108 protein-coding genes, 1 pseudogene and 1 riboswitch (1 of these 110 only partly in view) are annotated in these 113613 nt (G+C 55.9%); of the genes and pseudogenes, 52 read left to right on the forward strand and 57 right to left on the reverse strand.

Going from position 1 to position 113613, the window contains the following annotated elements; all coding sequences use genetic code 11:
* Nucleotides 1-311 precede the first annotated feature (311 nt).
* Nucleotides 312-1379 carry an L-glyceraldehyde 3-phosphate reductase gene (mgrA, locus tag ACR0J2_RS18070; RefSeq protein ID WP_170808341.1) on the forward strand — a complete coding sequence of 356 codons (1068 nt, stop codon included), beginning with the start codon at nt 312-314 and terminating at the stop codon, nt 1377-1379.
* A gap of 330 nt (nt 1380-1709) precedes the next feature.
* On the opposite strand, the gene ACR0J2_RS18075 is transcribed toward mgrA, so the two are convergent.
* Complete coding sequence (locus tag ACR0J2_RS18075) at nt 1710-1967, reverse strand: hypothetical protein (protein WP_170682845.1); 258 nt, start codon at nt 1965-1967, stop codon at nt 1710-1712.
* A gap of 21 nt (nt 1968-1988) precedes the next feature.
* Here ACR0J2_RS18075 and ACR0J2_RS18080 point away from each other — a divergent pair, with 21 nt between their 5' ends.
* The 4 genes from ACR0J2_RS18080 (at nt 1989) to ACR0J2_RS18095 (ending at nt 5433) form a co-directional block, all read left to right on the forward strand.
* Nucleotides 1989-2684 carry a DUF374 domain-containing protein gene (locus tag ACR0J2_RS18080; RefSeq protein WP_170682846.1) on the forward strand — a complete coding sequence of 232 codons (696 nt, stop codon included), beginning with the start codon at nt 1989-1991 and terminating at the stop codon, nt 2682-2684.
* 88 nt (nt 2685-2772) lie between these two features.
* On the forward strand, nt 2773-4296 hold the full coding sequence (locus ACR0J2_RS18085; RefSeq protein ID WP_170682847.1) for an AMP-binding protein: 1524 nt from the start codon (nt 2773-2775) through the stop codon (nt 4294-4296).
* On the forward strand, nt 4296-4583 hold the full coding sequence (locus tag ACR0J2_RS18090) for an acyl carrier protein (RefSeq protein ID WP_170682848.1): 288 nt from the start codon (nt 4296-4298) through the stop codon (nt 4581-4583). Before ACR0J2_RS18085 ends, ACR0J2_RS18090 begins: the two co-directional genes overlap by 1 nt.
* Nucleotides 4576-5433, forward strand: coding sequence for a class I SAM-dependent methyltransferase (locus ACR0J2_RS18095; RefSeq protein WP_480527128.1), 858 nt, complete (start codon nt 4576-4578; stop codon nt 5431-5433). Before ACR0J2_RS18090 ends, ACR0J2_RS18095 begins: the two co-directional genes overlap by 8 nt.
* 129 nt (nt 5434-5562) lie before the next feature.
* Here ACR0J2_RS18095 and ACR0J2_RS18100 read toward each other — a convergent pair whose 3' ends face one another.
* From ACR0J2_RS18100 to ACR0J2_RS18140, 9 genes are all read right to left on the reverse strand, one after another.
* A complete protein-coding gene (locus tag ACR0J2_RS18100) occupies nt 5563-6090 on the reverse strand; it encodes a hypothetical protein (RefSeq protein WP_480813455.1) in 528 nt (175 codons plus the stop codon).
* A 979-nt stretch (nt 6091-7069) separates the two neighbouring features.
* Nucleotides 7070-7615, reverse strand: coding sequence for a hypothetical protein (locus ACR0J2_RS18105; protein ID WP_480492255.1), 546 nt, complete (start codon nt 7613-7615; stop codon nt 7070-7072).
* Nucleotides 7616-8278: 663 nt separating this feature from the next.
* A complete protein-coding gene (locus tag ACR0J2_RS18110) occupies nt 8279-8887 on the reverse strand; it encodes a transglutaminase-like cysteine peptidase (protein WP_480634869.1) in 609 nt (202 codons plus the stop codon).
* A 203-nt stretch (nt 8888-9090) separates the two neighbouring features.
* Entirely contained in the window at nt 9091-9594 is a 504-nt protein-coding gene (locus ACR0J2_RS18115; RefSeq protein WP_171676556.1) for a hypothetical protein, read from the reverse strand.
* A gap of 66 nt (nt 9595-9660) precedes the next feature.
* Complete coding sequence (locus ACR0J2_RS18120) at nt 9661-10359, reverse strand: CbtA family protein (RefSeq protein ID WP_171676554.1); 699 nt, start codon at nt 10357-10359, stop codon at nt 9661-9663.
* A gap of 4 nt (nt 10360-10363) precedes the next feature.
* Nucleotides 10364-10534, reverse strand: a complete 171-nt coding sequence (locus ACR0J2_RS18125) for a CbtB domain-containing protein (protein WP_170481539.1) — start codon at nt 10532-10534, stop codon at nt 10364-10366.
* A gap of 34 nt (nt 10535-10568) precedes the next feature.
* A riboswitch (cobalamin riboswitch) is annotated at nt 10569-10784 on the reverse strand.
* Nucleotides 10785-10965: 181 nt separating this feature from the next.
* Nucleotides 10966-11301, reverse strand: a complete 336-nt coding sequence (locus ACR0J2_RS18130; RefSeq protein WP_170481541.1) for a DUF1636 family protein — start codon at nt 11299-11301, stop codon at nt 10966-10968.
* Nucleotides 11302-12434: 1133 nt separating this feature from the next.
* Nucleotides 12435-13058 (reverse strand): transglutaminase-like cysteine peptidase, encoded by a 624-nt coding sequence (locus tag ACR0J2_RS18135; RefSeq protein WP_253762183.1) that lies wholly within the window; start codon nt 13056-13058, stop codon nt 12435-12437.
* Nucleotides 13059-13406: 348 nt separating this feature from the next.
* A complete protein-coding gene (locus ACR0J2_RS18140) occupies nt 13407-13826 on the reverse strand; it encodes a MerR family transcriptional regulator (protein WP_170481544.1) in 420 nt (139 codons plus the stop codon).
* Between the two features lie 37 nt (nt 13827-13863).
* Between ACR0J2_RS18140 and ACR0J2_RS18145 the strand changes: the two genes are divergently transcribed.
* Together ACR0J2_RS18145 and ACR0J2_RS18150 are read left to right on the forward strand one after the other, a co-directional pair.
* The gene (locus ACR0J2_RS18145; protein ID WP_480813456.1) at nt 13864-14295 is read left to right on the forward strand and encodes a hypothetical protein; all 432 of its coding nucleotides are present in this window, start codon (nt 13864-13866) and stop codon (nt 14293-14295) included.
* A gap of 4 nt (nt 14296-14299) precedes the next feature.
* Complete coding sequence (locus tag ACR0J2_RS18150) at nt 14300-14518, forward strand: GDCCVxC domain-containing (seleno)protein (RefSeq protein WP_247748072.1); 219 nt, start codon at nt 14300-14302, stop codon at nt 14516-14518.
* Between the two features lie 211 nt (nt 14519-14729).
* Here ACR0J2_RS18150 and ACR0J2_RS18155 read toward each other — a convergent pair whose 3' ends face one another.
* The 11 genes from ACR0J2_RS18155 to ACR0J2_RS18205 form a co-directional block, all read right to left on the reverse strand.
* Nucleotides 14730-15002, reverse strand: a complete 273-nt coding sequence (locus ACR0J2_RS18155) for a DUF411 domain-containing protein (protein WP_480813457.1) — start codon at nt 15000-15002, stop codon at nt 14730-14732.
* A gap of 551 nt (nt 15003-15553) precedes the next feature.
* A complete protein-coding gene (petA, locus tag ACR0J2_RS18160) occupies nt 15554-16102 on the reverse strand; it encodes a ubiquinol-cytochrome c reductase iron-sulfur subunit (RefSeq protein ID WP_170515728.1) in 549 nt (182 codons plus the stop codon).
* 59 nt (nt 16103-16161) lie between these two features.
* Nucleotides 16162-16626 carry a c-type cytochrome gene (locus tag ACR0J2_RS18165; RefSeq protein ID WP_480813458.1) on the reverse strand — a complete coding sequence of 155 codons (465 nt, stop codon included), beginning with the start codon at nt 16624-16626 and terminating at the stop codon, nt 16162-16164.
* Nucleotides 16627-16805: 179 nt separating this feature from the next.
* The gene (locus ACR0J2_RS18170; protein WP_170515721.1) at nt 16806-17084 is read right to left on the reverse strand and encodes a DUF2933 domain-containing protein; all 279 of its coding nucleotides are present in this window, start codon (nt 17082-17084) and stop codon (nt 16806-16808) included.
* A 17-nt stretch (nt 17085-17101) separates the two neighbouring features.
* Entirely contained in the window at nt 17102-18415 is a 1314-nt protein-coding gene (locus tag ACR0J2_RS18175) for an APC family permease (protein ID WP_171676546.1), read from the reverse strand.
* Complete coding sequence (locus tag ACR0J2_RS18180; RefSeq protein ID WP_171676571.1) at nt 18412-20697, reverse strand: copper-transporting P-type ATPase; 2286 nt, start codon at nt 20695-20697, stop codon at nt 18412-18414. Before ACR0J2_RS18180 ends, ACR0J2_RS18175 begins: the two co-directional genes overlap by 4 nt.
* 132 nt (nt 20698-20829) lie before the next feature.
* Entirely contained in the window at nt 20830-21879 is a 1050-nt protein-coding gene (locus tag ACR0J2_RS18185) for a YncE family protein (RefSeq protein WP_171676544.1), read from the reverse strand.
* A 132-nt stretch (nt 21880-22011) separates the two neighbouring features.
* Nucleotides 22012-22371, reverse strand: coding sequence for a hypothetical protein (locus ACR0J2_RS18190; RefSeq protein ID WP_171676542.1), 360 nt, complete (start codon nt 22369-22371; stop codon nt 22012-22014).
* Between the two features lie 84 nt (nt 22372-22455).
* Entirely contained in the window at nt 22456-22824 is a 369-nt protein-coding gene (locus ACR0J2_RS18195; protein ID WP_157054266.1) for a hypothetical protein, read from the reverse strand.
* Complete coding sequence (locus tag ACR0J2_RS18200) at nt 22821-23525, reverse strand: TVP38/TMEM64 family protein (protein WP_480813459.1); 705 nt, start codon at nt 23523-23525, stop codon at nt 22821-22823. Before ACR0J2_RS18200 ends, ACR0J2_RS18195 begins: the two co-directional genes overlap by 4 nt.
* 269 nt (nt 23526-23794) lie before the next feature.
* Nucleotides 23795-24337, reverse strand: a complete 543-nt coding sequence (locus ACR0J2_RS18205; RefSeq protein WP_253762181.1) for an EF-hand domain-containing protein — start codon at nt 24335-24337, stop codon at nt 23795-23797.
* Nucleotides 24338-24509: 172 nt separating this feature from the next.
* Between ACR0J2_RS18205 and ACR0J2_RS18210 the strand changes: the two genes are divergently transcribed.
* Nucleotides 24510-25235, forward strand: coding sequence for a response regulator (locus tag ACR0J2_RS18210; protein WP_171676540.1), 726 nt, complete (start codon nt 24510-24512; stop codon nt 25233-25235).
* Nucleotides 25232-26629 carry an ATP-binding protein gene (locus ACR0J2_RS18215; RefSeq protein ID WP_170481601.1) on the forward strand — a complete coding sequence of 466 codons (1398 nt, stop codon included), beginning with the start codon at nt 25232-25234 and terminating at the stop codon, nt 26627-26629. Before ACR0J2_RS18210 ends, ACR0J2_RS18215 begins: the two co-directional genes overlap by 4 nt.
* Before the next feature lie 73 nt (nt 26630-26702).
* Here ACR0J2_RS18215 and ACR0J2_RS18220 read toward each other — a convergent pair whose 3' ends face one another.
* The 6 genes from ACR0J2_RS18220 to ACR0J2_RS18245 form a co-directional block, all read right to left on the reverse strand.
* Nucleotides 26703-27323, reverse strand: a complete 621-nt coding sequence (locus tag ACR0J2_RS18220) for a class I SAM-dependent methyltransferase (RefSeq protein ID WP_171676538.1) — start codon at nt 27321-27323, stop codon at nt 26703-26705.
* A 566-nt stretch (nt 27324-27889) separates the two neighbouring features.
* Entirely contained in the window at nt 27890-28231 is a 342-nt protein-coding gene (locus tag ACR0J2_RS18225) for a copper-binding protein (RefSeq protein WP_171676536.1), read from the reverse strand.
* A gap of 29 nt (nt 28232-28260) precedes the next feature.
* Nucleotides 28261-31440, reverse strand: coding sequence for an efflux RND transporter permease subunit (locus ACR0J2_RS18230; RefSeq protein ID WP_171676535.1), 3180 nt, complete (start codon nt 31438-31440; stop codon nt 28261-28263).
* Complete coding sequence (locus tag ACR0J2_RS18235; protein WP_171676534.1) at nt 31437-33632, reverse strand: efflux RND transporter periplasmic adaptor subunit; 2196 nt, start codon at nt 33630-33632, stop codon at nt 31437-31439. The genes ACR0J2_RS18230 and ACR0J2_RS18235 overlap by 4 nt, the downstream gene beginning before the upstream one ends.
* Before the next feature lie 617 nt (nt 33633-34249).
* A complete protein-coding gene (gene cueR, locus ACR0J2_RS18240; protein WP_152460772.1) occupies nt 34250-34636 on the reverse strand; it encodes a Cu(I)-responsive transcriptional regulator in 387 nt (128 codons plus the stop codon).
* Nucleotides 34637-34651: 15 nt separating this feature from the next.
* On the reverse strand, nt 34652-37162 hold the full coding sequence (locus tag ACR0J2_RS18245) for a heavy metal translocating P-type ATPase (RefSeq protein WP_171676533.1): 2511 nt from the start codon (nt 37160-37162) through the stop codon (nt 34652-34654).
* A gap of 173 nt (nt 37163-37335) precedes the next feature.
* On the opposite strand from ACR0J2_RS18245, the gene ACR0J2_RS18250 reads away from it, so the two are divergent.
* The gene (locus ACR0J2_RS18250; protein ID WP_152460774.1) at nt 37336-37533 is read left to right on the forward strand and encodes a heavy-metal-associated domain-containing protein; all 198 of its coding nucleotides are present in this window, start codon (nt 37336-37338) and stop codon (nt 37531-37533) included.
* A 36-nt stretch (nt 37534-37569) separates the two neighbouring features.
* Here the strand turns inward: ACR0J2_RS18250 and ACR0J2_RS18255 are convergent, their stop codons facing one another.
* From ACR0J2_RS18255 to ACR0J2_RS18295, 9 genes are all read right to left on the reverse strand, one after another.
* On the reverse strand, nt 37570-38298 hold the full coding sequence (locus tag ACR0J2_RS18255; RefSeq protein WP_480634878.1) for a DsbA family protein: 729 nt from the start codon (nt 38296-38298) through the stop codon (nt 37570-37572).
* Between the two features lies 1 nt (nt 38299).
* The gene (locus ACR0J2_RS18260) at nt 38300-38773 is read right to left on the reverse strand and encodes a c-type cytochrome (protein ID WP_171676532.1); all 474 of its coding nucleotides are present in this window, start codon (nt 38771-38773) and stop codon (nt 38300-38302) included.
* A complete protein-coding gene (locus ACR0J2_RS18265) occupies nt 38773-40143 on the reverse strand; it encodes a multicopper oxidase family protein (protein ID WP_171676531.1) in 1371 nt (456 codons plus the stop codon). The genes ACR0J2_RS18260 and ACR0J2_RS18265 overlap by 1 nt, the downstream gene beginning before the upstream one ends.
* A 39-nt stretch (nt 40144-40182) precedes the next feature.
* Nucleotides 40183-41082, reverse strand: a complete 900-nt coding sequence (locus ACR0J2_RS18270; protein ID WP_171676530.1) for a c-type cytochrome — start codon at nt 41080-41082, stop codon at nt 40183-40185.
* 9 nt (nt 41083-41091) lie between these two features.
* Nucleotides 41092-41661 carry a c-type cytochrome gene (locus ACR0J2_RS18275; RefSeq protein ID WP_171676529.1) on the reverse strand — a complete coding sequence of 190 codons (570 nt, stop codon included), beginning with the start codon at nt 41659-41661 and terminating at the stop codon, nt 41092-41094.
* Between the two features lie 60 nt (nt 41662-41721).
* On the reverse strand, nt 41722-41904 hold the full coding sequence (locus tag ACR0J2_RS18280) for a hypothetical protein (protein WP_157054267.1): 183 nt from the start codon (nt 41902-41904) through the stop codon (nt 41722-41724).
* Between the two features lie 153 nt (nt 41905-42057).
* Nucleotides 42058-42507 carry a c-type cytochrome gene (locus ACR0J2_RS18285; protein WP_171676528.1) on the reverse strand — a complete coding sequence of 150 codons (450 nt, stop codon included), beginning with the start codon at nt 42505-42507 and terminating at the stop codon, nt 42058-42060.
* 68 nt (nt 42508-42575) lie between these two features.
* Entirely contained in the window at nt 42576-43166 is a 591-nt protein-coding gene (locus ACR0J2_RS18290; RefSeq protein WP_171676527.1) for a L,D-transpeptidase, read from the reverse strand.
* Nucleotides 43167-43797: 631 nt separating this feature from the next.
* Entirely contained in the window at nt 43798-44451 is a 654-nt protein-coding gene (locus tag ACR0J2_RS18295; protein WP_171676525.1) for a L,D-transpeptidase, read from the reverse strand.
* Nucleotides 44452-44816: 365 nt separating this feature from the next.
* Between ACR0J2_RS18295 and ACR0J2_RS18300 the strand changes: the two genes are divergently transcribed.
* Both ACR0J2_RS18300 and ACR0J2_RS18305 read left to right on the forward strand, forming a co-directional pair.
* Entirely contained in the window at nt 44817-45128 is a 312-nt protein-coding gene (locus ACR0J2_RS18300; protein WP_171676524.1) for a DUF2933 domain-containing protein, read from the forward strand.
* Nucleotides 45129-45458: 330 nt separating this feature from the next.
* Nucleotides 45459-47555: a cytochrome c biogenesis protein CcdA gene (locus ACR0J2_RS18305; protein ID WP_171676563.1), complete on the forward strand. Its 2097-nt coding sequence runs from the start codon at nt 45459-45461 to the stop codon at nt 47553-47555.
* Nucleotides 47556-47564: 9 nt separating this feature from the next.
* On the opposite strand, the gene ACR0J2_RS18310 is transcribed toward ACR0J2_RS18305, so the two are convergent.
* The 5 genes from ACR0J2_RS18310 to ACR0J2_RS18330 form a co-directional block, all read right to left on the reverse strand.
* Nucleotides 47565-48023 carry an ATPase gene (locus ACR0J2_RS18310; RefSeq protein WP_171676522.1) on the reverse strand — a complete coding sequence of 153 codons (459 nt, stop codon included), beginning with the start codon at nt 48021-48023 and terminating at the stop codon, nt 47565-47567.
* Between the two features lie 114 nt (nt 48024-48137).
* Nucleotides 48138-49286, reverse strand: coding sequence for a c-type cytochrome biogenesis protein CcmI (ccmI, locus tag ACR0J2_RS18315; RefSeq protein WP_171676521.1), 1149 nt, complete (start codon nt 49284-49286; stop codon nt 48138-48140).
* Nucleotides 49283-49771, reverse strand: a complete 489-nt coding sequence (locus ACR0J2_RS18320) for a cytochrome c-type biogenesis protein (protein ID WP_171676520.1) — start codon at nt 49769-49771, stop codon at nt 49283-49285. The genes ccmI and ACR0J2_RS18320 overlap by 4 nt, the downstream gene beginning before the upstream one ends.
* A complete protein-coding gene (locus ACR0J2_RS18325; RefSeq protein WP_171676519.1) occupies nt 49768-50337 on the reverse strand; it encodes a DsbE family thiol:disulfide interchange protein in 570 nt (189 codons plus the stop codon). Before ACR0J2_RS18325 ends, ACR0J2_RS18320 begins: the two co-directional genes overlap by 4 nt.
* A 4-nt stretch (nt 50338-50341) precedes the next feature.
* Nucleotides 50342-52336: a heme lyase CcmF/NrfE family subunit gene (locus ACR0J2_RS18330; RefSeq protein ID WP_171676517.1), complete on the reverse strand. Its 1995-nt coding sequence runs from the start codon at nt 52334-52336 to the stop codon at nt 50342-50344.
* A gap of 236 nt (nt 52337-52572) precedes the next feature.
* Here ACR0J2_RS18330 and ACR0J2_RS18335 point away from each other — a divergent pair, with 236 nt between their 5' ends.
* Entirely contained in the window at nt 52573-53403 is an 831-nt protein-coding gene (locus ACR0J2_RS18335; protein ID WP_171676515.1) for a transporter family protein, read from the forward strand.
* A gap of 18 nt (nt 53404-53421) precedes the next feature.
* On the forward strand, nt 53422-53640 hold the full coding sequence (locus tag ACR0J2_RS18340; RefSeq protein ID WP_480813460.1) for a hypothetical protein: 219 nt from the start codon (nt 53422-53424) through the stop codon (nt 53638-53640).
* A 47-nt stretch (nt 53641-53687) separates the two neighbouring features.
* Here the strand turns inward: ACR0J2_RS18340 and ACR0J2_RS18345 are convergent, their stop codons facing one another.
* Nucleotides 53688-54353 (reverse strand): hypothetical protein, encoded by a 666-nt coding sequence (locus tag ACR0J2_RS18345; RefSeq protein WP_171676511.1) that lies wholly within the window; start codon nt 54351-54353, stop codon nt 53688-53690.
* 230 nt (nt 54354-54583) lie between these two features.
* Between ACR0J2_RS18345 and ACR0J2_RS18350 the strand changes: the two genes are divergently transcribed.
* Entirely contained in the window at nt 54584-55639 is a 1056-nt protein-coding gene (locus ACR0J2_RS18350; protein ID WP_171676509.1) for a tyrosine-type recombinase/integrase, read from the forward strand.
* A 54-nt stretch (nt 55640-55693) separates the two neighbouring features.
* Here the strand turns inward: ACR0J2_RS18350 and ACR0J2_RS18355 are convergent, their stop codons facing one another.
* Together ACR0J2_RS18355 and ACR0J2_RS18360 are read right to left on the reverse strand one after the other, a co-directional pair.
* On the reverse strand, nt 55694-56038 hold the full coding sequence (locus ACR0J2_RS18355; RefSeq protein WP_170417859.1) for a type II toxin-antitoxin system RelE/ParE family toxin: 345 nt from the start codon (nt 56036-56038) through the stop codon (nt 55694-55696).
* Nucleotides 56035-56292, reverse strand: coding sequence for a type II toxin-antitoxin system ParD family antitoxin (locus tag ACR0J2_RS18360; protein ID WP_170417856.1), 258 nt, complete (start codon nt 56290-56292; stop codon nt 56035-56037). Before ACR0J2_RS18360 ends, ACR0J2_RS18355 begins: the two co-directional genes overlap by 4 nt.
* Nucleotides 56293-57128: 836 nt before the next feature.
* Here ACR0J2_RS18360 and repA point away from each other — a divergent pair.
* The 9 genes and pseudogenes from repA (at nt 57129) to ACR0J2_RS18405 (ending at nt 65126) form a co-directional block, all read left to right on the forward strand.
* Complete coding sequence (gene repA, locus ACR0J2_RS18365) at nt 57129-58313, forward strand: plasmid partitioning protein RepA (protein WP_170417853.1); 1185 nt, start codon at nt 57129-57131, stop codon at nt 58311-58313.
* A complete protein-coding gene (gene repB / locus ACR0J2_RS18370; RefSeq protein ID WP_171676507.1) occupies nt 58313-59281 on the forward strand; it encodes a plasmid partitioning protein RepB in 969 nt (322 codons plus the stop codon). Before repA ends, repB begins: the two co-directional genes overlap by 1 nt.
* Before the next feature lie 177 nt (nt 59282-59458).
* Nucleotides 59459-60514: a helix-turn-helix domain-containing protein gene (locus tag ACR0J2_RS18375; RefSeq protein ID WP_171676504.1), complete on the forward strand. Its 1056-nt coding sequence runs from the start codon at nt 59459-59461 to the stop codon at nt 60512-60514.
* 153 nt (nt 60515-60667) lie between these two features.
* On the forward strand, nt 60668-61777 hold the full coding sequence (locus ACR0J2_RS18380; RefSeq protein ID WP_171676503.1) for a Fic family protein: 1110 nt from the start codon (nt 60668-60670) through the stop codon (nt 61775-61777).
* Nucleotides 61778-62021: 244 nt separating this feature from the next.
* Nucleotides 62022-62135: pseudogene (locus tag ACR0J2_RS18385) on the forward strand (IS6 family transposase); the annotation flags it as partial.
* A gap of 81 nt (nt 62136-62216) precedes the next feature.
* Nucleotides 62217-63716 (forward strand): IS21 family transposase, encoded by a 1500-nt coding sequence (gene istA, locus ACR0J2_RS18390; RefSeq protein ID WP_171676561.1) that lies wholly within the window; start codon nt 62217-62219, stop codon nt 63714-63716.
* Nucleotides 63713-64444, forward strand: coding sequence for an IS21-like element helper ATPase IstB (gene istB / locus ACR0J2_RS18395; RefSeq protein ID WP_171676501.1), 732 nt, complete (start codon nt 63713-63715; stop codon nt 64442-64444). The genes istA and istB overlap by 4 nt, the downstream gene beginning before the upstream one ends.
* Before the next feature lie 127 nt (nt 64445-64571).
* On the forward strand, nt 64572-64778 hold the full coding sequence (locus tag ACR0J2_RS18400) for a hypothetical protein (protein ID WP_171676454.1): 207 nt from the start codon (nt 64572-64574) through the stop codon (nt 64776-64778).
* 12 nt (nt 64779-64790) lie between these two features.
* Nucleotides 64791-65126, forward strand: a complete 336-nt coding sequence (locus ACR0J2_RS18405; RefSeq protein ID WP_171676499.1) for an ion channel — start codon at nt 64791-64793, stop codon at nt 65124-65126.
* A gap of 65 nt (nt 65127-65191) precedes the next feature.
* On the opposite strand, the gene ACR0J2_RS18410 is transcribed toward ACR0J2_RS18405, so the two are convergent.
* Nucleotides 65192-66508 carry a tetratricopeptide repeat protein gene (locus tag ACR0J2_RS18410; RefSeq protein WP_171676497.1) on the reverse strand — a complete coding sequence of 439 codons (1317 nt, stop codon included), beginning with the start codon at nt 66506-66508 and terminating at the stop codon, nt 65192-65194.
* A 139-nt stretch (nt 66509-66647) separates the two neighbouring features.
* Here ACR0J2_RS18410 and ACR0J2_RS18415 point away from each other — a divergent pair, with 139 nt between their 5' ends.
* The 5 genes from ACR0J2_RS18415 to ACR0J2_RS18435 all read left to right on the forward strand — a co-directional run bounded on the left by ACR0J2_RS18415 (nt 66648) and on the right by ACR0J2_RS18435 (nt 71390).
* Nucleotides 66648-66911 (forward strand): hypothetical protein, encoded by a 264-nt coding sequence (locus ACR0J2_RS18415; protein WP_171676495.1) that lies wholly within the window; start codon nt 66648-66650, stop codon nt 66909-66911.
* Between the two features lie 16 nt (nt 66912-66927).
* Complete coding sequence (locus ACR0J2_RS18420) at nt 66928-68595, forward strand: sulfatase-like hydrolase/transferase (protein ID WP_171676493.1); 1668 nt, start codon at nt 66928-66930, stop codon at nt 68593-68595.
* A gap of 95 nt (nt 68596-68690) precedes the next feature.
* Nucleotides 68691-69422 (forward strand): hypothetical protein, encoded by a 732-nt coding sequence (locus ACR0J2_RS18425; protein WP_171676491.1) that lies wholly within the window; start codon nt 68691-68693, stop codon nt 69420-69422.
* A 119-nt stretch (nt 69423-69541) separates the two neighbouring features.
* A complete protein-coding gene (locus tag ACR0J2_RS18430; protein ID WP_171676489.1) occupies nt 69542-70651 on the forward strand; it encodes an HlyD family secretion protein in 1110 nt (369 codons plus the stop codon).
* An 82-nt stretch (nt 70652-70733) separates the two neighbouring features.
* Entirely contained in the window at nt 70734-71390 is a 657-nt protein-coding gene (locus ACR0J2_RS18435) for a lipid-binding SYLF domain-containing protein (protein ID WP_257601437.1), read from the forward strand.
* A 362-nt stretch (nt 71391-71752) separates the two neighbouring features.
* Here the strand turns inward: ACR0J2_RS18435 and ACR0J2_RS18440 are convergent, their stop codons facing one another.
* A complete protein-coding gene (locus tag ACR0J2_RS18440) occupies nt 71753-72664 on the reverse strand; it encodes a homocysteine S-methyltransferase family protein (RefSeq protein WP_171676485.1) in 912 nt (303 codons plus the stop codon).
* A 561-nt stretch (nt 72665-73225) separates the two neighbouring features.
* Between ACR0J2_RS18440 and ACR0J2_RS18445 the strand changes: the two genes are divergently transcribed.
* Nucleotides 73226-74710, forward strand: coding sequence for an AMP-binding protein (locus ACR0J2_RS18445; RefSeq protein ID WP_480813461.1), 1485 nt, complete (start codon nt 73226-73228; stop codon nt 74708-74710).
* Nucleotides 74711-74806: 96 nt separating this feature from the next.
* Entirely contained in the window at nt 74807-75652 is an 846-nt protein-coding gene (locus tag ACR0J2_RS18450) for an MBL fold metallo-hydrolase (RefSeq protein ID WP_171676481.1), read from the forward strand.
* A gap of 926 nt (nt 75653-76578) precedes the next feature.
* Here the strand turns inward: ACR0J2_RS18450 and ACR0J2_RS18455 are convergent.
* On the reverse strand, nt 76579-76938 hold the full coding sequence (locus ACR0J2_RS18455; protein ID WP_171676479.1) for an ArsR/SmtB family transcription factor: 360 nt from the start codon (nt 76936-76938) through the stop codon (nt 76579-76581).
* A gap of 93 nt (nt 76939-77031) precedes the next feature.
* On the opposite strand from ACR0J2_RS18455, the gene ACR0J2_RS18460 reads away from it, so the two are divergent.
* From ACR0J2_RS18460 to ACR0J2_RS18485, 6 genes are all read left to right on the forward strand, one after another.
* Nucleotides 77032-78033 (forward strand): succinylglutamate desuccinylase/aspartoacylase family protein, encoded by a 1002-nt coding sequence (locus ACR0J2_RS18460; RefSeq protein ID WP_171676477.1) that lies wholly within the window; start codon nt 77032-77034, stop codon nt 78031-78033.
* Nucleotide 78034: 1 nt separating this feature from the next.
* The gene (locus ACR0J2_RS18465) at nt 78035-79012 is read left to right on the forward strand and encodes a threonine ammonia-lyase (RefSeq protein ID WP_171676475.1); all 978 of its coding nucleotides are present in this window, start codon (nt 78035-78037) and stop codon (nt 79010-79012) included.
* The gene (locus ACR0J2_RS18470; RefSeq protein WP_171676473.1) at nt 79009-79674 is read left to right on the forward strand and encodes an aquaporin; all 666 of its coding nucleotides are present in this window, start codon (nt 79009-79011) and stop codon (nt 79672-79674) included. The genes ACR0J2_RS18465 and ACR0J2_RS18470 overlap by 4 nt, the downstream gene beginning before the upstream one ends.
* On the forward strand, nt 79667-80857 hold the full coding sequence (locus ACR0J2_RS18475; protein WP_171676471.1) for a MalY/PatB family protein: 1191 nt from the start codon (nt 79667-79669) through the stop codon (nt 80855-80857). The genes ACR0J2_RS18470 and ACR0J2_RS18475 overlap by 8 nt, the downstream gene beginning before the upstream one ends.
* On the forward strand, nt 80854-81564 hold the full coding sequence (gene arsH / locus ACR0J2_RS18480) for an arsenical resistance protein ArsH (protein WP_171676469.1): 711 nt from the start codon (nt 80854-80856) through the stop codon (nt 81562-81564). Before ACR0J2_RS18475 ends, arsH begins: the two co-directional genes overlap by 4 nt.
* A 265-nt stretch (nt 81565-81829) precedes the next feature.
* The gene (locus ACR0J2_RS18485) at nt 81830-83566 is read left to right on the forward strand and encodes an adenylate/guanylate cyclase domain-containing protein (protein ID WP_171676467.1); all 1737 of its coding nucleotides are present in this window, start codon (nt 81830-81832) and stop codon (nt 83564-83566) included.
* Nucleotides 83567-83785: 219 nt separating this feature from the next.
* Here the strand turns inward: ACR0J2_RS18485 and ACR0J2_RS18490 are convergent, their stop codons facing one another.
* The 4 genes from ACR0J2_RS18490 to ACR0J2_RS18505 all read right to left on the reverse strand — a co-directional run bounded on the left by ACR0J2_RS18490 (nt 83786) and on the right by ACR0J2_RS18505 (nt 89537).
* A complete protein-coding gene (locus tag ACR0J2_RS18490; RefSeq protein WP_253762175.1) occupies nt 83786-84202 on the reverse strand; it encodes an MBL fold metallo-hydrolase in 417 nt (138 codons plus the stop codon).
* Between the two features lie 79 nt (nt 84203-84281).
* The gene (locus tag ACR0J2_RS18495; protein WP_171676466.1) at nt 84282-84890 is read right to left on the reverse strand and encodes a hypothetical protein; all 609 of its coding nucleotides are present in this window, start codon (nt 84888-84890) and stop codon (nt 84282-84284) included.
* Nucleotides 84859-85788: a homocysteine S-methyltransferase family protein gene (locus ACR0J2_RS18500; protein WP_171676464.1), complete on the reverse strand. Its 930-nt coding sequence runs from the start codon at nt 85786-85788 to the stop codon at nt 84859-84861. The genes ACR0J2_RS18495 and ACR0J2_RS18500 overlap by 32 nt, the downstream gene beginning before the upstream one ends.
* A gap of 119 nt (nt 85789-85907) precedes the next feature.
* Nucleotides 85908-89537: an ATP-binding protein gene (locus tag ACR0J2_RS18505; RefSeq protein WP_171676462.1), complete on the reverse strand. Its 3630-nt coding sequence runs from the start codon at nt 89535-89537 to the stop codon at nt 85908-85910.
* Between the two features lie 176 nt (nt 89538-89713).
* Here ACR0J2_RS18505 and ACR0J2_RS18510 point away from each other — a divergent pair, with 176 nt between their 5' ends.
* On the forward strand, nt 89714-89902 hold the full coding sequence (locus ACR0J2_RS18510; protein ID WP_170424930.1) for a hypothetical protein: 189 nt from the start codon (nt 89714-89716) through the stop codon (nt 89900-89902).
* A 56-nt stretch (nt 89903-89958) separates the two neighbouring features.
* On the forward strand, nt 89959-91362 hold the full coding sequence (locus tag ACR0J2_RS18515) for an MATE family efflux transporter (RefSeq protein ID WP_171676460.1): 1404 nt from the start codon (nt 89959-89961) through the stop codon (nt 91360-91362).
* A gap of 123 nt (nt 91363-91485) precedes the next feature.
* On the opposite strand, the gene ACR0J2_RS18520 is transcribed toward ACR0J2_RS18515, so the two are convergent.
* A complete protein-coding gene (locus ACR0J2_RS18520) occupies nt 91486-92832 on the reverse strand; it encodes a DUF7986 domain-containing protein (RefSeq protein WP_171676458.1) in 1347 nt (448 codons plus the stop codon).
* A 115-nt stretch (nt 92833-92947) separates the two neighbouring features.
* Nucleotides 92948-93184, reverse strand: a complete 237-nt coding sequence (locus ACR0J2_RS18525; RefSeq protein WP_171676560.1) for a DUF6429 family protein — start codon at nt 93182-93184, stop codon at nt 92948-92950.
* A 211-nt stretch (nt 93185-93395) separates the two neighbouring features.
* Between ACR0J2_RS18525 and ACR0J2_RS18530 the strand changes: the two genes are divergently transcribed.
* Nucleotides 93396-93647, forward strand: a complete 252-nt coding sequence (locus tag ACR0J2_RS18530; protein WP_257601408.1) for a WGR domain-containing protein — start codon at nt 93396-93398, stop codon at nt 93645-93647.
* A gap of 137 nt (nt 93648-93784) precedes the next feature.
* Here ACR0J2_RS18530 and ACR0J2_RS18535 read toward each other — a convergent pair whose 3' ends face one another.
* Complete coding sequence (locus tag ACR0J2_RS18535; protein WP_171676816.1) at nt 93785-94093, reverse strand: hypothetical protein; 309 nt, start codon at nt 94091-94093, stop codon at nt 93785-93787.
* A gap of 595 nt (nt 94094-94688) precedes the next feature.
* On the opposite strand from ACR0J2_RS18535, the gene ACR0J2_RS18540 reads away from it, so the two are divergent.
* From ACR0J2_RS18540 to ACR0J2_RS18560, 5 genes are all read left to right on the forward strand, one after another.
* Nucleotides 94689-96035 (forward strand): DUF3560 domain-containing protein, encoded by a 1347-nt coding sequence (locus tag ACR0J2_RS18540; RefSeq protein WP_171676814.1) that lies wholly within the window; start codon nt 94689-94691, stop codon nt 96033-96035.
* Nucleotides 96032-96340: a hypothetical protein gene (locus tag ACR0J2_RS18545; RefSeq protein WP_171676812.1), complete on the forward strand. Its 309-nt coding sequence runs from the start codon at nt 96032-96034 to the stop codon at nt 96338-96340. The genes ACR0J2_RS18540 and ACR0J2_RS18545 overlap by 4 nt, the downstream gene beginning before the upstream one ends.
* Nucleotides 96337-96945: a methyltransferase type 11 gene (locus tag ACR0J2_RS18550; protein ID WP_171676810.1), complete on the forward strand. Its 609-nt coding sequence runs from the start codon at nt 96337-96339 to the stop codon at nt 96943-96945. Before ACR0J2_RS18545 ends, ACR0J2_RS18550 begins: the two co-directional genes overlap by 4 nt.
* A 49-nt stretch (nt 96946-96994) precedes the next feature.
* The gene (locus ACR0J2_RS18555; protein WP_480813462.1) at nt 96995-97150 is read left to right on the forward strand and encodes a hypothetical protein; all 156 of its coding nucleotides are present in this window, start codon (nt 96995-96997) and stop codon (nt 97148-97150) included.
* A 713-nt stretch (nt 97151-97863) separates the two neighbouring features.
* The gene (locus ACR0J2_RS18560; RefSeq protein ID WP_171676806.1) at nt 97864-98025 is read left to right on the forward strand and encodes a hypothetical protein; all 162 of its coding nucleotides are present in this window, start codon (nt 97864-97866) and stop codon (nt 98023-98025) included.
* A gap of 541 nt (nt 98026-98566) precedes the next feature.
* On the opposite strand, the gene ACR0J2_RS18565 is transcribed toward ACR0J2_RS18560, so the two are convergent.
* Nucleotides 98567-99592: a GlxA family transcriptional regulator gene (locus ACR0J2_RS18565; protein WP_171676804.1), complete on the reverse strand. Its 1026-nt coding sequence runs from the start codon at nt 99590-99592 to the stop codon at nt 98567-98569.
* 117 nt (nt 99593-99709) lie between these two features.
* Between ACR0J2_RS18565 and ACR0J2_RS18570 the strand changes: the two genes are divergently transcribed.
* From ACR0J2_RS18570 to ACR0J2_RS18590, 5 genes are all read left to right on the forward strand, one after another.
* Nucleotides 99710-100789, forward strand: a complete 1080-nt coding sequence (locus ACR0J2_RS18570) for a class I SAM-dependent methyltransferase (RefSeq protein ID WP_171676802.1) — start codon at nt 99710-99712, stop codon at nt 100787-100789.
* Between the two features lie 24 nt (nt 100790-100813).
* A complete protein-coding gene (locus ACR0J2_RS18575; protein WP_171676800.1) occupies nt 100814-102034 on the forward strand; it encodes a flavin-containing monooxygenase in 1221 nt (406 codons plus the stop codon).
* A 407-nt stretch (nt 102035-102441) separates the two neighbouring features.
* The gene (locus ACR0J2_RS18580) at nt 102442-104154 is read left to right on the forward strand and encodes an adenylate/guanylate cyclase domain-containing protein (RefSeq protein ID WP_171676798.1); all 1713 of its coding nucleotides are present in this window, start codon (nt 102442-102444) and stop codon (nt 104152-104154) included.
* A 369-nt stretch (nt 104155-104523) separates the two neighbouring features.
* On the forward strand, nt 104524-106266 hold the full coding sequence (locus tag ACR0J2_RS18585) for a sigma-54-dependent Fis family transcriptional regulator (RefSeq protein WP_171676829.1): 1743 nt from the start codon (nt 104524-104526) through the stop codon (nt 106264-106266).
* A gap of 148 nt (nt 106267-106414) precedes the next feature.
* Nucleotides 106415-108214, forward strand: a complete 1800-nt coding sequence (locus ACR0J2_RS18590) for an NAD(P)/FAD-dependent oxidoreductase (protein ID WP_171676796.1) — start codon at nt 106415-106417, stop codon at nt 108212-108214.
* 63 nt (nt 108215-108277) lie between these two features.
* Here ACR0J2_RS18590 and ACR0J2_RS18595 read toward each other — a convergent pair whose 3' ends face one another.
* A complete protein-coding gene (locus ACR0J2_RS18595) occupies nt 108278-109138 on the reverse strand; it encodes a DMT family transporter (RefSeq protein WP_171181573.1) in 861 nt (286 codons plus the stop codon).
* A 116-nt stretch (nt 109139-109254) separates the two neighbouring features.
* On the opposite strand from ACR0J2_RS18595, the gene ACR0J2_RS18600 reads away from it, so the two are divergent.
* Entirely contained in the window at nt 109255-110649 is a 1395-nt protein-coding gene (locus tag ACR0J2_RS18600) for an aminotransferase-like domain-containing protein (RefSeq protein WP_171676794.1), read from the forward strand.
* A gap of 60 nt (nt 110650-110709) precedes the next feature.
* Here the strand turns inward: ACR0J2_RS18600 and ACR0J2_RS18605 are convergent, their stop codons facing one another.
* Nucleotides 110710-112617 (reverse strand): DUF3604 domain-containing protein, encoded by a 1908-nt coding sequence (locus ACR0J2_RS18605; protein WP_171676792.1) that lies wholly within the window; start codon nt 112615-112617, stop codon nt 110710-110712.
* A 108-nt stretch (nt 112618-112725) separates the two neighbouring features.
* Between ACR0J2_RS18605 and ACR0J2_RS18610 the strand changes: the two genes are divergently transcribed.
* Nucleotides 112726-113613, forward strand: partial view of an AraC family transcriptional regulator gene (locus tag ACR0J2_RS18610; RefSeq protein ID WP_171676790.1) — the 5' portion only. It continues 90 nt past the right edge of the window; the window shows 888 of its 978 coding nt (coding positions 1-888); it begins with the start codon at nt 112726-112728; its stop codon lies off the right edge, out of view.

Consider the following 113613-nt stretch of genomic DNA (forward strand, 5'->3'; position numbering starts at 1 on the left):
TTTCGACCTCACTACGACCAATGAAACGCGCAGTACACTATGGCCATCATTTGGCTAGTGGCCACTATTTTTTTGAAGGAAGTAACTTGCGCGAAGATGCCATTAGAGTCTCAGAATTTGCGAAAGCGTAGACAAAGGCAGCGTTGTCCGCGCAGCTGTCGTTCACGCCGAGCACAGCGAAGTCAAAAAGGCCTACGGCCGAGTTTCGGCCGCAACTTCTGTTCGTTGGAAGTGATTGCAGCATGCTTTGCTGATGCCTGATTGCGATCTCGTTGAATTGACAAGGTGTGATGATCTAGGATTATGGAAAGATGAGCAAAGTGCAACGCCCTCCGAAACCCCGACCGCACCCTTATCTTCCTGATCCCGATCGCTATGAGCAAATGGTCTATCGCCGTTGCGGTCAGTCTGGCATAAAGCTACCCGCGATAAGCCTTGGGCTGTGGCACAATTTCGGTGGGGATACGCCGCAACTGACAAAGCGCGAGCTTTGCCGGACTGCCTTTGATTTGGGTATTACACACTTTGATCTGGCAAATAATTATGGCCCGCCGCCGGGATCGGCGGAAGAAGCATTCGGCGAAATTTTAAAAACTGATTTCGCAGGCTATCGGGACGAACTCATCATATCAACCAAGGCCGGCTATGACATGTGGCCAGGTCCTTATGGGGAGTGGGGATCACGGAAATATCTTGTGGCATCATGTGACCAGTCGCTCAAGCGGATGGGGCTCGACTACGCAGATATTTTTTATTCCCACCGGTTTGATCCGGATACCCCACTGGAAGAGACTATGGGCGCTCTGGACTATATCGTGCGCTCCGGGCGCGCACTCTATGTCGGGATTTCAAGCTACAACTCGCAAAGAACGCGCGAAGCGCTTGCCATCTTGAAAGACCTTGGAACACCATGCCTGATCCATCAGCCTTCCTACAACCTGCTTAACCGATGGGTTGAACACGACGGGCTATTGGACACGCTTGACGAAATGGGCGTCGGATCGATTGCGTTCACGCCTCTTGCACAGGGTATTTTGACATCGAAGTATTTGAACGAAATTCCTGCGAACAGTCGGGCGACCCAAGGCAAGTCGCTCTTGGACGGTATGATCAACGAACGTTCACTGGCGAGTGTCCGGGCTCTAAACGAGATAGCGGCATCGCGCGGTCAATCATTGGCGCAGATGGCGCTCGCTTGGGTCTTGAGGGGTGATCGGGTAACGACTGCACTTATTGGCGCTTCTCGACCCGAGCAGATCGTGGATTGCGCCGGTGCGGTCGAAAATATGGAATTTACCGACGCGGAACTCTTCAGGATTGATGAGGTCAGTGCGGAAGAGGACATTAATTTATGGGCGCTATCCTCGGAAACTGCGTAGGATTGCTGACGACTGTTATTTTGGTGCGAACAGGCTTTCTTGTACGATCGCTAGACACTTCCGGTTCGGGCTAGAAGCGGTCTTGCGACGAGTCAGAAGCTCGACTTGCAACCTAGTCCCGAAAGCAGTCATTATACTAATTGCGCTGATCTGGTGTTTTCAAAGGCTTTGCCGATTGCTCTGACAACCGGCTTGAGGCAGCTGTCGTTCGCAAATTTCGGGCTGACCGACCGCTCCTAACCTGAATTGCATCAATATTCAGCAGATACCGAAGGTCTAGCGCAGTGGACGATACGGAGCCGACGGCCACTCCGTTCACGAAGCAGTCGCTTACACCGAAAGCCGCAAATTACTAAATCGAGCCCAAACCGGAAGCGCCTCTGCTCTGGCAACAGCACGTGCAGTAACATGAATGACCGAAGTATTCAGTTCAGACGCAGAGAGATAAATTGCCAAATGGCCAAAAAACCTTCCTTGTGCTGAGTATCGACGCGCTGGCCCTGCCTGCTGAAGAGACTTGTTCATCGCAGCACAAGAATCTTCCAGCTCTTTATTGCTTTCATTAACCCGGTTGCCGAAGATAGCCACAACGGTTGCCGGTGAAAAGTGATGGGAAAAAAAAGAAAAATTGCAGACGTCCCGTGGCTCAACCGCAGCGTCGAAGCCATGGTAGCGGCATGGATTTGGCTGGCATTTTCGACATCAAGGTGGGAGAGGATCGGATTTGAAGACCTCGAAGACTCATTGCGGAGCGGCGAGCCAGCAATCATCGTGCTCTGGCACCAACGACTGATGATGTCGCCTTACTTGTTTGACCCTTCGCTTGGACCAATTTGTTCGCTTACATCCTCTTCAAGAGCTGGTCAGCTTGCTGGAAATGTTGTCAAACGATTTGGGTTGGGTACGATCAGCATGTCTTCGCACCAACGCCATGTCGCGCTGACGCGGGCGGTGTTGCGAGGCATTCGCGAGGGCGTATCTCTTGGAGTGGCAGCAGACGGCCCTAGAGGACCAGCCAGGATTGCTTCGCTTGCCCCAGTAACCTGGGCACGCGCTTCTGCGAAACGCGTTTTTTTAGTTAGTTACTCGGCGCGGCGGGTCCACGTCCTGCCGACTTGGGACAAGATGTGGTTTCCCGCGTTGTGGACTCGCGGCGTTTTGTTTTGCCAGGAATGGCATGAAGCCGTATCGAGCTTTCCAGACGACATCGAAAGCGAGAGGCTTCGACTTAGCTTGCAAAAAGCGCTGAATGCGGTGACAGATGAGTCCGACCGCGCTGTAGGTCGTATGCCCGAAGGGCGATAGAAGCAGTCCGGTAGGATTCGCCATTTTCGGTTGATAGCTGACTCCGACTCGATCATCTTTTAGAAAATGGCATAAAGAGATTTTCCATATGAAAACATATTGGCCCGAACATTTTGTGTTTGTTGGAAAAACGTCTCCAGATGGTGTGGCGGTTCCGAGGGCACGCATCGCCCGTCGCGCCGCGCTGATCGCGGAGCTTTTGAAGTCGAACGGTGTATCGCCGGGTGATCGCGTCGCCATGTGGTTGCACCGAGGCGAAGACCAGATCGCGGCAATGTTCGGATGCTGGTCCGCCGGCGCGGCTTTTTGTGTGCTGCCTTCCTTTGCGGGTCGGACTGCGACTGAACGGTCGCGGCACCGTGTGGATGATGTCTGGTCCGTTCTGCAGCCAAGACTGTTGCTCAAGGAGGCGGGCACAGACTTGCCCGAGGCCTTGGATGCTACAGTTGACACGCTGGAGTTGCCGCAAGACGACGCCCAATCGGATTTATCCTTAGATCCAAATAGTTTTCTGGCAAATCGAAGCCCGGACGACATTGCTTTCGTTCAATTCACCTCGGGCAGCACAGGCGGGGCCAAGGGGGCCGTAGTTCGCTTTGGGCAACTTAAGGCCAACCTGGACGCAATAGCGCAGAGATCAAAGCTGTCAGAGACAGATCGGATGGTGTCCTGGGCACCTCTTTATCACGATATGGGCCTCATGGCAGTTCTGCTTCCATTGAGCCGCAAAGCGAACCTAGTACTCATGGAAACTGAACATTTTGTACGTCGCCCGGCCGCGTGGCTGGAAACGATTTCAAACTATGGTGGTACTATTACAACGGCTCCGCCCACAGCGCTGAAACTATTGACGCGCCGGACAGTCAAAAATGTGGACCTGACTGCTCTTCGATATGCATGGATCGGCGGCGAGATGGTGTTTCCGGCAGTGGTTGACGCTTTCGAGGAGGCATACTCCGCTGCAGGATTAAGCAAAGGGGTAGTGCAGCCGACCTATGGGATGGCGGAAACTGTCGTAGGCATTTCCTGTGGTGCTTCTGGTGAAACGTGGTCTGTCAGTAACGGGTACATCTCCTGCGGGCCAGTGCTGCCGGACATGGAGTGCCGGATCGTAACCGAAGACGGAACCAAGATTGGCGCCGGTGATGAGGGGCATATCCAGGTCCGTGGACCATCAGTTTTGAAAGGCTACCTCGGGCTTGAAGCATTCGCATCGGACGCGTGGTTTGATACGGGCGACTTGGGTTTCATGGATGGCGGTCGATTGTATGTTACCGGTCGAACGAAGGACGTGTTGAAGCGGGGCGCGGAAGCATTCCCTGCAACTGTGGTTGAAGCGGTCGCGGAAAATGCGCTGAACCTCGGCGTCGGACGCGCCGTGGCCTTTGCGTGCATACGTTCCGGCGCAGACCGGGAAGAGATTGTTCTCCTAGTAGAGTGTCGCAACTGGGATGATGATCAAGCCCGTAGGGTGGGCGCTGCAGTGGCTGGCGAACTGGGTTTACAGGTCGATGTAATCAGAAATGCGATAGGAGGGCGTTTACCGCGCACCTCCAGTGGAAAACTCATGCGCCAGAAGGCGGCGCAACTATTTAGGGAAGGACGGGTTTGATGGACCAGAAAAACCGGAATGACTGGACAGTTGATCGGCTGATCTCAATTCTGCGCGATCTCGCCAGCGAGAAGGTCCTGCCGAACCATCTTGTAAACGGCCACATTTCGGGTTCGGATACCGTATCTACTCTGGGGATTGATTCCATTGGCGCCGTCGAACTCATCGACCATCTTGAGGCCGAATCTCAGGTCCTGTTACCTGATGATTTCCTCGACTTTGAAGACAGAATCGAAGACATTGCTGATCGCCTGAACTCGCTGAAGCCGGGGGCAGCCAATGACTGAATCAAACTCCGGGGCGTCGCAGGAAGCTATTGAGTTTCACTACGATATGCCCGCCGATTTTTTTTCGCTTTGGCTCGGCAGATCTATGACTTACACGGCAGCGCGCTTCACGCGACCGGGCATGACACTGGACGAAGCGCAGGACGAAAAAATCAACTATCACCTCAGTGCCGCGAATGTTGCGTCGGGGCACCGCATGCTGGACATCGGTTGTGGCTGGGGCACTCTGCTGAGCGCTGGGGTCAAACGACTGGGAGCCGCCTCGGCACACGGCCTTACACTGAGCCCCCTTCAGCATCGTTACATCGGGTCTTTAGGCCTGCCCAACGTAACCGCGGCTCTGCAAAGCTACGAACATCATGAACCTGAAGAGCCCTACGAGTCCATTGTCAGCGTCGGCGCTTTTGAGCACTTCGTGAAACCCAGTATGTCACGGGAAGAAAGGCTGCGAATTTACTCGGAACTGTTCCGGCGTTGTGCCGAGTGGATGACGCGAGATGGCCGGTTTTCCCTACAGACCATGACGTGGGGTGACGCTGGTCCGGCAGAGCGTGATATGAATAGGATACATGAGATTTTCCCCGAAAGTGACCTGCCAGAAATCGCGGACGTGATCGAAGCGTCCCATCCGCATCTGGAACTGGTTTCAATGGAAAACCGCCCGGAAGACTACCAATACACTCTGGCCGAATGGGCAAAGGGGCTGATAGCCAACAGTGACGCTGCGATCAGGATCGTTGGTGAAGAGCGGTTCAAGTTTTATCTGAACAGTTGCAAGGGTGGGTCCCTGCTATATCGACGCAGACGTTTCTATCTTTGCCGTTTCGTGTTCAGGCGCAGGGGCAGATAAATTATCCGGCCGCGAGCCGGGTTTCGATGCGTTTGACAGCATTGAACGTCGGCTTTCCTCAGTCTTTGAGACCGCTTTGCCAAAACAAAGCCGCCCACAACGTGAGCGGCCTTGAGAAATTGAGACAAATCAGTTGGTGAGAGAAGCATTGCATTCACGCGCCGCTTCAATCGCTTTCTTCGTACCGGCAAGGCTCACTTCGAAGGCAAAATTGCTCTCCGGCATTACGATCATGGCTTCGCGCTCCATCACATCTGCCACGAAGTCGGGGTTGTTGGCCAACAAATAGCCACCATTATACCCATCTGCCAGATTGGGTGGCGCAGCTGTTGTATCGCCGTAGTACAACTTGTTGTCCATGAGCAGTTCAACCTTGTCATCTTCGAACTCAATGTCCGCCTTGGTGAAGACCCCTATGTAGCCGAACTCCTTGTCTGGGGTCAGACCCATTTGCACAACGTTTGTATTCTCATCGACCCGTTCAATCAGGCAGGTATTCCGGCTCTTGTCTACAAAGATGTTCCAGCCGGATTCTTCGCCGTAGTTTACAAACTCTGCATTGTCTTTCGGCAGAATGTTCTTGTCCTTGGCGTGCCCTAACTTTGCCCCGAATGCGAGAACAGCCGAAACAAAAACAATCTTAGTTGTAGTTTTCATAGATACGCTCCCAAAAAAAATATCGCAAAATGAGGATGCGAAGATAGGCGGTAAACGCCGTTCTTGCAAACAAGCCTCAAAACCGAAGGGAAAGGGCTTCGTTTTTTCCTGAATTGCGGAACGATTTCGGTAGCCAAGCGTTTGATCATCTAACGCCGACCGGACCGGAATTCACCGACCCGATCGGCCACTAGCGACGGAAAACTCGTTACCCCCTCAATCCCCAAAAAACCCGCATTGTTCGGAGGGAAACCAATTGAACAACGCGGGAAGCAGTTTGGGGTAACCATTTTACGGTGCGGATCGCGGGTTGGATCAAAGTTCCCCGCGCCACCCTAACCTGAGATGATAGGCAACGCGGGGATTTAGTCTGCCCATGTGCCTTGCCAAACTATCTCGAATGTGCGTTGAGCCGCAGGTAGCAAAAAAGGTGCCTTGCCTACTAATTTTAGACTCTGCTGACTAACCTCGTGACCAACCAATCGCACGGCACGGCCACGTTTTCTAACGCGGGCCAGTAGGGTAGAGTATGGAAGCAAGCACCAAGAGAGTGAGAAACAAATTTAGCGCGCGCAAAAATACTTGATTTGGTGCATTTTGGATTCAAGTATTGGGGTGCGTAGCAAATCTTAATTACCTCTGTTGCTGCCGCATCCACCAGACGTGTCTGGTCGCCTCCCGGTGATGTAAGTGAGTGACGTCGCTGGGAGGCCATCTATTTCTTCTCAACGCACTGGTCCAATCATAACAATCTCCGAACTCGTATCAAATTGTGAAATAAGCCAAGGAAAGTCCGAATGAAAGGACATCGGCGTTTTTGACATCGTGTTCAAGTTAGCAAGGGGACTGGGTGCTACGAAATTACAAAAGCATAGCGGTCGCTGACGTGGCTTGGGATGCGGGAAGCGATGGAACGAGCTTTTTATCGGTGGTGAAAGAGGAAACAATAGTTCACCTAGTGAGGTTTCGCTGCGGACGCCTATTCTTCGACAATTCCCACGGCGAGACCTTCCGTGAAGCTCAGAGCTACTTTGTCTCCCGGGCTAAGCTGCTCGACAAACTCGCGACCAACGTCTGTTTCAACCTCGATCATTTGTTCTGTACCACTGCTGTCCGTCACAGTGGCGATTGAGCTCGCGTTGTCGAAGGACACAAAAGTCAGAATCAAGGTGACCATTGTTCCGGCAGCCATGCCCGGTGTTGATCCCTCTGCAGCCTGGCCTTCCAATTCAACCAAACTGTCAACCTCGCCAGGGAAAGCAATGCTTGCAGCCATCCCCAGTGTGTACATCGCTTTGACTGTGTCACCCTCTTCAATTTGATCGAAGTTTTTGACTTCCGGTCCTGCAAGAATGGTCTCTTCTTCACCTGTCTCTGAGTTTTGCAGCACGATGAGCCGAGTGTCCGGATCAACTGACTTAACTGTCGCGTCGGCTTCGATGGTAACGCTGCGCTCAGCTGTTTGAGCAAAACTGAGTGCGGGCAAAATAAAGAAAAATGCAGACGTTAGAATTTTCGTTAGCATGTCTTCTCCTTATGAGATTCATGGTGGAAGTCTGTACACTAGCATGCAGTTCTTCAGGATGGCGAAACGTTGCCACACCACTTCGAATTTAAAAAGATGTTTGTCAGCCAGCTACACCAAAGACCGATGTTCTCGAACTTCAGATTTCCGCCAGACAGAGCATAGGAGATCTAGAGCGATTACGCGGACAATGCTTCAATGTAAGCTTTGTCCGCTCTGCGTAAGCTCATGCGTGGTGCCGCGAATGACCAAAGTTACACATCTTATTCTCTTGTTCCACCTGACGCTCAAATACGCAGCTTCGGGCCAATTGGGCTTACATGTTTTCGATTTCCGGCGATGCAAGCCAAAGGAATAAGACGGGGAATCGGCGCGGTGAGCTCAATGGTGCCAATTCCGTAAATGACCCATTTCCGTGAGCGTTCAGTCGCGAGTCAGGAGATCTACCGTTAGGCGCCGGGTGAGGCTTTGGGAGAAAGAAAGTGCATATCGAACCGGGCATCGTGAACGGCGCCAAAATCGCGCTTTCCAGTGTTGCCGCCGCAGGCCGGTTACTTACACGGTGAAAGTCTGATCGAAAGAAAAAGCGGAGACCTCAACTGAACGCCGCAAAGAACCAGAAGTTAAAGGGCCAGTGCTTATTGTGGCGCGCCACATTTACTTTTAGCCGTTAGCAATCTGCACCCAACGGTCAGGGTGAATCGGGTCCTGTATTCGAAGGAATAGATACTTTGTTTCCTTCCACGTTTTGATCCTGTTGGTAACATTGTCCAGAACCAAATCGCCTTCACTCGAGCGATAGACTAGAACAGCATGGCCACTGCGATTGGTGTCCAAGACAGTTGCAATTAGTAGCTTCGTAGGATCCAAACCGTTCTGCACAAGTTCAAACTTCTTTTGCAAAGCGAAGTCTTCGCAATCTCCTGATCCATGTGTCGGCAGGGTCCAGTACTCCTTTGTACCATATTGGCTTTGATCCGAAACGGCGCGAATCCTCCGATTGACGCGCATGTTGATCGTTTTAACGATCTGCTTTTCCTGCGCCTCGGACAGTCCAGAACTACGAGTTTTCGCGCACGCCCAAGAGTAATCATTGCATAGTGATTTGGCCCCCGACGGCGCTTCAATCTTTCTATCAAGATCGATGAAGGGAAGCTCAGAGGCTTGCAATGTAGCGGTAGAGACAAAGTAACTGCATATGAAACCGGCTATCGATAGATAAACCGGTATCTTTTCCGAAAACCGTTCCTGAGCTAAAGTGGGTTTTGTCATATCTGCCTTCCCCATGCTCAGTTTTCCAGTGCATCCGCAACTGCCGGACCAAGAGTACTCTATCGCAAGCCTTCATGTTCTGCGGTGCTTTGCAACAGCTTGTCTGTTCTTGGATACAGAGCGGCAAAAACCCGCACGCACGCTGTACTTGCCGCTTTGACCTGCTGAACCCACGTAGTTGTCTTCTCAGCCAGGAATGTCACTCAGGAGTCATCGCCGTCAGGCTGGACGGTCACTTTGGCCTCTACGGGCACACCCTCAACCATCAGAGGGCTGTGGCTGTTGCCATTGAGAGAAACTTTTACCTCAACATTGCCATCGGGGAGCGACGGAAGGTGTAACCAATTGGCATAAAGGCGGCCCAGCTTTTCGCCGTTGATATAAACATGCGCGTGACCTTCGCCTGGAACGTCAGCCGAGGAAGCATTTTCCGGAGCAAAGCGAAAGTTCTGCGGTGTCACACGCAGATTCCAGCCCGCCATAGGATCCTTAATCATCTGGATCGCCACACTGGGGGCGTCGCTGTCGGCAGGTAGATTAGTGGCCGCGGAGTGGTCGTGCGCTGCCATCTCCATGTTGCCGCCATGTTGGGCCGGGTCAGTATGATCATGGCTCTCAAAGGTGCTACCGCTGCTGGCGGCAATCACAAAGCCAGCACCGCCGCCAAAGACAAGTCCGATGGCAAAGAGAGCGAGAGAACGGGACATCTTGTCATCCTCAATAAAGAAAGCCCCCGCCGGTGTAACCAGCGGGGTAGCAATGGAGGAGCGCGATCAGACTGCAGCGCCTGCGCGCTTGCCTTCTGTCTGCCAGAAGTAGCCGGTGAAACTGCCCAAGAGTGCCCAGGCGGCCATGCCGATGCCGAAGGCCCGGGCAGCAAAAAGCGCCCCGATCTCGGTCGGAACCGGCCCAGAGAAACTGTCGGGCTCAGGGGCCCCGATAATATGCGGTACCATTAGCAGCACGGCCGCAATCAGGTAGCTTACCAGGTTACCTCCAAAGGCAATCAGCCACATGGCCACGCCGGCTGCGGCAACGGTGACCGTCCACCAGATCTGACGCTCTCCGACATCTGCTGCCGCCACTCCGGGAACTTCTGGAGCCAGCGACAAGCCAGGAGCAAAGTGGAAGGCGACAAAGCCCGCAAGACCCCAAAGCAGGCCGGTGCGGCCGTTGATTTCATGCCCCTGACGTTCGGCTACCGACATCAAAGCCGCCAGGACTAGCGCATAACCAGTGTACGTAAGCGTGGTGAAGATAATGCTGAGACCATCGCGCATCGGCTCGGCGAACATGCCGGGCAGGTCGGGATGCGCAGTTACCGGATCAGCGCCAAAATGTACCAGGTCGCCGCCTTCATAGAGCTCGGCGTGAAGTAGCACGGGCTGCACGAAATACAACTGCAGAAGGGCGGCAATCAGCCCCGCTGCAGCACCAGCGAACAAGCCGCTGGTCAGAATACGACTGAACATTGTCTTAGTGGCAGGGGAAGCCAGTTGCGTGGCGCACATCATGAGCCGCGTCATGCAGGCCAGAAGCCTGAACATGGCCAGTCACGGTAATGATCCCCAGACCCAGAACCACGGCGAATACTGCAGGCAGAAAGGATGCGCCAGCGGCGGATGCCTTGATCGTTTTTGTCGTCATTTTAATCCTCCTCACCGTCACACCCGACGGCATAAGTTGTGTCCATTCTACGGCCGGTCTCCTGACTCGCAGGTCACAGCAGACTTCCCCCTTCCCGGCGCCATTACGCCAGTGGTATTGGAAGGCCGCTCGCCGCTCACAGTCGCGGGGGCGGTCAAGGCTTCAGTGCAGTAGTTTAATGCACCGTCCTCATTCCCGTTTCAGTCCCAGTGCGTAAGCACCTTTGGACACCGTAGAAGCCTTTATTCTTCCATAGTGCTGCGTTCCGTCAAGTACGAAAGCGACATCATAGCATTCTGCAGCGGTTAATCTTAAGTAATGGCAGGATTGGTTTAGATTTTAGCCGCTAAGTGCAGAAGGCTAAGTCGAAAAACACAAACTGTAAGCTGAAAACTCCACACCGGAGTTTTGGCCGGCAAGTTGCATGTGGGCTATCTTTTTTGTGCCGGTATACGTGCAATCGCCTTGAAACGTAGCTTACCTAGCTTCCTGGCGTCAGCGAAGTCGCCGTCAGTACTGTCCTCATACATCCGCATGAAAATCATTATGTCCGGAAGATCGACTGCAGTAATCTCTCCGAACAGATAGGCGGTCTTGCCGCTTTGTCGCACCGCCAACGTCTGTGGTCGGCGACAACCGGACATGCAATCTACTTGCTGCAACTCGGCTTGCACCCCCGATGCCTCCAGCGTTGCGGCTAGCTGATTATAAAGGGTGGAATCCGCGTCGCGGCAGGTTCTGCAAAGCGTGAGGGTAGGCAGGCACATGCGTCAGGCTGATCCTTGATCGAGAACTTCCATCTGAGATTTCATATTTGCTGGTCGGTTGTTAGCTCGGTTTCAATACCTGTTTTGACTCTAAATCTGGAAAAGAGTCTATACTCGAGCAACAAGCACACATTAGCCCTAGCCCTCTAAAACTATGCAAATACACCGAGTGCGAGACGGGGATTTGGCAGAGCGAAGAAGCAACCATCAGACGAAGAGATTTCCAAGTTTCTATGTGAGATTGAGCTGAAGCAGGTGGTAGGCGATGAAGTGGAACAGCTCACGCGAAACATCTTTGTTCTTCAATAATCTGAAACAGCATTGCCTCCGGGATCGGCTCGCCATTACACGCCTATTTTCAGGTCCGCGCGCACCGCGCCTCCCAAGGTGAATTCTGGGACGCGACAGGTTCTTGTAGCGCGTAACTAGGTTCGTTCTATCGTCATTTACAGTCCAGATCCGGGACATATAGCGGGGTTCGTGCTTGATCGTTACCACGACCGATCATGGGACTGAATGCGTCGCGCCAACTGACGACATTCAAAAGAAAGTTCGCTGATGCGAAACGCCTAGGCATCAAAAACTTTTCTGTCTGCGTCACCAGAACTGAGGATCGCCCAAGCTGCCATCGGTGCTCGCCGCAACCCGCTGTGACGGGTGTTGTGATAACGGCATATCTCCGGGTGCAGCCAGTCTTCGAACTCCTCCAATGTCATCGACGCAGTGCCGGAGCCGTCGCATTTCCCCTTATCCTTGGGGGATGATTGCGTTCTTCCCTAAAGTAGATGAACGGCCTCCATGGTCGTCCTAATCAGGCGTTCGATATCGTCGCCGTAATGCGCTCGACCCAGTGGCCTTTACTTGACGGAGATACCCCAATCTGAGCAGGTCAAATGGAAGGTTTCGCTGCGGAAACGCGCCCATTGTCTACGTGTATGGCTTGCGGAATCCCAGCGGTGGGCCAATACAACACCTCGGAGATATCTGGCGCGCGGATCGAATTCGTTCACACGCAATGGTGCAAACACAAGCAGATGGACGAGTCGGACGGAGCAACGAAACTCAAATATGCGCCCAGAACAATGCAGGTCGTGACATCAATTGCGAGAGGCAACCAATGTTTACCCAACGGTTTAGCCGCTAGAAACCTGCACCCAACGGTCAGGGTGTAGTGGGTCCTGTATTCTTAGGAAAAGATACCTCGTTTCCTTCCACGTTTTGATCCTGTTGGTAACATTGTCCAGAACCAAATCGCCTTCACTCGAGCGATAGACTAGAACAGCATGGCCATTGCGATTGGTGTCCAAGACAGTCGCAATTAGTAGCTTCGTAGGATCCAAACCATTCTGCACAAGTTCAAACTTCTTTTGCAAAGCGAAGTCTTCGCAATCTCCTGACCCTTGCGTCGGCAGTGTCCAGTATTCCTTTGTCCCATATTGGCTTTGATCCGAAACGGCACGGATTCTCCGATTGACGCGCGTGTTGATCGTTTTAACGATCTGATTTTCTTGTGCCACGGACAGACCAGAACTACGAGCGCTCGCGCACGCCCACGAGTAGTCTTTGCATAGTGATTTGGCACCCGACGGCGCTCGCATTTCTCTATCTAGTTTGATCAAGGGAAGCTCAGAGGCTTGCGATGTAGCGGCAGACACAAAAAAGCTGCATATAAAACAGATCATTGGGAGATAACCCAGCAGGTTTTTCGATAACATTCCCTGAACTAAAGTGGGATTTGTCATATCTGCCTTCTCCATGCTCGTTCCTCTGAGGTATCCAAACTTCCCGGGCCAATGTATTTCATTCCAAGCCTTCATGTGCTTTGAGGCATTGCAACAACTTCTTAGCCTCTAGGGGTAAAGCGGCAAAAATTTGCAGATTCTTTGGTATTTCTTCCTTAGTTGACAGCATCAGAGCATCCACGCCATCACCAGTCCGGCATAGCTAACAGAGCGACTTAGAGGGTAAGCTGATCGCAATTCTCTCATTCAACAAATATACAACAGAGATCGGCCGTCATCGTTTAAGGTTACGAAATACTGGGACAATGAAGCCGCTCCTCCACAAACTGGGATAGGCAGTTTCGGTTTTTCCGGGCGCTGCAATTAATGGCCGCTAATGACATCTTTGACGACAGGCTCGTTGAGCAACGCCGTTAGCAGGGGGCATGCTGCTTCTCCTTCAGCACAGGTCTGCACAAGTTCTACCAATGCTTGCTCCAGCCGTTGGAGAGCGGCGATTTTTGACCTAACGTTGTCGAGGTGTCTTGTTGCGACGCCTTCGGCGTCACGACAGGCTTGCTCCGGCGCTTTGGACAATTCGCGAAGTGCACATGCATCCTGAATAGTAAAGCCAAGATCGCGGCAGCGTTTGATGAATCTGAGCTCGGATATTTCCCGTTCCGTGTAAGCGCGGCGCCCCGAGGCGGTTCGACCGGCTTTCTCGACTATGCCTTCCCGTTCGTAGTAGCGGATCGTCTCGATCGACAGGCCGGTCAATCTCGCCACTTCGCCAATCGCAATCATGTGATGACCTTTCCCTTGAACCTGTAGCCACTACAGGATGCATATTGTCGGTCATGATGTCGAATTTCGCAAACCGCACGAAGCAAAAATCGAGGAAGCCGAACCGGCTTCCGCCCAAGATCGTCAAAGTCGGAGAAAGCTGACTATGAGCAAATTTGTAGGGGCGAGTTTTCTTAGATCGTTTACCGCATTTGGCGTTGCGACCTGCTGCATCTTGCCGATGGCCTTGATTTTACTTGGCTTGGGAGGGAGCTGGCTGGCCGTATTTGGCAAGATCGCCGCCGCGAGTTATTGCGTGCTCGGCGGTTCGACGGCCCTGCTGCTTCTCTCTGGCATCGTCGCGTACCGCCATGGTTCACTCGACCGCCTCAAATGGTGGCTGACAGGCAGTTTTGCGTTGACGACTATCGCTTGGGTTATCGTACTCAACGAAATCCGAATAAATGATTTCCTGATAACCTTAATGTGACGCCATGAGTGAAGAACGCCCGAACCTTGTCAGCACGATCATCTGCCCGGAATGTGGACATTCAAGACCTGAAACGATGCCAACAGATGCGTGCCAGTGGTTCTACGAATGCACATCTTGCGGAAAAGTCCTGAAGCCACTTCCCGGCGATTGCTGCGTCTACTGTTCCTACGGATCGGCCCCATGCCCGCCAATTCAGGCGGGCGACAAATGCTGCGGTTGATACGGCGACCGTGATGTCGGTTTTGTCCGCAAAGCCGGTCATCAGGCTTTGCGGACGCAGGTATTTTTTCACCGTAGGCTGGAACTTGCCCGATAGGACAAGGCAGGCGCGAAGTCGCGGATCAACTGGTTTGCCGTGAAGAATGTCACGTAAACCGGGCAGAAGAAGCGAGGGCCGTGTTTTTCAGGATCTCGCCAGCGCTACCGGCACTTCATGCCGCCGGGTAGCTGGCGAACACCTCTGTGGTTCCATCCTTGCGGATCAGGAAGACGTCAAAAGCTTCGCGTTCGCTTTCCGGTCCCATGCCAGGTGAGCCGAAAGGCATTCCCGGAACCGACAGTCCGACACCATCCGGGCGTTCGCCCAGCAGGCGCCGAATGTCAGCGGGTGGGACGTGTCCTTCGATCATGTAGCCTTCCACGCGGCCCGTGTGGCATGACATCATGCCCTCCGGAATCCCATTGGCGGTTTTGTAAGCGTTCAAGGCCTCCCAAGCACTGTTTTCCACGCCTACTTCAAAACCTTCCGCCCGCATGATTTTGATCCACGATCCGCAGCACCCACAATTCGGATCCTTCAGGACATGGATTGAGGGGCTTGTTTTCGCGAAGACGGGAAGCGCCGCGCTCCCCACAAGGGCCGCGGCTCCTTGCATCAAGCGGCGGCGGCTCAGGTTATTCATTGTCATGTTCCCTCCTGGGAAAGCTTGTCTTAAGCCGATGTAAAAAACGCACCGGTAGGATTTAATGCGGACCGCAGATACGGGACCGCCATATTCGTCACCCTCGGATACTCATCAGATATGGCTTTCTGGGCGACGCAGGGATTTCTCACAATGATCTGGCGCAAACTCAACTCGGAAACGGAAGCCTTGATCTCCTCTTTTTCTGCACCTGCCACTCTGGGTCCGGCCTGGCGATAATCCGGTTCTCAAGCAACCCCGCTACCTTCCGTTCAAGGCCCGAATTGCGCCCATTTCTCACTGCTGAGTTCGATAGCGCTTACGATCGAACAGTTCTGATTTTCACCACGCTGTCACCCTATTTTTAGCCGCGTGTCGGTCACGAACTCGTAAGGGGGCAGATCGAGGTTGCGGGGCGCGGGGCCTTTCCGAATTCTGCCTGACGTGTCGTAATGTGAACCGTGACACGGACAGAACCAACCGTCCCAGTCTCCGGTGGGTTCGCTGCCACCCTGCCCGAGCGGTATGCATCCCAGATGGGTGCATACGCCAACAACTACCAGCCATTCAGGTCGCTGTACGCGCTCGGAGTCAGGTTGCGGGTCGATCATTGGTGCATCGTCTTCTGCCTTAGCCAGCGCGATCCGCTCTTTAGTCCTGTGGTCGATAAAGATCGGTTTGCCTTTCCATTTAACAGTGATCCTCGTTCCTGGTCCGACTCCTTCAAGATCTATGTCGACAACGGCTTGGGCGGAGATGTCTGCACTGGGGTTCATGCTGTTAACAAGTGGCCAGACCGCCGCGCCCATGGCCACGATGGCGGCACCGCCGGTGACGAAGTATAAGAAATCTCGCCGAGTTTCAGGCTCTGAAGGTGCCTGTCTTTCAGAAAATTCAGACATACTGTTCCTCCTGTGCGTCAGGACGGGTTCATCGAATGGTAGGACACGAACGACATTGATCAGTCGCTCTGTTTCTCTTCTTCACCCTGATGCTCCATTTCCGATTCATCGGAGTGATCTTCGTCGACGTCATGGTGCATCATTCTGGCGATGCCTTCCGGAATCTGATCTCGTGTCAGTTTTGCCTGTTCCCGTGCGTCATGGACAAAGGCGATGATGTCGGCCAGTTCCTGTCCGTTAAGCTCGATCTGTTCGCCCAGTTCTTTCTTTTGTAGTTCGACCATCGCAGCCGAACCGCGCCACATACGGGCGGCAAAATCAAAGGGGTTCATCATGTCTTCCATAGTGTCGGTATCCAGCGCCTGGGCGTCCTCGCCGCCCACACCGTTAACCGAATGGCAGACGATACAGCCTTTGTTGACAAACAGCGCCCTGCCCCGTTCGGCATTCATTTCAGGCATGATGAGCCCCATGGGCAATTGGTCCGTCGCCCGCAAGTGCTCAACTTCACCGTGCGAAGCCATTACAGGCAGTGCACCGGCCGTCAGGGGCAGTGCAATTGCGGCTATCCGTATTGGAGCTGCTAACATGGCAATTTCCCTTCCTTCTTGGATTACGTATTTGCTCTGCTCAGTTGGCCATTCCTACTCCTTGTTGCGCAGTGTTCTTGCCGCAAAGCCGCCAGCCATACAGGGCGCCGTTCTCAGTGTTTGCCGTGGCCGCGATGCATTAAGAAATGCATGCCCACGCAGACCAGCAAGAACAGCAACGGAGAACTGAGCAAAGGATAGAGTGTCTCGCGGTATTCCCAGCCCAGAACAGCGGCGCCCAACGCGATCGCAATGACAACCGGGAGCCAATTACGCTTGGCACCGTTGGCCGTCTGATCTTCGGTTTTGGGCGCTTCGGGCGTTTCGTCAGAGCTGACCCTTTCGGTCGTCTCCTGTGTGGCGCGAGTTTCGTCGAAATTTGATTGGGTCATAGCTGATTTGCCTCCTTTTAGATGATCCATTGTTTGAGAAAGATGCGCTCGTAGGCGAAGACCAAGCCGATGCCAGCAACGGCATAAACCACGATCATCGGATCCGAGCGTAGCTTGAGTATTGTGAACGCAGTCAGCACCACCGCATCCAGCGTCAGAGCGGTCAGCAAGACCCATCCCCGGGCGTTGATCTGACCGCGCAAGCGTCGCCAGACACCCCAATGCACCGCCATGTCCATCACCAGGTAGAAGAACGCCCCCAACGAGGCGATGCGAGACAGGTCGAACAACACCGCAAGCAGACCCGCAATCACGACCGTGTAGATCAGCGTGTGAGACTGGATGCTGCCCGTCATGCCGAAATGGCTGTGCGGGATCATCTTCATGTCGGTCAGCATCGCCAGCATCCGGGACACGGCGAAAACGCTGGCGATCAGCCCCGAGGCCGTTGCCACCATCGCCAGCGCAACGGTCAGGTAGAACCCGCCCTGCCCCAGCACCGGCTTGGCAGCCTCGGCCAGAGCATAGTCCTGCGCCGCGCGGATCTGCTCGGGCGGCAGGCTGACGCCGACCGCAAGGGCGACCAGCAGGTAGACCACCGCGCAGATCGCGATCGAAATCATGATGGTGCGCCCGACATTGCGGTGCGGGTCGACGATCTCAGCCCCGCTGTTGGTGATGGTGGTGAAGCCCTTGAACGCGAGGATCGACAGGGCCACCGAGGCGACGAACCCCAACGGCGCCGCCGGTTCCGAGCCCTGAACCTGCCAGGTTCCGCCCGCCGCCCAAAGTGCGGCGATGCCGAATATTGTGATCCCGCCGATCTTGAGCGCCGACATGATGATCGACCACAACCCCACCGACCGGTTGCCCGACCGGTTCACCGCATAGGCAAAGACGATCAGCGCAACCGCGACCAAAGGTACCAGCGGTCCGCTCTCGATGTTGAACGGGCGGAGCGCATAGCTCGCGAATGTACGCGCGACGAGGCTTTCGTTGATCACCATCGACAGCGCCATCAGCAGCGAGGCCGCCGCCGCAACCGCCCCGGGCCCGTAGGCCTTGGTCAGGATCATGGCGATGCCGCCCGATGAGGGCCAGGCGTTGGACATGGCGATATAGGTATAAGCGCTGAAACCCGTCACCACGGCCCCGACCACGAAGGACAGCGGAAACCACGGCCCCGCCAGCCCGGCGATCTGTCCGGTCAGTGCAAATATCCCCGCGCCGATCATAACGCCGGTACCCATGGCGACGGCCCCGGTCAGCGAGATTGATCCGGGCTTCAGCGCGCCATCGGCACCGTGCGTATTATGCTCGTGCGTGCTCAAATCTTCGCCCCCCGCAGTCGCAGCGCATTCAACACCACTGAAATCGATGAAGCACTCATAGCGAAGGCGGCGAACATCGGGCTGATCAGGATGCCGAAAAGCGGGAACAGAAGACCCGCCGCCACCGGAACGCCCGAGGCGTTGTAGATCAGGGCAAAGAATAGATTCTGCCGGATATTGCGCATAGCAGCGCGAGCCAGCCTTCGGGCGCGCACGATGCCATCGAGGCTACCGTTGACCAGCGTGAAGCCTGCACTTTCGATTGCTACGTCAGCGCCAGTCCCCATTGCGATGCCTACATCGGCCTGCGCTAATGCGGGTGCGTCGTTCACCCCGTCACCGGCCATGGCGACCTTTGCGCCTTTCTCCTGCAGTTCGCGAATTATTCGGGCCTTGTCCTCGGGTAGAACGTCGGCACGAATCTCGTCGATACCCAGACGTTCGGCCACCGCCTTTGCAGTGCGTTCGTTGTCGCCAGTCGCCATGATAATTCGGAAACCCAGCTCGTGCAGCGCCTTGAGGGCGGCGGGTGTTGTTTCCTTGACCGGGTCGGCGACGCTAACCAACCCCGCCACTGAACCATCAAGCGTCACGAACATCACCGTTTCGCCGTCATCCCGACGCGCATTGGCCTTGGCCGTCAGTTCGGCCGCCTCGAGTCCGAGATCGGTGACCAGTTTCAGGTTGCCGAGCGCGACGGGGCGGCCATCCACCGTGCCTTTCACGCCTTTACCAGTCACCGCCTCGAAGTCACTGGCGTCGGACAGGGCCACGCCACGTTCCTCGGCTCCTGTGACGATTGCCTCAGCTAACGGGTGCTCCGAGCCCTTCTCCAGCGTTGCGGCCAGCCGCAGCACCTCGACTTCGTCATGGCCAGGTTCGGGTAATATAGCCACAAGCTTTGGCTTGCCCATTGTCAGGGTACCGGTCTTATCGACAATCAATGTGTCGACCTTCTCGAACCGTTCCAGAGCTTCGGCATTTTTGATCAAAACTCCGGCTTGTGCACCTCTCCCCGTGGCCGTCATGATCGACATCGGAGTGGCCAGGCCAAGCGCGCACGGGCAAGCTATGATCAGTACCGACACCGCTGCGATCAAGGCGTAGGAGAGTGCCGGAGCCGGTCCCCAAACCGCCCATGCAATGAAGGCCAATACAGCGATGCCAATGACCGCTGGCACGAACCATCCGGCAACTTTGTCGGCGTATTTCTGGATCGGTGCGCGCGAGCGTTGCGCGTTGGCCACCATTTCGACAATCTGGGACAGCATTGTGTCAGAGCCCACTCGGGTTGCTTCGATCACAAGGCTACCGGTGCCGTTGATTGTCGCCCCTGTGACCGGCTCACCCTGTACCTTTTCAACCGGAACCGGCTCGCCAGAGATCATGCTTTCGTCAACAGATGAGCGCCCTTCGAGTACAATGCCGTCTACTGGCACCTTGTCGCCAGGGCGTACGCGAAGGCGGTCGCCTACCTGTACTTCTTCAAGCGGGATTTCCTCTTCACTGCTGTCAGGGCGGATAATGCGGGCGGTCTTTGCGGCCATGTCCAGCAAAGCGCGGATCGCCTTACCGGTGCCTTCGCGGGCCCGCAGTTCCATCACCTGCCCGAGCAGAACAAGTGTAACGATAACTGCGGCCGCTTCGAAATAGACCCCAACATGGCCTTCTGAATCTCGAAAACCGTCCGGAAATATGTGGGGCATCAATACGGCGACAACGCTGAACAGCCACGCGGCCGAAACCCCCATGGCAATCAACGAGAACATGTTTAGATTCATGGTGCGAAACGAATTCCACCCTCGTTCCAGAAATGGCCAGCCGCACCAAAGAACGACCGGAGTGCCAAGTATCAGTTCAATCCATAGGGTTGTACGCTCACCAAAAATCTCTCGCACGCCAGACAGCCCAACGTAGGGGCCCATCGTGAAAACCAAAAGCGGCAGCGTCAGAACCGCACCTACCCATAGGCGCCGGGTGAAATCCACCAGTTCCGGGTTCGGCCCCTCGTCCACCATCGCCGCGCTTTCCAGCTCCAACCCCATGCCGCAGAGTGGGCAGGACCCGGGATGGGTTTGCCGCACCTGCGGATGCATCGGGCAGGTATATACGGGTCCGTCATAGCCTGTCGGAACGATGTCATATTCACCGTTGTCGTCCGTCGCTCCATGATGCGCGGAATGGTGGTGATGCGCATGCGCATCCACCTCGCCCTCGGGCACAAGGTGCATCCCGCATTTGGGACAGTCGCCGGGCCCAGATTGACGCACGTCAGAATGCATGGGGCAGACGTAAGCGACCTCGGTCGGGCCGTTCGCGTGGATTCTGATGTCGTGGTCTTCTGTCATGTTCTGCTCCCTGGTTTAAGCTTTGGTCGTAGAGCCGTTTAATTACACAATGCCGGGCACAGTCCTTCAGGGCAGAACAACCATCTGGTGGCCCTCACCCAGTATCGGCACTTCGGTAATAGCCGTCAGGCTGACTTGATCGACGATCCAGACCTTCGGTTCGGTTCGGCTTGATACCATCACCTTGCTTGAGTTCGGTATGGGCGTCAGGTGATAAGGTGCCGGTGACAGGTTGGTCGATCGCTGTTTGCCCGTAGCAAGATCAATCGACAACAACCGGTCGGTGCCTTTGGCGGCCACGAACAGTACGCCCTCGCGGTCGGACAGGCCGATCCCGTGCAACTCGCCTCCAATGTCATAGGTTTCGGTGACAGAACCGCTGGCAAGATCTACGCGGAAGGCCTTGCCACCATCACTGTCGGCTACGAAGGCGGCGCTGCCGGTGGCGTTAAGTACAAGATGCTCAGGGCCTTCGCCGACGGGGATGTTGCGTACGACGAAGCCTTTGACGACATCTACTTCGCTAAGTGTACCATTGCCGGTATTGGTGACATAGACCCTGTCGCCGTCAGGCGCGAATACCGCATAGTTGGGCATTGGCCCGGTTGCTACGAAACCAAGGAAGCTGAGCTTATCGAGATCGACGATCGAAATACCGTCACCGCCTGGATGGGTCGCCACCGCGAACCGCCCGTCGGGCGACACCGCGGTGTGATGCACCGCACCTGGAACCTCGATCTGGCGGACGACCTCGCGTGTTTCCGCATCAAGGATCGTCAGCAGGCTCCGCCCCTTGTCTTTGGGCAACGCGGTGACATCGCGCTTGGCGTGGTGCGCAGCGTGTTCATCCTCGGACATACCTTCGGGCTTTGGTGGCGTTGTGGCCTCGGTTTCTGCGTAGCTGCCTGCGACCAGGTACTTAACGTCGGGCGCGCCTGCCAGCCCATGGACCGCCACGAGCCTCGGCAGCCGCTCGACGGTCTTGCCGGTTTCGGAGTCGATCACCAGAACCGAGTCCGCGCTGCCTTCGGGAATGAACACGGTTGACGCCAGCGTGAGAGAGGGCGCGGTCAAAGCTACTACGGACAGGCCAGCGGCCAGATTGAACAGGGTCATTTAGGTTTCCTTTCGTCAACTGAAACGCGCGCATTGGCGGGCACGTGCAGAAAAATCCGGTAGATGACGGCCATCAGGAAGGGCGTCAAAAGCAGGGTCAGAGCGATGGCCTTCATGGCTTTGTCCTTTCAATCAGTTGAGTTTTGTGCGAGCCGCAAAGACATTGAACAGTCCGCCGAACAGCAACGCGGCGTACCAGCCGTAGAGAAACGCCCACAACAGTCCCAACAGGAATGAGGGCAGGCTGAGCCAGGTCACTCCGGGCATCAGGCCGATCCAAGTCCGGTACATGGCAAAACTTGGAAAGATCAGGTCAAAGGCCACGCACAGCAGGTAGGTTGCGGCCAGAAACAGGCTGAGCGCCCAGCCAAGGGTTATCACCGGAACACCCGGCTGATGTTCTTGTATCCCCATCACACAGGAGCCACAGGCCAGGCGCAACAGTGCGAATAGCACCGCGCCCGTGACGAAAAAGTACAGAATGGCAAGCATGGTAAGTGTCCTGAACCGAGTTGGGCCGCAATCAACGGCTTGGGCAAGACCCCGGAGCGAATCCGGGGCCATTGCCGGTCACGTTCAGGACAGGTTTGGCGGATGTGGTAGTGGGGCGACCGGCAGGCTTGCGCGTGGCCGGAACCGTTCTGGCGCCACGGGCGTAGCAATACGCATCGAGAGCAATTCAGGTGCCGCCATAACTGCCATCGCATAGCAGCCCGGGTGCACTGAGCAGTCTAATTCTTCTGATGGATGAGACGCGGGATACCCACCGCTGTCATCGATCACAAGCTCGGCCTGGGTGGCGGCCTTCGCGATGTCATGTCCGGCATGGGACGGCACAACAGAGATCAGCATCGAAACCACCAACGCACAGATCAACAGGACCTGCAGCCGGCCCATGGCTCGGGCCGTCCGTGTCGCAGTTGATATCCATTGTGCGCGGATCACTTAGGGTTTCCTCCATTCTCCAACAGTTTAGGGCCGCTTGGACCGGTCGCATTGATCTGGCTCAATTCGTGGTCTGAAGAGCCAACGGGCATCTTGCGATTCCAAGCCAACCAAATAAGTGGCGCCCCCGTCAACAGCCCAAGCCCGATAACCGCAAGGCTGGTGCCGCCTGTCGCGGTTTCGGTAATCTGGCTGCCCAGATGGGCCAGAACGAAACTGGCCGGCAGGAGTCCAGCCAAGGTGGCCAGGGCGAACCGCCAAAATTGAAGTTGGGTCAGACCGGCGGCATAGCTGACCATGTCGAAAGAAACGAAAGGCATCAGGCGGCTGGTGAACACGGTCAACATCAGGGCATTCTGCGATCCAAGCAACCCCATGTCCAGCTTGTCGCCGAACCACCGGCGCAGCGCGTCGCGCCCCAACCAACGGGCTATCAGGAACGCCAGCAGCGCCCCCAACTCCGCCCCGATAGCAACCAATGCGGTTCCCAGCCCATGCCCATATGCCACCCCGGCAGCGACAGCGATCGGAGCGCTGGGGATTGGGCTGGCAACCACTGCGGCTGTCATGAAGCCGATGATGACAACGGGTCCGAACGGGCCGGCCCAATCCACCCACGCAGTAATGACTTCGCGCGATAGTCCTGCGTCCAACGCGCCAGACAGCCACAACCAGATGGTGGCGATCAGAAACGCGATCAAAACCGCGATGAAAACCAAACGGCTATTGCTGTGTAGGCCTTCCAGCTTTCGTTCCTCCTATGACATAGCCCTCCACCCCTATACGGGAGTGACGGATTCCGAGGTCACTTAGCGATGTATTTGACCAGTGCCACGATCGCCAGAACGATCAACACTGCAATCAGCGACATCCAAATCATGCCAAACCCCATTCCAGCGCCATACCCCATCATCGCTTTGTTCCTCAGTGGTTTGTGCCGAGTGCGATGACCCGGCTACACGGTTGCGTTTCAGTTGTTGGTTTCAGAAGCCTTTGTCACAGGTTTCGAGGCCTTCATGCCGTGTTTCGGCGACATCGTCTTCGCGCCTTTCTCGATTTCCCCTGTGGTCACCGTGCCATCGCCATTGGCATCCAGATGCTGAAATCGGTCCACCATGGTTTCACGGATCATTCCGGAATGCAGCGCTTCGAACTCATCAATCGACAGGTTGCCATCTCCATTAACGTCATGCGCCTGCATCCGGGCCTTCAGACCTTCGGCGATCTCAGATTCGCTCGGGCGACCGTCCTCGTCCATGTCCAGAACCGCCAGCCAGTTGCCGCCCATCATACCCTTACCATGCATACCACCCATCATCTGGCCATGCGTTTTCATCATCATTTGCATCATGCCTGCGTGATCGCCCATCATCCCGCCGGGCGCACCCTGCATCATGCCGCCCTGATGGCCCTGCATCTGCGCGCTGCTGCCATGCTGACCGGCGGCAAGCGCGGGCAGCGCCATCAAAGTCGCGGCAAAGGCTCCGGCGGCCAGCGTGAAGGTAACTTTCATGACTTTCACCTCTCGGGTTTTTGTTTCTACACAAAGCATATGGCCGCCCTCGGCCGCGCCACCACCCCCCTACTCAACCCGGTTTGTATCGTTGTGTCGCAGCCGGCCCAACTGATACAAAGGGTTACAAAAAAGCCGGGATTTGTACCGCGCCGGGGCCTATGATCGCGCCATGACCGAAGCACCACATATCTTGATTGTCGACGACCACCGCGAAATCCGTGATGCTGTCAGCCGTTATCTGGAAAAGAATGGGTTGCGCGCCAGTACCGCGCGCGACGCAACCGAGATGGACGCGCGACTGGCGGCCGGTCGGATTGACCTTATCGTACTCGACATCATGATGCCGGGCGAAAACGGATTGTCGGTCTGCCGCCGCCTGTCCGCGGCCGGTGGCCCGCCGATCCTGATGCTGACAGCCCTCAGCGATGATACCGACCGTATCGTGGGTTTAGAGATCGGCGCCGATGACTACCTGCCCAAACCATTTAACCCACGTGAATTGCTGGCCCGGATCAAGGCGATCCTGCGGCGTTCCGAAACCACCGTCCCCCCGGCTGGCGATCTGAGCGGCAAACGGATCGCGTTTGGAAGCTGGGTACTGGATGCCGACAGTCGCACTTTGATATCCGCCGAAGGGGCCGAAGAAAGTCTGACCACCGCCGATGTCCGGCTCCTGGCCGTATTCCTGCAGCGGCCCCGCAAACTCCTGTCACGCGACGAACTGCTGGATTTGACCGCCGGCCGCAGCCCGCACTTGTTCGACCGTACGATCGACAACCAGGTCAGCCGCTTGCGTCGCAAGATCGAAGCCGACCCAACGCGCCCGAAGCTCATCACCACGGTAAGAGGTGGCGGTTATTGCCTGTCGACCGACGTGAGCGAGCTTACGGGATGAAAGCCTTTGCCCAAAGTCTGCGCGGTCAGCTTATCCTTTTGATCATCGCCGCGCTGGCTGCCGCGCAACTGGTCAGCCTGTGGCTGTTCGTCGACGAACGCTCAATGGCAGTGCACATGGCCCTTGGCCTGGAAACCGCCGGACGCGCCGCAAACATCGCGCGGCTGATTGAAGAAGCTCCACCCGAGATGCACGACGCGATCCTGCGGGCGGCAAGCTCTCCACTGGTGCGTTTCAGCCTTACAGATACGCCCGCGGTCGATCACACCGGGCATAGCGCTGGTGGGACGGTCGAAAACACAATCCGCAGAATTCTGCCAGGCTATGAAAACCGTCCCATCCGGGTAGAGTTGCATGAGTTCTCTCCTGATATGCTGCCGGTCGAAGGTGTTCCGTCCACAATGGCTGAAATGCACATGGCAATGATGCGTGATCACGTTTCCGCAATTGAAATGCAGCTGTCGATCGCTCTGACGACCGATCAATGGCTCAACGTGGATACCCGGTTCCATAACCCTCCTCTGCAATGGCCTTTGCAGTCCTTCGTCAGCTTCGGTTTCACTGCAACTTTAATTCTTGGAGCAGCCATTTGGTTTCTACTGACACGGCTGACCGGCCCGTTGCGCCGCCTGTCACTGGCTGCAGACCAGTTTGGTCGCGGTGAAGACGTCCAGGAACTGACGGTTTCTGGTCCGACCGAGGTGCGAGATTTGACGCAGGCGTTCAACCATATGCGTGACAGGTTGACTCGCTATGTTGCCGATCGGACCAGACTATTGGGGGCGCTGGGTCACGATTTGCGGTCGCCTCTGACGGGATTGCGGGTTCGCGCCGAACTGGTGGAGGAAGAGGAGACCCGTGACCATCTGATCGAGACCATCGAGGAAATGCAGGATATGGTGGACTCCACCCTGTCATTTGCCAAGGGCGTAGCCACGCGCGAACCTTCCAGTACCGTCCCAATTGGTGAATTCGTAACCAAAACGACCGAAGACATTGTGCAAGCCGGCAACGTGGTTGAGGTATCGGTAGCAGACAATCCGGCCGTCACGCTTCGACCGATGCTGATGAAGCGAGCTCTGCGCAATATCATTGAAAACGCCTGCCGGTATGGTGCCCGGGCCGACGTCTCGGTCAAGCAAGAGGGGAATGAGGCAAAAATATTGATCCAGGATCAGGGCCCCGGCATCCCCGAGCATATGCTTGATGCGGTATTCGACCCATTTGTGCGGCTTGAAACATCCCGCTCGCGAGAGACTGGCGGAACCGGCTTGGGGCTGTCGATCGCACGTACGATCATCCAGTCGCACGGTGGCACAATAGAATTGCTAAACAGAGAAACTGGCGGCTTGTGCGCTAAGGTGGTTCTGCCAGTTTTTGAGGGCCAAACGTAACTTGTGAACACAATAGGCATGTTCCGAAAGCTTATTGGAAGCCCACCACTTTGGGCCAGCTTCAGGTGTGGGCTCAACCGCAGCGTCGGAGTACACTGAACTGGAAAGACTGGCTTTCCCCCCAAGGGGTTTGGTGCAGGTGATGGCGATGCGCGACGAGTTCAAAGTGGTCCTCGAAAAGCATGGCGATATCGCTCGGACTATAGCGGGCGACCGGGAGACCACTGCAAGTCTCCGGCCCATCAAGTGCAAACGTAGCAATGATCGCATGGCCGCCAATTTTTACCCCTCTCTTCACTCTTTCCATATAGGCCGCGCGTTGCGATGTATCCACGAGAAAGTGAAAAACCGCCCTATCATGCCAGACGTCATATCTGCGATCGGGGACCCAAGAAGTTATATCTGCGGAAATCCAAGTGACTGTTTCAGCGGCGCGCCCCAACCTTTCCCGGGCCGTGTCCAACGCGACCTGCGATAGATCGAGAACTGTCACGTCATGGAGCCCCTTCGCAAGCAACGCTCCAGCAAGACGAGATGTACCCCCGCCAATGTCGATGACGGATGAAGGCTTAGACACTCTGATCAACTCGATGAGTTCAAGCGATATCTCCGGATCATCCTCGTGCCAACTCAATTGGGTGTCAAACTTCTCGCCATAGACATCGTCCCAGTGCTCTCTTGTGTTAGCTGTCATGTCGTATCGTTTTCCCAAGTCGTCGCCCTGAAGATATCCTCATTTTGACCGCTCCGCGCTGCGTTTTCGACTGAAGCAAAAACCAACAAGGCAACGCCCCAGACAATTCGACGCTGGTCCGTTGAATGGCCGCGTGAAGTCATCTCAGCGACAATGTAGTACACACATTCCAATTGTGAAATGTTTTAGGTGGGATTTGCTTGTCGGTCAGATTCCCACTGGGCTGCGCAAGCAACTCCAGAATTTAGCGCAAGTTTAACTGCAGTGGCGCGGGGCGGAGATACCGAAGCGTTGGCAGTTTCTGTACTGCTTGCCTGGATTGCTCTGTTCCTTCAGAGTAGCCGGAAGATTTTCTGAGCTTTGGAGCTTCAATCAGTCAACGAATTGCTTATTGCGCCTTTAACCGACAATGGACTGATAACTTATGAGCAGAGCCACAGATCGTTAAAATACGATTTGGTTCTTGAGTGGCTCCTACTCCATTTCTCTTAGTTCATAGAATTTCCTACGGTCCTTGAAACGGCGAACAATCACATCATTGGTGAATAGCTGCCGCATCAACAGACTCAGTTTTTCATGATCGCGCCGATCGCATACATACCACCATCGCTTTTGACCAACATCAGTGTGACTTCGTCACCGGCGCTAATCTCACCCATCATCTGGGCATTCTCAAGAAGCTGCAAATCCATCGTCATCGCGGGCCACCCGATCTCGGGGATCGGATCATGGCTGACGTTGGCGGTTTCGTCGCCAATTGAGTTCACCAAAGCTTTTGCGTGAACCGCCCCTTCCATCTGTTCGGACGACATGGACATGTTGGAATGGTCCATGTCGTGGTTCGTTTGCGCGAAGCTGGTTGTCGTAGACACGGCCAAAAGGGCCACAATAGCAGTCAAAGTTTTCATCAGATGCTCCTGTTTCAAGGTTGTGGGTATTATTCTGCCGGAAGCGCAGGGGGCACTTCCTGGATCGTGTGGGAGATCTCTCGGTTCACGCGATTGAGCGCGAGCCGTTTCCAAATCACGAATATTGCGGGAATGACGAAAAGCGTGAGAAGGGTTGCTGTCACCATGCCCCCAATCATCGGCGCAGCGATCCGCTGCATGATTTCAGAGCCTGTACCGGTGCCGTACATGATGGGTATCAGTGCTGCGAAGATCGTGGCTACGGTCATTACCTTCGGCCGAACCCGAAGAACGGCGCCTTCGAACACCGCGTCTTCGATATCGTCACGTGTCAGCTTTCGCTGTTCCGATTGCGCCAGCCCACGACGTTTCTCCCAAGCAAGATTGAGGTACAGCAACATGACAATCGCTGTTTCCACCGCAACTCCCGCCAGCGCGATGAAACCCACGAGTACAGCTATCGAAATATCGAAGTTAAGATACCACAGGAACCAAACCCCACCTGCCAATGCGACCGGAAGCGCCGCAAGAATTATCCCGACCTCAATCACTCGATTGAACGCCAAGAAAAGCATGAGCGTGATAATTAGTAGGGTTGCAGGAGCAACGATCGTCAGCCTGTCCTGCATTCTCTCTATGTACTCATACTGCCCCGACCAAGTCAGCGAATAACCTGGAGGCAGGTTGACCTTTTCTGTAACCACTTCTTGTGCTTCGGCCACATATCCGCCCAGGTCGCGCCCCGCTATGTCGATGAACACGAACCCGGTTCGTCGAGCGTTCTCCGATCGAATCATTCCCGGCCCGTCAACTATTCGAATATCGGCGAGAGCAGACAGTGGCACATGAGCACCCGACGGTGTGACGACAGGAAGATTTTCGAGCCGTTCCGGGCTGTCTCGCCATGCTTGAGGGTACCGTAGGTTTATCGGAAACCTCTCCAGCCCCTCTACAGATTCCGACACTTGCATACCGCCAATTGCGGTCTGAACTACGTCCTGAACTTCTCGAACACTCATCATGTATCGGGAGGCGGCATCTCGTTTGACGTCGATTTCGATGAAACGCCCGCCAACAGGTCGCTCTGCGTAGGCGGAAGCCGTCCCTTCAATATCAGCGACCGCACGTTCTACTTCGATCCCTATATCTGTAATGACCTCCAAGTCGGTGCCGGATATTTTGACACCGACAGGAGTACGGATACCTGTCGCAAGCATATCGATGCGGTTCTTGATAGGTTGGATCCAAACATTTGTAACGCCCGGAACCTGAACGATACGATCGAGCTCATTCCGGATTTTCTCCATTGTCATGCCGGGGCGCCATTCTTCTTCCGGCTTGAGTTGGATTGTGGTCTCCACCATCGTTAGAGGTGCTGGATCGGTTGCAGTCTCCGCACGCCCAACTTTACCGTGAACAGTTTCGACTTCAGGCACGGTAGCTATCAGGCGGTTGGTCTGCTGCAGTACCTCACGGGCTTTTCCCGTCGAGATCCCGGGGTAGAAGCTCGGCATGTAGAGAAAATCACCTTCGTTCAACTCGGGCATGAATTCAGAGCCAATTCTCTGGTACGGGTACCACATGGACGTCACCAGAACGCCGGCCAACAGTGTTGTTGCCCATGGCCAGGCAATTGCCGCGTCCAGAAATGGGCGGTACACGAACACGACCAAGCGATTTAGCGGATTTTTTCGCTCCGGTAGAATACGCCCCCTTACAAAGTAACCCATCAAGACCGGAACCAACGTTATCGAAAGGATGGCGGCTGCAGCCATGGCGTAGGTCTTGGTATAAGCGAGTGGCGAGAAGAGCCTACCTTCCTGATTTTCCAGAACGAAAACAGGCAAAAAACTAACCGTGATAATCGCCAGAGAATAAAAAAGGGCTGGTCCCACCTCAGAAGCGCACTCTTGCACAATCCGCCATCGGTTCTCTGCTGTGAGCTTTTCTTTTTCCAACCGCCTGTGCATCGCCTCGATCATCACAATCGATGCGTCGACCATCGCACCAATAGCGATGGCTATGCCGCCGAGCGACATGATGTTTGCGTTTACTCCTTGTGCCTTCATCAGAATAAATGCGGCAAAGATGCCCAGCGGGAGCGACAGAAGAATCACAAGGGATGACCGCAGATGAAGTAGAAAAGCCGCGCACACAAGAACAACGACGATGAATTCCTGCGTCAGTTTCTTCTGGAGGTTATCGATAGCACGCTCGATCACACCAGATCGGTCGTAGGTCGTTATGATTTCGACCCCTTCCGGCAGGTTTGAGCGCAACTCTTCTATGCGCGCTTCCACCGCTTTGATCGTCGCTAACGCGTTCCCACCCCATCGCAGGATGACCACTCCGCCAACCGCGTCTCCTTGCCCGTCGAGCTCCCCGACACCACGGCGCATTTCAGGCCCCAGGCGGATTTCAGCAACGTCTCCAAGCGTCAGAGCGGCGCCGCGCTCGTTGACCATCAATGGCGCGCTTGCAAGGTCTGATAATTCATCAATGTAGCCCGATGACCTGACCATGAATTCGGCTTCACCCATCTCAATGACGCTGCCGCCCGTCTCGCGGTTGGCCGCCTGAATAGCCGTCCTCAGTTGCGCAAGTGTTATGTCATAGGCACGTAGTTTATTTGGGTCGACGACGACCTGGTACTGTTTGACCATTCCGCCGATGGTGGCGACTTCTGAGACGCCTTCCACGGCTTGTAATTCGTATTTCAGAAACCAATCCTGCAGAGTCCTGAGCTGAGCCAGATCATGATTTCCGGTTCTGTCAACCAGCGCGTACTGATAAATCCACCCGACCCCTGTCGCATCGGGGCCAAGTTGTGGAGACACACCTTCAGGTAAGCTACCGGTAATCTGGCCCAAGTATTCGAGCACACGCGACCGAGCCCAGTAGAGGTCCGTCCCGTCCTCAAAGACGACATATACAAAGCTGTCTCCAAAGAACGAGAACCCGCGAACGTCTTTTGCACCGGGTACGGCCAATAAGGCCGTCGCCAATGGATATGTAATTTGGTTTTCGACAACTTGAGGTGCTTGCCCGGGATATGGCGTGCGAACAATTACCTGGACATCCGACAGATCCGGGATTGCATCAACGGGCGTCTCACGAATGGCCCAAATACCCGCAACTCCTATCATGAATGCGAGGGCCAAGATGATGAACCTGTTGGCGAGAGAAGAACGAATGATTGCCGTGATCACTGCGTAACACTCCCATCAAGCGCGACCTCTAACAGCGTCATCGAAAAGTCGGGATTGCGGCGAAGGATCAAAGAAACATCAATCCCTACAGGCAAATTAGAAACCTCAATCCCCTCCGCAACCGGGAAATCCATGGTCATGCCCGGCATGCCGATCTCGGTCATTGGACCGTGTGTTACGTTCGCGGTACGCGCATTCGGGTCGATACTGTTAATTCGGCCAGAAACCTGAAGCGGCGGTGCAATAGGCGTTGCCGCAGCCAACACCATCGTCATGCCATCTGCACGCGCGAAAGTCAGAGTCATTTCAGAACCGACTTCGAGCATGTTTGGGTCCAATGTTGGCTCTAATGGGAAATCCATGGTCATTCCCGGCATCCCAATCTCAGTCATCGGTCCGTGAGTGATAGTTGCAGTCCCTGCCTCAGCATTGACGAGGTTGATCGTGCCGGTGACAACAATCGGTGGAGCAGAAGCTGTGATGGTTTCTTCGGGTTCAACTGAATCCGTCGGCGGCGAGCCCTCTTCGCGAACTGCCACAATCGAGAACATCCCCCCTTCTCCCTCAGCCAGATCAAACTCAATTGGCATGTCGATTGGCACGGTAGTGAGATCTACTCCCACAACAGGCAAATCCATTGTCATGGCGGGCCAACCGAGCTCGGGGATCGGTCCGTGCTCAAGCGTCAATTTGCCGTCTGAAGTGACGGCGCGCGCGATTCCGGCTCCAGTTCCGGCAATACCATCGTCTGGTGCAAGCTCCATCAAGCTCAGAAGCCCATCCGCACCCCTCGCGATCACGAAAGCAACCGCGTCGCCAGAATTCAAACGGTCGAGCGAAACACCAGACCTAACCGGAAACTGCGAAGTCATTGCGGGCCAATCGAGGCTTTCGAGAACATCGTGACGAACAGTTGCCATACGATTTTGGGCATCGAGTGAAACCAGGGTACCTGCCCCGCGTGCTGGTTCGGTGTCCGTTGGTGCCATACGCGTGAAGCCGGCGCTCAAAGCACTTTCACTGTCGATTAGAAACTGTGCGGATGCGACAACTTCCTCGCCGGGTTCAAGCCCTTGTAGAACTTCTGTTCGTCCCCCCTCGCCGAAACTGTCTCGAAGACCTGTAGTCACCAGTCTCGGGCGAAAGGTACCATCGCCCGTTTTCAAGATGACGCGTTCCGCCGAACCAGTACGAATTAGCGCCTCTGATGGAACAGTGAGAACATTCCGGCTTTCATCCGGTATAAGACTAACACTGCCAAACATGCCCGGCCGCAGCACGCCGTCGGTGTTATCGAAACTCAGTCTGACGGGAAGAGTTCGGGTTTGCGGATCAAGCTCAGGGTAAACATAGTCGATTTCGCCTTCGAAGGTGCGACCAGGTAGGTGCTCGAACCTTGCTATTGCGCGCATGTCATCCGACAAACGTGCAATATCTCGTTCGAAAACATCGACGATCAGCCATACTTCGGAAAGATCGGTGACCGAAAACGCAAGCGTGCCTGGCTGCAGGTACATTCCATCGGCGGCGTTCAGCGCTATGACAACACCGTTTTGAGGCGCCTCAATTTCCACATTTCGAACCAACTCACCGCCCGCCTCGATCTCTGCAACCTGACGTGCGGACATACCGTGGCTGATCAACTTGTTGCGCGCCGCGTCCAAAATACGCGGGTCACCAGCTTCGACTGCGCGTACAAGATCGCCGGTTGCAGCTGCGATCAGCGGTGAAAAGAGTTCGAATAGAACTTGCCCCTTCTCAACGCGATCACCGACCGCGCGAACTTTCAGTTGCTCAATCCAACCTTCAACGCGTGTATGAACGTGATTGGTCAGGTGTTCGTCAAAGCCGACGAAACCCACCGTCTCGATACGAGGCTCGATATCAGTCATGCGTGCAACCGCAGTTCGCACGCCAATTGCGTTGATTTCTGCAGCGCTCAGGGTGACTTCTTCAGGGTCGCCGGTAGGTTCCTGCCCAGAATAAACCGGGATCAAGTCCATACCCATAGGCGATTTTCCAGGTCCAGGCTGCCGAAAATTCGGATCCATCGGAGCTACCCAATAAAGGACTTCTGGTTCATTCGACTGGCCCTGATCAATTGGATTCAGGTACAGTCTTTCAAGAATGACACCTCCACCCAGGCCAAACGCCAAGGCAAGTACTGATAGTGCCGCATATCTTCCACGCATAATAATCTCCCGACGGTCGCAATGAATGCTGGAACCGAAACAACATGAAAACCCGCGCTTGCGGGCCTGAGGATGTCAGGAGATTTGAGGAGGACGATCGGGAGTCAGAGGTCCCTGAGACAGATGGGTGTCCGAATCCATGTTTCGGTTTTGCTGCCCGAAAGCTGTAGCCAACACAGCAACACTCACTTGGGTAGGATATTCACCAACGCAGCAGATGCCGGAATGACATTCTCCGCTGTGATTTACGTGGCTATCCGTGTGGATTTGGCCAGTCGTCGGATGCAAACCGCTATGGTCGTGTTTGAAGTCTGATGACTTTGCAGCCATTGCAACGCCGTGAGGCTCAGAGGTGCTACTGTTTTTGACGTCAGTGCTCGCGACCACAACAGTGCCGACGAATGTCATCGCCAAGCAGACGCATGTCAGAAACGTCATTCGCAACACTGAGAAAAACTTCCACTCCATCCCGTGCAGTTAGGACGAACGTAACGTGTGTTCAAGCCAGTCGGAGAAAAAAACAGGTGAGTCGGTGCGCTGCATAGAAATGAAGCGGATTCCCGCGAATACACGTAACAAACTGCCAAAATCGGAGGCAGTTCATACGATGAGCGCATCTAAGTTTGGCCGAGGTTCTTCAGGATCGGGCAGTCAGGGCGGTGGTCGCCAGCACATTCGTCGATCAGATGAGACAATGTAGCATGCATGGCCTTCAGGTCCGCGATCTTGGCATCTATTTCTTTTAGGTTCTGTTTGGCGATATCCTTCACGTCCGCGCTTGCGCGCTCTTTGTCCTCGTACAACGCCAGTAGCGAGCGGCAATCTTCAATGGTAAAGCCCAATGAGCGGGCCCGCCCGATGAAGGCCAGTTTGTGCAATTCCTTTTCATCGAAATGGCGATACCCGTTCAGGCTGCGCCTGGGTTTGATGAATCCGATATCCTCGTAATAGCGGATGGTTTTGGCAGGCAGACCCGAACGTTCTGCTACATCTCCGATATTCACAGCGGTTCTCCTATTCTATTCAGCAGGCGCTGATCGCAGCGCCTGCTCTTCATTCTGCGAGATCTGTTCTCGCCCAACTTTGATCGACTTAACCCGGCGCAACCGCAGCGCGTTGGTCAGGACAAATACACTGGACAGCGCCATGGCACCTGCAGCCAGAACCGGCGACAGCAACGGGCCGCCAAACGGATAGAGCACCCCCGCTGCAACCGGTATGAGCAGCGTGTTGTAGCTGAAAGCCCAGAACAGGTTTTGGCGGATGTTACGCATGGTGCGCTGACTAATATCGAAAGCGTTGACCACGCCTGTCAGGTCACCTGACATCAAAACGACGTCAGCCGCCTCGATGGCGATGTCAGTGCCTGTCCCGATCGCAATTCCTACGTCAGCCGCCGCCAGAGCGGGGGCATCATTGATGCCATCACCCACAAAGGCCAGTTTTCCGCCATTTGAACGCAAATCCTGCAACGCGGATACTTTACCCTCGGGCAGAACCTCGGCCACGACATGATCGATGCCAAGCTGCGCCGCAATGGATTTGGCAGTAGCGGCATTGTCGCCAGTAATCATCGCTACTTTCAGCCCCAGTCCGTGCAAAGCTTCAATTGCGTCTGGCGTGGTGGTCTTGATTGGGTCCGCCACAGCGATTACGGCCGCGATAACCCCGTCTACGGCAGCATAAAGTGGAGTCTTTCCGTTGATTGCCAGTTCAGCGCCCCGATCAGACAGCGCGCCCATTTCAACCCCTTCGCGACTCATCAGGCGGTCAGCCCCGATCAAGATTGTATGGCCTTCGACTGAAGCGCTTACCCCGTAACCGGTGATCGACGTGAAGTCTTCTGGCTTCGAAAGCTCCAGACCACGGGTTTCAGCCGCGCGCACGATGGCCGTGGCGATCGGATGTTCGGATGTGACCTCAACGGCAGCCACAAGGCGCAGAACCTCATCCTCGGCCAATCCTTCGGCCACAATAAGGTCGGTCAGCTCCGGACGCCCTTCGGTCAAGGTCCCCGTCTTGTCCACTGCAACAACGGTGGTTTCCTGCAGCATTTGCAAGGCGTCGCCCTTTCGGAAAAGGACACCCATCTCGGCCGCGCGGCCGGTGCCGACCATGATTGAGGTGGGTGTGGCCAACCCCATGGCGCAGGGGCAAGCAATGATCAGTACCGCAACCCCGGCTACCAACGCCAAGCTGAGCGTGGGATCGGGTCCGAACAACATCCAAACCAGCACAGTCATTACGGCCACAGCGATCACTACAGGCACGAACCACAGCGTGATGCGGTCAACCAAGCCTTGAATCGGAAGCTTGGCACCCTGTGCTTGTTCGACCATTTGAATGATCTGGGCCAACATAGTGTCTGCGCCGATCTTTTCAGCCCGGTACGTCAATGCGCCCGTGCCATTGACTGTTCCGCCGACCACAGTTGCGCCCTCGGTCTTTTCGGCAGGAACCGGCTCGCCGGTGATCATGCTTTCATCAACATATGACGCGCCGGTCACTACGGCACCATCCACCGCGATTTTTTCGCCCGGTCGAACGTGCACAATATCCCCTACAACGATCTGCTCGATCGGTAGCTCAACAACCGATCCGTCGCGCTCAACTCGCGCTGTTTTTGCCTGCAGACCGACCAATTTTCGGATCGCTTCACCGGTTCGCCCCTTGGCGCGCGCCTCGAGGAACCGCCCCAGCAATATGAGAACCACGATCACCGCTGCGGCCTCGTAGTAGACGTTTGCGGTGCCGGCGGGAAGAACACCCGGCGCAAAGGTGGAAACAAGCGAGAACCCATAAGCCGCCGAAGTGCCCAGGGCCACCAGAGAGTTCATGTCCGGCGCGCCTTTGAACAAGGAAGGGAATCCCTTGGTGTAGAACTGCAAACCAGGGCCAAAAAGAACGATCGTGGTCAGAAGGAATTGCAGGTAATAGCTGTTCTGGATGCCGATCGTGCTCGCTATCAGGTGGTGCATGCCCGGAATAACATGCGAGCCCATTTCAAGGATAAAGACCGGCAAAGCGAGCAAGGCGGCAAAGCTTGTTCGCCGGGCCAATTGGCGAATCTCTTTGGCTTTGCGGTCTTGTGGTTCGGTCTGCGTCGCGGATCGCAGGCTCGCCGGATAGCCAGCAGATGCCGCAAGCGCCGCGATGGCTTCGGGTGTTGTGACTCCCTCAGCATAACGTACAGTTGCACTTTCGGTGGCCAGATTGACCGACGCGGACAAGACGCCATCATCTGCTTGCAATGCCCGTTCAACGCGCCCCACGCACGATGCGCAGGACATGTTCTGAATATCCAGCGTTACCTCTTCCGTCCGTGCCGGATATCCGGCGCTGTTTAACGCATCAGCAATGGCCGCTTTATCGGCTGGATCGCGGAAATCGACCTGAACGCTTTCGCTGGCGAGATTAACCGAAGCGGCATCTACCCCTGGCACATCTTTCAACGCGCGCTCGACGCGCCCTACGCAAGAAGCACAGCTCATACCCTGAACTTGAAACCTTGCACGTGAAATTTCAGTCATATTGTCACCACCAATGTTCTGCTGACGGGCAACATAAGGGTTCCAGCAAGTGGAAGGTCAAGGGATGGGGTTGACTTTCTTTTCCGCTAATTTTGGCGATCCAATTTTCACGACTTGACCTTCCTGTGCTGGAATACTTTAGCCGGGACAACGGAAAACAGGAGCAAACATCCATGACGACCCTAAATATCCCGGATATGAGCTGCGGGCACTGCAAGTCAGCTATCGAAAAAGCCGTTGCCACGGTGGATTCCTCCGCACAGTTGGACTTTGACATGGAAAACCGCAGGGTACGTGTCTTAAGCGCCAATCCACTTGATCATATCCTTGCTGCTCTGAAGTCCGAGGGATACGAAGCCACGGTCGCATGAGAAACTTAGGGGCGCACATTCAGTCGCCCCTTGGTTTTATCTTGCGTCTCTGACTGCCTCGATTAGCCGGGTCATTTCATCTTCGGCGATCAGCCCCGGGGCAAGAGCATCTCCAATCACAAACGAGGGGGTGCCACTGAAGCCAAGCTGTCGGGCCAATTCCATGGACACCTGAATATGTGCGTCGACTTCCGGCGCCTCCATATCTGCGCGCAATTGATCCTCGTCCAGGCCGAGTTCACGGACAACTTTCAGGACACTGGCCTCAGTGGCACGACCGTCCAGAGCCATAAGCGCCCAATGAAATTCTTCATATTTTCCCTGATTGCGTGAGGCAAGCGCGGCGCGTGCCGCGAAGTCGGAACCTTCTCCGAGTATGGGCCATTCTCGATAGACAACTCGTACATCGGAATCGCCTGCGATTACGTTCTTCACAACCGGGGCAGCGCGTTTGCAATACGGGCAGTTGTAGTCAAAAAACTCGACCACGGTTACATCGCCTTTCGGGTTTCCGATGACAGGCGCATTCGGATCCTGTTCCAGCAATTCACGCTGATTTTCCAAGACGCTTCCAATTGCTTCGGCTTTTGCCTGATTCTCGCGCTGTTGAAGCAGTTGAATCGCCTGCATGATGATCTCAGGGTTTTCCAAAATGGCTTCCAGAGCCAGCCGTTTCACATCGGAGTCAGACAGTTCGTCGGCGCGTGCCATAGGAACGCCAATCGACATGGCGATGGCGATTAAGCCTGCAAGTATTCGTTTCACATCAGTTTCCTTCCGTTTGTTCTGCCTCGGTGCGCTGCTCTTGCAGCTTGCGTTCCCGATCCGGCCAACTCTCCTTGATGAAGGCAAGGATGTCCCAGATTTCCTGATCCGACAGAGTGTCCTCGAAACCTGGCATACCGCTTTTGACATCAGAGACGCCCATCTGTTTTAGTGTTTGGTCCCCGCCAAGCTTTGTATAATCGAACAACAGCTTGTCGCCGTGATGCCAGGTGTGCCCTGTTCGGTCATGCGGGGGAGCCCGCAAGACGCCATCTGGATCAGGTGTCTGCCAATCTGGTTGACCCTCCAAATCTGCCCCGTGGCATGACGCGCAGTTTTCGGCATACAAAACTGCACCACGTGCCGAATCCGCCGATGAACTGTTCTGCGCACGCCCACCCAAGCCCCAGCCAGCGACCGCGACAATGATCACCACAGCAGCCAGTGACAGCCAATTCGCCGCGCTCTTGTTCATCACGCCACGCTCAGCCAGGTCTTCATACCAGCGGCCTGATGCGACAGCATGTGGCAATGAAACAGCCAGTCCCCCGGGTTATCCGCAACGAACGCAATCTCCCGCGTTTCCATCCGGTCAACCAGGATTGTGTCCCGCAGCGGCCCCAGGCTGCCGTTCGGCAGAACTTCCTGAAAGTGCGTCCCGTGCAAGTGCATGGCGTGCGCAAAGACAGTGTCGTTCTGCATCTGAATACGGACTATGTCGCCACGCGAAACGGAAGCGAGCGGGTCTTCGGGTAACCCTGCGACTCCGTTGAATGTCCAGATCTGTCCTTCCTGAACCAACTCATTAGCGCTCATGACTTGGCCGTTGTAAGTACCTTGACGCAGTCCGCCCATCGCCCCGCCTTCCATCACCAATGGAACCTTTAAGGCGTCAGAAACATCTTCAAGAAAAGAAACAGGGTTGGGTGGCAGAGCTTCAATCTCACCGCGGCTGGCAGATGTACCGCTTCCCGAAACCGGGATCTCAGCGATAACAAATGATTCATCGCGTTCGTGAAGAGTTATTTGAACGGCTTCGTTCGATTCCGCTGTGACGTCGACGATCAAGTCTGCTCGCTGTGCAGGTCCGAAAACAAGTGTTTCGAAATCTTCTGGCTGCCTTACAGGCATGCCATCATAAGCGACCAGTTTCCCGTTTGCGCCACCTACTGACACATACATGATCCGATCAGTTGCCACGTTGACCATTCGAATTCGCAATCGCTGGTTCGTCAAAACTTCGGTCATTGGCGATATGCGCGCGTGAACGTAGTTTCCCATCCGACCTGCATGGGTCCAATCATGCATTGCACCAAAATCATCAACTATTTGAGCGTCCTTAGACAACCGCCAGTCATCCAGAAGGATCGTGATGTCATGGTCCGTGTCCGGCGGGTCCGTTTCGTCGACGATGAACGCGCCGTAAAGGCCCCTGGCCACTTGTTCCGTTGACTGGTTGTGAGAGTGATACCAGAAGGTCCCCGCGTCCTTCAGAGGCAAGTCATACTGAAATTCGCCGCCGGTTGGTACAGCCTCCTGCGTAAGGCCCGGCACCCCGTCCATATTGTTTGGAACCCGCAATCCGTGCCAATGGATTGCTGTAGGCTGAGGTAGCGAGTTCAGGAGTGTCCGGCGAACCGTTTCGCCTTGCCGGGCACGAATTTCAGGGCCCGGAACACCGCCATCATATCCCCATATCTCGGTCTCCGGATAGTTGTCGGGGGCAACACGTGCCAACCCTGAACGCGCCTCGATTATTCGGGGGGCGGTAGCCGCCCTCCCGATAGTCGGCATTGCGATTAGTGCCGACGTGCCTGCAACGAATTGCCTGCGATTGAGCTTCATGAGGACTTCCCTCCAAAGAAAATTTGATCTCTCACTCGATTACCCCCCGTCGTGCACATCTAGCAGATAAGTCGCCATTGCCTTCCGGTCTTCGTCTGTCAGAAAGCTGGTGCTATAGTTTACGACCTCTCCCATGGCGCCGCCGAAGACATCGCCATCAGGCATGACGCCGGTGCGCAACGCGTAGGCCAAATCATCTACCGTCCAACCACGCTTTTGCAGGGTCTCAAAGTCGATGGCCGGTGCCTTGTCACCGCCCGGCAGGGAGTCACTTCCTTTGAAGTGTTCCGTGTCCGAATTTCTTGCGCCAGCCAGGTTCCTCCCGGTGTGGCAGGCCGCACAATGCGTGGCACCTTCGACCAGTAGCCGACCCCGGTTCCACACTTCGTCATTGCCCGGCACGGGATCAGTGCGGGGTGGTTCCAGAAAAGCCGCGCGCCACAGCTTCAGGCCCCATCTCTGATTGAAGGGGAACGCCATTTCCTGCTCTTTTGACGGTTCCGCTACCGGTGGAACCGTTTGCCAGGCTGCCCAGAGATCGGCGATTTCCTGATCCGTGAAGTTGGCATAGAACGGATAAGGAAAGGCTGGGTAATAGGGTTCACCATCAGGCGACACGCCCTGACGCACCGCGCGGGCAAAATCCTCGATTGTCCAGTCACCGATCCCGTGGTCAGGATCTGTGGTCAGGTTCGGTGAATAGAGCGTGCCGAACGGGGTATCCAACTCCACCCCACCGGCCAAGGGCGCGCCCCCTTTGGCAAAATCTGTGTGGCAAGCGATACAGCCACTTGCCCTTGCCAGATACGCCCCGCGGTTAACGTCACCCTGAATGTCGAGAGCTTGTAAGGGCTGGCCAATCGGCCAAGCCATCACGGCAACAAGTCCCGCTGACGCCGTTAGGGCGGCAGCAAGGCCCAATCGGAATATCGGTCTCATGACGCATTCCTATTCCGACCGAAATTGCGTGTGACATGCCGAGCATGTCTGGCTCAGCATCATGAACACACCATCTGCCGGCATTTCAGAAAGTTGTGCCTGGTTTGAACTGCCGCCCATCATTCCGGCACCCATCATAGAACCGCCACCCATCATGGATGCGCCGCCCATCATGCCCGAACCATGGCCCGACCCGGACATCATCAACCCGTTGTCCGCCGCAAGCGCAAGGCCTTCAGAGTAGGTTTCCAACTGTCTGGCTAACTCTGCAAATGAACCCCAATCCTGCCAGATCTCCGATTTGGCCTCCGAGGGTTTGCCATCAGATCCCTCTGGAAACAGCTTTGTCATGCTCTCGCCAGCGTGACGCCCGATTTTCTTGGCCTCGCTTCGTACCGTTTGCGCATTGTAGGGCGTTTTCCCCTGCATCATCGGCGTAAGGATCTTCATGCTGTCCTTCATCGCGGACATACCATCCATGCGTTCTTTGACGATGCCGGTTGCGCCACCATGCGCCAGGGCGGCGGCTGCGAACAGAGAAATCAGGGCAACGCCTGTGGTCATTTTTAGAATGTTCATTGTTTTGTCCTTGTCGTCTGCTTCGACGCGCCCAGGTTGAGCGCAATTCGACTGGTCAGATCAGGACACGCGGCGGTGGTGGGTCAAACGCCGCGATACCGAGAACCCGGTATTGGGCTCGAGGGATCGAGTATCTTTGTTCAGTATCTTGGGGGCCAGGCGGTGGTGGACCCATCGAAAATAGACCAACAGCGTTGCAAATCGTTCCGCCATGACAATGTCCGGGATGACCCTGCTTGACATGCTCAACGTCCGCGGAGTCCGTTTGGTCAATCACGTGCTGTGAACCATTGCCATGTGCATGAGCAGAATCGGCCGTCACAAGCAGCCCGCCAATGGTCAGCACCATTGACAGTATGATGTAACGAATTGCACTGCCCATTCGGCTCGTCACCTTCAGAAAATCCCGTTTTCCTGCTGCAGCTCTCTGATATACGCAACGATGCCCTTCACATCCGCACGGGTCAAGCCATCGACCGGCGGCATATTGCCGAACTTCCAATGGTGTGCCCGAACTCCATTCTGGACTGCCACATAAAATGACTCGTCCGAATGGTGGCCTGGCTCATAGATTTTATGCACCAAAGGTGGTGCAAGGCCTTCCAGACCTGTTGCATTCGCGCCATGGCACGCCGAGCATTTGGCGTCGAATGCCACTTTGCCGACGGCCGCAAATTCGCTCAGTTGCTCTGGCAGGTTGACGTTTTCGATTGGGTCTCCTTGCTCCAGTGCTGACGTATCGGGCGGCGTCATCGAGTGACCTGTTGGTTGCTGATTTAAGTTGTAGACGAACGCGGCGGCGCCTGCGATCACTACTCCGCCTATCAAGAGTGTAAGTTTATCCATCTCTGTTCTTCACATGATTGTCAGTTTCTGACTTTTGGGCCCGCTCAGAAAAATCGCATTGACCAAGGTCAGATCAGTTTTACCTGCGTGCCTACAGCCGCCAGCTCGAACAATTCCGCAATCTGATCGTTGTATAAGCCGATGCAGCCATTGGAGGATTTTCTTCCGATCTTGCGTGTGTCGTTAGTGCCGTGGATCCGGTAGTATTGCCAGCTCAAATAAAGTGCATGTGTCCCCAGAGGATTCTCCGGACCCGGGCCCACATAGTCGGGCCAAGCAGGGTTGCGCTTTTTCATTGCTGGTGTCGGTCGCCAAGATGGCCCCTCAACCTTGCGAGTTACTGTGGTGTAGCCCAGCCTTGTAAGGTCTTCCGTCAGCGGCACGCTGGTTGGATACATCCGATAGACGCTCTCGTCTTCTGACCAATATTGCAGGACCTTGGACTGTGTATCGGACAGGATCACACCATTCTTAAGCGTATCAAAGTGATCCTGCCATTTAGCAACGCGGAATGAGGAAACATTCCGGCGCGTCCCCTCAGTTGTCGTTGATTGGGCCCAAACCGCCGGTGCTGGAAAAAGGGTTGTCGCAGCAAACGCGGCAATCACTCCGCGTCGCGTAACAGCCTTTCTATCACTGTTCGTTTTCATGCCTGCCATCCCAAAGTTTATTCTTTTTCCGACTCAAATAACTCGTATGCCCGGTTCCTGCGCTGGAAGGTCAACAGGCAAATGACATTTCATATGGGATGCCTCGTCTGAATTGTCGTTGCCGTTGTCGCAGGGATATTTCCTTAAAAGGCGGACCCAAATCATCAAGTCATTGTGGAAAAGCAATTTTCTTGGACGTAATTCCAGGATGCTATAAGCAAAACCTGACTTTTTTGAATCAGCCGAGCACAAAAAAGCAACGCTAACAATTGCTTAGTTCTTGGTGAATTGATGTGATCACCCGTCGATGCGAGGGTATCAGGTACTACAAATGACAAACACAGTGGACTAAACACCATGTGCTTCAAGAAAGCTTTCCAAGCACTGGCCGCACTTATGCTCGTCAGCGCCTGCACCGAAACAACGTCGATATCTGCAGAAAGCGAGCCCGGAACGCTTTCCCGAGTTCCTGACGCCGTTGCCCAGATTGCTGCTCCGGGCCAGGACCTGAACGCCGTTAAAATCATGCCTGAGGACGGTTGCTATTGGTATCGCTACGTGGGGCCGGTTGAAACAACCTACCTGCCACTCAGGACTATTGAAGGGCGCCCAATCTGTACGCGCGCCTGACAAGCGCCTATCAGCTGGTCGCGGTCAGAAGGCGCTCGGGAGGGTAGAGATGAGCCGTGGACCCTGGCCTGACACGATCATAAAGCCCGATGATATGTGGCATCGCCATCCTTACGCAGCCAGAACTTGCGCGACCTCCGATAGATCTTGGATAAGGCGTTCCGTGAATTCGCAGGTATGTGTCGCGACCACCTTCGAATAGATAAAACGCCCTTGATCCCAATGGGTTTGTCGGCCCACCGGGCACACCATCTGCGAATTGCGCATATTCATCAGGGTCGCGCTCAATCATTTCGGCTGTAGGAGTCCAACGCGGCCATTTGGCCTTTCGCTTGATTGTGTAGACACCGGGCTCGTAAAGATTGCCTCGGGCAATGGCTACGCCGTAACGCATTGCTGTGCCACCGTCTTCGATGAAATACAGATATCGTGCCACCGCGTCGACATGAATGTCACCCGGAATAAGTGGTCGATTGGTTTGCACACGCTGAGGCAGGAAACGTGGGTGTAACCCCCAGGGATTGGATGTTGCGGGATCAAAATTGGCTGGCGTTACTTGCGCATCCCACTCCGACCATTGCGAGGCAGCCGCCGACGTCACTCCAAGAACCGGCTGAGAGAAAATGGCAAGCGAACTTGCAACAAAATGTCGTCTGGTCAGCATTTATAGCGCTCCTGTTGCCTGGAGTTAGTACTCAGGGGATTAGACAATCCGCGACGGGGGAAGATTTGTCCATTTAATTGTTCGTTCGATACCGCCACGATCCACCCGCGAGTTTTCAAGGCATAAAGTGACCTAGGCAGCTTCGTGTTTAACCTGAACCTTCACCAAGCCTCGGGTCGACAATGCCTGCTGTGTCATATCCCCTGAAATCTTCCAGGTTCGGACCGCGTCTATGTATCGAGTAGCGCCCTGGGAATTGCAGAACTGGTTTGACAGCTTCAAATTCGCTTCCCGCCAAATCAGCTTGACCTTCCATCGTGGGAAGGCGTTAGCAGAGGTCTCCAATCCGAAATTTGGAGTTGAATGTGAAAGAAAAACAGATTGCAGACGCGCCGCAGGTGTCAGCACCGGTTAGCGGCGGCAAGATCCTGAAATGGGGCATGATGGTATGTTGCATTGCCATGATAACGCCGATCGTTCTCTACTTCATCGCCGGCGGGACGGCTGGCGGGCTTTCTGACTCCTTGGGTCTTTTCGCACCGTTGATCCTGTGCCTCGGAGCCCATTTCTTTATGCACAAGGCGATGGGAAAATCCTGTCATTCGAACAAATCTGAATCGGAAGGACCAAAGGCAACAGACGCCGCGGTCGGACCGAACGCAGTACACCGGCAATAATCTTCAATCATGAAGCTTTGGTGCTCAAGGTTGGCCGCCATGTCGCTGGCCGCTCTTTCGCTGGCGGCTTGCGCACCACGCCCTAAACTATGCCCGTTGCAACCGCCGCAGCCTGAATACGCACTGCCCCAAGGTTGCCGGGTTCAGTGGGAGGGCGCGAATGGCGGGGCCTATTTCATCTGCGAAGACGGGCGCGAAGGTTTCGTGAGCTGATCGTGGGGATGTGACATTCCGGCTCGTTGACCCTCCAGCGCTGGAATCTGGCAGAAACGGGTGCAAAACAACCGATGGCAACGCGCAATGGCAAGAACACTCCTAAATTTATGTATTATGATCTTGGGGTTAATCTTTGGCCAGACTTCCGCCGGGACAAGCCTTGCAGCTACATCCCAAGCGTATGAATCAGAGCCCCTGGTCGCACACATAATTACCGCGCAGGACGGGATCGCGCCTGACGTCAAGACGATCACTGCAGGACTGCATCTGAAACTGGGCGAAGATTGGAAAACCTACTGGAAGTCGCCTGGTGAGGTGGGAATTCCGCCCAAGATCACTTGGAACGGCTCGCAAAACGTCAGCGACGTACAGTTTCACTGGCCCGCGCCGATCCGTTTTCGCGCCTTCGGGATCGAGAATTTCGGGTACAAGGACGAAGTGGTCTTTCCGCTGACCGTCACACTCGAGAACCCCGGAGCGCCAGTTGACTTGAAGGCCGCTGTGACAACGCTGATCTGTTCCGATATCTGTGTGCCGGTCGAGTTTTCGCTGGACTTGTCGCTGACTCAGGGAACGGGTCGGGATCAGGACTCGGCCCGGCTTATAAATGCCTTTCTGTCGCGGGTGCCAACCACGGGAAACACAGGCGGAATGAAGTCCGATGCCGCGACCCTGGATACCGTGTCCGAGATGCTGACGCTGAATTTCACCAGCGACCTGCCCTTTGATGCGCCTGATGTCTTTCCCGACATGGGACGTGATACCGCGTTTGGTGCACCCGACATCCGGCTCGCTGGCGACAGGCGTCAGCTATGGGTGCAGTTCCCGGTCCTCGCTCTGGCACAGGACCCCCCCTCCTTGTCCGTCACGGTTACCGACACCAACCGCGTGGCCGAGTTTTCGCCCCGTACCGACTCTCCCCCTACCCCGCCACCATATGAGATCGCGGCCGCCGAAACTTCAGCCAGCGCGCTGGTCTGGATCATTTTGCTGGCGGTGGGCGGCGGGTTGATTCTGAATGTCATGCCCTGCGTACTGCCAGTGCTTTCGATCAAGCTTTCCTCGGCGGTAAAGGCTCGCGACCGCTCTGCGGCTCAGATTCGCGCCGGGTTCCTGGCTTCGGCAGCCGGAATCCTGACATTCATGTGGCTGTTGGCGGCTATCACCATTGCGGCGCGGTCGCTGGGCTATTCCGTCGGCTGGGGCATCCAGTTCCAGAATCCGCTTTTCCTTGCGGTGATGATCGTGGTGCTGGCGGTTTTTGCAGCCAGCCTCGCGGGCCTGTTCGAGATCACGCTGCCGCAGTCGCTGAACACCCGGCTGGCCCATGTCGAAAAGGGCCGCGTGTCGCTGGTCGGGGATTTCCTGACCGGAACTTTTTCAGCAGTTCTGGCGACGCCCTGCTCGGCCCCCTTCCTCGGCACGGCGGTGGCCTTTGCCTTGACCGGCCGACCGGAGGATATCGTGGCGATCTTCACCGCAATGGGGGTCGGGCTGGCCATTCCTTACTTGCTGGTTGCAGTACACCCGAAACTCACCGCCGCTCTGCCTAAACCGGGGCGTTGGATGGTGGGATTAAAATGGGCCCTGTCGGCGGCACTGCTGACCACGATCGGCTGGTTGGTCTGGGTGATGGTCGGGGTGGCCGGAGACACTGCTGCAACTGCTACCGTGCTGGCTGCAACTGTGCTGGTCCTGTTGATCTGGAAAAGTACGATGATGCCACCCGTTCTGCGCTGGACAGCCCTGTTGCTGACGCTGACCGCAGCGTTTGCTGCACCGGTTGCGATTGCCGGCAAAGACCGGTCCAAGCTGCTTGAGCCAGCCGGAGAGATCCCCTGGATTACCTTCAGCCGCTCCGAAATCGCGCGCCTTGTGTCGCGCGGCGAGGTGGTTTTCGTCGATGTCACAGCCGACTGGTGTCTGACCTGCAAGGCCAACAAAGCGCTGGTGCTGGAACGCGGCGAGGTTCTGGCAACACTGCAATCGGACAAAGCAATTCCGATGCAGGCCGACTGGACCCGCCCCGACGATGTGATCGCCCGGTTCCTTGAGGACAATGGCCGGTTCGGGATCCCCTTCAACATCGTCTACGGCCCGTCGGCCCCCGAAGGCATCGCCCTGCCAGAGATCTTGACCACGAACGCCATTCTCGACGCGATGGAACAGGCCGCGCCGATTGCGGGCGGAGCTGTGGAAAGCGGATCCTGACCCCGGAGTTCACATATCCCGGATGCGATTGCTCTGCTGCGCCAAACGCATGGTCTCGTGCTCTTCCATATCCAGTAGCGCCTGAAGGAGTTCGCGTGCCTCGGGTATTTCGGCCCGCCCTTGCAAATACCGATATAAATCGATCACCTGATTGTGAAGATCGAAGACCGCTTCGCAGATCTCATCGACGCTCATCTGTGCGAACGGTCTGTCGCAGGTGCGATGTGGGTCGATCGGCTCATGGCCCAAATAGTCATATACCCACGTGTTGAGCGCTTTGGGATCGGCTCGTTTCACGAAGCCATCGACGATTTTCTCCAAAGCAGCCTCATGGTCGGCGAGGTAGGTAAGCAACATCCTGACCAGCTCCTGCTCGGACTGTGTCGAACAGTGGGCCAAACATTCAGCGAGCCAATGATGCATTTCCCGCGTCCAGACAATTAGATCAGAAAACGTTTCAACTTTCATGGTCTCAACCTCCTAAAGATCGGCATGTGATAGCCTAAACCGGAATTTTCCAGATGGCTCACTGGGCATCAGCGCGAAGTCGGCGCCGGCCCGATCCACGCCGGGCTGCGGGAATCAACCCCCCAGTTCCAGCAATGCCCGGTCGATTGCCACCTTGCGCGGATCCTCCTGCGGCAGGTCATCCGCCAGATCCCTTGCCCTGCCATAGGCGTTCCGGGCGCCGTCGCTCTCGCCCAGCACCGAATAGGCGTTGCCCAGCCGCATCCAGCCGTCCAGATCGCCTGGGTTTTCCTGCATCCGGCTCGCCAGCCGTTCGACCATCGAGCGGATGAAGGTCTGCCGATCTTCGTCGGACATCTCCTCGGCCGTCGCCACCTGATCGGCAGTTGGGCCGGGCATGGAAGGGGCAAAAGCCGCCAGATCCACCGGCGCCCGTCCGATCGACGGGGCGATGCGGTTAAGCTGGGCCACAAAACTCTCCATCCATGGCCGGAACTCCTCTTCGGCGTCGATCCGCGTCTTCAGTAGATCATAGGCCTTATCAGGCGATCCAGCCTGCTCCAGACCAATGGCTTTGTAGAATGTCGCTGCTGGGTTCGATGGGTCCAGTTCCAAGGCTCGTTCAAACGCCCGATCAGCCTTGGGCGTAACGACACCGTCATCGGCATAGACCAACGCCTCGCCATATTGCGACACCAGCGCTGAATTCGCATTGGGTCGGTCCAGCAACCCCTCGAACGCATCTGCGGCATCTCCAAAACGTCCCATACGCATATAGGTCTGAGCCAACAACACCCATCCCTCGGTTGGCCCGCCGGTTTCATCCGCCTCGAGCCGCGACTTCAGGCGCACGGCAAGGTCGGCGATTTCACGGGCTTCGGCCTGCTCCCCCTCGCGTTGGGCAAATGGCTGGCTGGGGATGTCGGGATTACCCAGTTGCCAATAAAGACCGGCTCCGAGCGCAGGAACTGCCAGCGCGGCAAGTAGAATCAGTGCACGCCCGGAATGGCCCATCATCGCTTTGTCGTCCGATTGCCGGTCAATCGCTTTCAGGCGACGTTCTATCTCGGCTCTGGCGGCCTTGGCTTCTTCGGCCGAGATAATTCCTCGTTCCAGGTCCTTCTCTACTTCGCCGATCTGGTCGGAAAAGATGGCAGAGGCGCTTTCTCGTCTCGACAAATCCGAGGTCTTGCGCCCCATACCGGAGAGGGCGAGCGTCAGAAACACCGCCACGGCCATGAATGAAAAGATAATCCAGATCATGCGTGCGGCTCCGTGAGTGAATGGTTTTCGGGATTCCGTTCTTCGCTCGCGCCGCGTTCCGTCTCTTGTTTTCGCGACTTCCGATATCGGCGCGCATTTTGGGTCAATACCGCTGCAGTCGCGATACCACCCAGCCCCAGGATGACGAAAGGCGCAACCCACAGAATGTAAGTTGATGGCTTCCATGGCGGGTTGAACAGAACATAGTCGCCATAACGCGCAACCAGAAAGTCCAAAACCTGCTGGTCCGTGTCGCCTGCCACCAGCCGTTCGCGCACAAGCAGACGAAGGTCGCGCGCCACGCCAGCGTTAGAACTGTCGATGTCTTGGTTCTGGCACACCACGCAGCGCACCTGTTTTGAAATCGCCCGGGCCCGCTCTTCCAAAACCGGATCTGCAAGTATCTCGTCGGGCTCAACCGCGAATGCCGACTGCGACACCAGCGTCGCCAAAGTGACTGCGGTAATTACAATGCGACGTATCATGAGGCCTCTCCTCCGGCCGCCCGCGCCTGATCCAGCGCGGTGCGCATCTTTGAAATTGCCTCGTCGCCCAGCACCGGGCCGACAAAGCGGAATACGACCTTGCCCGCGCCATCAATCACAAAGGTCTCCGGCACGCCGGAAATCCCCCATTCGATCCCGGCTCGGCCGTCCAGGTCGGAACCGATGCGCTCATAAGGGTTGCCCAGATCGTCGAGCCATTTCCGCGCGTCCTGCGGCTTGTCTTTGTAGTTGATGCCCATCAGGCGAATGCCCTCATCGCGTACCATACGCGTCAGCACCGCATGTTCGGCCCGGCAAGGCACGCACCAGGACGCAAACACGTTGACCACGATCGGAGCTGACCCGTCATTTTCCACAAGATCGGTGCTGGACAGCCCGTGGGTATCCAGCCCATCAACCGGCGGCAAGTCGAACTCAGGCACCGGCTGCGAGATCAAAACAGACGGGATTTCGTTCGGATCGCGATCGGGATTCAGTCCCCATAGCAAGAAGGCACCCAGGATGCCGGAAATAGTAATTGGGAACAGTGCAAATAGACGTTTCATTGCCCTACTCCGCCGCCACCGGAACGGAGCTCTGCCCAGTCCGTTTTCGTGGTGCACCGACGCGTAGACGCCGATCGGAGAGTGACAAGACACCACCAAATGCTAACAATCCTGAACCTATCCAGATCCAGACCACCAATGGCTCATACAAGATACGCAGGGTCCATTTGCTCTGTTCTGATTCCGCCGCCGGTTCCGATATCGAGGCGTAAAGGTCCCCTGCCAACGTCGTTCGAATTGCCGACTCGGTCGTACTGGTACCCGCCACGAGATAGGCCCTGCGCTCGGGTTGAAGCGTGGTGACATAAGCGCCATTGCGAAATACCGTCAGTGTGGCCGTGCGAGACAGATAGTTCGGACCGCGAAGCTGTTCCACACCGTCAAAACGCACGTCGAACCCTGCTATCTCAATCTGTGTTCCGGGCTCGGCAAAAGTCACGACCTCGGATTTCCAAGCGCTGGACCCGATAAAGCCGATCATACAGACAGCCAACCCCGCATGGGCCACGACCATGCCGTAATGAGAACGCGGTAGGTTGCGGGCCCGACGCAGGGACTCGGCCAACGGCGCCTCACCCAGTTTAATTCGGCTGGCCCACTCTGTCAGCACAGCGCCCAGCAACCAAACCGCAAGGCCGATCGACACTACCGCCAAGGCTGGGCCGCCGGTATCCAGATACCACACAAGCAATGCTACGAGCAGGCTAACCCCGGCCACCCATTTGAGCCGGGACAGAACACCGCGCAAATCCGCCCGCTTCCATGACAACAGCGGCCCAATCCCCATTACAACGACCAGAACCAGCATGATCGGCACGAAACTGGCGTTGTAATAGGGTGGTCCAACCGAAATCTTTTCACCTGTCACAGCCTCAAGCAAAAGCGGATAAAGCGTACCGAATAGAACCGTCGCCGTTGCGGTGGCCAGCAGCAGGTTGTTAATAAGCAAACCGGCCTCGCGGCTGATCGGGGCAAAAAGACCGCCGCCCTCCATCTCCGGTGCGCGTATGGCAAACAGCGTCAATGAACCACCGATCGCGACAGCCAACAGCGCCAAGATGTAAATGCCGCGTTCGGGATCGACCGAAAACGCATGGACCGATGTAAGCAAGCCTGAGCGGACAATGAATGTCCCTAACAAGGACAACGAGAAGGTCAAAACGGCCAGTAGGATCGTCCAACTTTTGAAGCTGCCGCGCTTTTCGGTCACAATGGCCGAATGGAACAGCGCTGTGCCAGCAAGCCAGGGCATAAACGAGACATTCTCGACCGGATCCCAGAACCACCAGCCACCCCAACCCAGTTCGTAATAGGCCCACCAGCTGCCCAGAACGATACCAAGTGTCAGAAACACCCAGGCCGCCAATGTCCAGGGTCGGACCCACCGCGCCCATGCCGGATCGACCCGCCCCTCAATCAGGGCAGCCACGGCGAAAGAAAATACGATCGAGAAGCCGACATAACCCAGGTATAGGAACGGCGGGTGCATAGCCAGGCCGACATCCTGCAACAGCGGATTTAAATCCTGACCATCCAGCGGTGCCGGAAACACCCGGTCGAACGGGTTCGAGGTGAACAGCATGAATGACAGGAACCCCGCACTGATCCAGGCCTGAACTGCCAGAGTGCGCGCCTTGAGTTTCAGCGGGATGTTCCGAGCCAACAGAGACACACCCAGCCCGAAAATCACCAATATCAGAATCCACAACAGCAGCGACCCTTCGTGGCTACCCCAGGTCGCAGCCACCTTGAAAAGCATCGGTTTCAGCGAATGAGAATTGCTGGCCACATTTAGCACAGTGAAATCGCTGACCACGAAGGACCACATCAGAGCGGCGAAGGCGATAGCAACCAGCGCTGTCAGCAGGACCGAGGTCGCAGATGCCGATCGCATCCACATGACATTGTTCCGTGCTGCTCCAATCAAAGGTAATACGCTTTGCACCAAGGACACGGCCAGGGCAAGCGCCAGGGCGAACTGCCCGATTTCCGGTATCATTCCAATCCCTCCGGATTTCCGGTTTTGCGGCCTTGTCCGACAATCCAGCGCTGGAGGGTCAAGCGCATTATTGCCGCACCCCCTTCGGCTGATGCATGCTTGACGAGCGCAAATCTGGCCGGCGGCCTTGACCTTCCAGCGCTGGAGACCCCCACCATTCCGGCTTCACCAATGGGCGTACCGAACACTTTGTTTTCAGGACACGGATTCAGGAAACAAACGAACACGAGGGCAAAATGACACGGAACAACAGCAAGATTTCGTGCGTCTGGCAACGCCTCCAGGCCGTAATACTGGCTGGGGGGCTGAGCCTCGGGTCACCTGCCATGGCCCAACCAGAAAACCGTCCGGCTGACAACGTGGCGATGAACCCGCAAGCCTCCAGCAACATGTCAGGTATGGGAAGCATGTCCACGATGATGCGCCCCGATGCGGTGCCGCCAACGGGTGTCGTTGGCGGTATGCATCCGCCTGAGGGAGTTTTGATGCCGATGTTCTCTTACATGAACATGGAGATGGACGGTAAACGTACCGGAACGCAGTCGCTGTCTACCTCGGACGTGCTGTCGCAGTATCCGATCGCGCCGCTCAGCATGAGCATGAACATGGCGATGGTCGGCCTGATGTACGGTGTGACCGACGAAATCTCGGTGATGGCGATGCTGCCCTATACCCGCAAGACGATGAAGCACCAGACCCGCATGGGCCAGACCTTTAAGACCAAGGCACAGGGGTTTGGCGATCTGAAGATCATCGGCGGATATGATATCTACAAATCCAACAGGCAGGTGCTGGAACTATCTCTTGGCCTCGGTCTGCCGACCGGCTCGATAGACGAGACCGACACCACACAGGCCGGGCCGGACCAGCTGCTGCCCTACCCCATGCAACTGGGTTCAGGCACTTACGACCTGCTGCCGGGCGTCACCTATACGGGCCAGAACGCGGATTGGTCGTGGGGCGCCCAGCTGGCGGCCATGATCCGGATGGGTGAGAATGATGCCGGTTACACCTTGGGCAACGTCTATTCAGCAACAGTTTGGGGTGCACGGCGCTGGAATGACTAGTTCAGCTCTTCGTTGCGGGTGGTCGGCGACATCGTCAAAAACATTGACGGGTCGGATGCGCGCCTGAACCGAGGCATGGTGCCCACCGCCGATCCGACCCTGCGCAGCGGCCAGTTTCTGAGCATCGGAATCGGAGTGAATTACCTTGTGTCGGGGTCGGGTGCTTTGGCGGGCACGCGTCTGGGTATCGAGGGCGTGATCCCGGCGTATCAAGATCTGGGATGGGCCCCAGCTTGAACGCGATTACGCAGTCTCCTTCGCGATACGCAGGGCGTTCTGACCCTTCAGCCCCAAACCGACTGTAAACGGACAATCAGCGCCGCCGCGGTGGTCAGAACGACCACTGACACCGCCATCAGTAGCAGGGTCAATATCACAGGTCCGCCGCGCCCGGGTACGCGACGTGCCAGTTGGGCCGCAAATCCAGTACCGTGGGCGATCTGGCTCTGAACAACGGATAGGTATAGCGGCAGCGCTCCGACCAGCGTGGCGTACAGGTAAACGCCTGAGATGTTCTCGAAGTAGGCGGAGCGCACCAGCGTCGGACCGACTACCCGCAACGCCACTACGGGATCACCGCCGAAAGACCCGAACCAGTCCGCCGAAAGCGCGTAGATCAGCGCATGCAGCCCGATGAACAGGACGGCCCGAAGCAGCAGGTCAATCAGCAGATACCGGGCCGGGATGGCTCCTTTGCCCCGCGCCCTTACCCCAACTGCGAAAAGAAAAAAGCTGAGATAATTTACGAGGAACACAACCGGCAACCCGTTCGTCACGACCTGGCGCAAAAACCGAACAAACGCGGGACCACTGTTCAGGAGGTGCGTCGCAAAGCCCGGCGTGCGCAAAACGAAGATGGCCAACAGTGAAAACAACGCGAGGCAACTGACAATCAGCGTGTTTCTGGCAAACTTCCAGAAAGGCAATTCAGTGGCAAAATATCTGTTCATTTCATTTAGTTTGCCAACGGTTCCAGCGCAATGTCGATGCCAAATGGGTCACAGACCTGCCACAGAACCTTCGATTTTATAGTTTCGCAAGCCCTCGACCCGCCTTACGCGCGAAAATCGACCGTTTTGACCATTACATTTGCAACCCAGCTTTGTTATCTTTAAACGTGATAAGTACCGCTTATCAAATATGATTGATTTTGCAGGAAAATGCGCGCAAAATAGCCCCCATGAAGCCTCCTGCGCCCTATCTCCCTGCCGCCTCCCCTGCCCTGTCTGTCGAAGACCAGGACGCGCTCACCGATCTCTATGTGCGCGGCACGCCGGCCAACACGCTGCGCGCTTATGAGCGCGATCTGCTCTACATTACGGCCTGGAAGGCAGCACGGTTCGGAGTGCCGTTGGACTGGCCCGAGAGCGAGGCCACAGCGCTGGCCTTCATTCTCGATCACGCCCGCGATCTGGGAGATGCCGCGCCCGAGGATGTCGCGCGTCAGAGTGCCGAGATGTTGATCGCGCAAGGGCTACGCAAGTCCCTCGCCTGCCCGGCCCCTTCTACGCTGGACCGGCGCATCGCCTCCTGGCTTGCCTTTCATCGAATGAAGAACCTGACCAGCCCTTTCGGTGCGCCGCAGGTGAAGCAGGCCCGTGCCAAGGCGCGCCGCGCCGCCGCCCGGCCCCCTGCCCCAAAATCGCAGCAACCGATTACCCGCGATGTGCTCGAGCAGTTGCTGTCCACTTGTCGGGGGTCCCGGCGGGATTGCCGCGACCGCGCCATCTTGATGCTGGGTTGGGCTTCGGGTGGTAGACGGCGCTCGGAGATCACCGGGTTGATGTTTGAAGACGTCTCGCTGAAGGAGTTCAACGAGAAAAGCCTGGTTTGGATTTCACTGCTGGAGACCAAGACGACAACCAAAGGTGAAACGCCGCGGCTGGTGTTGAAAGGCCGCGCAGCCCAAGCGCTGGCCCATTGGATCGAGGTGGGTGAGATTCAGGACGGCCCCTTGTTCCGGCCTGTTTCAAAAGCCGATCGGGTGTTAACCCGCCGCCTCAGCCCGGATGCCATCGCGCAGATCGTCAAGCGTCGGGTGAAACTGGCGGGCCTGCCGGACGGGTTCGCTTCCCCCCATGGGCTGCGCTCGGGCTTCCTGACCCAGGCCGCGCTGGACGGCGCCCCGATCCAGGCCGCGATGCGCCTCTCCCTGCATCGCTCCATGGCCCAGGCGCAGAAATACTACGACGATGTGGACATCGCGGATAACCCGGCGACTGATCTACTGGGGTGAGTAGTTACTGACTATTTAATAATCCCCGCTTGAGGGAAACTCCGGCTGCTGTGCCTATGTCTTGTTTCCTGTCGCATCTGTTAACGTGGCCAGCGCGGAAACATGTCGCGGCAGATCGCAACGGGAATGCAGGATATCAACAATGATCACCGCGTCCGGCTGATCCAGATAAACCAGGAAATGCTCTCCTGCGCGCACATATCTGAGATCCGCCGCCTCTTCGACCAATATAGAACAACTTCGGCTGGCCACCCTGCCCTCTGTGATGGCCTGACAGCGCGCTATTAGTTCTTGTTCATAAAGATCGGCTTGATGCGATCCAAACTTGTCGATGGTCCATCGGGCAATTTCCACCAGGCTGGATTCAGCGCGGCGTGTCAGTCGAAAGGGTCTGGTCACGCCTTGGCTCGTGCCCTTGCAAAGGCACGACGGATCGCATCCGAACCCCTGCCTTCTGCCAAATCTCCGGCCTGAGCCTGCGCTACACCCTCCTGCAAGCCTTGTTTGAGAGACTCCAGCCCCGCTTCTTCCCGCTCCAAAAGCCGAAGGCCGGCGCGCAACGCTTCACTGGCGTTCTGATATCGACCGGACGCAACCAGATTCTGCACCAGTTGATCCTGCGATTCTGTAAGTACAACATTGCGGGTTACCATGGCGTAAGCCTCCTTTTTGGCAATATATGCCAACGAGACCGTCTGTTCAACGATTGAGGAGCCCAAAATCACTAATTCGAGCAAGCTGGTTTTATGGACGCTAATGGGACGTGAACACACGGATCATGTCTGTGATCCCATATGAATCCAATGACGGTAGAGACTTGCGTCAAAAGCCGCGCCGCGCAAGCACAGCTGCACTGGATCGAGGACAGTTCCCTGTTCCGTCGCAACTTACAGGCGCACAATTCCCGAAACCCCGCCCTCACGGTATGCCATTTCTTGGGCAATTGGCGAGCGGCTGACTCTAGCCGGAATGTTCGCGTGTTTTCCTCTGCGCACGGGCTGAGCTCGGTGTATCTGACCCAGATCGCCATGCCATTCTCACCGCATCGTACTCCCGTACTGGCGCAGAAGTATTGTTACGAAGTTGGTATCGCAGAAAACTCGATAACGAAATTGTTGGTGAGAGAATTTGACCAATCAGCTCAACTAGCTCCCTGCCCTTCCCAATTGCGCAATTTGCGCCAAAAGCCGTTCGGCCTTCACTCCAACTCCATGCTAGAGGCGTTCTACTCAAAGCGGAGCATAGGGAGGAGTTTTACAGGAATGCCTTCGCATGCCTACGTTAGAACTTCATCGACTGAAAGAACCCATGATCCCGCTCAACCGAGTTTACAACTGTAAACCACCCTGCTCTGATGCAAAGCGTATGTAGTCCTCCGCGTTGGAAAACCTACAATATAGGCGAAAATCCTTGACTTAGTGCTATGAATCACGGCTGTTTATCTCAAGTGGCGCAAAAATGACCACATTCTTTAATTTGAGGCAACTACATGATTCCCGTGACACCACTTGCGGCAGAAAGACCATCGGCACTCGCCACGGAAATATCTGAGAGATTAAACTCGGCTATCCGGGAACATCTACTTGCTGCATTTGCCCCCGACAATACCAAATCACTGCGAAATTTTGCAGCGCCAGAAGCTGCTGAACTCTTAGGAGTCTCAGGTCAATTCATGCGCAAAGTCCACGCAGAGGGAACGATTCCTGAACCGAATGACGTACGCAGCGGTAGGCGTTACTATACTGCCCAAGAACTTTGGGAGGCTCGCGAAACGCTTGAGAAAACCTCACGCAAAAAAGGGCGCTATGTCCCTCGCCGGACTGAAGGAGAAAAGCTCCAAGTCTGGCAGTTGATGAACTTCAAAGGCGGCAGCAGTAAGAGCACCACAACAATTCACTTGGCTCACTATTTTGCGCTTCGCGGTTACCGTGTGCTGGCTGTTGATCTGGATCCTCAAGGCTCTCTTACATCCATGTGCGGCATAAGCCCCGAAATAGAGTTTGACGGGCTGACGATTTACGATGCTATTCGATATGAAGATCCGGTAGATATGGCGGACGTCGTGCTTCCGACGTACTTCCCCGGTCTCTCTGTGGCTCCGTCACGGCTTGTTCTTTCCGAATTTGAGACAGAATCTGCCGTTCACTCCAACCCAGACCATCCGTTCTTTACAAGAATACGGAATGCCCTGGCCCAGGTGGAAGGAGATTTTGACCTTGTTCTGATTGATAGCCCACCTCAGCTAGGATTCTTGACAATTGCTGGGATGGCGGCCGCCAGTTCATTGCTTGTGCCACTTACACCTTCGATGCTGGACGTGTCTTCGACGGCTCAATTTCTCGAACTCGCTGGTGCTTACATGGCAGTCATTGAAGATGCCGGCGCTACGCTCGAATACGACAACTTCAAATTCCTGATAACGCGTGACGAGCCAACAGACGTACCGTCTCAACAACTGGCTTCGTTCATGCGGGCACTGTTTCAGGATCGCGTTATGTCAGCCACAGCCCTCAAAAGCACCGCGGTCAGTGACGCCACAATGCTCAAACAATCAATTTACGAAGTCGTGCGGTCAGAAATGACACGCGCAACTTATGATCGGGCAAAGAACTCAATGGATGCGATCGGCTCTGAGGTAGAGCAAATGATCCATCAAGCATGGGGACGCAGCTAATGGCTAGAAAGTCGCTTCAGGAGATGTCGGGGATCGCAAACACCATCGCGCGCTCTAGCCCCAAGGCCATCGATAAAACTCCAAAACCCAATGCCCCTGCTCTTGGTGCGCTTCAGGGCTCTCTTGCCGCAATCAGGGAAATTGACCCTGCTCTGATCGACGACTGGGGGCCTGCCGATAGGCTCGGTGAGTTTACAGCTGTAAACATTGACGAAGAAGACGATAGTTTTGAAAGCTTGATGTCGAGTATACAAGACGGTGGCCAACAAGTTCCCATTCTTGTCAGAAGATCGAAATCCGACGGTCGATACGAGGCAATTTATGGACGGAGGAGGCTCAAAGCCTGTCGTGAACTTGGTATTAAAGTCCGCGCCAATGTTCAGGATATCGACGATGCTTCAGCGCTTCTCGCCAAAGGGCTTGAGAATGCTGCGAGGCGCAATCTTTCCTTCTACGAGAAAGCACGTTTCGCCGAGGCGATCCTGACTTCCGGGCATGACACGGCAACGGTGCGGCAAGTATTGAACGTTTCGAAATCAGGGCTGTCTCACCTGACAAAAATTACGCAACATGTTCCTGCAAAGATTGGTGACATGATCGGCGCAGCCCCAAAATCAGGCCGCCCAAAATGGACCGTGCTTGCAGAGCACTTCGTTGCAGGCAAGCTAGCGGAAGATGAAGCTGCAAATCTTCTTGCAACCATTGAGCCATCGATGTCGTCAGATGATCGGCTGGAAATGCTCCTAAAAGCAGCTGCCAAACGCGGTGCAAGACAAAGAGAAGGTGCAGCCGAACTCAACCCAATCGAAGGCGTTACAATCAAATCTACCAACGGATCACTAACTGTTTCGGTCAAAAGGACCGGAGCTAACGCTGGCTTCGCTAGCTGGTTGGACGAAAACATGGCTGAAATCATTAAGCGCTCACACGCTGAGTTTACAGCTGTAAACGCCAAGAAAAAGAACTGAGGACGAGCAGAAAGGAGGAAGGCAAACAAACAAAACCCCCGAAACCGGAGCTTCGAGGGCTGCTGCGCAAAGCGCAATTCTTAGATTAGACACCTAGAATCTAGCAGCACCCGAATCGCCACACAAGAAAAAACGCTCTTGAGCGAACGGGTAATTTTTGTCTGCCGATAGATAATCATGAAAACACTAACAGCATTGGCTCCAAATGGAGCAACCTTGTCGGCAACGACAGGGCAGGGGAGTAGTACGCCCAAAAAATGGATACTTCTTCGCGCCGTTGAAGAGGCCAGAGAACCTCTTGGGTTAAAATCCACAACTCTCAATGTCCTGAGAGCCATGATTTCCTTTTTGGGCGGTGATCAGATTGCTGCGGACCAAGATGATCATCACATCTGCTTCGCTTCCAACGCGGCGATCGCCAAACGAACGCATGTCAGCGTGCAGACAGTTGAGCGTCATATCTCGACGCTGGTTGCGCTTGGACTTATCCGCCGCGTAATGAGCGCAAACGGCAAGCGATGGGCGCGCCGGGATCGACAGGGCAGGGTGGTCACCGCAACCGGGCTCTCGTTGATGCCTTTGTCTGAACGGCACGCTGAGTTCATCCAAGAAGCCCAGAGGCATGCTGATCGAGTTCTCGAGTTCACTGTACTCCGTGACAATGTTTCCGCCGCTCTGGCGCGCCTTAGGGAACTCGTAGCAAATGACACCGCGATCTCTGATTTGATGACCACCGTACGCAATGCTCTGCGTCGCAAACCAGATGCGAGTGTACTCAGCAAGCTTCTGGCAGAAATCTCTGTGGAAATCTCCGAGATAACACAGACAGATACAGAAAATTTGAGGGCCAGTGACAGTGAAATTGAGGGGCACAAAGAGGACTCTCTGAATCCAGAAGTTAAGAAAGAAGAACTTTCTCAGATTCAGGTTTCTCCAGGCCAAATGGAGCGCAGTTTTCCACGGCTATGCTCAGAACTACGCTTTGCTAAAGATCAGCACCACTGTGATCGGCTTATGGACGATATCGCCGAGTACCTACGGCTTGGCCAAACCTGGTATGCAATGAAATCAACGTTTGGCCCAGCTATTCGCTTCATTGTTCTTGGATACATTTTTCAACGTGCTGAGAACATACAGTCTCCAGGGGCTTACCTGATTTCATTATTGGCTAAGATTGAAAAGGGAGAGCTGTCTCCAAAGGCAATGCTGTCGCGGACCTCCAATGCCACGTAACTTTGGGAAGGAGGATGAGGTTTACCGTTTTCAGATTACACATCCAATCGATGATCGGATTGAAGAGTTTGAAAAAGGTGAGCAATAGGATTGACCTCTATAAATCACGTAACCATAAATAGTGAGCTATAGAAAGGAAGCTTATACCTCACGATGTGGAACTGGCAGAACCATGATTGGCCGAATTTTCGTTACGACGCCGCAAGGCTCGAACCATACGAGCAACAGTTCCTGTTGTCCTCAGGGGAAGTTCTTGGAGCGGTTCATCATGTGAACACATCAGATCGAGATCAATTGCGTGTTGACTTGCTCAGCGAAGAAGCGATGAAAACCAGCGCGATCGAAGGTGAGATGCTGGATCGCCTCAGCGTGCAATCTTCCTTGCGCCGTCATCTTGGACTGGCTCCCGGCAGCTATCCATCCAAACCGCGGGAGCAGGGCGTTTCTGAAATGATGGTGGATGTTTATTCCAACTATTCAGAACCACTGTCACACGACACTTTGTTTCGGTGGCATGACATGCTTCTGTCCCATGACAGGCATCTGGAAACGATTGGAGCATACCGGAGCCACGAGGATGCGATGCAAATCGTCTCAGGCAGGATCGACCGCCCAACGGTGCATTTCGAAGCGCCACCTTCACATCAGGTTCCGGCTGAAATGGACCAGTTCGTAACCTGGTTCAACCGGACCGCACCAGATCGTCCCAAGCCCTTGCGCGCCCTGACCAGAGCCGGGTTGAGTCATCTGTATTTCGAAAGCATTCACCCCTTTGAGGACGGCAATGGCCGGTTGGGTAGGGCGCTGGCTGAAAAGTCCCTGGCACAAAACATTGGTCAGCCAAGCCTGATTGCGCTTGCTTTCACGATTGAGCGAGAGCTGAAGGCTTACTACGACCAGCTCGAACGCCACCAAAAGACACTGGACGTCACACCATGGCTCGTTTGGTTTGCCGGGACCGTTCTTACAGCGCAGCAGGTGACTCTTGAGCGGGTTGGGTTCTTCATATCCAAGACGCATTTCTATGACCGGCATCGCGATCAGTTCAACGCCCGCCAAGGCAAGGTAATTGCCCGGTTGTTCAAGGCTGGGCCGGATGGGTTCAAAGGGGGATTGAGTGCCGAGAACTATATCTCGATCACCGGAACGTCCCGCGCCACGGCGACGCGGGATCTCCAGAACCTGGTAGAGAAGGGCGCTTTGATCCGAACGGGTGAACTCCGGTACACGCGATATTGGTTAAAGCTAGATCGGGACGGGTAGGGGGCTGAAGTACGGCACGAAGGGCGGGATGCAGTCATTCGCTGCGTGTGCAACACGGCGACGGTGCGGTGAAACAAGCGGACGTTCAAGAAGTGTTGGGCGATAGCAAGAACCACATACGGTCAACGTGCCCTTTTCCTGACCAACCCAAATGCTTCAGGATCTGTTGCAAACTTTTGACTGTTGCCTCTCACTAGTGCTTCGAGTGAATGGAAATCGAAATATTGAAGTCGAAAGTTTGTTTATGATCTCTTTCAAAGGCGCACAGTATCCGAAAGATGTGATCCTCTTCGCAGTGTTCTTCTATGTCCGATACGGTGTGTCATATCGCGATCTGGAAGAGATCATGCATGAGCGATGTGAATCGGCATGCAAAATTGACCCACCTGTTTTCGTTAAGATCCGCACAAAAGTGCGGAGGAAAGAGCAGGTGTTATTGATGGAAAGCGTATCGAAGATCCGGCGATGGGTATTGGTTGAGGAACGCAGCATCCGGTCTGTTGCGCGGTCGACGGGATTATCACGGAACACGATCAAGAAGTATCTGAAGGATGAGAGCCCGCCGAGCTACCAGCGCCAGGCCCCGCCGGTTCGGCACAAACTTTGCAATGGGTTTGATCTCCGGCTTCAGGAGTTGTTCGATCAGGACCAGAAGCGACCACGCCGGGAGCGGCGGACGGCCCAGAAGCTCTATGAGCAACTCGTAACGGAGGGCTACACCGGGTCTTATTCCCCGGTTCAGCGCTTTGTGCGCGACCTGAAGCGGGCTGGCACTGGTTCGAGCGAAGCGTTTATTCCGCTGCATTTTGCGGCAGGTGATGCGTTGCAATTTGACTGGAGCGAAGAACGGGTTGTCCTGGGCGGTGTCGAGCAGAAGGTGAAGGTTGCCCATTTCCGCCTGTGTCACAGCCGCAAGCCCTTTGTCGTGGCTTATCCCGGCGAAGCCCAGGAGATGGTGCTGGATGCGTTCGTGCGGGCATTGGCGTTCTATGGCGGCGTGCCGCGCCGGGTGATCATCGACAATCCCAAAACGATGGTGACCTATGTCTCGCGCTCAAAGGACCGGATATTCCATCCCCGGTTCCTGGCCTTGATGAACCACTATGTGATGGAACCGGTGGCCTGTACACCCGCTGCGGGCTGGGAGAAGGGGCAGGTTGAGAACCAGGTCCAGTTTTTGCGCGGCCGGTTGTTTGTTCCCAAACCCGCCTTTGGTGATCTCGATGCGCTGAACGATTGGCTGCGCCTGCGCTGTGAAGAACTGGCAGAGCGCGCCCATCCCGAGCATCAGGATCGCACCATTGCAGAAATGTTCGAAGACGAGCGTGCTGAGCTGCGCCCTCTGGGCCGGGCATTTGATGGATACGTGGAGAAGACCGTCCGCGTCCGCTCCACCTGCCTGGTTCAATTTGCCAGCAATCGATACAGTGTGCCCTCCCGGTTCGCCGGACAACATGTGTCGCTGCGCGCCTATGCTGGCCGGATCGTGCTGGCGTCGGGCCAAGAAGTCATCGCCGAGCACAAACGTCGCTTCACTCGCAATGTCAGCTATTTTGAGCCATGGCATTACGTGCCGCTGCTGGATCGCAAGCCCGGCGCCCTGCGCGACGGCGCCCCCTTTGTGGACTGGCAACTGCCCGAGGCCATGCATCGGATCAGGGAGCATTACATGGCCGGCAAAGGCGGGGATCGGGAGTTCGTCGATTTGCTTCTGCTGGCCCAGGATCACGGAATCGAGGTGGTCGAGACGGCTTGCGAACTGGCGGTGGAACAAAACACCTTGCGCCTTCCTGCCATCATCAACCTGATCAACCAGTTGGTAGAACCGGTCATCACACCGCTCAACGACGCCTATACCTATCCGCAACTAACCTTGCGGCCCGAGGCCGATTGCAAGCGCTATGAGATGCTGTGCTCAGCTGAGGAGGCGGCCGCATGAACGCCCTCATCGACCAACTGACTACCTTGAGGCTGCATGGAATGGCAGCTTGCGCCCATGATTTGCTGTCCGCGCGCAAGCCACCAAGTCTGACCACAGCGATAAAGCAACTGATCGACGCCGAGACTGTAGAACGCCGGGTGCGCTCCATCCAGTATCAAATGCGGATCGCGAAGTTCCCCCATCACAAGGACTTCGCCACCTTCGATTACGGTGCGGCCGCGGTTACCCAGAGCCAGATCGAACCGTTCTGCACAGGCCAGTTCACCGACGAGGCGCATAACCTCATTCTGGTGGGCGGAACCGGCACGGGCAAAACCCACATCGCCATCGCGCTTGGAACCACCCTGATCAACAACGGCAAGAAGGCCCGTTTCTTCAACGCCGTCGACCTGATCAATGCGCTGATCAAGGAACAGGCCGAGGGCAATGCCGGGAAGATCATCCGGCAGCTCTCCGCCCTGGACTGCGTCATCATCGACGAGTTGGGCTACATCCCGTTCCCCAAGTCCGGCGGTGCGTTGCTGTTCCATCTGATCAGCAAGCTCTATGAGAAGACCAGTGTCATCATCACCACCAACCTGGAGTTCGGCGAATGGGTCTCGGTCTTCGGCGATGCCAAGATGACAACCGCGCTTCTGGATCGCGTAACCCATCACTGCGCAATCATCGAGACAGGCAACACGTCATACCGGTTCGCACAGAGCAAGCGGCGCAGAAAAACATAAACGTCGCGCAAGCAAAGCCCCCAGACGGACTCGCTATATGAGGGCGGCCCGCCTGGGGGCTTTGCGCCACATAGGGTGGGTCAAATTTAAATGCTGAAACCGGGTCAGTTTTGAACGCTCATTGACAATGCTGTTTGAGACCAGCCCTCAGGCACAGGTTCTGGTGCCGTTGGTTGCAGCTGTTGCGTTTGGCCTTTTGGCATCCACTTTGCTGGTCATCTTCGTGTTCCCAACGGCGCTCGGAATTTACTTCGACATTGTGGATGTCAAAAAATGGCAGGCCAACAGACAAAAACGCGATGAACACGAACCGGCAGCTGTTTCAGTCTCATAGGCGAATAGCGGTATGGTTCGTAACTTTCTGTTCAACTACCTTGGCCTGTTTCGCGCTCTCGCGGGCGCATTGACGGATGTCCGGTCTTTGCACTTGCTTGCCATGTCGGCATCATTGGTGTTCGTCAGCACGAGCTTCTACGTTTTGGTCGAAGGTTGGAGCATTCTGGATGCGGCCTATTTCTCTGTCGTCACCATGTCGACCGTTGGATATGGGGATATCGCGCCAACCACGGCAATGGGCAAGGTTTTCACCATGATCTTCACTGTCGCCGGGATCGGGATTTTTGTTGCAACGATAACGACGGTAGCCTCGATTTTTGTGGGGAACTTCAAAGTCCGAAAGTAGCCAGAACTTGCGGGAGGATTAGCAAAATTTATGTAAATCCTCTGCTCGATCGAATTGCCGACGCTTCACTGACTCCACCCAGCTTTGCGCAATTGGTTCATCAAGCTCTCAGCGTCTTCGGGATCGCGAAATAGCCGAAACATGAACTCCTCAATGCGGCTGTTCGGCCAGGCTTTTTGGTATTCCTGAACGCGTTTTTGCGCTTCTGCCGTTCTCCCGGACGCCTGTAGTGAAGCAATCAGATGCGCTGTGTTAATCTCGCTGACTGGTTCACCAGAAGCTGCTGCATCCATCAGGTGGTCAATCGAATCCTCATAGTTCCCCAGATAATAACTGGCGTTGCCAAGAACATTGCGCCAGGGGAACCGCGATCCCTGACGGTTTTCATGAATTTTAGGATCAGAACTCGCGACGGCTCTTTCAAAGTCGCCTGAGAAGAACGCAATGATTGCGTCAAATTCCAGAACGATCAGATCATTTGGATTCAATTCCACCGCGCGCACCGACAACCTGTTTGCTTCATCAAAATCCCTCTCAAACATCAATAGCGCGGCCATGGCCGACTGGCTCCACGCCTCTGATGGTGCCAAACGCATCGCCTCTTCCGCATAGAGCCGGGCTTGCACCAGCATTTGATCGCGATCCGGACCTTCAGGAGCTAAACCTCCGAAGAACGTAGCCGCTTGTGCCGCCCCGGCATAACCACCGAAATAATCCGGTTTCAGTTCGATCGCTTTTTCGAACAGTGTCAGGGCCGCCAATAGTCGTGTTGGTTGAGTGGCTGGAAACAGCATCGAACGGGCATCTTCCGCGATATTTCGGGCCTGCAACGCCGCGGGGGAGGTTTCGAACAAAACCGCGCGCTCAACCTGGTTGCGCTGATCCGGATCGAAACTGGTTGGCTGGGTTGTTTTGTCTGTCCGAAAACCAAAGAAGACGGCCGCAAATCCCACAAAAAGAACAACGATCGCGCCTACGACAATGCCCAACTGGGGTGCAGACGACGCTTCGATCTGCGATTTCTCTGGTGGTACGTTGGTTTCGAAATGAGGTGCGTACCCGCCCTTTGCGACATGGATGCGAAGCGGGTCCTGCGCGCCTTCTTCCAGATAATACACATCCAGCCTGCGCCGCAGGCGGCCAGCGTCGACGCGCACGACATTTGCAGTCGCGATGTCTTTTTCGGATCGGCGTCCATAAACGTCCTGCGCGATCCGTTTTCCAAGAATTTTGTCGCCTCGACCCTCTAAGCTCTCGACAACAATGTAACGCAGAAATTCCTGCAGTCGGTCAGCACCAGCGAACACCTCGCTGGACAAGACACGATCTAACGCGTCCCGCACATCTGTTTCGCTAGATACTCCTGAGGATACGTCCTGCATCTTGGTCCGAGGGTCTCCAGAATTTAGATTTAAATTCATCCGCTTACAGCAGCGTGTAACCGTTACATGCCGTTAAACCATATATCTAAACAACTGCGTGAATTAGGCAAGTTCTACGCGGCGCAACCGGAGTTTCGCGATGGAGATTGAAGAGCTGTGGACCGCAGGACTGTCGGAATGCTTCACCGGAGAATTTGACAGTGTTCGTGCACTGTTTTTAAGCGATCAGAACTTTGCCGAGATGTGCCGGGATTTTGTCGAGATACACAAGCTGAGCGTGTTGGCAGATGCACAGGATCCGCATGTGCACGAGTGCCTGACAGGGCTGAAAGAAGAAATACTCTCGCACTATTCAGACGCAAACGATCGAAGGTACCCCTTGAAGCACTTGAAAATGAATTGAGATCAACGGAGAGACTATGAAACTGACCAACCTCGCAATAGTTCCCTTGATGCTTGCAGCACATCCGCTGCTTGCGCAGGAGGAGCCCATCATCCACGATTCAGAATATTACATTCTGCTCTCGGAGCACGGTGATCAATGGGCCGAAGATGACGCAGCCGTGGACGCTCGGCTGGCGGAATTTCGTGAGAAGAACGGTGGCAAACCCCCGAACATCATCAACATTCTGATCGATGATCTGGGTTTTGGTGACATGGGAATTCCCGAGCTCAACGCACTCCGTGGATATGAGACGCCCAACATCAATGACTTCTCGGACGAAGCTTTGCGCATGGTGCGCATGTATACCGAACCATCCTGTACACCAACAAGGGTCGCACAGATGACCGGCCGTCTGCCGGTGCGCATCGGCATGGGTGACACCGCCGTTGACATCGCCGGATTTGGCCTGCCGGGGAGCGAGAAGATCCTGCCCGAAGTTCTGAAAGATGCGGGTTATGCCACCAGCCATATCGGCAAGTGGCACATGGGCGACATCCCCGAAAGCTGGGCCATGAACAACGGGTTCGACTACGCCCAGATGGCCGTGCACCAACAAGGTCAGCTAACCATTTTCAATGACGATGCCATCCACGAAGGTGTGTCTGTTGGCAATGCTGACTATGTGCCGGCCTATACGATCGACAGCAACTTCCGACCTGATGCCTCGGCCATGATGACCACGATCGAAGGTGAAGCTGGTGGCCCGATCCGCGAGATCCGCATGGAACCGGGCGAGCGCTGGAATGCGTTGAAATACAACGAAATGAACCAGGCCTTCCAGGACAAAGCCATGGAAGAGCTGGCGCGTCTGGCAGGTGGCGAAGAGCCATTCTTCTTGCAATACTGGCCGCTTCTGCCGCTGGACAACACCCGCGCTGGCCGTGATGGTCCTCAATCACCGAACGGTGGTCTATATGCGGACAAGATGCAGCTAGTGGACGAATGGCTGGGTGCGATGTTCGACTCGATGGAAGAACTGGGCGTTGCCGACAACACCATCGTCGTTGTGATGGGCGACAACGGTCACTTTACCAAGTATTCGCCGGAATCCGGTTACACGCCGATGATCTTCCGCGGTGGTAAAGCCGACACGACCGAAGGTGGCGTACGCACCGACGCGTTCATTCGCTGGCCCGGCATGATCGAAGCGGATGGCCTGCTCAATAGCATCGTTCACGTATCGGACATGTACACGACGCTGGCCCGGTTTGCCGGTGCTGATCAGTTCATCCCGAGGGACCGTCTGGTTGACGGTGTCGACCAATCCGCTGCGCTTCTCTTTAGCGATGAGCAGAAAGCACGCCGTGACCACGTGATCATCTATGCCGACACAAAGCCCGAAGCGATCGTCAAGGACCAGCTCAAGCTGCAACTGCCTCCTCCGGGTAAAAATCCGATCGTCGCCAAGTTCTTCAACCTGTACCACGACACACGCGAAGAACATTCAGTATCAACGGAAGTAGGGGCCTGGGGTGGTCAGGAATTTGTGCGAATCTTGAATCGCCACGTGGCACGCAAAGAGCTCTATCCCGATACACCGCCGGCCTTCGGGATGCCTTACGAGGGGGTTGAGAACATTCGGCCCGAAACACAAGCTGCCGTAGATGCGTTTATCGTTCGTAAGGAATCTCCGAACCAGTAAACGGTAGCGGCGGTCCGGTATCCGGGCCGCCGTATTCAAATGAAATTTCAGTAAAATCATGCAAAGGCATTAGACCTGAGAAAGGGAGCCACGCCTTGAGGAATATTACGACTACAACAGCTTTGGCCACAGCGCTGGCTTTTGTTGGGACGGCCACGTTCGCCGAACAAGATAAATGGGATTTTCGGGCATTTATTTACCTCTGGGCCCCTGAGCTAAGTGGAACGACCGTCACCGGCCAGGACATGACCTTGAGTTTCTCGGATCTGCTGGACAATCTGGACTTTGGCCTCATGGGGGCGCTGGAAGCCAACAAAGGTCCGATATCCATCTTGGGTGACTTTCAGTATCTTGATCTGAGTTCAGATCAGGATGCCGCTGTTGGTCCCGGTATCCCAGCGACCGCTGATGCCAGTGTCACCGGGTTCGTGTTCACGGGGTCGGCGGGATACGATTTCAGGCACGCTTACCCAGGTCAACTTGTCGGCTATGGCGGGTTTCGCTACCTCGACCTGGACACGACAGCGAACTTGTCCGTCGGTGCTGGGTCGCAGAGGGTTTCCGGCTCCATTTCAAACTTTGATGCAATTGTCGGTGTGCGTGGTGTGCAGCCGCTGGCCGACAAATGGGCGCTCTCTTTCATTGCCGATGTGGGGGCGGGTGAAAGTGACCTGACCTGGCAGGCTGGGGTGACCTTCGATTACCGGATCAACAATTGGGATCTGAGCTTCGGCTACCGCCACCTTGCATGGGAAATCGGCAACTCCGATGTCGTGAGCGATCTGTCATTCTCTGGCCCGATCGTCGGGGCCAAGTTTGCATTCTGAGCACTCGTGGAGAGTGCTAATACTCTGAGTTCTGTGAAGGCACAGAACATCTCAAGCCGCCTGACGGTGCGGAAAACACCGTCGCTGAGATCACTGGTTATCCCAAAGGGGCATGAAATATGCTAATCGTTCTGGCACTTTATTTCGGCTTGGCCTGGCTTGTGTTCTCTAAGCTCCACCTGCTGCCTTGGAATGCCATCTCAAAGACGGTTGTCTACGGGGGCGCGGTAGTGATCGCTCTGGTCGTGATCGGGGCCTTGAACCACACCACACCAAGCGGCACAGCGTCGGTTCAAGGCGCGGTAATCAGCATAGCTCCAAATGTTTCCGGTCCAGTGACCGAGGTTGCCGTCGAACCCAACCAGCCTGTGTCAGAAGGTGAAGTCCTGTTCCGGATCGATGATACGGAACAAGCCGCTGAAGTGGCGCGGCTTGAGGCATCTTTGTCCTCAGCGCAAGCCTCAGCGGATCAGCTGATACACGATCTCGAAGCAGCTGAGGCTGATATTGCCTCTCTCGAAGCACAGCTGGAATTTGGAATTGCACGCCGCGATGACATCATCCGCCTTGCGGACCGGGGCGCATCATCAGAGTTCAAATTGCAGGAGGCAATTTCTACGATTGAGCAACTAGAGGCTGGATTACGGGCCGCCAAAGCGCGCAAGGCAGGTCTTGAACGGCGCATTGCGGCACAAGTGGACGGCGTTGATGTCGGTGTCGTAGAAGTTGAAAACATGCTGGCACAAGCACGTTGGGCGTTGGAGCAGACCGTTGTTCGCGCCCCTGCAGATGGCTTGGTGACGGGCTTATCTTTGCGCCCGGGAAACCGTGTTACGACGCTGCAAGGCGCAATAAACTTCGTTGTGCCGGACGACCGGGTTCTGATTGCCACGCTTCCCTTGAGCAGTCTGCAAAACGTATCCGCAGGGGACAAGATTCGCATCGCAATGCGCAGCGCGCCGGGACAGGAGTTCGAAACAACCATACGGGACATACCTCCGGCAACCAGCGAAGGGGCTTTGGACACCCGAAGCGGTTTGCCCTCGCTGGGCGAACTTGCCGGGTCCGCGGCCTATATCGTGATCGCCGACATTCCGACCGATCTGAACGAAAAGACAACCAAATTGGGCGCATCTGGAACAGCGCTTGTGATTACCGAAGGCGCAGGGGCGATTTCGGCGTTGGCGGAAATCCTGTTCTGGATCACAAAGAAGATGAACTATCTTTGACACCAACTGGCCGAGTTTTTGGCGGGAACGGCTCTGGTATTGAGTGCTTGATACGTCTGCAGAACTATATGAGGGGGAGAATATGCGACGTGCTAAACTAATCGTTGGAATTGCGATAGCTGGGTTTGTGCTTCTGTCAGCGGACTATGCTGTGCATGCACAAAATCTACTCGACAAAGTCACAGAGGGCGTCTCGGGCGCTGCTAAAAAGGTTGGAGATGTCGCGGAGACAACAGGGGAAGCTGTCATCGACACAACTGGGAATTCGACTGCGTCTGAGATCGACAGTGGAGTGAATGTAGCGCTTGAACAGCTTTATTCGAGTTCATCTGAAGCCAAAGACCTGTCAGAAAAATCGGTAGCGATCCTGGTTTTTCCAAAGATTACCAAGGGGGGCCTGATGGTTGGTGGTCAATTTGGTGAGGGAGCGATGCGAGAAAATGGCAGCACGACCGGGTACTACAGCATTGCAGGCGCTTCATACGGGTTTCAGGCGGGTGTTCAGCAATTTTCCTATGCCATGTTTTTCCTGGATGACGCGGCGCTGGAATACTTCCGCAACAATGATGGTTGGGAAGCAGGTACCGGTCCGACTTTGGTGGGCGGCGATCAGGGGTGGTCAGCTTCGATGGGAACAAATGACCTGCAAGGCGACATCGTGCCAATTGTGTTCGGGCAAGAAGGCCTGATGGCCGGCACAAGCCTCCAAGGGACAAAAATCACCAAAATCGAAAAGTGAAAGTAGCGCAATGTGCATCGAGCTTAGTTTGGCAACGCCTTAGCTGATGTAGTGAAAGACGCAGGACAAATGCTAGGCGAAAAACTGTGATTGGGTCGGAGTTGGACCCCGGTTAGAGCTTTTACTATGGCGGAAGGCAAGTGTTTATTGCGAAACGAAAGCTCGCCTCGTACCGCAGACTGTGAGTTCGACCTTGACCAGATTTTTCGATTGCGGCGAATGACTACCAAGCGGGCTGCGTCCGCAGCATCGCGACCCGCCGCTGGACGCCGGCTCTGGGTCCGATCTCCTAACAAGTTGTGGAAAGAAATCACGGTATCACCTTAGATTTCAGCGCTATCGCTCAGATTGAACGAAGTTGGCTACGCCAATTCGCTGGCCATCGATTTCAGGTGGCGCATGTCGGTGCCGCAGCACCCTCCAAATACTTGAATCGACGGATTCTGCTGCGCAATCGCGGCAATCTGTTTGCCAAGCTCAATTGGATCGCCTTCGTCCAGCTCATCTGCTTCGTCAAGTTCCGCATGCGAGCAACTCGAAGCGTTTGCCACCATGCCTTTAAGTCGGGGGTGGTTGCCAAGCGCTCCGGCGAAATGGGTCGGATGAGCGCAGTTGACCATAAAAAACAGCGCCGCCGAGTCGGTTGCATCGTCGATCTGATCAATTCCGTCCACAAGTTTGGTCCCGTCCGCAAGACACCCGTCCGTTTCGACAACCAGAGACATGATGATCGGCAGATCTGCGTCTCGGGCAGCGAGGATGCATCCCGCAGCCTCACTTGGACGGTTGAACGTATAAGCGGTGACCAGGTCGACGCTTGTGTCTTTCAGGCTGTGCATTTGAGCGGCGTGGTATTGGCGTGCATCTTCGACCGTCACCGGAGGGATGTCGGCGTAAGGGTCATAGCGCGGGCCGATACAGGCCGACACCAGTACATCATCGCGAGCGGCAGCCTGGCGCACCTCCTCCATTAGACTGACCGCATCTTTGTTCACCTCAACGAGCCGGTCTGTATCGTACCCCAACGGCGCTGCCCGATCGGCGTTCGCCATCCATGTGGGTGCATCAAGGATGCATCCGACACTCATTTCATGGGCGAGATCGACAAGTGCCTCCATTTGACCGGCCAGTATTGCCCTGGTGCCAGGTTCTTCCAGCAATGGAAACGATGCGAAACCGGGTAAATCAACGCCATGATTGAATATCAGGTCGGTGCCAGTGCCGGCATAAACCAAAAAGGTTTTGTCACCTTCGAGCGGGAACTGTCGCGCCATTCTGATCCACACCTATTGACGTCAAGTCTTCATAGATACCTACATTGTCTCGGATCTCTTGTGAACCTTAGGGCGGCGACAGGGTGTCTTCCGCGAGCATGACCTCATCTTCCCGGGCAACTCGCTACTGCAGCGAGTGTCCCCTTTGGCGGACCGCACCGCGGAGTCATCAAGCCATTGCCAATGGTCGATTTGGGCCGACTGCGCAGGGTATCAGAACAGAGGTGTTGTGGATGCGGCACCGCTTCCGAGGTCGGCCTCTCGAACCCAAACCGGGCTTTGGTATGGGACTAATGGACCGCTCGTGGTGCACTTACGTTCGCGTAATCTCCAACGTGGAAATTCGACCCATTTGAGTGCAAGGTAACTGAAGGGCTGCATTTGGAGGAATGCGTTTTGATGGGATCGAATTCTGACTCTGGGACTCCTCGAGACTACTCCAAAACGGCCGAGAACTTTGACCTGGACCTTGCAAAGTCCTTCTTTTCAGGCAGTTTTAGCGACGGGATCAATGCATGCGTAGAATGTTGTGACGCCCATTTGCAGGGCAATCCCCTGGCTTTGAACTGGATTGCATTGGACGGGCACCATGAGACACGCAGCTTTGTAGAGTTGCGCGACGAAGCTGCGCGTTTTGCCAACTTGCTGAAGAAACAAGGCATCCAACCCGGCGACATTGTGGCGGGTCTGTTGCCGCGGACCCCGGATCTCGTGACAGTTGTTCTCGGCGCCCTCCGGGTTGGTGCGGCCTATCAGCCCTTGTTTACAAAGGCCATTCAGGATCGTTTGACCATGAGCGGTGCGAAGCTGGTTGTCACTGACGCCGCGAACCGCAAAAAGCTTGGCGGAGTGGAAGATTGCCCGCCAATCGCGACTATCGCAAACACCCCGCAAGAGCTTGTTGCCGGAGACATTGATTACCGCCGGACAATGGCAGCGCTATCGTCGGAGTTCGCCCCAGTTTTGCGGAACGGCGATGATCTGATGTTCATGATGGCGACCTCTGGAACTACAGGCCCCGCAAAAGGAGTGCCCGTGCCCCTAAAGGCTCTGACTGCTTTTCGATCTTACATGGTCGAGGGGATTGGCCTGCAGCATGAGGATGTTTTCTGGAACATTGCAGATCCGGGCTGGGCCTATGGTCTCTACTATGCAGTGATCGGCCCGCTCCAATTGGGTCATGCAACCACTCTGGTCGAAGGGCCATTCACTGTGGACAGTACATATGACGTGATTTCGAAATTGGGCGTGACCAACTTTGCAGGCGCGCCCACTGCGTTTCGACTAATCATCGCCGCCGGAACCGAACGCGCGTCACAGCTGCGCAATCAGATCCGCTGCATCAGCAGCGCGGGAGAGCCATTGAACCCCGAAGTCATCCGCTGGTTCAAGTCCGAACTGAATGCGCCGATCAAAGATCATTATGGGCAGACCGAAACGGGTATGCTGGTGAATAACCATCACGGGCTCGAACATCCGGTTCGTCCGGGATCGGCAGGCTATGTGATGCCGGGATACAGGGTCGAGGTTTTGGCTGAGGATGGCAGCATTGCCGATCTCAATGAGCCAGGTCAATTGGCCGTCAACATTGCGGAGTCACCTCTCTTGTTCTTTGGCGGCTACCTGAACAAGGGCAACAAGTCGATCGAAAACGGATACTATCTTACTGGGGACACGGTGGAGCGGGATGAAGACGGCTGTATCACGTTTGTTGGTCGGAACGACGACGTTATCACCTCTTCGGGTTATCGCATCGGACCGTTTGACGTTGAAAGCGCTCTGATTCAACATCCCTCTGTGACGGAAACGGCGGTCGTAGGCGTTCCTGACAAGGAGCGGACCGAAATAGTGAAAGCGGTGGTCGTACTGGCGGAGGGCAAAGAAGGTACTGACCAGTTGGCTGAAGAGCTGAAGGAGTATGTCAAACAGCGCCTTTCTGCGCACGCCTATCCTCGGCTTATCGAATTTGTCAAAGAACTGCCAAAGACACCCAGCGGCAAAATTCAGAGGTTTCTGCTTCGACAAGCAAGTGTCGGCGCCACGTGATCGAGCCTATCGGATACAAGCTACGTTGTTTAACGGCATGGCAAATCTGCTGGGCAGAGAATGGCGGTTTCAGCATAGTAAGAAAGGACACCAGTCATGTTGTGCAAAGTAGGTGATGTTGAAGTCTGGCGTATTCTGGAAATCCATGCTCCTTTTCTGACTGCGGAAGAGTTGTTTCCCACTGCGGGGCCAGATGTCCGGGCTATTGTCGAAGCGCATGTTCCCGGCGGTGTTTGTGTGCAATCCGGGCAGCTGATCCTGCCGATTCAGGGTTTTCTGCTGAAAACACCCACGCATAACGTCCTGGTCGACAGTTGCGTCGGCAATGACAAAACTCTGCCGCGGCGACCCGACTGGCACAAGCGATCAAGCCAGCGATTTATCGCAAGCCTTACGGCGGCAGGGCTGGATGTGGGGGATGTCGATTATGTTCTGTGTACCCATCTGCACGCCGATCATGTCGGCTGGAACACGCGCCTCGAGGACGGGCGCTGGGTTCCGACCTTTCCGAATGCGCGCTATCTGATGCCTGCGGCAGACGAGGTCTATCAACGCGAGGATAACAGCGATCTCTACATCGAAAGCGTTCTGCCCGTCGTCGAAGCCGGGCAGGCGGAACTGGTGGAGACCGGACACAAGCTTGGCGACCATGTCACTCTGATCCCCACGCCAGGCCATACACCCGGCCATGTCTCGGTCGAAATCACCAGTGGTGACCGGCGCGCTCTGATTACCGGTGATGCAATCCATACAACCGCCCAGTGCTGGCATCCCGAGTGGCATTTTACGTTTGATTCCGATGCTGAGATGGCCGTGACATCCCGTCGGAAACTGTTGGAAAGCGCCTCGGAAACAGGATGTATTGTGCTGGGAAACCACTTCGCTTTGCCGTCTATTGGTCGGGTGAAGGCGGACAACGACGCGTTTCGCTGGGAGGACTAGCCCAGATTGTATTTTGATGTACGCGGGTCTGTTGTCGGATGGAGGCTGACGTGAAAGTTTGACGCGCTCCTCAGCTTACAGGCAATGATCGGCTAAACTAAATCTCGAACCCATTAGGCTATGTCACATTCCCTTGAATTCTTGTTTCACAAGCTTTCTCTATTCACCATTTTGTGAAAGCCTGAGGCGGTTATGAGTGACAGAGTGTGCAATTTTCAGAAAACAGTGGTTCTTTCTGAACTCCAATCAGCTCTCTTGGGCGGAATTTGTCATCACTGTGAGGTGACAAGTTCGGAACTGGCCAAGCGTGGAGAGGTGCTGGAAATATGTGGTCAAGAGTACTGTTTCGATTATGAAACCGGTGTGTCCACGGAGACTGAAATTTTGTTGTGCCCCGGCTGTCACGAGGCAAACCATCTGGACGCGCAGCAACAACATAACCCTTGCCACATCTCTGCAAGACGCAGCCGAGAAGAAGTGAACTACTCGCCAGGCTCTTGAGACGAATGATTGGAAGAACGGTAGCTGGTTCATTTTCGGTAGTCCGCCAGGCCGAGATCGTCCCACACCCAAATGAAATCAAAGTCTGCAAAAGGAGAGCCGGTCTGGCGCGCGTTGCGGTTTTCGATTGTCTGTCAACCGCGGTGAGAAAATCGGCCACGGGGCAGAGCAAAAGTCGGCCACTGTTGGGGTGACCGGCGCCTTATCGCACCAATACTGATCGTAGCCGCGTTGATCATCGGCGAGTTCAAGCCTTGAAATGGTCTTGTCAGAAGAACTTGCGTTGAGGCGGGCAGGGGGTATGAGCAATCATAGAAATCAAAAATGCTGCGCCCTTCACGAATGGCTGCTCTTGGGAAGCCAGCCAGTGAATTCTGGAGGATGGCCAATGTCGGCTCTGGGCCGTCCAAGTAAGGCCGGGCTACTCACATATCTATTTGGTCTGAAACGCCTTCGTCTCCGGCGCTAAGCAACGTCAGAATGTCCTGGCAGTTATCTATACGTCCACCGCAGCAGTCCGCCAGGAGAAAGCCGACGACGCCGTTGATCGCAGGTAGATGTGCAGCGTAGCGGATTTCACGTTGGTTACGGGTGCTTGTCAACAAACCGGCGCGTTTGAGGATGGCAAGATGGCCTGATAGTGTCGAAGGCTTCGCATCGAGCTGCTCTGCAATTGTCAGCGCGGGAACACCATTGGGCGACGCTTTCACTAAAAGCCGAAACGCAGCCAATCGTGTCGGATGGGCGAGAGCGGCAAAGGTGTCGATAGCGGAGTTTTGGTCCATAATTCGTCAATGCCCGAAATATCGAAGCTTGACCAGTGGGCAAGACTGCAATACCCCAAAAGCCAATTCGGCAATCGCCGAAATGAGGGGCGCATGAGCGGAACATCGATCACATCGGAAGTTGATTTTGAGGCGATGGGCAAACAGCAGGGCTACCTGCGGGTGCCGCATTCGGTCCATCGCTCCGCCTATGGGTGGATCCCGTTGCCGATCACTGTCCTGCGCAATGATGACGGACCGACACTGGTTGTTTCAGCCGGCGTGCATGGAGACGAATACGAGGGCCAGATCGCGGTGGCCAACCTTGCGCGCCAGCTCGACGCGTCCGATATCCGCGGACGGCTGATCTTGCTGCCGATGGTGAATCTTCCGGCCGCAGAGGCCGGTTGCCGAGTGTCCCCAATCGATGATGGCAACCTGAACCGGCTTTATCCGGGTGATCCGAAGGGAACGCCCTCTGAAATGATTGCGCACTATCATGAGGAGGTAATCCTGCCCTTGGCTGACTACGCGGTCGATCTGCATTCCGGCGGATCGTCTCTGATCTATCCCTCCACCGTTCTGCGAGGTCCGTCCCATTCGCCGGAAGAAGAACAGGGTTTGTCGCTGCTGACTGAGGCCTTCGATCTGCCTTATGCGTGGGTGTTTACCAGTGGCGGTGGAAAAGACAGTTCAGCGCGGACGGCCATGGGGGCTGCCAACCGTAAGGGCGTCGTCAATGTCATGGCGGAACTTGGTGGCGGCAACTGCGTAACGCCGGACATTCTGCGCCAAACAGAGAGGGGGCTGCGACGGATCCTGCACGCCCTTGGTATGTTGCCTGGCCATGAACCCGATGAAGCGCAGGGCACACGTGCGCTCAATGCGAAGGGCTCTGTTTACGCCTACGACGCAGGCCTGTTCGAGCCGCTGAAAACCATCGGCGACGCTGTCGTCTTTGGCGAGGTCATCGCGCGGATCCATCATCCCGAAACTCCGGGCCGCGCCCCGGATGAGGTTACATCGCCCTACGACGGCATCGTTCTGGCGAAGCGCGCCATGGCACAGGTCAGGCGTGGTGATGCGCTCTATCAAATCGCGGCGGAGGCGGGTTGATATGGGGCGGCATCCGGTATCCCTCAGTGACATGCGCGAGGCAGCGACCGCCTTGGACGGCGTGGTGAGCCGCACGCCGCTGCTGGAAAACCCGGATGTGAACGCGATGCTCGGAGGGCGTCTGCTGCTCAAGGCCGAGAATATGCAGCGCACCGGAGCTTTCAAAATCAGAGGTGCCTATCATCGGCTTTTGAACCTGACGGATGAGGAGCGGGCGAGGGGCGCGGTGTCCTATTCCTCCGGCAACCACGCGCTCGGGCTGGCGCAGGCGGCCGCGATCATGGGAACCTCGGCAGTGATCGTCATGCCGTCGGACGCGCCCGAGGCCAAGCAAGCCGCCGTCCGGGCCATGGGGGCCGAGATCGCAACCTATGACCGCGACACACAGGACAGCGCGGATGTTGTGGCGCAGATCATCGCCAATACTGGGCGGATTGAAGTTCCCCCGAGTGCGCACCCGCAAATCCTGGCCGGGGCGGGAACCGCTGCTTTGGAAATTATTGAGGCCGCGGGCGGGCCGATTGATGCAGTCCTAATCCCCTGCGGCGGCGGCGGGCTCACGGCGGCGACGGCTGTGGTCATGGCAGAGGCCTCACCCGGAACCGAAGTCTTTGCCGCCGAACCAACGCTTTTCGATGATACGCGCCGCTCGCTCTCAACGGGCAAACGCGTGCCGAACCCAAAAGGCCAGCGAACCATCTGTGACGCGATCATGACGCCGATCCCCGGCGAGATGACGTTTGCCATCAATCGCGACCTTCTGGCCGGTGGCGTGACCGCCACGGATGACGAGGTACGGGGCGCTATGCGCTTTGCGTATCAGCAATTCAAGATCGTGACAGAGCCCGGCGCGGTGGTGGGTCTGGCCGCCATTCTAAACGGACAGGTGCCGATTGAGAACCGCACCGTCGCGACCGTGATCACGGGTGGCAATATCGACCCCCTGCGCTTTGCACAGCTTTTGGAGACACCCCAATGACCCTTGATCGCCGCCTGATGGCCGAATGGCTCGGCACCTTTTCCCTGCTCGCGACAGTCGTCGGTTCCGGCATCATGGCCGAACGACTGGCAGGCGGCAACGTGGCGGTAGCCCTGTTGGGCAACACGATCCCCACCGGAGCGATCCTCGTTGTGCTGATCACCGTGTTCGGGCCTATCTCGGGTGCGCACTTTAATCCTGCCGTGACGCTGTCCTTTGCCTTGCGGCGCGAGATCGCCCCAAAAGAAGCCACTCTCTATGTCATGGCGCAGATCTTCGGAGGCATCATAGGCGTGCTCGCGGCGCACGTCATGTTCGAACACCCGTTGATTGATGCCTCTACGACAGCGCGGACGGGCATTGGCCAATGGGCGGGCGAATTCGTTGCGACCTTTGGTCTGATTGGCACAATCCTTGCCTGCATCAAGGCGCGCCCTCAGGCGGTGCCGATGGCCGTTGGGCTATATATAACGGCGGCTTACTGGTTCACGTCTTCTACCTCTTTCGCCAACCCTGCCGTCACCATCGCGCGCGGGTTCTCGAACACTTTCGCTGGAATTGCGCCGGGAGACGTCGCCGCTTTCATTGCGATGCAGCTGGTCGCGGCTGTCCTCGCGACATGGTTCTTCCGCTGGATGCTTGAGGACGCGTCCGATGGCTGAGTTTGACTTTGATGAAGTGATCGACCGGCGCGTGGTTCCCGGTTTGAAGCACCATAAGATGGTACTGGGCGAGGACGGGATGGATCTATTTCCGGCAGGTGTCGCTGATATGGATTACCGCGTAGCCCCTTGCATCACTGATGCAATGGCAGAACGCGCCGCGCACGGCGTGTTCGGATACGAAACCGTGCCGGATGGCTTGATACCTGCGTTAACCGGCTGGCTGGAAAGCCGACATGGCTGGATAGTCGATCCCGCCCATATCCTGCGCTCGCCGAACATACTCAATGCGCTCTCCATGGCCGCGAACCTGTTCACCGAAGTGGGTGACGGGATTATCGTGCAGCCGCCCGTCTTCTTCGATTTTGCGGATATCATCGCCGAGAACGGCCGCGTTCTGGTCGAGAACCCTCTGATCCTGGAAGACGGTCGCTACCATATGGATTTTGATGGGCTGGAGCGGGCCGCGTGCGATCCACGGGCGCGCATGCTCTTTCTGTGTAACCCGCACAATCCAGTGGGCCGTGTCTGGACCCGAGATGAGCTTGCCCGGCTGGGTGACATCTGCCGCCGCCATAGTGTTCTTGTTGTCGCGGACGAGATACATGGCGACATCACCTTTCCCGGCCATGCTTATACGCCTTTTGCCAACGTGTCAGAGGCGGATGCTCGCAACGCAATCATCTGCCTGTCGCCCGCCAAGAGTTTCAATATCGCCGCGTGCTGTTTGGCCTTCACAATCGTCCCTGATGAGGCCCGCCGACAGGCCTTTCAGGCCGAAAATAGCCGCCTCACGGTCAATAAAAACAACGCCTTTGCCTCTGTCGCCATGCAGGCGGCCTACGCCGAGGGTGGCCCATGGCTGGACGCTGCAAACCGGTACATTTTGGGCAACCTCGCTCTCGTGCGCACCCGTATCGCAAAGCTACAAGAGGTAAAGTTGATCGAGCCAGACGGCACGTTTCTGCTTTGGCTCGATTTCAGGAAACTGGGCCTCAAGCCGGATGAGCTAACAGCCGTTCTTCGCGAAAAGGCCGGTTGGGCAATTACGCGAGGCATCGTTTTTGGCCCTCAAGGGGCTGGATTTGGCCGCATGAACATTGCTTGCCCAAGAAGTAAACTTATCGCGGCGTTGGAGACTCTGGAACGCGCAATGGCCGAGCACCGAAAGGACGCAACATGACCGACACGCCTCAGTTGTCCGAAGATCATTTCCAGCCATTCGCCAACGACCGGTTGTTTGCCGAAAAACGATCAACTCATGGACCGCGTATCTTGTTACTCTACGGCTCGCTCAGGCAGCGATCCTTCAGCCGACTAATGACCGAGGAAGCCGCACGTGTTTTGGAACGGCTTGGTGCGGAACCTCGCAGCTTTGATCCGTCCGGACTGCCGCTGCCGGACGATGCCGACGCCGACCACCCGAAAGTGCAGGAACTACGAGATCTCGTCACGTGGAGCGAGGGCATGGTCTGGTGTTCTCCAGAACGCCACGGTGCCATGACCGGTATCATGAAGTCCCAGATTGACTGGATACCACTGTCCATTGGCGCAGTGCGCCCGACACAAGGCAAGACACTGGCGGTCATGCAGGTCTGTGGCGGCTCGCAAAGCTTCAACGCCGTCAATCAGCTTCGCGTTTTGGGGCGCTGGATGCGGTGCCTGACTATCCCGAACCAATCTTCGGTTCCGAAAGCGTTTCAACAGTTTGGCGACGACGACAGAATGAAGCCGTCCTCATATTACGACCGCATGGTCGATGTGATGGAAGAACTGGTGAAGTTCACGTTGCTGACCCGCGACGTGTCTTCTTACCTCGTTGATCGCTACAGCGAACGAAAAGAAACAGGCGAAGCGCTGATCGCGCGGGTCAACAGAACTGCAAGTTGATTTGCTACCTAAGACAGCAACCAAAGTCCGCTTTGGTGAAGCTGCGCCGCGGCATTAGCCCGTCCGCTCAAGGTCTGGTTCGGGCCGCAGCATTCCGCTGACACGAGTTGGAGAAAACAGCTGTATTGAGCCCCGAGCTTGCCTTCAAAGCGATGCGATATTTGCTGGCTTAGAAGTTTCGCTTCAACGGTGCTGAGATTGCGGCGTCGTCCGCTTGTCGCCTGAGACATAGCCATGAGCTTAACCCTGGGCTAATCTGAGGTTCATGGAAAACAGCAAACCGAAGCGGCGACTTGCCGCCATTTTGGCCGCTGACGTCGTTGGCTATTCGAACATGATGGGCGAAGACGAAGCAGGTACGCTTGCTCATCTGAAGGATTGCGAGAGAAAGCTGATCCAACCCACCGTCGGCGATTTTCTCGGAAGCATCGTCAAGAAGATGGGAGATGGATACCTCGTTGAATTTCCGAGCGTTGTTTCAGCCGTGCAATGCGCGATTGAATGGCAGGAGCAAATGGAAGGCCCGCTGGTGTTTCGCATAGGCATTAACTTGGGTGACGTAATTGTCGAAGATAATGACTTGTTTGGTGAAGGGATCAACGTCGCTGCCCGCCTGGAGGCACTTGCGGAACCGGGTGGAATTTGTCTTTCCGAGGATGCATGGCGTCAATCGAAAGGAAAAGTTGAGGCACAGTTTGAGGATCTTGGTTCCAAGCACCTAAAAAATATAGCTGAACCGGTGCGTGTGTATCGCTTGACAACCGGTGCACGCGCTTTCCCCGATGAACTGCAAAAAGCAGCACGACGCAACGATTCAAATTCGACCTGGAAGCCTCCCACCGTTCTCCTTTCACCGTTTCGACACCAGGGTGCCAGCATTGACGCAGAAAGCCTGGCCTCAGGGCTGACTGAAACCCTGGGCTCGGCGCTTGCCCATTTTGAGGAGTTCGAACTCATAGATCCCAGTAGCGCTAAGCAGGCCATCGCAAACTCCGGAGCTCTCGAAGCCGGTCGTCGGCTTGGAGCCGAATTCGCGCTAGAAGGCATGGTACAGGTTGCTGTTCAAAAGGCACGCATAAGTGTGCAGCTTGTGAAAGTCTCCAATGGTCAACGGGTTTGGTCCGACACACTCGACCGCAGCCTTGATGATGTCTTTGAGCTTCAGGATGGCATCACCGCGTTGGTCGCATCCACAATGAGCGATGCGGTCGGTGAGGAGCAGGCGAAGGCGATTGCCGAGAAACCGGATTCCGAGCTCTCGCCTCATGAGCAGGTTGTGCGCGGTCTTCAGCTCCTTCACCGGGTCAATCCCAAAGACAACGAAGTCGCCAGAGGCCACTTCGAGAACGTATTGCAATCAGATCCCAAGGGGCTTTGGCCCAAGCTCTGCCTTTGCTGGACATATGCCATAGAACTGGCCGGCGGCTGGCCGTCAACGCGAGCAGATGCACTCGAGTTCACCCTCAACGAAATGATCGATCTAATGCGCCGCTATCCGCGTTCTGCTCACATTCACCGGCTTATGAGCCGCCTGCGCTATTTCGAAAGCGATTACGCAAAAGGCGTGGCCCATGCCGAACGGGCCTACGAATTAAACCCATATCATAGCGACATGATGATCGCACTTGGCCTTGCGCGATTGTGGAATGGTGAGCCGGAACAGGCCTTGGTCCATCTTGAACGTGCATTTGCAACAAATCAGTATGCGCCTGATGTCTTCAAAAATTACTTATCGCTTGCCTATTTCCTACACGATCGCAGTGACGACGCACTCAAGATCCTGGCAAGCAGCGAGGGCGGGCAGACGATCACAAGACTTTACCGGATACTCAACTTGGTAGGATCCGATCAGGTTGAGGAAGCAAAGACAGAGGCACAGTCGTTGCTTGGCGAATACCCAGACTTTCGCCTCGACCGCACACAACTAATAAATTCGTTTCGGCGTGGTGAGGATCGCACGCGTGTCGTTGAAGCCTTGCGGACGGCAGGTCTGCCGGGATGAGCCATTGGGGCCAGGGCGGAAACCATCCTCAGACAAAGAAAGGAGATCAAACACCAGACAATCCAGAAATGCCGCTTGCTGCATCAAAACAACGCGGCATAGATTGAAACTACAGCGAGCTTGATCCTCCAAAACCAATCAAACGCTCGTGTTCCAAATCATTCGATGACGGACAGGGGAGAAGTGCTCTTCGAAATTGAGGCGGAACCCCTTCTGTGATCAGCGATAGAATTCTGGTGCTTTTTTCAGTTCAGGCCATTGCTCTGGACAATGTCCATAAATCACGAAGGCATCCCGCTGGGATGCCAGACGCATGAGTCGGTCCGCGCTTGCAATCGCGCCCTGCTCATCCCATGACCCCGCGAACTTCTCGTCGATCTCCGCGGGCCGGGAGATTGCATCGCTGGTCAGCAAGAATACACCCGATGGAAGATCAACCATTATGGCGATCTGACCCGGTGCGTGTCCGGGGGCTACCAGCACTGTAAGACCAGGTCCGATTCCAACATCGCCTTCAACCTCAAAATAATTCCGATTGGGCCATTCCAAGGGTTGGACATCGCCCCAATAAAGCGGTCGCGGTAAGGCCCGTTCTGTGGCTGATATTAGGATAACTGAGATACGTTTGCTCGGCATGCAACTGGCTTGGTTGTGCAGTTGGCGGATCGCATCCGATCGGAGTACGGTCCGCGACAAAGGCGACCCGTTGAATCGCCTAAAATCCCTTGTCGGAATCAACGATCTCGAATGTCATTTCTGACGGCTCAACTGCCCATTGTGCATTCTGGCGCAGCCAGGCGGTGCCCCCGATGTTAAAACCTGAGATGTGCAGAATTGTATTTCTGGTCGCACTTGGCTGACCAACGATCTCGACTCCGCGCGTGACTAGTGTCTCGCCGCTTGTGAAGCGGAAGACTTGCACAGTCGATATCCTGAGCCCCTTGTTGGCTTGCATGCCATCGGTGATATACCAACCGCTTGCTAACCATGTGCCGATCACCTTGTCGGCAAAGACCGGTTGACCGCTGGCGGAGAAGCCATTGCGGTCATCTACAATTGTGCCAGCGGGATATATGACTCCGTGATCAACAAAGCTGTGGAGTTGACCTGCACCATTCTTCAACTCTTTCGGAGCTGCAAACGCAGGCCCCGCCGGTTCCTCTACGACTTGAAAAACTGTGGGAGGATCGGCGTTCGCCTGTGTGAGGAACGCGGTGGCAAGTGCTGCCGCGATTGGCAATTTCCCTGATCTAAACACGATATTTCCTTTCCATTTTGAACGACTGGTCGCCCTAGGCAATGGCAGCAGTGATTTCTTGGACATGGCGGTGATCGGTGCCGCAGCATCCGCCGACCACGTTGAGATTGGGTAGGAGTTCCTTCAATTCGACATAGAGACCTGCCAATTCGCGTGCATCGCCCTCATCAAGCTCTTCTGCCTCATCCAATTCGGCATGACTCAAGCGCGACGCATTGGCCCGGACTGAATGGATACGCGACAGCCAATCGTCGTTGCCGCGCAGCTTGTCCGAGAAATGGTCGGGATGGGCGCAATTGACCATGTAATAAACGGGCGGTGTGTCGCAGGCGGCGTCGACGGATTCGATGGCTTCGCCCAGCGGTGTGCCGTCCGGCAGACGACCGTCGGTTTCTACCGTAAAGCCGATGACGCAGGGCAACCCAGCCTTGGCTGCGGCCCGTGCGATGCCTATGGCTTCGTTCGGGTTGGTCATGGTAATCGCCGACACCATATCGGCGTTTGACGTTGCGAATGCCCCGATCTGAACGGCGTGATAGGCCTCGGCCTCTTCCATAGTCATTGTTTCGCCGGGCACATAGCCATCACCGCGTGGCCCGATATTGCCGCTGACAACGACAGGGACAGAGGCGTTCGCGTTGGCGCGCAGGTCCGACAGTAGTGCGATGGCTTCGCGGTTGATCTCGACGATGTCCGACGCCGAATAGCCAAGGCGTGCGCCCCATTCCGGGCTTGCCCTCCAGGTCGGGCTTTCAAGAATGACGCCCATGTCGCGTTCCTCGCCGAGTGCGATGAAGGGTTTGAAATAATCGGCCAGGGCCTGGCGGCCCGCATCCGAACGAACGGTTTCGAAGGAAGCGAATTCCCGCAGCTCGGTTCCATTCTTGAAGATCAGCCAGGTCTCAAGACCGGCATCGGTCAGAAAGGTCTGACCATTGAGTTGCGGCAGGTTGTTGCGGAACATGTTTCTCTCCTGAATTGCTCGACGGGCGGTTGCCCGGCGTGATGCGAGAGAAATTGCAGAAGATGCGTGACCTGACCGGTAGGAATGGCGTGACAGAACCGTAAAAGCGGTCTTTCGAATTATTCGTCAAACAATTCTGGCCAGAAGCCGCTGAGATGTGCTGCAGTCAAATCCTTGCGCAACGCAGCGACCTCGGTCTGGTCCGGGTTGGCTTCAGCCCGAAGCAGAGTTGTTCGGATCGAGAGTTCAGCGAATCCAGTCAGTTCCGCCCCGGATCGTTCCCTGAGTTTGTGCGCGTAGCTTATTGCGACATCGGGCATATCGCGGGTAGCCTGTGCCGCGAAATGGTGAAAGAAAATCAGCGCGTGCGACATGCTCGCCTGCGCGAATAGCGCTTCCCCTCTTTCAAGCCAACTCATGCGTTCGTCGCGATCATCCAACGAACAGGCGTGGAGCGCGGCAAAGGCTGGCCACATATAAGGTGTTGGTCGTTCTCTGACATATCGACCGGATATCTCGCCCAGCGTCTCCTTATCACCTAGTAACAGCGCCCGCGTGCACTTGGCGCCGTCGATATCGCTTTGGAACCGGTTCTCGCCAATCCTGTCCAGGAGTGCCGAGATTGCTTTAAGTTGTTCTTCGAACCCATCGAAATTCCGGTCCAGAACAAGGTAATCCAAAAAATCTACCCGTGCGGCAAATTCGTTGCGGGCATTTCCCTCGGCAACGGCGCGTTCGATTGCAACCGTCGCAAGGGACATCGCCTCGTCGCCGGGATCGACAAAGAAACTTGTGTAAGACAGCATGTGGCGATGGGCATTGGCGACCATTCCTAGGTTGTTCTGTTCTGCGAAGGCAACGCATTCTCGAAAACGTTCGCGGGCCGAGATCAGCTCGAATGCCGCATAATGTGCATCGCCCAGCCCGCCGAGGGATCGCGCAATTTGGGTGTCGTGGCCACCCTGCCGGGCAAGCAGCAAACCCTCGCTATGTGCGGAGAAGGCTGCTTGAGCATCGCCTGCAATGAAAGCGCGATTTCCAAGCTCGGTCAGAAAATCGCAGCGCGACAGATCGGAAATGTCATGGGTCGTCGTCAGCCTTTCGGCTTTGGCGAACGCTGTGTTGGCCTCGTCGATTGCGCCTTGAAATCGCAGCATCCAGGCCTGACCCACCAGGGCGCGCAGCCGGGCGCTGGCACTTTCCGCCGTGTCCGTCGCCTCGCGGTAAAGGGCGATGGCTTCGTCGATCTGTCCCTGATCGCGCCGGATATCTGCCAGCGACCGTTGTAATTCGGCCTTGTTGTCGCCGGTGCAAGCGGAAGACAGGCCCGAAGTGACGAAACGTTCCGCGACTGTGAAACGGTTCTGCGCCACTGCCTCGATCGCTGCAGCAACCGAGGCGGTCGTGGCTTGTTCGGCGTCGCCACTTGCAACTGCGTGTTCAGCCCACTTGAATGCATCCCGTGACATGTAATGCATCGCGGCTGCCGTATGGGCGGCCCGGCGTTGTTGGTCGGGTGTAGCTTCGTAGATGGCTTGCTGGATCAGCGCGTGGTCAAACTCGATTTGCGACCCGCGCGTGTTCAGAAACCCGGACGTCAAGACTTCCGAGGCAAATGCGGGGCCAAATATCTGTGCAGCATCCGACCTTGGGAAACTGCGCCCAAGCACTGCAGCATTCTGGCAAAGGTGTCTGATTTGCTCGTCCAGGCGATCCAACTGAAGCTGGGCCAACGCAATCACCGAGTTTGGAATCGTATCGCCCAGTTCGTTGCTGGCCTCGGTTAGTCGGATAGTGAACAACGGGTTTCCAGCCGCGTGCTCAACGATCCGTGTCGCGTCCTCTTCGGCGTTTACAGATACGGTGCGCGCCAGGGCCATGGCCTCGCTTTTTCGAAGCGGCGACAACATCGTGACGTGGACAGGTGTTTCCATCGATTGTGCCTGAAGCACAGGGCGCAGCCTTTCTTCATTCGCGCGCTCAGTCGCCACCACAAACACCCGATATAAGTAGAGGCGACTGGATAGCAACGCCAGAAAGGCGATTTCCTCACTCGTGGCCCAATGGCAATCGTCAAGAACCATCGTCAGGCCCGTTTCGGGAACATAGTCAAGCATGGCGCATATGGCATCCACCGCCATGCCCGACAGAACGGAGGGGCCTATGCCGGAGAGGTTAGATCGGTGATTGTCGAACAGGGTAAACAGGAAAGGGTTCCGGTCCGCTTCCGCCACGTGCAGATCTTCGGGTGAGCGCAGGTTCAAGAGACCGGCCAGTCTTGTGGCAATCCGCGAACGCAGGGGATCCTTATTCCCGGTGGTGGGATTGAATTCCATTCGCAACACAAGACCGCCAACCTCCTTGGTGCGGCTTTCTAGTTCCTCGGTAAGCCGGGTTTTCCCCATGCCGGCGTTGCCCGCCAGGATCGACACCGATCCTCTGCCGTCCATCGCCTCGTCTTGTAAAATGCCAAGCTGCAACAGCTCGATCTTGCGTCCGACAAATGGCAGCCGGGGTCTAAGGGGGCCTCGCTCAACGCTGACCAGGCGCCAGAATTTTCTGCCGCGAAAATCTTCCTCGACGAATTCGGCCCAGCCTCGCGTCTGGTTGCGCAAGAACGATCCTGAAAGGACTTCGCCTGGTGCAGCCATGAACGACAACGCTTCGGCCCGGCGCAGGGGTTCGCCGTGAATATTGCCCCCATCCCTTGTCACCAATCCCAAAGCCATGCCCGCCGCAAGGTCCGGCAGCTCGGAAATCGCCTGCGATGCTGCCTCCAACGCGTGCAATGCATCGTCTTCGCGAGAGGTTTCAAGGCCGAACAGGAAGCAGAGGTCATTGGCAGTGGCGTGCAGTTTCTCACCACCGAAGCCTTTCACAATCGTCGTCAAAGATTCGACCGTATCTTTCCGGGCATCCAACCGCAGGCACAGGACCGTGACCAGGCGCATGGTCGGGAACGTATCCTCGACCTGGGTTTCTGGTGGTGTGGTATTATCGTCGCGGGGTATCTGCGCTCTTTCATTTCGAATGCGGTGGTATAGCTCCGTGGTTTCCTTCTCGGGCGCCACGTCGAGTTCGCCACGCAAGAGTGCCTGTAACGTCTGATATTGTTCCATTGCCCGAGACGACCGCCGACTATTGGAAAACGCCTCCATGAGTCGTCGGTGGGCGGCCTCGTTGAGCGGGTCCAGAGTGATCTGGCGCAGCGCCAGCCGGATTACGTTTTCGTGGTTGCCATCTTTCGCTTCGGCCTCGGCGCGCGTGGCAAGCGTGGTTATCAACCGTTCTGATTGGTGGCGTCGTTGGGCTTCCAACCATTCCTGCAATGTGGGGTCACCGACGTGTACGCCTTCCAGGAATTCGCCAAGCCGACAGAGTAGGGCCACCGGAAGATCGACCGACAAACTATCCAGGTCGTATTCCATTCGCGCATCATCCAGCCAGACGCTGGCCACATCCGATTGAAGAAGTGATGCCGCCGGTCCCATCACATCGCGCAGCCTGGACAGGGCTTGGCGCAAAGACGCGCGCGCTTGAGCTGGGCCGTGGTCGGGCCAGAGAAAGGCCGCCAGTTGCGGACGCGTCATCGTCCGGCCCCGTTCGGTGGCCAGCCGCGCCAGCAGCAACTGCCCCTTTCTTGAAGAAACCTTGGCCGCCTGTCCGTGTACTTTCAGCTCAAAGGCGCCGAGCAGGTTCAGCGCAGAAGTCGCTCCTTCGCCTAACCTGTCACCGTAGGTCTCTGTCATACCGTCCTCCACGTACCCAACTTTCACCGAGTATGTGCCCAAGGCAACGAAAGATTGGGAGGCCGACCAGTGAGAGGCGTCTTTTACGGCTTTGTCACGCGCTGAATTGCAGCCTGGTTACGGTGGATCGGGATTGGTGACCGAACAACGCAATCCAATATCGAAAGGATTCCAAAATGACCAAAGATCTCATCTTTGCCGTCGCCGCTATAGCGCGCTTGGCACCCAGGTGGATGCAGGCAAGCGTCTGGTCGCAATCGACGTCGCTGAAACCCATACAGCCGTCGTCTTCGCGCCCGCTGGGTTTCACCGCGTTCATAGGAGCCAGCGCCACGTTTGAGATCCTGAAAAGCGTCACGAACTAGGGCTGAGCGATCCCGCAATCCACGCTCCAGGACTGCCTGTCTCGGGCGTGCCCGCAATGACAACCGAAATCCACGAGGCCGCCATGACAGCTGCAGACATCACAACCGAAACCTTCCGTCCGCGCCGCCGCCGTTTAGCGCGCTATATTGATACCTGCGAGATGCGTAAGATCTCGCGTTTGGCCACACCTATCGCGTTGGTGGCGATGGTCAACATGGCCATGAGCATCACCGATACCTTCATGGTGGCCGCGCTTGGGTCACAGGCGATGGCAGCGGTGGCGATTGGCAGCGATTTCTATTCGATTCTATTCTATCTCGCGACCGGGCTGCTGGCGGGATTGTCCCCGGCCTATGCGGAAGCCTGGGCCAAAAGAGACTATGCACGGTTAGCCCGGCTGAGAACCGTTGGTTGGATGTTGTTGGCGGCCGCCGCCGTTCCAGTCATCCCTGCCATTTGGTTTGCGCCGAATTATCTTGGGGCGCTCGGGATCGACCAGGGTCTCTTGCTGGAAGGCACCGGCTATACACGGGCCATGGCCCTGACGCTGTTGCCCATGCTGGCGGTGACCTTCTACCGCAACCGCCTTACGGCATTGGAGAAACCTGGGTTGATCCTCAAAATCACCCTTGGGATCGTTCCGCTTAATGCGGGTCTGAACTGGGTCTTCATTTATGGTGCCGCCGGGTTCGACGGGATGGGTGCCACTGGCGCAGGCGTGGCCTCTTGCCTGTCCGCCATCTGCATTGCCATGGGGTTGGCCTGGCTGGCCTGGCGAGCGGAGGATCGCGGCCTAGCGTGTTGGATCGACTTCGCTGAGTTCAGGTCCGCGGTGCGGATCGGCTGGCCCATCGGCATCGCGACGCTCGCTGAAGTCGGCATCTTTTTGGGTGCCACATTGTTCATTGCCGCCATAGCCCCCCAGGACACTGCGGCGCATGCTATTGTCTTGCGGCTGGCGGGCTTCACATATGCCATCCCAGTAGGGCTTCTTCAGGCCGCGATGGTACGCATGGCGCGCCTTGGGGTCGATGCGCGGCGCGCGCACCGACGACGTGTCATCGCCAGCGCGACCGTGATCGCACTGGTCTCGGGTGGCGCATTGTTCCTGGCCCTTGCAGCTTTGGCGCTCCCCTTGTCGGAGGTGGTTATGGGCAATCAACCCGATGCTGCCGTGCTGACACGAACTTTGGTGATGCTGATTCTGATCCTGGCAGCAATTGAGATTGCGGAGCCCTTGGGCACGACCTCAGCGGGACTCCTGCGTGGCTGCGACGACACGTGTGTTCCCATGATCATCAGCCTGTTCGGAAACTGGGGTGTCTCATTGCCGCTTGGGCTGGTGCTTTGCCTTGGATTTGAAACAGGCGCAATCGGTGTCTGGGTCGGCATGGGAATCGGCAACATCACTGCATCGCTGTTTATGTTTGTGCGTGTCAGGCACTACTGGCAGCGTTGAAACTCCGGGAGTGGGTGCATTCGATATGCGCTCACGGCAACTACCAGAAATGACGAGATGTGCTGCCGCTCCATGAAAACCTGGCGAAGGTCTGGGAGAGATTTCACTTGATCGATCGCGGGTTCACTTTCGGTAATCTGACAATCCGAGCTCGTCCCACATCCAGCTGAAATCATAGTCTGCAACAGGAGAGCCGGTCTGGCGCGCGCTGCGGTTTTCGATTGTCTTCAGCCAGTCTATGACTTTCTTCCTGCCCGCCGTGGTGCGAGCGGCCTGGCGCGGGGTCTTGCCATCCAGGGCCGGGATCGGCTGATCAAGCGTGTCGCGGTAGTGATGGTCGAGATGTTCGTGGGCAATCTGATGGGCAAGGGCAGGGGGGATGTCCTCTTCTTCTGCCACTTCGCTCTCCAGGCTGTCATCCGCCATCATCTGTTCGGCGGTCTGGATTGATGTCAGCGGAGATTTCACCAGGTCGCCCAGGAGGTCCCGGACCAGGGCTTCGCCGCGTTCAGCGCGCGCTGCAGAGTTCACAGAAAGTGTGAGTGTCCGACCTTTCAGATCTAGGGACCCAAGCACGGAGGCCCCTGACATTGATTTGTCCAACACGAGGCCGGTGCCGTGCTTGGTGCCTGACGGGGTGTCGAGGTCAAGCCAGGTCCAATCCTTCTGGCCTGAGATCACGAGCTCTGCGGACTGTGTTAGCTTTTCAGATACCTGGCTTTGCGTCACTTTGCTGGCGAGGGGGAAGCGCATGTCGTGAAAGAGCAGGTTGTCGCCATCGCTGTTGCTGATTTGTGGTGGTTCCGGATCCAGTAGGTTCGGCAGATGTGCGAAGAGCCAGGCATTGGTGAAGAGGGGTGCGGAACGGTGTAGCTGATCCTGTGTCAGCCTCAGTTCAACGTCGGGGTTCAATTTCAACACGGAGCGGAGCCCGTCTTCAAAAAACGCGACGGTGTCGGGGTCGAAGGGGAGCAGCGCCCCCGAGATCACGTTATATTCCCCCTGTGCGACAACCCGAGCTGCGATGCGATCCCATCGCTGCAGCATCTGCGTCGCGCTGTGTTCCCGGACGGTAACCGGCTCTGCGTCCGAAAGCATGTTGCGCAAGACCATGGATCTGCCGGGGTCTACCTCGCTCACCTCATAAAGGCTGACCGACGCGTCCCGCAAACCCTCGATATAGGCGCGGGTCTGCGCACTCTCTTTGGAACCGCTCCCTTTCAGATAGGCATCTACAGCGTTTTCGGCGTCCGGTCCGAATGTCCTGCCCAGCAAGTCTTCCAGGCCACCGCCCCACAGAACCATTGGCCAATCCTCGCCCAGCAGGTCGCCCAGATCCTCGAAATCGAGATCAAAGGCTTCGAGACTTGGCAGAAAATGCTCGTCCAACACGTCCGCGAGCCGCTCGTGCCAAATCTCGTCACGGGTGATAAACCGAATGAGCCCACCAAGATCGTTCCCCGTTGTCATCTTCAGCTTCTCCCTGTTCGCCAGACAGAGGCGATCTAGCGCAGATTGCAACCGCCAGCCAGATCACAGGCTTGTGCAGATCTGCGTTGCATGGATGGTCTTGTCGTGGCGAATGCTATGTCTTTGGCTCCCGCTCAAAAAGCTCTGCGAAAAGTTCTTTGGATCGATGCAGGCCTTGATCGGTCAACACCACCGATTTTGCCTTTCCAACCGGATCCAGGATCAACCCCTTCCGGTGCAAGCGGTCAAGCGCGTCCCAGTCAAAGCCTTTCCATGCGCGGCGCTCGTCATGCAGCGTCAACCAGAGCAGCGCCAGGACTGCCTCATCCACTTTGTTTTCATCTACGTCCATAACCACAGCGGACGCGACAAGGGTCGGGCTCGTCAACCCTGATCCGGGGAATGGAGGGACTGCAAAGATCTTCAACTCGCATATGGTGCGACCAGAATGATAAGGCCGGGTGAAACCCGTGCCGCCTCACATCACGGGTATGAATCGCTCCCGGCGAATAGATATCGCATTGTCATTGGACAGCTGGGCTGTGCCAAGAAATACTGGGCGCATGGAGCTGACAGACACCACACCTGTCCACCTGATCCATGTAGACCCTGACGTCAACATGGCACGGTTCTACGGAATAGAGTTGCAGCCGACGCTGTTTGGTGAAGTTTCCGTTCTTCGCACCTGGGGACGTATTGGCACAAACGGGCAAGCCATGATGGTGACGTACGATGACGAAGCCCAGGCTGCTGACGCGCTCCATATACTTGAAAGACAAAAACGTCGCCGAGGCTATGTTCCGGTTGGAGCATAGGCGATTGATCCCATGGTTAGATGATGCGGCTTATTCAATGGAACGGTACGCAGCAAGGCATGTGTGAAAGCACCGCATCTGAGGTTCTTCCAACGTGGCAAGGCAACGCCAAAGGTGCCAAACCAACGCGATATTGTTCAAGGTTTGTTGCTATCGATCCAGCGGGACATCAGAGTGCGATCCCGAAAGCACTCGTCCGGAACAGGACTGCGCTTGATCCGGGCGATGCGTTCCGCAAATGCCACCTGCTTCGAGCTTGGCCTTGTATCGCGAACGCGAGGTGCTGATCTCTGCGTGTCGATCCATTGGCTCATCGCGCGCCGATCTTGCTGGATTTCCCAGGGCAAAACGACGTTTTGTTGCTCTGCCAACTTGCGTGCATAAGCAAGTTGCTTTGCCGTTGCTGGCAGTGCTGTCTGTGTCTCTGAAATGGCAGTTTCGGGCATCAGTTTTTCCCCTTGGCAGCTTAGCAAAAGAATAGAACAAAAGGGGTTCAAAAGCAATCATATTGTGGGTGCTTAACGTAAGTATACTAAATATAGTGTTTCCGTCGAGGCAGGATAACACGCGTGCTTTTGTTTTCTGACAAGACCACGCAAACGGTGAATTGAGACCCGCGCGCGGCGCGCGGTTCACATTGATCAATTGACAGGGCTGAGGATCGACGCGCTAAAGCGCGCTCACCCCGGCCCTGGCATTGTCCAATAGTGGGGCTGCTGTGACCGGCAGGCCGGTCCCATCATCCCGATCCGCCCGCATCCTGCGTCGGGCCGGTCAAGGGGCAAGCGCCGCGCGGTGCGCGTCGTCTCCATGTCAAAAAACCGGTTCCTCCCACGCGCGAGCGCGCGGTTCCCTCCCATTTTTTTGCCACTCCGACCCCGTGACAGTCCCGCCCCAGGCCACAGGCAGGGCTTCGCCCTCCTGTTCTGCCAGCCGATAGATGTGGTCCATCTATCAGCTAACAGATCAGAAGGCCGCGCCCATTGGCGGAAAGCTGGGAAACACCGGCAACCGCATCGCCACGATAAGGAGACGCCACGAATGGCTGATTTTGATATTAATATCAGTGCAACTTACTCCCCCGAGGACAATAAGATCCGTTTGTATGCCTCGGAGCGATTGGACGCCGACACATACGAGCGCGTCAAAGCCGCAGGCTTCAAGTGGGCACCTAAACAGGAATTGTTCGTTGCCCCAATGTGGACCGTTGCCCGCGAAAACCTTGCGCTTGAACTGGCAGGCGAGATTGAACCCGAAGAAACCACAATGGCCGAACGGGCGCAGATCACAGCGGATCGCCTGGACGGGATCGCACAGAAACGCGCCGAACAGGCAAACGCATTTCACCGGGCCGCTGATGAACTGTCCCGTGCATTCGAATTTGGTCAGCCTATCCTTGTCGGGCATCACTCCGAGCGCAAAGCCCGCAAGACACAAGAGCGGATGCACAACGCAATGGACAAAGCCGTTAAGGCTCATGGCGCTATCGGTTATTGGCAATATCGCGCGGCAGGTGTCGAGCGTCATGCAAACCGGAAGAATGACCCCAAGGTGCGCGCGCGTCGGATCAAGAAACTACTGGCCGAGCTGCGCGACCTTCAGCGCCGGTTGAACGCTGCGCATAAAGCCTTGGCAATGTGGGAAAGCGCGACCACTGACGCGCAAATCAGTTTCATTCTGGGCCGCAGCCCTTCGGTGCCTTGTGGCCTCTATTCGGCAGTTACAGACGGCAAGACCACACCGGCAGAAGCCCGCGCGCAGTGCATCGAGGCCGCAAAACGCACCATCGAAAGCGACCACCTGTCCCGCTGGATCACTCACACCTTGAACCGCCTTTCATATGAACGCGAAATGCTGGGCGATGTGCCACGTTTTGAAGGTGAGATTACGCCGACTCTGTTGCAAATGTTTGTCCGCGAACACGGCGCAGACAAACCGAAGGGGAAAAAGGTCGATGACGATCTGTTTTCTGTGGAATGTGACGCCCCGTTGCCCGCTCATGTGGCCGATGGCAGCACCGTTGAGCTATCCGCCGACGAGTGGCGCGACTTGATGCAGTCTTGCGGGTACGTGCCGCCCGAAAAGAAACCGGCAAAGCCGCCTATTCTGAATTTCAAAGCGCAGAGCGGCAAATTTTTGGTTCGCAACCCGTGGAATAGAACAGTCGAGTTTGTTCCACAGGTGGAAATGACCAAGGCCGAATTTGCCAAAATTGGCACCGACTACAGGGGAACGCGGCTTTCAGCTTGCGGCGCTTTCCGGGTGCGGATCGCACCGAACCCGAACCACGAAGGGCCGCGTTTCTCGGCTGGATGGGCTGCTATCCTGATCACCGATCAAAAGCAGCATGACGCCCCTGCAGATTTTGACGAGGAAATTGCACAATGACCCGTCATTGGGAAACCCACCTTTACACCTACGCTGTCGCGCTCACTCAGGGCGCGGCAATCCTGCCCGAGAATTTGCAGGGGAGGCGGCAAAAGGCAATCAGCCACGGTCACACGGAGGGAGAATGCCAGATCGTTGAAGCCGACCCGATGGAATACGTTCAGGAGGGTTTTTCGCGCCTGACCGTTCTGGGCAAGGCGGTCACAATGCGCCGTTTGATGGAGACCGGAATCGAGGCAAACACGGCGCAACGGATAGTCAACCAAGCCACGAACGCCCTTGAAGTTGAAAGGCTAGGACGATGACTCAGAAACGGCCAAGCATCTACTACCGCCCGAACAGGCCCCTAACCATTCCGGTTAGGGTGCGGCATGACGCGCCCCAACTGGACGAGCTGAAGGCCCCCGAGGTTATCGCCGTTGACAAGTTCACCGAATGCCACGTGACGCCCGATCCTGTAGCCGCGCGGATGGTTGGTTATCTCGGGCCGCAAGGTGACTATCTGACATTGGAGCCAAGCGCCGGGACCGGCCAGCTCGCAAAGGCGCTGATTGCATCAGGTCACAGCACTTGCGAATTGACTATGATCGAGCGCCACAACACGCTTGCGGCAAAACTGCGCGCCATTGGCCCCACGATCAACCGTTGTTTTCTTGAGTATGCGGAGGAAGTCAGAGGCCGCGCGCAGTTTCCCCGTATCATCATGAACCCGCCTTTTAAGCAGGTACGCGCCCACATCGAGGCGGCTTTGTCCCTGCTAGGGCAGGGTGGGCATGACGAACCGGCAACCCTTGTTGCCCTGGTCCCTGTCACATTCCACCACGACGAGGCCGAAGAACTCGAAACCTTGCCGCCAAACACTTTTTCGACGGCCAGCGTTCACACGAAAATCATCAGAATCCGCCGCTGAGGGAAAGCCGATGTCTACAAAACCAATTGTCAGGATCGCTTGCGATGCAATGCAGTTTTTCGAAATCGACTTGCCGGATGGAACGGACCCGGAAACCTACGCCGATTCAGACGAAGCCCGTGCCCATTTTGCCGATCTGGTTTCGTTTGGCTTCATAGATTTTCAGCTTGTCCGCCGGTTTGACAGCGACGGAAAGGAGGTTTGACCACTGCTTGCGCGCCGCCATGCGTGGCGCGCGGCTTTCTTAGGTCGGCCAACACGCCTACCATTCCACAGTCTCAGATCAGAGGTCGCCTATGAATCAAATTCTTCACCGCATCTATTTGTCAGGGTATGGCGGTTGGACAATGCCCCGGCCACTTCGCCGCATACTTGCGCGTTCGTCATTTCATCGCGCATGGCTGAGTGGCCGCAACGGCTGCTTTGTCGAGGCTGGCACACGTTACAGCCCAGCAAACCCCTATCCGGGCTAACCAGCTCATTCGGTTGTGGCGTCCCGGCGAACCGGGGCCACCGCCCCGATTAGCCAGGACTGTGCGCTTCCAGCGCACGGGGCCGCATGGCGGCCGGAACGGATCGGCTTTAACGTCCGCTGTTGCCGTGCTAATCTCACTAAGCCGACGGCAATCGGCAAAAACGCTCTTTTGAGCCAGTCGGCCCGATCGTTGCCGCGAGTCTGGGCCGACTGCCTTTCCCTCAAAACTCTAAGTTCTGCACACACCGCACCAGGTCGCCGGTTCCACTGCGAACCTCTGTTTTTTGCGCGCCTGCCTTAGATCCGTCCCGATGAAAATGAGCGGCCAAGATACACGCCGCGCAGACCCGTAAACACCAAGCCCTACGATGCGCTGCGCGCGTGTTGACTGGTCTGCTTTCCCGGCGTGTTCGGGAGCCGCGAATTTTCAACAGGAGACAGACATGAAATACATTCGCAAAAAATCAAAACAGCTTCGCAAACTAGCAGCTCGCCGCCTAAAAGCCGTGAGAAAACAGCTTCAGAAAATCGACTTGAGCCTCAGCATCGAGGTCAACTTGATCTTCATTAAAATCACTTTCACTGCCAAACGCCGGGAGCCTTAGCTGTAATGACCTGCAAACATAATCAGTTCGGCTTGCAATCATCCTGATTTTCGGCCTGAATTATTTGCATCTATCGGAGGGGCCAAACCCGGATTATCTGCGAATGAACCCAGATTATTTGCAACCAGCCTGCAATCATCCGCTCCGGCTCACATTAAATGCGAACAGGGTTTTCCCCGCGTTTTCAAGTATCTGCCTTCTCATCAAATTATCCAGCCACTGAACGTAGATTGTTGGACGCGATTTCGAGACAATATTATTCAGCGGTTGTGGCGTCGTGGATGGCCATGCTCTGCTGTCTGGAAATCCCCCGTTTCCCAGATCCGCCGTTCGGACAAAGCGCGGCGAAGGCGTTGGGAGAGCCCAACCCGTAAATCCGATTTTCCCGCTACGCGCGCACGCGTCACAAAATAATACGGCATGAGCGAAAAATTCGGTGCCGCCCCGCGGCGCGACTACCCGTCATTCATGCAGACCGCGGCTTCGATCATGAATGCTGAATAACAAGCCCACGCAACTTGCATCATTCGAAGCACTCGTTCTAAAGCGCCGAAGGAGCCAGCGATAAGCGTTTCTTCCGATAGGCCGATGCAGGCATGCCCACATATCTCCGAAACGCATTTCGGAAACTTGATGGCTCTGTATATCCAACCTCGGCAGCTATATCGTCGATGGGCATATCGGTCGTTTCCAGCATCTGTTTAGCCTCTTCGACCCTGAGCGTCTGAATGTACTCAACCGGGGTCTGCCCGGTGGCTTTGCGAAACCGCCGCAACAGACTTCGCTCGGTCAGACCGCTTCGGGCGGCCATGGCGGCAACTGGGGTTGGCAGGGCATAGTTATCCGCGGCCCAAACCTGGGCATCTGCAACCAGCGCATCCTCATGTTGTGCTCCCGCAATCAAAGAAGCGTAGTGCAACTGTCCTTCAGTGTGAGGCTGGAGCAAGTAAATCTTGGCGAGGCGTCGGGCCTCATCCTGTCCAGCAATTCGGCCGACCAGATACAGAACCAGATCACCCCACGCAGACGCTCCACCAGCGGTCACAATCCGATGCCCGTCACCCGCAGGTATCAGAATTCGTTCTCGGCGCACGCGGACATCCGGGAATTTCCGGGCGATGACATCACAGAAACTCCAATGACTGGTGGCATCAAGGCCATCCAACAAGCCCGCCGCCGCGAGTAAGAGCGCACCAGAACAAACAGACGTGATGATTGCGCCGTCAGCGTACGCCTTGACAAGCCACGGGATCACCACGGCGAATTCATCTGGCAACGGTGCGTCAGGCGCAAGATGCAGATCAGGAACGATTACCAGGTCAGGTTGACCATAATCGGCCAGTGATCCGTCCGGCGTGATACGTCGTCCGTTGATGTCGACATAAGGTGCTCCATCTACCGACAACATCTTGGCGTCAAAGATCTTCGCCTTGGGACGGGCCCCATGTAGCATTTCCCAATCCCGGCCGACCGAGGCAAGTGCATCGAGAATACTGTAAGCCGTCGAGGTTCCGACGCAGGGCAAAGTCACAACCGTTGTACGACAAGGGGCTTTGAATGTTTGCATCGCTATGTCCGATATTCACCGTTTTGGTCAATCTTGGGCATATCACGACTCGCAACCTTGCGGCAATACCGATGCAGAAACAGACGATATGAACGCCAAAAACATCGGAGAAGCCCCATGAACGACCAAACAACAGTTACTTTTGATGAGGCCAAGGCAGAGCGCTTTGGAGAGCAGATGGTCGACACATTGAATAGTGCCGCGCTCGCGTTGATGACGTCGATTGGCCACCGTACCAACCTATTTGACGCGCTCGCCGGTTTACCCAACGCGACCTCGAAAACTCTGGCCGAGAAGGCTGGTTTAGCCGAGCGTTACATTCGTGAATGGCTGGCTGTGATGGTGACGTCAGGCGTGGTCGATTACGACCCCGGAGCCGGAACCTACAATCTTCCGCCTGAACACGCGGCGCTGCTTACTCGCGCGGCGGAACCCGACAACATGGCTGTAACCTGCCAGTTCATTGGTGTCATGGCCTCGGTCGAGGAGGACATGGTCGCACGGTTTCGAGATGGGGCTGGCACCCATTACCATGACTACTGTCGCTTTCATGAAGTCATGGCAGAAGACAGCGCTCAGCTGGTGGTATCGGCCCTGATAGAGCACATCCTTCCTGTGGAACCCGGTCTGATCGAGCGTCTTGAACACGGGATTGATGTTCTGGACGTGGGCTGTGGCGCAGGCCGCGCGATGATGGAACTGGCCCAAGCCTTTCCTGCAAGCCGCTTTATGGGGATCGATCTGTGTGAGGACGCCTTTACTGAAACGCAAGTCTCAGCGGCACGCATGGGTCTGAAGAACCTGACGTTTCGTGCGCAGGACCTTTCCAAGGTCAAGTCTCTGGGACGTTTCGATCTGATCACAGCGTTTGATGCGGTGCACGATCAGAAAGACCCGCAGGGATTGCTGGACCTTGTCTACCGCTCACTCGCCGAGGACGGATTGCTTCTGATGCAAGATATAGGCGGATCCCGGAATCTAGAAACCAACATCCAAAATCCGTTTGCACCCCTGCTTTATTCCCTGTCGCTGATGCACTGCACGCCAGTGTCAATTGGGCAAGGCGGGCCAGGCCTCGGAGCAATGTGGGGCATTGAGACAGCACAGGAATACCTCGCCAATGCAGGCTTCGGGCAGGTCGAGACCCATCACCTGCCTCATGATCAACTCAACGCATATTTCTTCGCGCGCCGTTAAGCGCACTGTTTTTGGAGTTCTCAAATGACATTTCCCCATTCAACAACCGCCATCATTATCGGAGCCGGTCTTTCCGGGTTGGCTGCGGCCTCTGAACTGCGCGCCCGGAACATTCCGTTCACCATTCTGGAAGCGTCCGACAGGGTGGCCGATCCGTGGCGCGCACGGCATCCGAAGTTGCGGCTGAACATTCATCGCCATTTCGCCAGCCTTCCCGGATATCACGCACCTCGTAACTCGGACACCTTTTTGCCCCGAGATGCTGTTGTCGATTACCTGAGCGAGTATGCGCGTCAGTTTGCTTCCGATATCCACTTCGAGACCCGCGTCCTGTCAATCCTCCACGAAGACGACATCTGGCAGATTGAAACCAACAGGGGCACCTATTTCAGCGCTCACCTGATTGTCGCAACGGGGCGGGAGAAAGTGCCTGATATGCCCGTTTGGCCGGGCATGGAGGAGTTTGGCGGTCAAATCATCCACGCCGCCGACTTCGATGACCCCAGTGAATACGACGGGAAGAAAGTCCTTGTCATCGGGGCCGGCAACTCGGGCACAGATGTGTTGAATCATTTGTCTCGCTGTAACCCGGCGCAGGTCTGGGTTTCGGTCAGGCACGGGCCATCGATCCTGCCATCCCGCGTCTTCGGCTTTTCGCTACAGCGGCTGGCCAACCTCTTCACGCTATTCCCCAAATGGTCGCTCGATCCGATCTTTTCGATCATGCAGCGCGCCTTCTTTGGGAACCTGCGCCGCTATGGCTTGCGCCGCCATGTCATGGGCGGTGGTTCCCGGATGCTGAAAGACGGAGTAACCTTCGCTCTGGATGATGGTTTTGTCTCTGCGCTGAAGTCTGGTCGGTTTGCGGCCGTCAGCGAAACCGTCGGCTTTTCACCCCACGCCGTTGAACTGGCAAGTGGTCGAAAAATCTACCCTGACGTAGTGATCTGCGCCACTGGTTATCGAGCAGATCTGGATGAACTCTTCGGGCACATGGGTGCGTTGGACAACAAAGGTTACCCACTTCATCCGATGGGTCAGGAAGATCCCCGAAATCCCGGTCTTTGGTTCACAGGGTACGGATTGTTGTTTCAGGGATTTTTCCACGCGGCGGGTATCAGCGCAAATCGCATCGCGACCCACATCGAAGCGTGTGCCAACGCGTCGTCCCAAGCTCAATCATCAAGGCACCTTTCACAAGGTGTAAATCAAGGCGTTCGGTCTTTGGAAGAAGCAGCGCGATGAACTTTTCAAACTCCGCACTGATGCAGCCGCCACCAAAGGGCTGGTGGCTGCATATCACAAGCATCTGTCAACTCTTTGGGAACCTCCTGCGCCGGAAACGGAAGGTTTATTGCTTGGACGAATTGCCTAACCATCTGTTGCGTGACGTAGGTCTTGAGCGCCTCATCGAATTGAAACCCAAGGCCAATTTCCAACACCGTCTGCTATAGCGTTTCTCGGGTCGGCTGTTTCCTGTAACTTAGGGTCAATTGCGGGAGAGCCTGAAATCCAAAGCTGCATGAGTTGCGGTCGTTCAAGGACGGCGCGGCGAATGTTGCCGATGAGCCCAAAGGTGACGTTAAAAGGCGACCTTGTCGGGCTGACAGAAGTCGAGTGTCGCGTTAAGTTCCTTAAAACAGGGGGAACGAATGGACAGACGTCTTACGACGGTGCTTGCGGCGGACATTGTCGGCTACTCAGCACTGATGGATTATGACCGGGAAGGTACGATTAGTGCGCTCCGATCATTTCGTGAAGATACGCTCCAATTGCTTCTGAAAGCCCATGGCGGGACAATGATCAAAAGCTTGGGCGATGGTTGGATCGCCGAGTTTAAGTCCACATCAGACGCTGTAGATTGCGCTATCGCAATACAGTCTGCTCAGAAACCAGACAGTATCAAGCTTCGAATTGGCATTCATACCGGCGAGGTTGTCACCGAAGGCGACGACATTTTTGGTGATGGAATAAATGTCGCCGCTCGTCTCGAAGCAATGGCCGAGCCAGATCAGGTATTGTTGTCGGATACATCTCACAACAGTCTTGACCGAGGCGATGCATCCAAGTTCGACGGCGGTGAGCAGACGGAACTCAAAAACATCACGCGCCGCATTGGTGTTTGGTGCTGGCCTAAGGGCACTTCAGCCAACCTATCTCAAAAAACGGATGCTAGACCTGGGATTGCAGTGCTTCCATTCGACAATATGTCTGATGATCCCGAACAGGAATTCTTTGCGGACGGAATCACAGAAGACATCATCACAGAGTTGTCTCGTTTCCGCTGGCTGATGGTCGTGGCCCGAAATTCGTCCTTCACTTTTAAAGGCAAAAGCACGGATATTCGCGAAGTTGGTCGCATACTTGGAGTGCGCTATGTTCTCGAGGGCTCGGTCAGACGAGCAGGTCAACGCGTCCGCATTACTGGGCAATTGATTGATGCGGAAAACGGCAGTCATCTCTGGGCAGAACGCTTTGACGGCGTACTTGATGATATTTTCGACCTTCAAGACAAAGTCACGCTGGAAGTCATTACAGCGATTGAGCCATCGCTACGGCACGCCGAAACAAACCGCGCGCGCGCGAAACCCACGGATAATTTGGAAGCCTATGAACTTTACCTGCGAGCGCAATCGCACTTCCACCTATTGACGGATGAAGACAATCGAGAGGCCATAAGGCTGACGACCCTCGCACTGGGTCGCGACCCGGAATATGCGTCAGCATCAGGTTTGTTGGCTTGGTTGCATATTCAACGCATGGTCCAAGGGCTTGAGCCTATTGGCGAAGGGCCGAAAGAGGCCGTAAAAGCAGCCGAACGGGTGCTGCTTAGCGATCGTGCAGACGGGATCGCACTGGCGTATGCTGCGCATTCAATCTCAATGCTGGCGCGGGATTTACCACGCGCGCGGGTTGCGTTTAAACAAGCTCTCGAGCAGAACCCAAACGCCGCAACAGTTCACATGCTGGCGTCCATCAACCTGTTTCTGCTTAATCGCCCAGAGGAGGCACTCAGCCACGCAACTCAATCTGTGGACTTCAGCCCGCACGATCCATTGCGCCATGCTGCTTATCTCGCTCAAGCAAGTGCACTATTCCATCTTGGGCGCTATGAAGAATCCATTAAGGCTTGCCGAAATGCCTTATCTGTGCGTTCAAACTTCGTAATGAGTCATCTCATGCTGATCGCTGCTCTGGGCCACCTCACCGATGGTGATGCTGCTCGCGAAGCGGTTGCAAATCTTCAGGCTTTGCGCCCAGGGCTGACCGTAACCTCGGCGCAGACTCAATTACCAATATTCACTGTCCCATCTTGTGCAAACAATTGGCGTGAAGGTTGGTTAAAAGCAGGGTTACCGCAATAGGTGACTGGTATAGTTGGTGAACATAGATTAACGCCACTCGACGCGAAGTTAGCGAAACCTCAGAAATTTGAAACCAAGAAAACTGAATCCCCGCAGTAAAGTCTTTATTACATTTTGCCACACTCAAAATCCTTACTGTCCGCTACTTTCCGGTTCGTCAGCGGTTCAGCAAAAGGTAGTTCGTCCCGGACCTGTCGCTCGTGGATAGCGCGGCGAAAGCGTCGGGAGAGCCCGAAAGTGAGCTATGCCGCGCGTTCAACGAAGGTCAGCTTGACGAAACGAAGCGCCAAACGTTTGCCAGACGAAATTTGAGCATAGGCGCGAAGCCTTCCACCTGCTATTTTTAGGAAGGGTTTGCAGGACGGGAAGCTGTTGGATCGCCAGCATTCAAAAGAGATTGACCGTGTCTTGAGCGGGTTCGATACAGGGCGAGACCGACTTGTCGCGGACAGCTGGCAGCGCTGTGTTGAGACCTATGGTATGGATCCCTCACGACAGGAACCAGCGTACATACTGCCTGACACCAAATTCCGTGAACATCTGGAACAATCCGAACGTCTGATCGCAACGGCGCGCTCGGGGCTGCAATCGCTGTTTGCGCAGGTGGCAGGGCAGAACTATGTCCTGCTGCTTGCGGATGCAGATGGCGTCTGCGTCGATTTCTTTGGCGACCGGAACTTCGAGGACGAACTCAGAACTGCCGGTCTTCATCTGGGATTCAAGTGGACGGAAGAGTTGGCAGGAACGAACGGGGTAGGGTCGTGTATCGTTACAGGTCAGCCGGTGACGATCCATCAGGGGGATCATTTTTCGATCACGCATACGCCGCTGTCTTGTACGGCAGCGCCTATTTTCGATACCAAAGGTGGTCTTGCGGCTGTTTTGGATGTTTCGTTGTTGCGTGGCCCTTCGCCTAAGGCGTCGCAGAATCTGGCCATGACATTGGTGACGAATTCCGCCCGTCGCGTCGAGATGGCAAACCTGATGGCATCGACCAGGCGCGATTGGGTCCTGCGCTTTTCAGCAAGCCCCGAATTTCTCGAGGTCGATCCTGAAGCGGCGGTTGCAGTGGACGGAAGCGGCAAGATCATTGGTATGACCTCGGGGGCCCGACGCGCACTGGACCCGGACGGTTCGGGCCACCTGATCGGGTCGCAATTGCAGGACTGGCTTGAAATCAGTGTTGATGACATGCCGGAGTTCATGCGCGGCAGACCGTCCGAAGACCGCGTTCTACACCTCAAGGACGGGCGAGCGCTCTATGGTCATGCCGTTGCGCCACAGACGTCGCAGATGACGGCGGCCCTGCGCAAGCGAGAACAGGTTCTGCCCGGAGCCCTTGGCAGTTTTGCGGGGCCGGATGCGGACCTTCAGCAGCTTTTGAACAATGCTGCGCGTCTTGCACCGACCAGCCTGCCGCTTTTGCTGACTGGTGAAAGCGGCACGGGCAAGACCAAACTGGCGCGTGCGATCCACATGGCCGATCCTGCGAGACAGGATTTCCACACAGTGATCTGTTGCGATACCGAGACATTCGATTTCTGCCAAACCATCGACCCCGGCACGCTGTTCCTGAGCGGTGTCGAAGACCTGAGCGAGCCTGCACAGGCCTCTCTTTTAGCAGTGCTTGAGCGGCGGGCTGATCTGAGGATCATTGCCTCATGTCGGCAGCCCCCGGCGGGATTGCAGGGCGGTCTGCGTGAAGATCTGCTGCACCGGATTGCGGGGGCCACATTTTCTCTGCCGCCTTTGCGCCACCGAGCGGATCTGGATTGGCTAATTGATCGCCTGCTTCGACGGTTTGCAAGCCATGATATTCACCTGTCGACAGTCGCGCGCGCCGATCTGAAATCACGACTATGGAGCGGCAATATTCGTGAACTGGAACATCTGCTGCACAGCGCGGTCGCCCTGTGTCAGGACAACATCATCGACTTGACGGATTTGCCAGCCCCGGCGCTCGCCCCTGCGCAAAAGCTGGACTCAGATGATCTGGAAGCACTGCTGCGTGCTTGCGATTGGAATATGTCTCAAGTGGCGCGACGCCTTGGCGTGAACCGGTCGACAATCCTGCGCCGTGTGCGAAAGGCCGGGCTTATTCCACCTGCATAAACGCACATGCCTTCGTGTTGCGCCCTTGTTGCGCGCGCAACAAGTCTTGGGATTTTTGGCCGAGGTCAAGCGTTGAGCCGCCAAATCGACTTGCCCGAAGGGACGCGGATTTGCCAGCCTTTTGCTCCGTGGAGATAGGGAGGATGACATGCTCGACACAACACTCTCGGATCAGGTGCAGGGGTTCCTGGATGACTTCGGTACGGCTTTATCCCAAGGCGATATCGATGCCGCCTGCGATATGTTCCAGGACGATTGCTATTGGCGCGATCTGGTCAGCTTTACCTGGAATATCAAAACGGTCGAAGGCAAGGCGCAGGTGGCAGATATGCTCGCGCATCAGTTGGCCACAACAAAGCCGAGCGGTTGGAAAATAGCCGAAGGTGAAGTACCCACTGAAGATGGCGGAATAACCACCGCATGGATCGAGTTCGAAACCGAAGTGGCACGCGGCTTTGGGTTAATCCGCCTCAAGGATGGCAAGATATGGACCTTGCTGACCACGATGGTCGAGCTGAAAGGTCATGAAGAGCCTAAAGGGTTCAACCGCCCACTTGGGGCCAAGCATGGTGCGGGTAAACACAGGACCACATGGGCGGAAGAACGGGCCCAAGAAGAGGCTGAACTGGGCAACAAAACACAGCCCTACTGCGTCATCATCGGAGGTGGTCAGGGTGGGATCGCCATGGGTGCGCGGCTGCGACAGCTCGGCGTCCCGACGATCATCGTTGAACGGAATGACCGGCCTGGCGATAGTTGGCGCAATCGCTACAAATCCCTCTGCCTGCATGATCCGGTCTGGTATGACCATCTGCCTTACATCAAGTTCCCGGAAAACTGGCCCGTGTTCTCGCCCAAGGACAAGATCGGCGACTGGCTTGAGATGTACACCAAAGTGATGGAGCTGAATTATTGGACGCGCACGACGGCCAAATCCGCCACCTTCGATGAAGACAAGGGCGAATGGACTATCACGGTGGACCGGGATGGCGAAGAGGTGGTGTTGCGGCCCAAGCAGCTGATCATGGCGACGGGTATGTCCGGCAAGAAACGCATGCCTGATTTTCCGGGTATGGATGTTTTTAAGGGTGAGCAGGCACATTCTTCGGAACACGACGGGCCGGCCAGATGGGCAGGCAAGAAAGTTGTCGTGGTGGGGTCCAACAACTCGGCCCATGACATCTGCGCCGCGCTTTGGGAAAACGATGCCGATGTGACAATGGTGCAGCGGTCCTCAACCCATATTGTCCGCTCGGACACCCTTATGGAAATCGGACTGGGCGATCTTTATTCTGAACGTGCGGTGCGGTCTGGCATGACGACCGAAAAGGCCGATCTGATCTTTGCATCACTGCCTTATCGCATTCTGCATGAATTCCAGATTCCGGCCTATGCCGCGATGAAAGAGCAGGACAAAGAGTTTTATGACGGTTTGGAAAAGGCCGGGTTCTGGCTGGATTGGGGCGATGACGAAAGCGGGCTGTTCATGAAATACCTGCGCCGCGGATCAGGCTATTACATCGATATTGGGGCCAGCCAGTTGATCATTGATGGTGAGATCAAGCTGAAACGCGGTCAGGTTACAGCCCTTGATGAAACCGGAGTCATCCTTGATGACAGAACGCATCTGGATGCTGATCTGGTGGTCTATGCGACCGGGTATAATTCGATGAACGGCTGGGTTGCTGACCTGATGGGTCAGGATATGGCGGATCGGCTTGGGAAATGTTGGGGTCTGGGCTCTGACACAACCAAGGACCCGGGGCCTTGGGAAGGCGAGCAACGCAATATGTGGAAGCCGACACAGGTTCCAAACCTTTGGATGCATGGTGGAAACCTGCATCAGTCCCGGCATTATTCACAGTTTCTCTCGCTGCAGATAAAGGCTCGGATGGAGGGCATCCTGACGCCGGTCTATGGCCTTCAAGAAGTGCATCACCTCAGTTAAAGCATGCGCTACAACCAAGAAGCGGACTTTCAATTTATTCGATTGAAAGTCTGCTTTGTCCCGTTACGCGAAGTGCTTCGCACCGGCCACGCAAATCACGACGAAAACCGTTACCCCGATCATCGAAGGCGCGACCGGTTCCGCTAGTAAGGCCGCTGCAAGGATCAAGCCGAAAAATGGCTGAAGCAGTTGTAGCTGCCCAACACCTGCTGTGCCCCCGCGAGCCAGACCGCGATACCAAAACACAAATCCAACCAGCATCGAAAAAATGGAGACGTATCCCAAACTGAGCCAGACAGGCATGCTCAAATCGGCAAATGTGTCAGGCCATGTGAAGATTGCGAGAATGACCATGAACGGTGATGACAAGACAAGCGCCCAGGAAATCACCTGCCAGCCGCCCAATCGACGCGAGAGCAGCGCCCCTTCGGCGTAGCCCAATCCGCAGGCGAGGATGGCCGCCAGCATAAACAGGTCTCCAATCAGGGACACTTCTGCACTTTGCGTGAGGGCAAAACCAACGACGGCCGCACTCCCCAAGACGGAAAACAACCAGAACATTCCGGCCGGACGTTCGCCGCCGCGCAACGCGCCAAATGCAGCGGTACTCAAGGGCAAAAGCCCGATGAAGACGATTGAATGCGCAGCCGTGATGTGCTGAAGGGCCAAGGCTGTCAGCAGAGGAAAGCCGATCACGACGCCCAAAGCCACTGTTATGAGGGATCCCAGATCCGCCAGCGAAGGTTTAAGCTGTTTGAATAAGACCAGCAAACACAGTGCTAGAGCTGTCGCCAGCACGGCACGAGCCGAGGTCAGAAAAAGAGGGTCAAATCCATTTATGGCCACTCGTGTCGCGGGCAAGGATCCACTGAAGATCAGCACACCGATCAATCCACTGCCCCAACCCGAAAATGAAGACGTCATCGCCACACAATCCTTTTTGGATCTTGTAGTGGAAGCGCTGTAGTAAATGCAGATACAGAACAGTACAGTTCACTCGAACTGTAACGGTAGATGAACCCAAACAGATTGATTGTACCATGGCCAAAGCGACCCGTCGCACACTCGTGATGGACCATATCACACGCAGGATACGGTCTCGTACATATAGCACAGGAACCAAGCTGCCGTCTGTCCGGGTGCTCGCACGTAGATTGGGCGTCTCACCCTCGACCGTAGTTGAGGCCTACGACGTCTTGGCCGCTGAGGGCGTTATCTTTGCCCGACGCGGTTCTGGTTTCTTTGTTTCCGACCGCGTTCAGCCCTTTGTCGTGTCGCAAACCGGGCCACAGCTTGAGCGAGAGATTGATCCGCTTTGGGTCGCTCGGCAATCCATTGATGCAGAAGACAGCATGGAGAAGCCCGGATGCGGGTGGATGCCGTCAGACTGGATGCCTCTGGCGTCACTGCGTCGGGCCATGCGTAATGTGGCACGGGGCAACAGCAATGTGTTGACCGATTATAGCAATGCAAAGGGGCACGCGGGCCTGCGCCAACACGTGGCACGCATGTTGGGCGATCAAAACATAGACGTCGACCCAAACACCGTTTTGCTTACAAATTCTGGGTCACAAGCGCTGGATTTGATCTGCAGATTGCTGCTCAAGCCGGGTGATACAGTTCTGGTGGACGATCCGTGCTATTTCAATTTTCAAGCCCTCTTGCGTGCGCATCAGGTCGCACTTGTTAGTGTGCCCTACACGCCCAATGGTCCCGATCTCACGATATTCGAAAGCGTTCTACGCAAAGAGCGTCCCCGACTCTATCTGACCAACTCGGCATTGCACAATCCAACTGGCGCGACGCTCTCAGCAGCGACCGCGCATCGCGTGTTATCTCTGGCCGAGACCCATGATCTGCTTATCGTGGAAGACGCTATCTTTGCTGAGTTCGAGCCGGGCCTGTCTCCGCGTCTAGCCGCGTTGGATGGGCTGGACCGTGTTCTTACGATTGGCAGCTTCTCCAAGACGCTTTCGGCGTCGCTACGATGCGGATACATAGCTGCCAGGCCTAGCTGGATTGCCGCCCTGATCGACCTTCAGGTCGCAATCAGCTTTGGTGGGCCGAGCCCGATGGTGTCAGAATTGCTGCACGCAGCCCTCACCGATGGGAGCTACCGCAAACATATGGACACGCTGAGGGCCAAACTGGATCGCGCCCGCGCGCGTTCTATCGATGAGTTGGGCACCCTAAACATCAAGCCCTTCGTGTATCCCAAGGGCGGATTTTACCTATGGTGTGAGCTGCCAGACGGAAGGGATTCGGCCCTGCTGGCACGGGAAGCTCTCAAACAAGGCGTTGTGCTTGCCCCGGGAAATGTCTTCAGTCCGACCCGGTCCAAGAACTCGTTTATGCGCTTCAACGTGAGCCAGATGACGGGAGTGACGCATAAAAGGCTGCTTCGTGAGCTGATGAGTGCGGCCGAGCCACAATGACCGCTTTGCGGAAGCCGCATTGCAGCGTTGTTTGATGAAGCAAATGTCGGCATTGGGCCGTCAGCCGGGCGTATACCAGATCGGGGCCGTATAGGCGCGTTCGGTTGTAACCATCGGCACTTCGGGTGGCATTTCGACGCCAAAGCGCTTGGCTTCATAGGCGGTCCAGCGCGGCGTGGGGATTTCAATGACCCGTGCGTAATAGAAGGACCGCAGTTCCGGATCAAAGTCGGGATCCGTCCAGATACCGATCAGTTCCGGGGCCCCGATGGTATTGGTCCAGGTGGCATTGGTCACGTCGACCGTATTGCCGACATCACCCACTGTTCCATCTTCGTTTGGTTCCCGATCCCCGGACCAGACCACGTCATAGATCTTTTCCTGTCCGTTTCCATCGGAGTCGATCCAGCCCTTGATGATCTGAATGCGGTCCAGATTGCCCGAGAGGGGATCGCGCAGGGCAGCCACCAAAAAGGACGGCACCTGGCCCTCCCGAGGTTGCGCTAGATCCCCTCCCATCGGCACGCCCTTGGCGTAACCGATATCCGCCGGCAGACGGCTGAGTGTGTCTTCCCCGGAGAATTCATAGCCCCCAAAGAATCGAACCAGCATGCGAGAGCCGGTTGTGCCATAGACCTCGCGCCGCTTCATCGCATCGAAAATGGCTTCGCGCGTGTTTTCGACAGCCCAGACCGCCGCATAGCCGCCTGCTGCCTGCTGCCAGCCAAGGATCGACAGATCCGGGTCAGGCGCCTCAATCACAGTATGCTTCCAGCGATGCGGTTCTGGCTCGACGCCGGAATGCTTGCCGAAAAAATTATTCTCTTCGACTGCGGTCAGTCCATTATGGGCGTCGGTGCTGCCGATCTGACCAAACTTGAACGGGTTCACTCCAAACTGGGCCTCCAGCTTCATGCCGTTCTTCAGGGCTTCACGGGTGTACTCATACTGAAGCATGTCCGGCTCTTTCAGCTCTGTACCGTCCAGATTGGACCGGTCCCAGATGTCTTGATCCGCAAAGGCATCGTCAGGCGACAGCATCGGATGTGCCTCGCCTGTGCCTTTGATCTGGGTGACCTCGTAGAGCCGTTCGAACCGGTTGCGCAGCCGAATAATTTCGTCGGTCAAAGGGCCGCCGTCAAAGCTTTCCACATCGAACATGCGCCCGTTGCTGAGGTTTCCGTTATGCGGAATGGCAATGACATCGCCGCCGGTGCGCTCTTCGAACGCGGCCAGATGGCGCCACAGGTCTTCGGGGTTCTTGCTGTCATATTGTGAAAATGGCAGCGTCTGATTGGCTTCGTTCGCATCTCCACGAAAGATCACGTTGCGATGCAGGTTGTTGCCACCATTGGTGGTGTATTCGTACCCGATCACAGCCGAGAAACGGCCCGGTTCGTTGTAACGGTCTGCCAGTGCGGTGTATTCTCGCCAGGCATTCTTGACAGCCGCGCCACTCTCAATCGGAGGTTCGTCATCGGACAATGTGCCGACAATTTCCATCGCAGTGTCAAAGGCCCTTTGGTCATCACCGCTGGTCAGCGCATCGTACCATCGCTTACCGGTCTCTGTCGCCAGAATCTCCCGATCACCCTTCAATAGTTGTGGCATCAGCCCGTACATTTCGGCGTGATCGGCAATGACCACGAAATCCAGCGGACGCGACAGCTTGGCGCGCAATCCATGAGTGGTGATCACCTCTTCACCGCGCGCAAAGCGAAAAGCATCTTCCTGTGTCAAACGGGTCATGGTTCCCGCATCAACGGAGACGATGGTGTGCAGATGCGTATCACCCCACATGGGTAGCGTTGGGAAATTGCGCCCGGCATAGGGGGAGAATTCCTCGGTCCCCAATACCTCCTTTACACTGTCTTCGTGCAGAGTGTGATCTTGGGCGACAACCGGACCTGACGCGATCGCGGTAACGAGAAGGAAACAGGTTAAGCGGTTTATCCGGGACCATATCATGATCATACCTCGTGCACGAAAAACGCTGTGATGATAAAATGATGAGGTAGTTTGCAATATGCGATTCTGGCCTGACCGACGGGATCCCGGTCCGCCCGAGGGGACGCAATGACGGAAAACACCACGAACATGATGGCCGATACCGTTCGGGTTTTGCCCGTGAACGGCATAGAAGCCATGCAGGAAGGCGTCAAAGGCGCGTCGGTTGAACCTACACAACTTGGCAAGGGTGCGGTCAGGGGAAAGCTGACCTTTGCGGACCTTGGAGGTTCAGATCTGACCATCGGGCGACTTAGCGGGTCGCTGGCTATCAACGGACCGCTGTCGCAGGACCGACTTGTGCTTGGCGTATTACTGGAGGCCAACGACACATCGCGGCAGTGGTCAACCTCCACCCGTACAGGCGATGTCGGAGTGTTCCCGGCTATGACAGAGCATGCATCAAGGTATTCAGGCCAGTCCGGCTATCTGACAATATCAGCCGATCTGGACGACATTCGTGAACGTGCCAAATTCCACGAAATACGGCTGCCGCGGAAGTTCTGGCGCAGGGGGCAAATGTATCGGGGATCGATTAACGCGATGCGACATCTTTTGAAGACCAGCCAATCAATCGAAGCGGCGTTGACAGATTCACGACATTCGATCTCCATTCCGTCAGCCGCAGCATCTGCAAGGCGTGAGATTATTGATGCGTTTCTGTATAATTTCGATGGCGCCGTCGGCCTGGAACAACTACGCCATGTCGCTTTCAGGGACCCTCAGCGGGTTGTCCGGCAAGCACAGGAGTACATCTGGCAACACTCGCATCGCGCCGTCAGCCTGGAGGAGATCTGCGGGGACCTGCGCCTGTCAGGGCGTAGTTTGCATCGCGCCTTTCATTCGGTTCTGGATATCTCTCCGGCGGCATATGCGCGAAACTGGCGGTTGACGCAGGTCAGACGCCATCTGGCACAATCGAATGGTGCGGATGTAAGCGTAACTGAAATTGCTACC

The sequence above is a fragment of the Ruegeria sp. CG4 genome, assembly GCF_056537185.1.

Excerpts from the sequence above, each read along its gene's own strand:
- mgrA (WP_170808341.1), top strand. The coding sequence starts at position 312 with ATGAGCAAAGTGCAACGCCCTCCGAAACCCCGACCGCACCCTTATCTT.
- ACR0J2_RS18080 (WP_170682846.1), top strand. The coding sequence starts at position 1,989 with ATGGGAAAAAAAAGAAAAATTGCAGACGTCCCGTGGCTCAACCGCAGC.
- ACR0J2_RS18085 (WP_170682847.1), top strand. The coding sequence starts at position 2,773 with ATGAAAACATATTGGCCCGAACATTTTGTGTTTGTTGGAAAAACGTCT.
- ACR0J2_RS18090 (WP_170682848.1), top strand. The coding sequence starts at position 4,296 with ATGGACCAGAAAAACCGGAATGACTGGACAGTTGATCGGCTGATCTCA.
- ACR0J2_RS18095 (WP_480527128.1), top strand. The coding sequence starts at position 4,576 with ATGACTGAATCAAACTCCGGGGCGTCGCAGGAAGCTATTGAGTTTCAC.
- ACR0J2_RS18100 (WP_480813455.1), bottom strand. The coding sequence starts at position 6,090 with ATGAAAACTACAACTAAGATTGTTTTTGTTTCGGCTGTTCTCGCATTC.
- ACR0J2_RS18105 (WP_480492255.1), bottom strand. The coding sequence starts at position 7,615 with ATGCTAACGAAAATTCTAACGTCTGCATTTTTCTTTATTTTGCCCGCA.
- ACR0J2_RS18110 (WP_480634869.1), bottom strand. The coding sequence starts at position 8,887 with ATGACAAAACCCACTTTAGCTCAGGAACGGTTTTCGGAAAAGATACCG.
- ACR0J2_RS18115 (WP_171676556.1), bottom strand. The coding sequence starts at position 9,594 with ATGTCCCGTTCTCTCGCTCTCTTTGCCATCGGACTTGTCTTTGGCGGC.
- ACR0J2_RS18120 (WP_171676554.1), bottom strand. The coding sequence starts at position 10,359 with ATGTTCAGTCGTATTCTGACCAGCGGCTTGTTCGCTGGTGCTGCAGCG.
- ACR0J2_RS18125 (WP_170481539.1), bottom strand. The coding sequence starts at position 10,534 with ATGACGACAAAAACGATCAAGGCATCCGCCGCTGGCGCATCCTTTCTG.
- ACR0J2_RS18130 (WP_170481541.1), bottom strand. The coding sequence starts at position 11,301 with ATGTGCCTGCCTACCCTCACGCTTTGCAGAACCTGCCGCGACGCGGAT.
- ACR0J2_RS18135 (WP_253762183.1), bottom strand. The coding sequence starts at position 13,058 with ATGGAGAAGGCAGATATGACAAATCCCACTTTAGTTCAGGGAATGTTA.
- ACR0J2_RS18140 (WP_170481544.1), bottom strand. The coding sequence starts at position 13,826 with ATGATTGCGATTGGCGAAGTGGCGAGATTGACCGGCCTGTCGATCGAG.
- ACR0J2_RS18145 (WP_480813456.1), top strand. The coding sequence starts at position 13,864 with ATGCATATTGTCGGTCATGATGTCGAATTTCGCAAACCGCACGAAGCA.
- ACR0J2_RS18150 (WP_247748072.1), top strand. The coding sequence starts at position 14,300 with ATGAGTGAAGAACGCCCGAACCTTGTCAGCACGATCATCTGCCCGGAA.
- petA (WP_170515728.1), bottom strand. The coding sequence starts at position 16,102 with ATGTCTGAATTTTCTGAAAGACAGGCACCTTCAGAGCCTGAAACTCGG.
- ACR0J2_RS18165 (WP_480813458.1), bottom strand. The coding sequence starts at position 16,626 with ATGGCTTCGCACGGTGAAGTTGAGCACTTGCGGGCGACGGACCAATTG.
- ACR0J2_RS18170 (WP_170515721.1), bottom strand. The coding sequence starts at position 17,084 with ATGACCCAATCAAATTTCGACGAAACTCGCGCCACACAGGAGACGACC.
- ACR0J2_RS18180 (WP_171676571.1), bottom strand. The coding sequence starts at position 20,697 with ATGCATTCTGACGTGCGTCAATCTGGGCCCGGCGACTGTCCCAAATGC.
- ACR0J2_RS18185 (WP_171676544.1), bottom strand. The coding sequence starts at position 21,879 with ATGACCCTGTTCAATCTGGCCGCTGGCCTGTCCGTAGTAGCTTTGACC.
- ACR0J2_RS18190 (WP_171676542.1), bottom strand. The coding sequence starts at position 22,371 with ATGCTTGCCATTCTGTACTTTTTCGTCACGGGCGCGGTGCTATTCGCA.
- ACR0J2_RS18205 (WP_253762181.1), bottom strand. The coding sequence starts at position 24,337 with ATGAAAGTTACCTTCACGCTGGCCGCCGGAGCCTTTGCCGCGACTTTG.
- ACR0J2_RS18210 (WP_171676540.1), top strand. The coding sequence starts at position 24,510 with ATGACCGAAGCACCACATATCTTGATTGTCGACGACCACCGCGAAATC.
- ACR0J2_RS18215 (WP_170481601.1), top strand. The coding sequence starts at position 25,232 with ATGAAAGCCTTTGCCCAAAGTCTGCGCGGTCAGCTTATCCTTTTGATC.
- ACR0J2_RS18220 (WP_171676538.1), bottom strand. The coding sequence starts at position 27,323 with ATGACAGCTAACACAAGAGAGCACTGGGACGATGTCTATGGCGAGAAG.
- ACR0J2_RS18225 (WP_171676536.1), bottom strand. The coding sequence starts at position 28,231 with ATGAAAACTTTGACTGCTATTGTGGCCCTTTTGGCCGTGTCTACGACA.
- ACR0J2_RS18235 (WP_171676534.1), bottom strand. The coding sequence starts at position 33,632 with ATGCGTGGAAGATATGCGGCACTATCAGTACTTGCCTTGGCGTTTGGC.
- ACR0J2_RS18245 (WP_171676533.1), bottom strand. The coding sequence starts at position 37,162 with ATGACTGAAATTTCACGTGCAAGGTTTCAAGTTCAGGGTATGAGCTGT.
- ACR0J2_RS18250 (WP_152460774.1), top strand. The coding sequence starts at position 37,336 with ATGACGACCCTAAATATCCCGGATATGAGCTGCGGGCACTGCAAGTCA.
- ACR0J2_RS18260 (WP_171676532.1), bottom strand. The coding sequence starts at position 38,773 with ATGAACAAGAGCGCGGCGAATTGGCTGTCACTGGCTGCTGTGGTGATC.
- ACR0J2_RS18265 (WP_171676531.1), bottom strand. The coding sequence starts at position 40,143 with ATGAAGCTCAATCGCAGGCAATTCGTTGCAGGCACGTCGGCACTAATC.
- ACR0J2_RS18270 (WP_171676530.1), bottom strand. The coding sequence starts at position 41,082 with ATGAGACCGATATTCCGATTGGGCCTTGCTGCCGCCCTAACGGCGTCA.
- ACR0J2_RS18275 (WP_171676529.1), bottom strand. The coding sequence starts at position 41,661 with ATGAACATTCTAAAAATGACCACAGGCGTTGCCCTGATTTCTCTGTTC.
- ACR0J2_RS18280 (WP_157054267.1), bottom strand. The coding sequence starts at position 41,904 with ATGTCAAGCAGGGTCATCCCGGACATTGTCATGGCGGAACGATTTGCA.
- ACR0J2_RS18285 (WP_171676528.1), bottom strand. The coding sequence starts at position 42,507 with ATGGATAAACTTACACTCTTGATAGGCGGAGTAGTGATCGCAGGCGCC.
- ACR0J2_RS18290 (WP_171676527.1), bottom strand. The coding sequence starts at position 43,166 with ATGGCAGGCATGAAAACGAACAGTGATAGAAAGGCTGTTACGCGACGC.
- ACR0J2_RS18295 (WP_171676525.1), bottom strand. The coding sequence starts at position 44,451 with ATGCTGACCAGACGACATTTTGTTGCAAGTTCGCTTGCCATTTTCTCT.
- ACR0J2_RS18305 (WP_171676563.1), top strand. The coding sequence starts at position 45,459 with ATGATCTTGGGGTTAATCTTTGGCCAGACTTCCGCCGGGACAAGCCTT.
- ACR0J2_RS18310 (WP_171676522.1), bottom strand. The coding sequence starts at position 48,023 with ATGAAAGTTGAAACGTTTTCTGATCTAATTGTCTGGACGCGGGAAATG.
- ccmI (WP_171676521.1), bottom strand. The coding sequence starts at position 49,286 with ATGATCTGGATTATCTTTTCATTCATGGCCGTGGCGGTGTTTCTGACG.
- ACR0J2_RS18320 (WP_171676520.1), bottom strand. The coding sequence starts at position 49,771 with ATGATACGTCGCATTGTAATTACCGCAGTCACTTTGGCGACGCTGGTG.
- ACR0J2_RS18325 (WP_171676519.1), bottom strand. The coding sequence starts at position 50,337 with ATGAAACGTCTATTTGCACTGTTCCCAATTACTATTTCCGGCATCCTG.
- ACR0J2_RS18330 (WP_171676517.1), bottom strand. The coding sequence starts at position 52,336 with ATGATACCGGAAATCGGGCAGTTCGCCCTGGCGCTTGCCCTGGCCGTG.
- ACR0J2_RS18335 (WP_171676515.1), top strand. The coding sequence starts at position 52,573 with ATGACACGGAACAACAGCAAGATTTCGTGCGTCTGGCAACGCCTCCAG.
- ACR0J2_RS18345 (WP_171676511.1), bottom strand. The coding sequence starts at position 54,353 with ATGAACAGATATTTTGCCACTGAATTGCCTTTCTGGAAGTTTGCCAGA.
- ACR0J2_RS18350 (WP_171676509.1), top strand. The coding sequence starts at position 54,584 with ATGAAGCCTCCTGCGCCCTATCTCCCTGCCGCCTCCCCTGCCCTGTCT.
- ACR0J2_RS18360 (WP_170417856.1), bottom strand. The coding sequence starts at position 56,292 with ATGGTAACCCGCAATGTTGTACTTACAGAATCGCAGGATCAACTGGTG.
- repA (WP_170417853.1), top strand. The coding sequence starts at position 57,129 with ATGATTCCCGTGACACCACTTGCGGCAGAAAGACCATCGGCACTCGCC.
- repB (WP_171676507.1), top strand. The coding sequence starts at position 58,313 with ATGGCTAGAAAGTCGCTTCAGGAGATGTCGGGGATCGCAAACACCATC.
- ACR0J2_RS18375 (WP_171676504.1), top strand. The coding sequence starts at position 59,459 with ATGAAAACACTAACAGCATTGGCTCCAAATGGAGCAACCTTGTCGGCA.
- ACR0J2_RS18380 (WP_171676503.1), top strand. The coding sequence starts at position 60,668 with ATGTGGAACTGGCAGAACCATGATTGGCCGAATTTTCGTTACGACGCC.
- istA (WP_171676561.1), top strand. The coding sequence starts at position 62,217 with ATGGAAAGCGTATCGAAGATCCGGCGATGGGTATTGGTTGAGGAACGC.
- istB (WP_171676501.1), top strand. The coding sequence starts at position 63,713 with ATGAACGCCCTCATCGACCAACTGACTACCTTGAGGCTGCATGGAATG.
- ACR0J2_RS18400 (WP_171676454.1), top strand. The coding sequence starts at position 64,572 with ATGCTGTTTGAGACCAGCCCTCAGGCACAGGTTCTGGTGCCGTTGGTT.
- ACR0J2_RS18405 (WP_171676499.1), top strand. The coding sequence starts at position 64,791 with ATGGTTCGTAACTTTCTGTTCAACTACCTTGGCCTGTTTCGCGCTCTC.
- ACR0J2_RS18410 (WP_171676497.1), bottom strand. The coding sequence starts at position 66,508 with ATGCAGGACGTATCCTCAGGAGTATCTAGCGAAACAGATGTGCGGGAC.
- ACR0J2_RS18415 (WP_171676495.1), top strand. The coding sequence starts at position 66,648 with ATGGAGATTGAAGAGCTGTGGACCGCAGGACTGTCGGAATGCTTCACC.
- ACR0J2_RS18420 (WP_171676493.1), top strand. The coding sequence starts at position 66,928 with ATGAAACTGACCAACCTCGCAATAGTTCCCTTGATGCTTGCAGCACAT.
- ACR0J2_RS18430 (WP_171676489.1), top strand. The coding sequence starts at position 69,542 with ATGCTAATCGTTCTGGCACTTTATTTCGGCTTGGCCTGGCTTGTGTTC.
- ACR0J2_RS18435 (WP_257601437.1), top strand. The coding sequence starts at position 70,734 with ATGCGACGTGCTAAACTAATCGTTGGAATTGCGATAGCTGGGTTTGTG.
- ACR0J2_RS18440 (WP_171676485.1), bottom strand. The coding sequence starts at position 72,664 with ATGGCGCGACAGTTCCCGCTCGAAGGTGACAAAACCTTTTTGGTTTAT.
- ACR0J2_RS18450 (WP_171676481.1), top strand. The coding sequence starts at position 74,807 with ATGTTGTGCAAAGTAGGTGATGTTGAAGTCTGGCGTATTCTGGAAATC.
- ACR0J2_RS18455 (WP_171676479.1), bottom strand. The coding sequence starts at position 76,938 with ATGGACCAAAACTCCGCTATCGACACCTTTGCCGCTCTCGCCCATCCG.
- ACR0J2_RS18460 (WP_171676477.1), top strand. The coding sequence starts at position 77,032 with ATGAGCGGAACATCGATCACATCGGAAGTTGATTTTGAGGCGATGGGC.
- ACR0J2_RS18465 (WP_171676475.1), top strand. The coding sequence starts at position 78,035 with ATGGGGCGGCATCCGGTATCCCTCAGTGACATGCGCGAGGCAGCGACC.
- ACR0J2_RS18470 (WP_171676473.1), top strand. The coding sequence starts at position 79,009 with ATGACCCTTGATCGCCGCCTGATGGCCGAATGGCTCGGCACCTTTTCC.
- ACR0J2_RS18475 (WP_171676471.1), top strand. The coding sequence starts at position 79,667 with ATGGCTGAGTTTGACTTTGATGAAGTGATCGACCGGCGCGTGGTTCCC.
- arsH (WP_171676469.1), top strand. The coding sequence starts at position 80,854 with ATGACCGACACGCCTCAGTTGTCCGAAGATCATTTCCAGCCATTCGCC.
- ACR0J2_RS18485 (WP_171676467.1), top strand. The coding sequence starts at position 81,830 with ATGGAAAACAGCAAACCGAAGCGGCGACTTGCCGCCATTTTGGCCGCT.
- ACR0J2_RS18490 (WP_253762175.1), bottom strand. The coding sequence starts at position 84,202 with ATGCCGAGCAAACGTATCTCAGTTATCCTAATATCAGCCACAGAACGG.
- ACR0J2_RS18495 (WP_171676466.1), bottom strand. The coding sequence starts at position 84,890 with ATGTCCAAGAAATCACTGCTGCCATTGCCTAGGGCGACCAGTCGTTCA.
- ACR0J2_RS18500 (WP_171676464.1), bottom strand. The coding sequence starts at position 85,788 with ATGTTCCGCAACAACCTGCCGCAACTCAATGGTCAGACCTTTCTGACC.
- ACR0J2_RS18505 (WP_171676462.1), bottom strand. The coding sequence starts at position 89,537 with ATGACAGAGACCTACGGTGACAGGTTAGGCGAAGGAGCGACTTCTGCG.
- ACR0J2_RS18510 (WP_170424930.1), top strand. The coding sequence starts at position 89,714 with ATGACCAAAGATCTCATCTTTGCCGTCGCCGCTATAGCGCGCTTGGCA.
- ACR0J2_RS18515 (WP_171676460.1), top strand. The coding sequence starts at position 89,959 with ATGACAACCGAAATCCACGAGGCCGCCATGACAGCTGCAGACATCACA.
- ACR0J2_RS18520 (WP_171676458.1), bottom strand. The coding sequence starts at position 92,832 with ATGACAACGGGGAACGATCTTGGTGGGCTCATTCGGTTTATCACCCGT.
- ACR0J2_RS18525 (WP_171676560.1), bottom strand. The coding sequence starts at position 93,184 with ATGGACGTAGATGAAAACAAAGTGGATGAGGCAGTCCTGGCGCTGCTC.
- ACR0J2_RS18530 (WP_257601408.1), top strand. The coding sequence starts at position 93,396 with ATGGAGCTGACAGACACCACACCTGTCCACCTGATCCATGTAGACCCT.
- ACR0J2_RS18535 (WP_171676816.1), bottom strand. The coding sequence starts at position 94,093 with ATGCCCGAAACTGCCATTTCAGAGACACAGACAGCACTGCCAGCAACG.
- ACR0J2_RS18540 (WP_171676814.1), top strand. The coding sequence starts at position 94,689 with ATGGCTGATTTTGATATTAATATCAGTGCAACTTACTCCCCCGAGGAC.
- ACR0J2_RS18545 (WP_171676812.1), top strand. The coding sequence starts at position 96,032 with ATGACCCGTCATTGGGAAACCCACCTTTACACCTACGCTGTCGCGCTC.
- ACR0J2_RS18550 (WP_171676810.1), top strand. The coding sequence starts at position 96,337 with ATGACTCAGAAACGGCCAAGCATCTACTACCGCCCGAACAGGCCCCTA.
- ACR0J2_RS18555 (WP_480813462.1), top strand. The coding sequence starts at position 96,995 with ATGCAGTTTTTCGAAATCGACTTGCCGGATGGAACGGACCCGGAAACC.
- ACR0J2_RS18560 (WP_171676806.1), top strand. The coding sequence starts at position 97,864 with ATGAAATACATTCGCAAAAAATCAAAACAGCTTCGCAAACTAGCAGCT.
- ACR0J2_RS18565 (WP_171676804.1), bottom strand. The coding sequence starts at position 99,592 with ATGCAAACATTCAAAGCCCCTTGTCGTACAACGGTTGTGACTTTGCCC.
- ACR0J2_RS18570 (WP_171676802.1), top strand. The coding sequence starts at position 99,710 with ATGAACGACCAAACAACAGTTACTTTTGATGAGGCCAAGGCAGAGCGC.
- ACR0J2_RS18575 (WP_171676800.1), top strand. The coding sequence starts at position 100,814 with ATGACATTTCCCCATTCAACAACCGCCATCATTATCGGAGCCGGTCTT.
- ACR0J2_RS18580 (WP_171676798.1), top strand. The coding sequence starts at position 102,442 with ATGGACAGACGTCTTACGACGGTGCTTGCGGCGGACATTGTCGGCTAC.
- ACR0J2_RS18590 (WP_171676796.1), top strand. The coding sequence starts at position 106,415 with ATGCTCGACACAACACTCTCGGATCAGGTGCAGGGGTTCCTGGATGAC.
- ACR0J2_RS18595 (WP_171181573.1), bottom strand. The coding sequence starts at position 109,138 with ATGACGTCTTCATTTTCGGGTTGGGGCAGTGGATTGATCGGTGTGCTG.
- ACR0J2_RS18600 (WP_171676794.1), top strand. The coding sequence starts at position 109,255 with ATGGCCAAAGCGACCCGTCGCACACTCGTGATGGACCATATCACACGC.
- ACR0J2_RS18605 (WP_171676792.1), bottom strand. The coding sequence starts at position 112,617 with ATGATATGGTCCCGGATAAACCGCTTAACCTGTTTCCTTCTCGTTACC.